Below are 114,497 nucleotides of genomic sequence, written 5' to 3' on the forward strand. Positions count from 1 at the left end.
ACCGCCGCGGCGAACGGCACGATCTTCGCCTCCGCGAGCGCACGGACCGACTCCCGGAGCATGTCGTGCTCCTCGGACGGCCGGTACAGGTCGAAATCAGTCGAACCCGCCACAGTCATTCACTCCCACGCTTGCTAACTACCGTTAAGTAACCCAAAGGGTAGGGCGTGCCCCGGCCGCGGACCAGTACACGACTATGCTCGGGCAGGCATTCCGCCCGACGTCACTGGAGACCCGCATGGCCCTCAAGATCACCGTGATCGGCACCGGCTACCTCGGCGCCACCCACGCCGCGGCCATGGCGGAACTGGGCTTCGAGGTACTCGGCCTGGACGTCGTCCCCGAGAAGATCGAGCTGCTGTCCTCCGGCCGGGTCCCGATGTACGAGCCGGGCCTCGAGGAGCTTCTCGCGAAGCACGTCGCCGGCATCGAGGGGTCGAGCGGGCGGCTGCGGTTCACCACCTCCTGGGAGGAGGTCGGCGCCTTCGGTGACGTGCACTTCGTCTGTGTGAACACCCCGCAGAAGCACGGCGAGTACGCCTGCGACATGAGTTACGTGGACGCCGCCTTCGCCTCCCTCGCCGGGGTCGTACGCGAAGGGGCCCTGGTCGTCGGCAAGTCGACCGTGCCCGTCGGCTCGGCCGAGCGGCTCGCGGGTGTGCTGCCTGAGGGCGTCGAACTCGCCTGGAACCCGGAGTTCCTCCGGGAGGGCTTCGCCGTGCAGGACACCCTGCGCCCGGACCGGATCGTCGTCGGCGTGCAGGGCGAACGGGCGGAGAAGCTGCTGCGCGAGGTGTACGCCGGGCCGGTCGGCGACGGCTCGCCCTTCGTGGTGACCGACTTCCCGACCGCCGAGCTGGTGAAGACGTCCGCCAACTCCTTCCTCGCCACCAAGATCTCCTTCATCAACGCGATGGCCGAGGTCTGCGAGGCCGCGGGCGGCGACGTCGTCAGGCTGGCCGAGGCCCTCGGCCACGACGACCGGATCGGCCCCAAGTTCCTGCGGGCCGGCATCGGCTTCGGCGGCGGCTGCCTCCCCAAGGACATCCGGGCCTTCATGGCCCGCGCCGGGGAGCTGGGCGCCGACCAGGCGCTGACCTTCCTGCGCGAGATCGACTCCATCAACATGCGGCGCCGCGGCCAGATGGTCGAGATGGCGCGCGAGGCCCTGGGCGGCAGCACGTTCCTGGGCCGCCGGGTCGCCGTCCTCGGCGCCACCTTCAAGCCGGACTCGGACGACGTCCGCGACTCGCCCGCGCTGAACGTGGCCGGTCAGATACACCTCCAGGGCGGCCAGGTCACCGTCTACGACCCGAAGGGCATGGAGAACGCGCGCCGTCTCTTCCCGACCCTCGGGTACGCCGACACGGCCGCGGAGGCGGTGCGCGGGGCGGACGTGGTGCTGCACCTGACGGAGTGGCGCGAGTTCCGTGAGCTCGACCCGGCGGAGCTCGCCCGCGAGGTCGCCTCGCCGGTGCTCCTCGACGGCCGCAACGCGCTGGACGCGGAGCGCTGGCGGGCGGCCGGCTGGACGTACCGCGCGATGGGCCGCCCGCGCGCCTGAGCACTCCGGCGTACGCCGGAGTGCACCGTCGTGGACCGGGTACACCGGCGTACGGCGAGGCTCTCCGTACGTACCGTCAGGACACGGCACGTACCGTCAGGACACGACCGGCCTGATGCGGTTCGTCCGGGACAGGAACTCCGTCTGCCGCAGCGCCCTGGTGGCGTTGCCGTGGGCGAGCCCGACCAGGTCCTGGGCCGTCCAGCCCCGCCGCAGGAGCTCCGCGAAGAGCGGTACGTAGCCGACGGCGGGGGCCGTGGTGCGGGAGACGCCCACGCAGTGCGGGGCGGCCGCCGTACGCACCCGGTCCAGGACGTCGGCGACCGCGGCCGGGTCGTCCGTCACCGTGACCATGCAGACGGCGCCGTTCGCGCCGAGGAGGCCCAGGACGTCGTCGGGGAGGCCCTCGGGGGCCGCCCGGGTCAGCAGGGCCGGAGCCCGGGTGACCTCAAGGGTGCGGCGGACCGTGTCGAGGTCGGCTCCGGAGAGGTCCACGGCCAGGCCGATGCGGTTCATCTCCCGTACCGCCTCGCGGGCGAAGTCGTCGAAGCGGGTGAGGTTGACGGCCCGTACGCCCAGGGTCTGGTACGCCCGCAGGGTGGCGGCGGAGCCGCCCAGCGCCGTCCAGCTGACCGGACCGAGGAGGGCCGCGACGCGGCCGCAGTTACGGGCGTGGGCCATCTCGGAGGTGCCGTGCGCGAGGCGCAGTTCCTCCGGGCAGGCGGCGACGAGCCCGCGGACGGCGTCGATGCGCCGCAGGGTCTCGATGACACCCTCGTCGGCCTCGACGTGCAGGGACCAGAACTGGGCTCCGGTCTCCCCGGCACGCACCGGCGGGAGGTCCTCCGGGTCGAGCGACTCGGGCAGCTCGGCGTGTCCCTCGACGACGGGCTGGGCCGCCAGGACCGCGCGGGCGCGTGCCGTCTCGTCGAGCGGCTGGGGCGGCTCGAGGGGGTCGAGCTCGCCGGCGGCAGCGACGGTGGAGAGGTCGGGTGGGCCGTCTAGCAGTTCCGCCATGGGGTTACTCCGAACTCGGCGACGCAGTACCGCCCCGCCGAGCGCGGCGGGGCGGCACCGTCCACCGTGCCACCGGCCCCGGGCGGGAGCGCGGCGGGCTGAGCCGGCCGGGTGACGTGCCGGTTACGGTACGTCGACCGCCCCGCTGGTGTCCTCCGCGTCGATGGTCGCGTTCGACGGGGCCGTACGGCTCTTCAGGTCGCGGGAGACCGCTTCCGCGTCGCGGAGGGCGCGGACCGCGTTCGACCAGGTCAGCTTGGCCAGGTCGGGGTGGGACCAGCCGCGGTGGAGGAGCTCCGCGATCAGGTTCGGGTAGCCGGCGACGTCGTCGAGGCCGGCCGGGGTGAAGGCCGTCCCGTCGTAGTCGCCGCCGATGCCGATGTGGTCGACGCCCGCTGCCTCCCGCATGTGGTCGAGGTGGTCGGCGACCGTGGCCGCGGTGGCGACCGGGCGCGGGTGCTCCGCCTCGAAGGCGCGGTGCAGCTTCATCGCCTCCGGGGTGGTGTCGAGGTGGTCGAAGCCGTGCGCGCGCAGGTTGTCGTCGGCGCGTGCGGTCCACTCGACGGCCGCGGGCAGGATGAACTTGGGCACGAAGGTGGCCATCGCGACGCCGCCGTTGGCGGGCAGCCGCTCCAGGACGTCGTCCGGGATGTTCCTCGGGTGGTCGCAGACCGCGAGGGCCGAGGAGTGCGAGAAGATCACCGGCGCCGCCGTGGCGTCGAGGGCGTCCCGCATGGTGGTGGCGGCGACGTGCGAGAGGTCGACGAGCATGCCCGAGCGGTTCATCTCGCGGACGACCCGTCGGCCGAAGGCGGAGAGCCCGCCGACACCCGGTTCGTCGGTCGCCGAGTCCGCCCAGTCGTTGTTGTCGTTGTGAGTGAGCGTCATGTACCGCACGCCCAGGGTGTGCAGGGCGCGCAGGGTGGCGAGGGAGTTGTTGATCGAGTGGCCGCCCTCGGCACCCTTGAGGGAGGCGATACGGCCCTGCCGCCGGGCCGCCTCCATGTCGTCCGCCGTCAGGGCGGGGGCCAGCTCGTCCGCGTACCGCTCCAGGAGCTGGTCGACGATGTCGATCTGCTCCAGGGTCGCGCTGACCGCGTCGTCCCCGGCGAGCCCGCAGGGCACGTACACCGACCAGAACTGGGCGCCGACGCCACCGGCCCGCAGCCGGGCGAGGTCGGTGTGGAGGGCGCCGGTCAGGTCCGCGGCGATGTCCATGCGGTCCAGGTCGTACCGCGCGTGCTTGCGGAGCGCCCACGGCAGGTCGTTGTGACCGTCGGCGACGGGCGCGGAAGCGAGCAGCTCCCGCGCCTCCGCCAGGCGGTCGGTGGCGCTCAATTCCCGAAGCCGAAGGAGTCGGCGCCCTCGACCTTGGCCCGCAGCCGCTTGCCCTTCTCGGTCGCCTGGTCGTTCAGCTCCTGAAGGAAGTCGTTCATCCGGGTGAGGAGCTCCGGGTCGTGCGCGGCGAGCATCCGGGCCGCGAGCAGGCCCGCGTTACGGGCGCCCGCCACGGAGACCGTGGCGACGGGGACACCGGCCGGCATCTGCACGATGGAGAGCAGCGAGTCCATGCCGTCGAGGTACTTCAGCGGCACCGGCACGCCGATCACGGGCAGCGGGGTGACGGAGGCGAGCATGCCGGGCAGGTGGGCCGCGCCGCCCGCGCCCGCGATGATCGCCTTCAGGCCGCGGCCCGCGGCCTGCTCGCCGTACGCGATCATCTCGCGCGGCATCCGGTGGGCGGAGAGGACGTTCACCTCGTAGGGGATCTCGAACTCTTCGAGGGCCTGCGCGGCGGCCTCCATGACGGACCAGTCGGAGTCGGATCCCATGGCGATGCCGATGACGGGGGAGGTGCTGATGCTGCTCACTCGGTGATCGTTCCTCGCAGGTAGCCGGCGGCGTGACGCGCGCGCTCCAGCACGTCGTCCAGGTCGTCGCCGTAGGTGTTGACGTGCCCCACCTTGCGGCCGGGCTTCACGTCCTTGCCATACATGTGGATCTTGAGCTGCGGGTCCCTGGCCATGCAGTGCAGGTACGCGGTGTACATGTCCGGGTAGTCGCCGCCCAGGACATTGCACATCACGGTCCACCTCGCGCGCGGGCGCGGATCGCCGAGGGGCAGGTCGAGGACCGCCCGTACGTGGTTGGCGAACTGCGAGGTGATCGCCCCGTCCTGCGTCCAGTGGCCGGAGTTGTGCGGGCGCATCGCCAGTTCGTTGACGAGGATGCGGCCGTCCGTGGTCTGGAACAGCTCGACGGCCAGATGGCCTACGACCCCGAGCTCCTTGGCGATCCGCAACGCCAGCTCCTGCGCCTGGCCCGCGAGCTCGTCGTCGAGGTCCGGCGCGGGCGCGATCACGGTGTCGCAGACGCCGTCGACCTGACGGGACTCCACCACCGGGTAGGCGACGGCCTGGCCGTGCGGGGAACGGACGATGTTCGCGGCGAGCTCGCGCGTGAAGTCGACCTTCTCCTCGGCGAGGACCGGGACCCCCGCGAGGAACGGGTCGCGGGCGTCCTCCGGCGTACGGACGAACCAGACGCCCTTGCCGTCGTAGCCGCCGCGCACGGTCTTGAGGATGATCGGGAAGCCCCCGACCTCGGCGGCGAAGGCCACCGCGTCCTCGGGGTCCGCCACGATGCGGTGCCGCGGGCTCGGCGCGCCGATCTCGTCGAGTCTGGCGCGCATCACCCCCTTGTCCTGGGCGTGCACCAGCGCGTCGGGCCCCGGGCGGACGGGAATGCCGTCCGCCTCAAGGGCCCGCAGGTGCTCCGTGGGGACGTGCTCGTGATCGAAGGTGATCACGTCACATCCGCGCGCGAAGTCACGCAGCGTAGCCAGGTCGCGATAGTCGCCGATGACGACCTCGCTCACCACCTGGGCCGCCGAGTCCTGCGGGGTGTCACTGAGGAGCTTGAACTTGATGCCGAGGGGGATGCCCGCCTCGTGGGTCATTCGGGCGAGCTGACCGCCACCGACCATGCCGACTACCGGGAACGTCACCCTCTTAGGGTATCCGCACCATCGGGGAACACTCGTCCGGCTGTGGTTTGGCACAAGAAAACCAAGGCCCGGGGCCGGGTTCCCGGGGGTTTACGAGGTACACGGGCGGGTGACAGGGCGGCTGGTTACAGTGGTTGGGTTGACGTCATCCGGACGTCACCCGGACGGACGGGACAGAGCCATCACCATGAGTGAACCTGGCGCGCTGCGCACGCGACTCGACCTGCTCGTCCGCGAGGTCGCGAAGTTCGGGGTGGTCGGCGGTCTCGGCGTCCTGGTCAACCTCGGCGTCTTCAACCTGGTCCGCGGCACCACCGACATCCCGATGGTGCGGGCCAGCCTGATCGCGACCGTCGTCGCCATCGTCTTCAACTACGTGGGGTTCCGCTACTTCACGTACCGCGACCGGGACAAGTCCGGGCGGACGAAGGAGATGTCGCTGTTCCTGCTGTTCAGCGTGATCGGCATGGTCATCGAGAACGGCGTGCTCTACGCGGCGACGTACGGCTTCGGCTGGGACGGCCCGCTGGCCAGCAACTTCTTCAAGTTCTTCGGCATCGGGATCGCCACGCTGTTCCGCTTCTGGTCGTACCGCACGTGGGTGTTCCGCGCGCTGCCCGCGAAGGAGGCGGTGCAGACCGCCGAATCCTTCCTGGAGCAGGCCCCGCGGCAGGCGACCCGGCGGCAGCCGGACCGCGTCTGACCGCCTCTGACCCGGCTTTTCAGCGCACCGGGCGGTCCCGCGGCTCGTCCGAGACGCTCTTGACCTCGCGGCTCAGGAAGAGCGCGAAGACCGGCGGCTGCTGCTGAAGCAGTTCCAGCCGGCCGCCGTCCGCCTCGGCCAGGTCGCGGGCGACCGCGAGGCCGATGCCCGTGGAGCTGCGGCCGCTGACGGCCCGCTCGAAGATCCGCGCGCCGAGGTCGGCCGGGACGCCCGGGCCCTCGTCGGTGACCTCGATCACCGACTGGTTGCCGATGACCCGGGTCCGCAGGGCGACCGTGCCGCCGCCGTGCATGAGCGAGTTCTCGATCAGGGCCGCGAGGACCTGGGCCACCGCGCCCGGGGTACCGACGGCCCGCATCCCCTGCTTGCCCGAGTGGACGATGGCCCGTCCTGCGCTGCGGTAGGCCGGCCGCCACTCCTCGATCTGCTGTTTGACGACCTCGTCCAGGTCGAAGGCGATGGCGGAGCCGGACCGCGGGTCCCTGGAGTTCGTCAGGAGCCGCTGGACGACGTCGGTGAGCCGCTCGACCTGGGTGAGCGCGATCGTCGCCTCCTCCTTGACCGTGTGCAGGTCGTCGGCGAGCGCCACCTCCTCCAGACGCATGGAGAGCGCCGTCAGGGGCGTACGGAGCTGGTGGGAGGCGTCGGCGGCGAGCCGGCGCTCGGCGGTGAGCATCCGGGCGATGCGCTCGGCGGAGGCGTCGAGGACGTCCGCGACCCGGTCGAGCTCGGCCACCCCGTACCGCTTGTGCCGGGGGCGCGGGTCGCCGGAGCCGAGGCGTTCGGCGGTCTCCGCGAGGTCCGTGAGCGGGGAGGTCAGCTTGTTCGCCTGCCGTACGGCGAGGAGGACGGCGGCGACGACGGCGAGCAGGGCCACGGCGCCGATGATCAGGAGGGTGCGGCCGACCTCGGCGGTGACGGTGGAGCGGGACTCCTCGACGATCACGGTCTCGCCGCGCTCGCCCTCGGCGAGGCCCTGGATGACGTCACCGGTGGGGCGGGTGCCGATCTCGATCGTCGGGCGGCCGGGGATGTGGATCTCGGCGTACCGCTTGGCGCCGCTCTGCTCGGCGAGGATGTCGGGGTTGACCGGCTCGCCGCCGATGAGCCGGCTGTCGACGATGGAGGCGAGCCGCACCGCCTCGGTGTCCACCCGCTCCTGGGCGGTGCTGGTGATGGTGCGGGTCTCGACGATGACGAGGGAGACCCCGAACACCGAGATGACGACGAGTACCACGGCGAGCGTGGAGTTGATCAGTCGGCGGCGCATGGTGTGAGGGTGGCTCAGCTCTTCTCGAAGCGGAAGCCGACACCGCGCACGGTGGCGATGAAGCGGGGGTTCGCCGCGTCGTCACCGAGCTTCTTGCGCAGCCAGGAGATGTGCATGTCGAGGGTCTTGGTGGAGGACCACCAGGTGGTGTCCCAGACCTCGCGCATGAGCTGGTCGCGGGTGACGACCCGGCCGGCGTCCCGGACCAGGACCCGGAGCAGGTCGAACTCCTTCGCCGTGAGCTGGAGCTCCTCCTCGCCCATCCAGGCGCGGTGCGACTCGACGTCGATGCGTACGCCGTGGGTCGAGGGGGCGACGGCGGGCTCGCTGGAGCCGCGCCGGAGCAGGGCCCGGACCCGGGCGAGGAGTTCGGCGAGACGGAAGGGCTTGGTGACGTAGTCGTCGGCGCCCGCGTCGAGCCCGACGACGGTGTCGACCTCGTCGGCCCGTGCGGTGAGCACCAGGATCGGGACCGCGTGCCCGTCGGCGCGCAGCCGTCTCGCGACCTCGAGACCGTCCATGCCGGGCAGGCCCAGGTCGAGTACGACCAGGTCCACTCCGCCCTGGAGTCCGGCGTCGAGGGCGGTCGGACCGTCCTCGCGGACCTCGACCTCGTACCCCTCTCTCCGCAGGGCGCGGGCCAGCGGTTCCGAGATGGATGCGTCGTCCTCGGCGAGCAGTACACGGGTCATGGGGTGATGGTAGTCCGCGGGGGTACCGGCCCGGGGCACGATGCTCCAGGTCCGGGCGACCCTTGGAGATCTTGTGACCATCCTGCACATGACCTTGGAATGGCCTGGTGTGGTTGCATTATTGCCTGTGATCCATCTCTCAAGTCCTTCCATATCCGGCCCTGTCGTGTCGTATGGTGGCGAGACGTCTGTAGCGGTAATCGGGGACCTTTGGCCAGCTTCGCGGGCCTAGGTCCTCTTTCTGCGTGAGGTCGGCCCCGCCGAACCTCGGAGACGGTGAATGACCTGTGGGCCGGGTCCCGGGAAGCGACAGCGCATCTCCCGGGGCGTGGATCCCGGCGGAGTTCTACGACTCCACCGGTGCCGGCCTCCCCCACCGGGCGCACCACGCTCACAAGGCGTGCGTCCCGACAGAGCAAGGATCGACATGGCGTCCAGCCTGACGAAGGACTCGGCCGAACCCCTCGGTTACGAGAAGACCCTCCTCGGCCACCCCCGCGGCCTGGCCACTCTCTTCATGACCGAGATGTGGGAGCGCTTCTCCTACTACGGCATGAGGGCCCTTCTCGTCCTGTACCTGGTCTCCGGCGGCGTGGACGCCGCCACGGGCAGCCAGGGCGGCGGCCTCGCGATGACCGCGGCGACGGCGACGGCGATCTACTCCGTCTACGTCTCGATGGTCTATCTCATGGCCATGCCCGGCGGTTGGTTCGGCGACCGCGTCTGGGGCGCCCGCAAGACGGTCACGATCGCGGCCTCCGTGATCATGCTCGGCCACGTCTCGCTGGCCATGCCGGGCCAGGCGATGTTCTTCGTCGGCCTCGCGCTCGTCGCGGTCGGCTCCGGTCTCCTCAAGGCCAACATCTCGACGATGGTCGGCCACCTCTACAAGAGCGCGGACGACCCGCGCCGTGACGGTGGCTTCACGATCTTCTACATCGGCATCAACCTGGGCGCGTTCCTCGCCCCCCTGGTGATCGGCACCGTCGGCGAGAAGGTCAACTGGCACCTGGGCTTCGCCCTCGCCGCCGTCGGCATGGGCCTGGGCCTCGCCGTCTTCCTGGCCTTCGGCAAGACGCTGAACCCGAAGAGCAGCGAGGTCCCGAACCCGCTGTCCGCCGCGGAGCGCAAGGCCGTCATCACCAAGGCGGCCGTCGTCACCGTCGTGCTCGCCGCGTTCTACGGCGCCGTCGTCGCCCTGGGCATGTACACCCTGAACTGGGCGATGGTCCCGATCACCCTCGCCGGGCTGATCATCCCGGTCGCCGTCCTGGCCCGCATCAAGCGCGACAAGGACCTGACCACCGGTGAGAAGTCCCGGGTCACCGGCTACATCTGGTTCTTCGTCGCCGCGGCCATCTTCTGGATGATCTACGACCAGGGCGGCTCGACGCTGTCCCTGTTCGCCGACGACAAGACCGCGGACACCATCTTCGGCCTGGGCTTCCCCGCCACCTGGTACCAGTCGCTCAACCCGCTGTACGTCATGGCGCTGGCCCCCGTCTTCGCCTGGCTGTGGCTGTGGCTGGCCCGCAAGAACCAGGAGCCGAACACCATCGTGAAGTTCGCGATGGGCCTCGTCCTGGTCGGCGCGTCCTTCTTCGTCTTCATCGTCCCGATGAACATGGCGGGCGGCGGCGACAAGGTCTCCCCGATGTGGCTCGTCTCGATCTACATGATCCAGACCATCGGTGAGCTGTGCCTCTCCCCGGTCGGCCTCTCCGTCACCACGAAGATGGCGCCGCAGAAGTACGCCTCCCAGATGATGGGCGTCTGGTTCCTCGCCGTCACCGCCGGCGACTGCACCACGGGTCTGCTCTCCATCGCGGGCGTGGACCTGAACGGCACCGGGATCATCGGACTGCAGGCGGCGCTCGCCGTCGCGGCCGGATTCGCGATCTACATGTACCGCAAGAAGGTCCAGGGCCTCATGGGTAGCGTCCACTGACGTCACCCGGCCGCCCCGGAGGGCCCGTCGCACCGCACCGGTGCGACGGGCCCTCCGTCGTTCCGTCACCTCCTGAGGCGCGCCCACGGGGTGAACGTGAACACCGCGCCGCCCAGCAGGATCACCGTGCCCGCGACCAGGGCGAGGGCGCGCAGGGCGCCGTCGTCCTCGGCGCCGGTCTCGGCGAGGTTGCCGCCGTCGGAGCCGCCGGACGGGGTGCCGGAGCCGCCGCCCGAGGGGTTCGAACCGCCGCCGTTCGTGCCGCCCGCCTGCTTGCTCGTGTCCAGTTCGAGGGAGGCCTGGACGGCTCCCTTCACCTGGCAGGGGATCTCCATCTGCGAGTCGCCGAGGGTGACCTTGATGGTCAGCGTGCCGGGGCTGAGGGTCGCCTTGCCCGTCGCGCCGGGCTTGTACGTGCCCTTCATGTCCGGCAGGTTCACCGGATCGCCCATCTTCAGGGCGGCGGGGTTGGGCGGTCCCGTCACGTTCACGGTGCCGCTGTCCGCTCCGCCGACCTTGATGCCCATGGAGGCCTTGAGGGCTCCGGCGGGGAGGGGGGCGGGGCTGTCCATGACGCCCTTGGCCGTCTTGACGGTGAGGTCGTAGGAGCCGCCGTTCTTCTTGGCGTCGATCGTCACCTTGGACGTGATGGCGGCGGGGCCGGGGGCCTGGCAGCTGAAGCCGACGGCGACCTCCTTGCCGGGGAACGCCGTCTGCCCGCCGCCGGAACCGCCCGAGCCGGAGCCGCCGGTGGAGTTGGAGGATCCTCCGGTGGTGGTGCCGCCGCTGGTGGTCGTGCCTCCGGTGGTGGTGCCGCCGCTCGTCGTCGTGCCGCTGCTGCTCGTCGTACCGCCGCTCGTCGTCGTGCCGCCTCCCCCGGCCGTCACCTTGATCGTCGCGCCGACCGGCACCGTCTCCTTCGGCGCGCACTTCGTGTCCGTCGACAGCGGCTTGGACACGTTGATCGTGTAGTTGCCGGGAGTGAGGGTGATCTCGCCGGCCTTCTCCAGCCTCAGCTTCCCCTTCATGTCGGGCAGCACCATGGGGCTGTTCTTGGGGATCGGCGGGTTCTTCCGCGGTCCCTCCATCGCGACGGTGCCGCCCGCCGCGCCGCCCACGGTGAGGACGCCGGTCGGCTTGACCGTGTCCTGGCCGAGGTCGAGCACGTCGGGGTTCTTCGAGGCGGCCTGGACCGTCTTCCAGACGATCTCGACCTCGTCGCCGACCTTGGCCTCCGCCGGTGCGGTGATCAGCACCTTCGTGGTGCCCTGCACGGGCGGAAGCCCGGAGATGGACGGCGGGATGCACTCCGTCTTGTACGAGACCTCGGCGGCCTGGGCGGGGCCGGCGGAAATCAGGATCCCCGCGCCGCCGAGCATCAGCGCGACCCCGGCCGCGCTCATCCTCCGTTGCGTACTCACGCATGTCCCTTCGTCGTCGGGCTGCTCTCTGGGGCTGACGGTGCGGAGTCAGGCCTGAACCACGGCAGGACCGCGGTCGGTTGGTCGTCCCCCTGGTCCCGCGGTGCGGGGTCGGGGGTACGTGTACGCCGGCGGAGGCGCGGAGGCCGGAGCCGGGCAGGGCTCGTGGCGGGGCGGCGGCCGGGGCTCGTGGCGGGTCGTGCCCGGTCCACCACAACCATCCCGATCCGGAACAGCGCCGCCGGTACGACCACGGCGAGCAGCAGCCAGAAGAGCGTCACGCCCCAGGGCCTGCCGACCCCCCACGGCTGCTCGACCAGGACCTTCCCCGCGTATCGCACGGAGACCTGGTAGTCGCCGTGCGCGCCCGCCGTGAGCTCGACGGGGAGCCGTACGAGCGCTTTTCGGCCGGGTTCGACGGTCCCGCTCCACTGGCGTTCCTCGTACTGCGGTGCGAAGACGCCGTGGCTGGTGCCGACCTGGAAGACGGGGTCCTTGACGGGCGCGGAGCCCAGGTTGCCGACGGTGAGGACGACCTCGCGGCGCGGCGGCGCCCCGAACCAGGTGAGGAGGCCGCTCGACCCGTCGAGACGTACGGCGGCGAGGACGGCGAGCCGCCCGTCGCCCGAGGTCTCGGGGAGCGGGGCCTTGGGGTGCCCGGCGACGGTGAACTCCCGGTCGACGGCGTCCTGCTGGCCGGTGACCCCGGCGACGTGGACGACGCAGGGGCAGGGCTTGGGCGGCTCGGCGACGGGCAGTTTCGCGCTGAAGGCACCCCGGGCGTCGACGGTGGCGGCCCTGCCGTCGGTGTTGGCGCAGGAGTTGGTGCCGCCGATGACACCCTTGCCGGGGGTGGCCTGGCCGCAGATCAGGAGCATGAGGAGCGCGCCCGGTTTCCAGCCGCTGCCGCTGACGGTGATCTCACCGCCCTTGCCGCCCTCCGCCTGCGAGAGCTCCACGGCGGGTCCGGGGGCCGCCGCCGCGGGGGCGGCGGGGAGGAGGAGCGTGAGGGTGAGGGCGGTCAGGAGGGCCGCGGCGGTACGGGCCCACCTCGTCGTTCCCTTGTCTCTCATGGGGTCGCTCCCGCCGACGCTCGCTGGGTACGGGCTCTGCCACGCCGCCGTACCGCGTACCCGCCTGCGCCCGCCGCCGCCGCGAGGAGCAGGCCGGCCGCCCCGGTGAGCGCCGGGCCCGAGGCGAAGGAGGCGTCGGCGCGGGCGGTGGCCGGGGCGGCGTCCGGGGCGGTGGCCGTGAGGCGGACGGTGACGGAGTCGAGGGCGGGCGGGTCGGGCCAGGGTTCGGTCCTGGTGGCCCGCTCGCCGGGGCGGAGGGTGAGCGGCAGGGCGCGGGCCGGCCGGTCGAGGACGGTGCCGAGGACGCCTTCGGCGTGGACCGCGAGGTGCGGGGCGAGGACGGTGGTGCCCCGGTTGACCAGGGTGTACCGGAGGGATCCGGTCGCGGTGTCGACGCGGACGTCCTCGACGGTGAGGGCCGCGAGCCGGGGGCCGCTGACCCGTAGCCGCAGGTCGACGCGTATCTCCCGGCCCGCCGCCGTGGCCCGTACGGTGCCCCGGTGCTCACCGGGCGGGGTGTCGGCGGTGAGGGTCACGGCGAACGGCACGTCCGCCCTGGTCCTGGCCGGCACGGTCACGGTCGGCGCGGCGAAGGACACCGGGGCGCCGTGCCCGCTGAGCCGTACGGTGAGCGGCCCGGCGCCCGGGTTGGTCAGCGACAGGGTGTCCTGGAGGACGCTGCCGGCGGGACCCTCCAGATAGGCGTACGGCCGTCCGGCGGCGGGGGCGGCCGTCCAGCCGTGGGGGCCGGGAGGCGTCGCGGTCAAGCCGGGGGGCGCCGCAGTCAAGGCCTGGGAGCCGAAGGGCGCCGCCGTCAAGGCCAGGGAGCCGAAGGGAGCCGCCGTCAGGGCCTGAGCTCCGGCAGGGCCCCCCGCGACCACGCCGGCGAGGGCGGTCGCGGCGGCGAGGAGTCCGGAGCGTGCCGCCGTCCGCATCAGCGTGCCGTGCGCCGGGTGAGCCAGAGGACTCCGGCGGCGCCGGTCAGGAGGACGGTGCCGCCGAGGGTGCCGAGGGCCATGGCGGAGTCGAGGGGCCCGGTCCTGGGCAGCTCGGCGGGCGGGGCCTCCTGCTCCTGCGCGGGCGGTGGGGTCGCGTCGCCGCCCGAGACGCCGGTGACGTCGAGTTCGAGCGAGGGCCGGGGGTCGTTCTTCGGGGTGCAGACGGCCGCGTCCATGCCGAGGGCGTGCACGATGAGCGTCCCGGCCGTGAAGGTGACCCTGCCGTTCTTCTCCGGCGTGTACGTGCCGGTCAGGGTGCCGATCCTGATGGGGGTGTCGGGCGGGACGGCGGCCGTGTTCGGCGTTCCCTTGACCTTGACGGTGCCGGAGGCGGCGCCGCCGAGGACGAGTTCGGCGCGCGGGGTCATGACGCCCTTGGGGAGCTCGACCGGGCTGTCGGAGACTCCCTTCTCGAACGACATGGTGATCGTGTAGGCGCTGCCGTTCTTCACGGCCGTGATGTCGACGGGCGAGACGGCGCTCTTGGGGCCGATCTTCGTGTCACAGGCGTAGTTCACGTCGACGACGGCCGCCTGGGCGGCCGGGGCGCCGGCCAGCACGGCCGCGCCCGCCACCGCGACCGCGGCCGTGAGCGCGGCGGTCGTCCTCCTCCGGTTCGGCTCCTTGGACACCCGGGCACCCCTCACCGCGACGTAACTGACGGCCTTTCAGATTTGGCGTCAAGGTACGCCTGGGGCCCTGCGGAGGGAAGGCAGGGGAGGGGACGGACTTGTGAAAGTCCTAGACAGGTGAGGCGAGTTCGGCCCAGACCGTCTTCCCAGGGGCGCCCGGGGTGCGGTCGATGCCCCAGTCGAGGCAGAGCCGCTGCACGATGAACATGCCGTGGCCGCCGGGGCGGCCCGACCGGTGCGGGGTGCGGGGCGCGGGCTGGCCCGCGCCCCGGTCGGTGACTTCGAGGCGCAGGACCTTGGCCAGGCGCAGGACGCGGAGGGACTCGGGGCCCTCCGCGTGCAGGCAGGCGTTGGTGACGAGCTCGGAGACGACGAGGAGGACGTCCTCCGCGGCGGCCCTGCGGTCGGCGGTGCCGGCCGGCAGCCAGCCCCACTCGTGGAGCGCGGTCCGCGTGAAGTCACGGGCGAGTGGCACGGTACCGCTGGCCTCGCCGAGGGCGAGCGTACGGACGTCGGAAGCTTGGTCCATCAGCGCTTCACCTCACCGATCGACGGGACAGAGGGCAGGACGTGCGGGCGGTGCGGGTGGTCGCTCAGCCGGGCAGAGCTGTGGCGAGTGTCTCGTGCACGGTGAAGACGGCGTCCGCGCCCGTGATCTGGAACACCCGGGCCACCGCCGGCCGCATCCCCACCAGGTGGACGCCGCCGCCGGCCGCTTCCGCCCTGAGCCGGGCGCCGAGCAGGACGTTGAGCCCGGTCGAGTCGCAGAACTCCAGGCCCGAGCAGTCCACGACAAGCCGTGAACGGCTCGCGTCGAGCGCGGCGTCCAGGGGAGAGCGCAGCAGTTCGGCGGTGTGGTGATCGAGCTCACCCACGGGCGCGAGGAGTTCGCTGCTCCCGTCCACGGTCCGGACTTCGACCCGCAGCCGCGCGGGCGGTGCGCTGCCGATGTTCTCGCGGTCCATGACCGTTGCCTCTTCTCACTCACGCGGATGCGGACTGACGTCGACTGGCACTGACCGGCGCTGACCGACGCTGACTGACGCGCTTCGAACCCTACAAGCGGGGCACCCCTCCGCGCACACAAGGTCCACCACATACCCGGACAAAGCGGATTGTCGACACTTGCGACCTTGCGCGTCGAGCAGGTAGGGCTAGAGGAGAACAGAGGAGAACACCCGACACGACCGGCTTCGGAGGCGCCGCAAACCGCAGCAGAAGAACCACGAAGGAGACCCATGTCACCCCGGCTCGACGCCCCGCGTACCCCCGACGCGCCGTCGGCAGCAGTCACCCTCGACCGACCCGACACCGCCATGAACCCCTCCCCCACCGCAGTCCAGCTCCCGGCCCAGCTCGGCGAGCAGCCCCTCGACCGCATCGGACCGGTCGACGCGCGCGCCCTGTCGAAGCAGCTCTTCGTCCGGCTCGCCGAGCTCGAAGAGGGCACCCACGACCACTCGTATGTCCGCAATACCCTGGTCGAACTCAATCTGGCCCTCGTCAGGTTCGCCGCCTCCCGTTTCGGCACCCGCAGCGAGCCGATGGAGGACATCGTCCAGGTCGGCACCATCGGCCTCATCAAGGCCATCGACCGCTTCGAGCTCTCCCGCGGTGTCGAGTTCCCCACGTTCGCGATGCCGACGATCATCGGCGAGATCAAGCGCTTCTTCCGTGACACCTCGTGGTCCGTGCACGTGCCCCGCCGGCTCCAGGAGCTGCGGCTCGACCTCGCGCGGGCCGGTGACGCGCTCTCCCAGCGCCTCGACCGCGCCCCGACGGTCGCCGAGCTCGCCGAGGAACTCCGTATCGCCCCGGAGGAGGTCGTCGAGGGCATGGCCGCGAGCAACGCCTACACCGCGGCCTCGCTCGACGCGCAGCCCACCGAGGAGGACGGCGGTGGCGGCGAGGCCGCGCTCGCCGACCGTCTCGGCTACGAGGACAACGGCCTCACCGGGATCGAGTACATCGCCTCCCTGAAGCCGATGATCGCCTCGCTGCCCGCCCGCGAGCGGGAGATCCTCTCCCTCCGCTTCGTCTCCGGCATGACCCAGTCGGAGATCGGCACGGAGCTCGGCATCTCGCAGATGCACGTGTCCCGGCTGCTCTCCCGCACCCTGGCCAAGCTCCGCCGCGGCCTCACTCTGGAGGAATGACCTCCACCGCCTCCTGCGAGCCGTCAAGATGGCTGCGGAAAGGGCCCGTTCACGGTCTTCGGACCCGGGACGGGCCCTTCCGCGCGACCGGAGGGCCTTGTTGACGGGCCGTCCGGATTGGGCCACATTGAGCCCGGGGGTTCAGGGGGGAATCACATGGTTTCTGCGTACGCGGAACTGGAAGAACGCATGCGCGGCAGGCTGGGGGGCCGGGAGTGCCTCTACGTGCCGTCGTGCCGCTTCGGGCTCTATCTCGCGCTGCGCCACTGGTGCCGGCCCGGCGGCCGGGTCCTGATGTCGCCGGTCAACGACGACGTCATCTTCTTCGTCGTCCTCGCCGCCGGGCTCCGCCCCGTACAGGCGCCGCTCGACCCCCGGGACGGGTCGATCGACACGGCCGCGGTGCCCGACTCCGTATGGCAGGAGCTGTCCGCCGTACTGACCACGAACCTGTACGGGAATCCCGACCCGGCACCCGAACTGCGGTCCCGCTGCGACCGCTCGGGCATCCCGCTCATCGAGGACGCGGCCCACGCCATCGGCTCGACGGTGGGCGGGCGGCCCGTCGGCACGTACGGCGAGGCCTCCGTCTTCAGCCTCTCCAAGCACACCGGCGCCAAGGCCGGCGGCTTCCTCACCCTCGCCGACCCGGCGCTGCGCGGGGAACTCGCCGCCGCCCGCGACGCGTTGCTGCACCCGACCCGCGCCACCGCCGAACTCGCCTACCTGACCAGGCCCTACGCCGAGGCCGCCCTGCGCGGGCTGCGCCTCGCCCGCGCCGCGCGCGCGACCGTACGGCTGCTCGGTCTGGAGGAGCGCGAGGAGATCCGGATGCCGCTGCGCGCCGACGAACTGGCGCGGGCCCTCCCGGCCGCGCCCGCCCTCGAACCCTTCCACTCCTGGGTCCGGGTCGACATGCACGACTACCGGCTGCGGCCCGGCACCGGCAGGCTCCGCCGCACCACCCGCATGCTCGCCCGGCTCGACCCCGTCCTCGACGCCCACCGGGACGGCACCGCCCGGCTCCTGACCAGCGAGTACGGCACGCCCGGCGCCCCGCAGGGCACGGCGCAGCCGCTGTTCCGCGTACCACTGCTCGTCGAGGACAGGGACACGGCGATCGACGCCCTCGCCCGGCACCGGATCACCACCGGCTACGTCTACGACCCGCCCCTCGACCGGTACGCGGGCGAGACGTTCACCGACCCCTCCCCCGCCCCGGCACCGGCCGCCTGGTTCGCCCGGCACGCCCTGCCGGTGGACCCGCGCCACGCGGACGAGGTCCTGCCCGTCCTCCGTACCGCCGGAATCCGCCCCGCCCACCTGTCGGCGGCCCCCGAGGGCGCCCGGTGAGCGAGACCGTACGGCTGCGGGACACCGACCGTCCCCCGGCCGAGGAGCCGTCCGTCGAGAAGGCCACCGAGGCCGACGAGGCCGCCAAGGCGGCCTCCGGCGACGACGGCTCCATGTTCCGCAACGCCTACGCCTTGATGCTCTCCACCGGCGTCTCCGCCGCCCTCGGCCTCGGCTTCTGGCTGGTCGCGGCCCGCTACTACTCGGAGGAGGCCGTCGGACAGGGCTCCGCCGCCATCGCCGCCCAGCGGATGCTCGCCTCCCTCACGGCGACGACGCTGACCGGCGCCGTCGTCCGGTACGTGCCCCGGGCCGGCCGCGCCACCGGACCGCTCGTGACGCGCCTGTACCTGGTCAGCACCCTGGTCGTCGGTGTCGCCTGCGGTGTCTTCCTGCTCACCCTGGACTGGTGGGGACCCTCGTACGCCCCCCTCGGCACCCTCTCCGCCGGCATCTTCTTCACCGCGTCCAGCATCGGCTGGGCCCTGCTCACCCTCCAGGACGGCGTCCTCACCGGCCTCAGACAGGCGATCTGGGTGCCCGCGGGCAACGCGGTCTTCACCGTCGGCAAGCTGGTCCTTCTCATCCTCTTCGCCGCCGCCCTTCCCGCGCTCGGCGTCTTCGTCTCCTGGTCGGCGGCGATAGCCCTCTCCGTGCTGCCGCTCGGCTGGCTCGTCTTCCGGCGGCTCATCCCCCGGCAGGCGCGCGCCGACCGGGACCGCGAGCCGCCCAGCATGCGCGAGATCGGCCGCTTCATGGCCGGGGACTCCGTCGGCGCGTTCTTCAGCCTCATCATGATCAACTTGCTGCCGGTGATGGTCGCCGTCCGCTTCGACGCCGCCCACAACGCCTTCTTCTACACGGCGTACACGCTCGGCGGCACGATGGAGTTCATGGCCATCAACATGGCCACCTCGCTCACCGCGCACGCCTCGCACAGCCCCGAGTCCCTCGCCGAAGGGGTGAGGGGCTCGCTGCGCCGCATGACGCTGCTGCTCGTGCCCGTCGTGCTCGTCCTCGTCGTCTTCGCGCCGCTGGTCCTCGCGCCCTTCGGCGGCGACTACGCCGAGCAGGGCACGACCGTGCTCCGGCTGCTCGCCGCCGCCGCGCTGCCCCGGGTCGCCGTCGAGCTGTACATCGGTGTCCTGCGCGTCCAGGGCCGTACGGGCGTGCTCGCCGCCCTCCAGGGCGCGATGTGCGTCCTGGTGCTCGGCAGCGCGGCCCTCCTCCTCGGGCCCTACGGCATCGCGGGGGCCGGGTGGGCGGTGCTCGGGGCGATGACCCTGATGGCCCTGGTGTCCGTACCGGGCCTCCGGGCCGCCCTCAAGGGGCACGTGCCTGCGGAGGAGCCGGGGCGGGCCGCGCGGGTCAGGGAGCGCGCGGAGGACGACTACGGCACGAGCTGGGCGCGGGAGAGCGCGTATCTGCGCGGGGCGCACGAGTCGGTGACACCGGCGTTCGGGATCCCGGTGTACGTACCCCGGCAGCGTACGGACGGGCCGGCCGCCCCTGCCGCACCGCCCGCGCCCCCGAAGGCCCGTACGAGAGTGGACTCGTCGAGCATCTGGCGATGGGTCCTGCTCGCGCTCGCGGCCGCCCTCTTCTGGCTTCCGCTCGCCCGCTCGGGCCCGCTCGACGTGGAGCGGCTCTCCGGGACCGGTCTGCTGACCGCGCTGCCGCCCGTCACCCTCGCCGCCGGGCTGCTGTTCGTCGCCCTCCAGGGCGCCGCCGTCGGGCTCCGGGTGTTCCGGCCCTGGTTCGCCGGAACGGTTCTGCTCGCCACCTTCCTCGCCCTGCACACCGCACCGCCCCTGCTCGGCCTGCGACCGGCCGAGGCGGGCGGCCCGGGCGCCACGCTCCTGGGCGAGGGGGCGGGGCGGGCCGTCGCGCCGATCGCCCTCCAGGCGCTGAGTCTGCTGCTCGCGGCCGTGCTGCTGCGGGTGGTCGGCGTGGGCGCGCGGGTCACGGCCGGGGTGGTGTGGGTGCTCGTCTGGGCGGGCTGGGCGGGGCAGCAGGCCTTCGCCACCGCCCCGCTGCCGCTCTTCCTGGGCCTGGCCGGGGGCACGATGGCGGTGTGCGCCTTCCGGGGGCTGACGTCGGGCAGACGCTGAGCCGGATCCTCAGTCCTCGGGCACGTCCTGGTGGAAGTACGGATCCTGGCCCGCGATCCGGTAGCCCTCAAGGCCCGGCCCCGCGTCGATCGTCAGGTCACAGCCGGGCCCGGGCACGGCCCGGTTCCAGTGCACGTACGCCTTCACCTCCGGCAGCGTCGGCGCGACCTCCGGGATGGCGGTGTACCAGTCCCGCTGCCGCTCGGGCCGCTTCGGGTCGGGGGCGGTGGAGAACTCGGAGAGCATGACGGGCTTCTCGGCGGAGATGTTCTTCCGGAGCCAGTCGTAGCTGGGACGCTGGCTCCTGTCGAAGTCCAGCCAGTTCGGCGACTTGTGGCAGAGGTAGTAGTTGTACTGGTCCATGCCGATCCAGTCGACGTAGTCGTCGCCGGGGTAGAGCTGTTTCATCAGGGCGGCGTTGCCGAGGTAGCCGGAGACGGTCCACACCCACACCACGTTGGTGACGCCCAGCTCCTCGAAGCGGTCACGGACGTGGCGGTAGGCGGCGACGTACTCCCGCGGGGTCCCGGCCCCCTGCTCGATGCGGAAGTCGGCCTCCTGGTCGAAGGAGAAGAAGACCCGCTTGCCGTACTCCTTGAGGCGGAGGGCCTGCGGGTCGATGACGGAGCTGTCGTACGCACCCGAGGCTATGTTCTTCCAGCCGAGCTGTTTCTCGGTCCAGTTGGCGTGGTGCTTCTCGGTCCACACCGTGGACTCCCAGGCCAGCATGAGGAGGCGTTCGCGGCCGAGTTCCCGCTCGTCGGGGGTGAGCAGCTCGCCGTCGGCCTTGCTCCCCGACATGTCGTGGTACGTGTAGACGAGGTCGAGCTTGCGGCCGATCTTCTCCTCGAAGGCGTACACCGGCCGGGTGAGCGAGCTGTCCTCGTCGTGCGGGATGTACGCGCCCCACCAGGCCCCGCACGGTGCGACGAGCGAGGTGTCGGGGGCGCAGCGGTCGTCGTCCTCCGTGAGGGTCGACCAGACGCCTGTGCCCACGGTCAGCGCGCCGACTGCGGCGAGCGCGACGGCGATCCGCGTCCAGGGGCCGCCACCCTCGGAGTGGCGTCCGCTCACCGCCCCCCACCGGGCCTTCGCTTACGGAACCGGGGGAACCCCCGCGAGCCGTCGGCCCTGGCGCCGTCCCGCTCGACGGCGCCGCGCGTGGCCGCCGGCAGCGGCACGCCGGGCAGTGCGGCGGCGACGCTCACGAAGAGGGCGAGGACGACGAGGAAGACCGTCAGGGAGAAGGACTTCGTCAGGAACAGGGTGGTCGCGGCGAGGGTGGCCACGGAGAGGCTGACGGGCGCGGCGAGCGCCAGGGCCTCCAGGCGGGCGCCGGGCCGCAGCCCGAGGGGCTGCGGGAGCAGCAGGGCGAGGCCCGGCGCGAGAACGACGAAGACGAGGACGGGGATCCAGCGCAGTGGGGAGCCGCCGGGGAGCGCGGTCGCGGCGAGGGCGACCCATCCGGAGGCCGCGAGGGCGGCTCTGCGCTGGACGCGCGGGGTCGGACGTGGGTGGGCCATGGCGTGTCTGCTCCTCGTGCGTGTGGTCTGCGGCGGGGTGTGCCGGAAGGATGTTCAGCCGCCGGTCGTGGGGCGGTAGCGGAGGACGAGGCCGTACCGGTTCTCCTCCACGACCCCGAACAGCGGGGATTCCTTGAGCGCCGTGCGGAGGGTGTCGAAGCCGCCCTCCGGGAGGTAGCCCTCGCCGATGACGGCCTCGCCCTGCGTGGGGGTGAGGATCACGTAGGCCGGACGGCCCTCGGGGATGCCGCCGGCGAGGTAACCGGCCGGGTCCTTCAGCATGCGGAGGTTCTCGTCGACCTCCTGCTCGGTGAAGAACCAGCGGTCGTAGCGGTCGTAGCGGTAGTACGAGTCGGCGAAGGCGCCGGTCGCGGCGAGGATCAGTGCTCCTTCCGGCGCCCGGTCGAAGGCGCGGCGGGTGAGCGCGGTCTCGCCCGGGGGCGCGTAGTGCATGCCCTCCTTGCCGTAGTACGAGGGCAGGAAGCCGGCGAGCATGGCGACGAGGGTGACGGGCAGGGTGACAGTGGCCGTGCGGCGGGCGATCACGGCGGCACGGCTCGCGGCCCCGGCCGCGGGGACGAGCGCCGCGGCGGCGAAGAAGGCCGCGCCGGGCAGGCCGAAGAGGTAGACGCGGAAGACCATCTCGCCGCCGTAGTCGTTGACGGCGAACATCGGGAGGGGCGCCGCGGCGGCGAGCACCAGCGGCAGGGCGCTGCGGGCCAGCTTGCGGCGGAGCAGGACGGCGGCGGCGGCGAGCATGCCGAGGGCGAGGACCATCAGGACGTTGGCACTGCCGACGAGCTCCGGGCCGGGGCCCGTGGGGTCGCCGGCGAAGCCGGGGCGGGAGTTGCCGAGGAGGTCGCCGGCCTTCTCGCGCAGGGTGCCGAGGGTGTCCAGGAAGAGCTCCCGGCCCATGGTGAGGTTCCAGACCAGCATGATCAGGCCGGTGGTGGCGAGGAGCCCGAGGTTGCGGTAGCGGCGGGTGAGACAGAGGGCGAAGAGGCTCGCGCACAGCATCACGGGGGTGAGCTGGTGCGAGGCGTTGATGGTGACGACGATCGGGACGAGGAACAGGACGGCGACCGCCCGCTGCCGGGTGGTCGTGGGCGGCGGTACGGACGCGGCGGCCGGGTCGAGGGCGGAGCGGTCGCGGAGCGCGCCGGCCGAACCGGGCAGGACGAAGTGCCGGACGACGACGGCGAGGACGGTGAGGTAGAGCAGGTACGAGAAGCCCTGCGGGGAGAGGTAGTCCTGGCCGACCCAGTTCGCCAGCTGGAAGATCCACACCCCGGTCCACACGAGCCGCCAGTCGTCGCTGAACGTGCGGTAGACGAGGATGAGGAGGGGCACGATGAGCAGACCGAGCGCGACCGGGGCCCAGTTGATGAACGAGGCGGCGGCATCGACGCCGAAGGCGCGGACGAGGGCCGCGTCGAGGGAGAAGAAGCCGGGCCACTGGTCGTAGGCCGACATGCCGCCGGAGAGCTCGCGCCCGTGGTGGACGGTGCCCTCGGTGAGGAGCCTGCTGATGATCGCGTCGTGCTTGGACGCCCAGGCGTAGCGGACGGTGTCATAGAGGATCGCGGGCGGCGCCTTGAGCGCGACGAGCATCGCCGCGCAGTAGGTGGCGGGCCAGAGGGGCGCGGTGCCCGCACGCCGCAGGGTGATGACGAATCCGCAGGTGAGGACGACGAGCGCGGCGTAGAAGCTGAGGGGGAACCGGTCGAGGAGACCGAACTCCTCGATGCTCCGGAAGTCGGTGCGGGGCAGCGCCCACAGCCAGAGCGCGGCGGCGAGGACGAGGGGGGCCAGGTTGAGGGCGGCCGGGGAGCGGAGCGCGGCGGCGGGGCCGGTCCGGCGGCGGGGTGCCGGGGTCTCACTGACGCCGTGATCCCGGTCTTCGCCCTCCACGACCTCCAGGCCCTGCACGGAGGGCTGTGACGGCACGCCGTCGCTCCCGGTCTGCGGTGTTGACGGCACATGGTGCTGCACGACGGCTCTCCCCCCACGGTCCCCTTGGCGAAACAAAGGAACAGACTTCGGTTATGTACGCACATTCAACTCCCTTCCCTGATGAGAGAGTTGCTGATCATGACCGGCCTTGCGACTCAGCCGGCGAACTCGGGCCCCTTCAGCAGGGCGCGGGCTCTGCGGTACGCCCGCCAGCCGACCGTCGGCAGCGAGTCCGGGTACGGCGCGGTCTTCGCGCCGCGGCCCTCCATCCACTGCTCCACGTCGGCGGCGGTGTGCGTGCGGCGCACGATGAGCCGGGCGATGCGGTAGATCTCGTCCCGCCTGGAGCTCAGCGCGTGCCGGACGGCGACGGCCGACGTGTAGCCGGCGGCCTCGGCGGCACGGCGGACGGCCGGGCTGTTGTAGCCGTGCGGGTAGGCGAGGTGGCGTACCTCGTGGCCGAGGGTGTCCTCCAGGACCGCCTTCGACTCCCGCAGTTCGCGCCGGAGGGCCGCCGGGGCCAGGGTGTCGAGCTGCGCGTGGGTGGCGGTGTGGCCGCCGACCTCCATGCCGTACTCCTCCAGGCGCGGGGCCTGCGCGAGGGTCATCATCGGCGCGGGCGGCAGGAGGCAGGGCCGGCCCGGGGTGATGGCCCCGGTGGTGAGGTACGCGGTGGACGGCAGGCCGCGGGCGGCGAGCGCCTCGGCCGTCGGGCCGGCCAGGTCGGCGAAGCCGTCGTCGAAGGTGATGACGACGGGCCGGTCCGGCAGCGGGGCCCCGGAGGCGAGGTGCGCGGCGAGGGTGCCGACGGTGACGGGGGTACGGCCGCTGGCGACGATCGCGTCGAGCTGCGAGGAGAACTTCCTCGGCGTGACCGTGAATTCGGCGATCCAGTCCGGGGGGTCGTCCATCACGGCGTGGTAGAGGAGGACGGGTATCCGGGCGGGGAGGGGGATGCCGGTCATCGGGTCGCCGCCTTCCGTTGAGCGGCCTGCGCGCGGGCCTTGGCGTATCCGATCGGGCCGTACAGCATGCCGCGTCGCTCCAGTCGGGAAAGGCTTCGGGGCCAGGGGTGGTGGTGGGCGCCGTGCTCGCCGGGGACGCCGTCGTCGGGGGTCTCCCCGCGCCGGGCGGTCATCGTGCGGGCGTGGGCGAGGCCGCGCGGCAGCCGGGTGAGCAGCGCGGGCAGCAGACGGGGGCGGCGGACCAGGGTCGCGGTGAGGTACGCGGTGAGGCCGGCGCCGTAGCCGTACGCCTGGTTCCTCAGGTCCTGCCAGGTGTCGCGGTGGTGGTGCCAGACGAGGGCCTCGGCGGTGTACCGGAGGCGGAAGCCGGCGGAGAGGACGGCGACGAAGGCGTACAGGTCGTCGCCGCCCCTGGCCGCGGTCCCGGTGCCGGTCGCCGGGTCGAAACCGCCCGCCTGCCGGAGGGCGGCGGCCCGGAAGGCCATGTTGGCGCCGGAACCGAAACTGCCCGCGGTGAACGGGAAGAGGGGTTCGTCGGCGGGCGGCCGCGCCGGGTCGTACAGCCGGGGCGCGAAGCCCTTCGCGAAGCCGCCGTGCGATTCGAGGAGGATCTGGGCGGGGGTGGCGAGCCGGGCGGGCAGGATCAGCCCGGTGACGCAGCCGAGCCCGGGGTCGTCGGCGAACGGCTCGGTGAGCGCGGTCAGCCAGTGCGGGTCGGCGATCACGTCGTCGTCGGTGAAGGCGAGGACGGTGCCGTCGGCGGCGGCGAGCCCGGCGTTGTGGGCGACGGCGAGGCCGGGGGTGTCCTCGCGGACGTACCGGACGCGGTCGGCGTACTTCCCGGTGACGAGGTCGTACGTGTCCGTGGTCCGGGGCGCGTTGTCGACGACGATCAGCTCGAAGTCCGGGTGGTCCTGGGCGAGGAGCGAGTCGAGGGCACGGGCGAGCTGCTCGGGACGCTCACGGGTGGCGACGACGACGGAGGTACGGGGCGGGGGGAGCCGTTTTCGGCCTGGGGCCGGGGTGGGGGGCTGGGCCAGGGGTGGTATGGCGGCGAGGCGTTCGGCGTCGGGACGCACTGGCCCCCGTACAGCCGCGAGGCGTTCGGCGTCCGTACGGGGAGCCGTCGCCTCCTCCGCGAGCCGCGCGCGGGCGAGGACGGCGAGTACCTCGGCCGGGTCCTCGCCTTCCGCCACGGTGCCGAGGACGGTGGCGGCGGGCCGCCCCGCGACCCGTACGAGGGCGTAGACGCCGCCCGGGCGGAGGGGCGGGCCGCCCGGCACCGGCCGGAGGGAGAGGACGTGCCCGTCCGGCCCGGCGAGATCGAGCTCGGCGACGGAGATCGGGCGGGGCGGTGGGTTGCTCAACGGGGATCCCCCAGGGAGGTACGGCGGCGGGGTGGTGGCGGGGTGATGGCTCGACGACGGCTACGGAGGCGGCGGGCACGGGCGGGCCGCACGTTCCGCAGGCCGCCCGTCCCGCCGGCGGCCCCGGCGGGCCGCGGTTATCGGTTCCCCCGTAGTCGGGCGAGGCCGTTGAGCGTGGTGCGGGCGCGGGCCGCGAGGGCGGGGCGGTTGCGGACGAAGCTGTGGGCGCGGCGGGCGGGCTCGCGGCCCAGCCAGTGCAGGGCGGCCCGCGCGCCCGGGACGAAGACGGCACCCTCGTACACCGTCAGCTCACCCGTCTTCAGGTCGTCCTTGTACTCGGCGTCGCCGCGCCCCAGGTCGAGCAGCCCGATCCCGGCGGCCGCCGCGGCCTCGGCCATCCGCAGGTGCAGGACGAGGCCGGGCGAGTACTTCGCGAACTCGGGGTCGTACGAGGGGAACCAGCAGGACAGGACGGTCGCGGACCGCAGCCCGAAGTGCGCGGCGATCGGCCGCTCCCCCACGTACAGCACGGACAGGACGCCGGAGCAGCCGGGCGTGCGGTGCTCGTGGAGGCGCCGGACGAGGGTGTTGATCCACTCCTGGGCGAAGCGGTCGCCGCGGCCGGTCCTGCGGTACTGGGCGGACTTCCACTCCATGAGGGTGCGCAGGGCCGCCGGGTCGCGCTCGTCGAAGACGAACCGGACCTCGCCGTCGGCCTGGCGGCCGAGCCGGCGCTCCTTGGCGAGGGTGGTCCTGAGGAACTTGGGCGACTGGGCGCGCAGGAGCGCCTCGTAGGCCGCGTATCCCCCGGCGATGTCGATGACGGGCGAGGCGAAGGACTCGGCGGCGGCGCCCGCGAAGACGGGCTGGGCGTCCTCCAGGTTGTCGAACTCCCACATCGCGATGCCGCAGGCGCGGAGCACCGCCCGCGCGTGCGGTCGCAGGCCGGGACGGAGGACGGCGCCCTGGCTGTCGGAGACGCCGAAGCCGATGGCGCGGCCCTGCCCGAGCGGGCCCTTCTCGAAGGGGAAGAAGCCGACGGGCTCGTCCCCCTCGCTCCACACGGCGACGCGTGAACGGGGTCGTACCTCGGCCACCGCGCGCGTGAAGTCCGGTTCCATGAAGGGGTTCGCGGGCGCGCCGGACTTGGCGCGCAGCTCCCGCCACGCCTCGATCTCGCGCTCGCTCAGCTCCCCCGGCCTCACGATCCGCACACGAAAAGCGCCCACCTAGCCGACCCCCCGGTCTTGCCCCCTGAGTGCTACCAGGACAGGACGGTACCGGTCCGGAACCCTCGGAGACAGGGATACTCGGTCTTTCCGTGACCAAGCCGTGAAGGTGGGGACACGTCGGGAGCGGGGTGTGCAAGGGGCCGGGGCATCGGAGGAGTTGGCGACCGCCGGGCGGATCCCGCCGGCCGCCGCGGCTTCCATCGGCCCCCCGGGCTACCAGCCGATCTGGACGTCCCCGAGCACCTCGCCGCCGATCGCGGCGGCCAGCTTCCCGGCTCGGGAGAGGTCTCCCCACTTGCCGACGTGGACGAAGACGGTGTGGTGCGGGGTCCATTCGTCGATCTGGGCCTTGTCACCGTGCAGGACGAGCTGGACGCCGTCGTACTGGGCGGAACTGTGGATGTCGGCCTCCACGTCGTCCGGCCACTGTCCGTGCCAGCTGATGTCGGTGGTCCCCTCGCCGACGGCCCGGACGATCTCCGGCCCGACGGTCGCGACGGGCACGTCGGCGGAGAAGTACAGCGGCAGTTCGGCGCGGATCTCGTCGTCCCGCGCCGTCTCGGCGTCGAGAGCGCAGTAGAGGTACTCCCCGGTCACGGGGTCGCGCTTGCTCTCGATCCAGTCGACGGCCGCCCCGGGCAGCAGCCGCGCGACCGAGCGCGCCTCCTCGGCCGTACGGACCTCGGCACTGACGTACACCTCGGCGTCGACGCGCTCCAGGAGCCCGACGAGCCGCCGCGCCCGCGCGTACGCCTCCTCGGCGTCGGTGGTCCTGAAGACGGCGTGCGCCCGTGAGTTCCCCATGCCGTCCACGCTCGCACGAGCCCCTGCCCCCGGGCCACCGCATATCCTCCCGACCGGCCCGCCGGTCAGGCGCGGCGCTTCACGTCGGTGCAGCGGACCTCCGGGGAGGCGCCGTACGGATCGAAGGAGGTCCGGGTGCCGTCGTAGCGGCCGGTGAGGCACAGTTCGCCGCCCATGAACCGGAGGTCGAGGGTGAACTCGACCTTGCCGTTCACCGCCTGAGGGCCGTGGAGGCGGTGGTCGACGTCGTAGCCGAGGCTGTGGAGGACCTTCTCGACGGAGGCCGGGGCCGGGTCGGCCTTGCCGTCCAGGGCCTTCGCGATGCGCTTGCCGTGCAGGGGTGCCACGCACCTGTCGACGTCGCTCAGTTCGGTCTCCTGGCGGGCCCGCTCGAAGTCCCAGGGCTTCGCGGAGGGCGCCTCCTCGTCCGCGAGCGGGGGTCCGGAGGGGGACTTCTCGCCGTACGCGGGCGGCGGTCCTTCCGGTTCCGTCGTCGGGACCTCGGGAGGAAGGGGCGGCGGGCCGCCCACGCACGGCTCGGCGAGGTCGACGGCGAGCTCCAGCAGTCTGAATTCGGCCGCCTGCTGCTCCGGCGTGAGGCGGGGGTCGTCCGCCGGGTCGCCGACCGGTGCGGTCGGGGTCGGGGTCGGTGTGGCGACCGGCGCCGGGGCCTCGATCCGCGCGGCTCCGGTCCTTGCGCCCGCGCCCGCCGGGGTCCCGCCTCCGGCCGTCTCCGTGCCGCAGGAGGTGAGGGCGAGGGCGCAGAGCGCCGCCGCCACGGCCGCGCCGACTCGGCGGTTCTTCAAGGGCGTTACGAGCGAAGAGGTCATGCCCGCAGTCTGGGCGCGGGCGGTGGGGCGCACATGAGTACGCCTACTCAACCGCCCCGCCCTGCGCCCGGCCGCGTGCTCAGGCGACGCGGGCGCCCTTCCGCCACACCTCCGTCACCAGCGGCACCCCCGGCCGGTACGCCAGGTGGACGTGGGACGGGGCGTCCAGGAGGGCGAGGTCCGCTCGGGTGCCGGGGGTCAGGCGGCCCACGTCCGTGCGGCGGAGGGCTGTCGCGCCGCCCGCCGTGGCGGACCAGAGCGCCTCGTCGGGGGTCATGCCCATGTCCCGTACCGCCAGCGCGATGCAGAACGGGACCGACGACGTGAAGGACGAGCCCGGGTTGCAGTCCGTGGAGAGGGCGACCGTCGCGCCCGCGTCCAGGAGGCGGCGGGCGTTCGGCCACTGGGCGCGGGTGGAGAACTCCGCCCCCGGGAGGAGCGTGGCCACCGTGGACGAGTGCGCCAGGGCGTCCACGTCCGCGTCCGTCAGGTGCGTGCAGTGATCCGCGCTCGCCGCGTCGAGCTCCACCGCCAGCTGGACACCGGGGCCGTACGTCAGCTGGTTGGCGTGCACCCGGGGGTGGAGGCCCTTCGCCTTGCCCGCGGTGAGGATCGCACGGGCCTGGTCGCCGTCGAAGGCGCCCTTCTCGCAGAAGACGTCGATCCAGCGGGCGTACGGGGCACACGCCTCCAGCATCTCGCCCGTCACGAGCTCCACGTACGCCGCCGGGTCGTCCGCGTAGTCCGGGGACACGATGTGCGCGCCGAGGTACGTCACCTCGTCGGTGTGTTCGGCCGCGATACGGAGGGCGCGGGCCTCGTCCTCGACCGTCAGGCCGTAGCCGGACTTCGTCTCGAAGGTGGTCGTGCCCTGGGCGAGGGCTTCCCTGAGGTAGCGGGTGACGTTCGCCGACAGGGCCTCGTCGCTCGCCGCTCGTGTCGCCGCGACCGTCGTGCGGATGCCGCCCGCCGCGTACGCCTGGCCCGACATCCGCGCGTTGAACTCGGCCGTGCGGTCGCCCGCGAAGACGAGGTGCGAGTGGGAGTCCACGAAGCCGGGGATCACGGCCCGGCCGCCCGCGTCGACCCTGTTGTCAGTGGCCGGTGCTTTGCTTGATTCACCGACCCAGACGACTCGGTCGCCGTCGACGACGACGGCCGCGTCCTGGATCAGGCCCAGGGCACTGCCATCACCGAGGGAGGGGTCGTTCGTGACGAGGCTGGCGATGTTGACGATGGCGGTGGCGGTCTTCGCCACGGCGCTGTTCGCGCTGGTGGGGGCGGAGGTCGCCGCCGGGTTGTTCCTCGCCGCGGGGCCGGTGTTCATGGTGGGTGCCTCCTTCAGCCGCGCAGGGCGGCGATCGAGTCCGCGAGGGCTCCGGCCACGTCCGGTACGGAGTGGTGGGCCCCGTCCCGGACGACATGGCGTCCGGCCACGACCGTATGACGCACGTCCGCGGCCGACGCGGCGAATACCGCCGTCTCGGCTGCCAGACGCGGTACCGGTCCCGCTGTCCTGACGCTGTCGAGCGCGATCGTCGTGAAGTCGGCGAGCGCGCCCGTCTCCAGGGTGCCCGCGTCCGGCCGGCCGAGGGCCGCGTGGCCGTCGGCCGTGGCCGCGCGGAGCAGTGCCGCCGCCGTCCAGTGACCGCGGGTGCGGGTGCGCAGGCGTTCGTTCAGCTCCATGGCCCGCGCCTCCTCCAGGAGGTCGATGACCGCGTGGCTGTCGCTGCCCAGGGAGAGCGGCGAGCCCGCTCGCTGGAGGGCCACCGCCGGGCCGATGCCGTCGGCCAGGTCGCGTTCCGTGGTCGGGCACATGCAGGTGCCGGTGGACGACGAGCCGATCAGGGCGATGTCGGCGTCCGTCAGGTGGGTGTTGTGGACGCCCGTGGTGCGGGGGCCGAGGACGCCGTGCTCGGCGAGGAGCTGGGTGGGGGTCAGGCCGTGGGCCGCCAGGCAGGCGTCGTTCTCGGCGGTCTGCTCGGAGAGGTGGACATGGAGGGGGGCCTCCCGGTCCTGGGCCCAGCGGGCCACCGTCGCCAGCTGGTCCGCCGGGACCGCCCGTACGGAGTGGATCGCCGCCCCGATACGTACGCCGTCGCGTTCCCTGAGCGCCGACACCCGTTCGGCCCAGGCGTCCGCCGTGCCGTCGGTGAAGCGGAGCTGGTGCTGTTCCGGTGCGGCGCCGAAGCCGGAGGAGAGATAGGCGGTGTCGAGGAGGGTGATGCGGATGCCGGCGTCGGTGGCGGCGGCGATCAGGGCCTCGCCCATGGCGTTGGGGTCGGCGTACGGGGTGCCGCCGGGCCCGTGGTGGAGGTAGTGGAACTCGCCGACGGAGGTGATGCCCGCGAGTGCCATCTCCGCGTACACGGCGCGGGCCAGGGCGAAGTAGCTGTCGGGGGTGAGGCGCTGGGCGACGGTGTACATGACCTCGCGCCAGGTCCAGAAGGTGCCGGAGCCGACCTGGACGGTGCCGCGCAGGGCGCGGTGGAAGGCGTGCGAGTGGGTGTTGGCGAGGCCGGGGATCGTGAGGCCGCGGAGGGCCACGGCGCCCGGGGGCGGGGTGTCCACCCCGGTGCGTACGGCGGCGATGCGGCCGTCCGACACCTCCATGGTCACGCCCGGCTCGACGTGCGTGTCGAGCCAGGCGTGTTCCAGCCAGTACGTCGTCAGCGGCACGCCAGCTCCTCCAGTACGTCGGCGAGTGCGAGGACCCCGGCCACGCAGTCGTCCTCGGCCGCGAACTCGGCCGGGGAGTGCGAGACGCCGGTGGGGTTCCGTACGAACAGCATGGCGGTCGGGATCGATTCGGACAAAATACCCGCGTCGTGGCCCGCGCCGGTGCCGAGGACGGGGACCTTCCCCGAGGTGCCGAGGATGCGGGACAGCTCGTCGCGCAGGGCGTGCGAGAAGTCCACGACCGGGGTGAAGGACTCCTGGACGACGGCGAGGTCGATGCCGTGGCGTTCGGCGTAGGCACGGGCCTCCGCCTCGATGCCCGTGACGACCTTGTCCAGGGAGCTCTGGTCGGCGGCGCGGGCGTCGAGCCAGCCCCGGACCAGGGACGGGATGGCGTTGACGCCGTTCGGTTCGACGGCGATCTTGCCGAAGGTGGCGACGGCGCCCGCGAGTTCGGCCTCGCGGCGGGCGGCGAGGACCGTCTCCGCGTAGGTGAGCATCGGGTCGCGGCGGTCGACGAGCCGGGTGGTGCCGGCGTGGTTGGCCTCGCCGGCGAAGTCGTACCGCCAGCGGCCGTGCGGCCAGATGGAGGAGGCGATGCCGACGGCGTCCCCCGACAGGTCGAGGGCGCGGCCCTGCTCGACGTGCAGCTCGACGAACGCGCCGACGCGGGAGAGGCGCTCCGGGTCGGGGCCGATGGCGGAGGGGTCGTAGCCGGCCGCCTCCATGGCCTGCGGGAGGCTGGTCCCGGACGCGTCGCGGAGCTCGTACGCCTGCTCCTTCGTCAGCCGGCCGGCGGTGAGGCGGGAGCCGACGCAGGCGAGGCCGAAGCGGGCGCCCTCCTCGTCGCCGAAGTTGGTGATGGCGAGCGGGCGCTTGAACTGGACCTTCCTGGCGCGCAGTTCGTCGAGCGCGGCGAAGGCGGAGACCACGCCGAGGGGGCCGTCGAAGGCTCCGCCGTCGGGTACGGAGTCGAGGTGCGAGCCGGTGACGACGGCGTTCCCCGCGGTCGGGTCGCCGAGCCAGGCCCACTGGTTGCCGTTGCGGTCGGTCTCGACGTCCAGGCGGCGGGCCTCGGCCTGCATCCGGAACCAGAGCCGGCAGTCGGCGTCGGCTTCGGTCCAGGCGTAGCGCCGGTAGCCACCGGAGGCGGCGCTGCGGCCGATGGGCCGCAGCGACCGCCACATGGCGTGGAACGTGTCGCTCACGCGGAGGCCTCGTCCTCGGAGCCCTCGCGCATCGGGACGCGGACGCCCTTCTCGTCGGCGACCCGCTCCGCGATGTCGTAGCCCGCGTCGACGTGGCGGATGACGCCCATGCCCGGGTCGTTGGTGAGGACGCGGCGGATCTTCTCGCCCGCGAGGGCCGTGCCGTCCGCCACCGAGACCTGGCCCGCGTGGATGGAGCGGCCCATGCCGACGCCGCCGCCGTGGTGGAGGGAGACCCAGGAGGCGCCGGAGGCGACGTTGACCATGGCGTTGAGGAGCGGCCAGTCGGCGATCGCGTCGGAGCCGTCGAGCATGGCCTCCGTCTCGCGGTACGGGGAGGCGACCGAGCCGCAGTCGAGGTGGTCGCGGCCGATGGCGAGGGGGGCGGCGAGGGTGCCGTTGCCGACCATGTCGTTGAACATGTCGCCCGCCTTGTCGCGCTCGCCCTGGCCGAGCCAGCAGATGCGCGCCGGGAGGCCCTGGAAGTGGACGCGCTCGCCGGCCATCTTGATCCAGCGGTGGAGGGACTCGTTCTCGGGGAAGAGGTCGAGGATCGCCTTGTCCGTCTTGTGGATGTCCGAGGCCTCGCCGGAGAGGGCCGCCCAGCGGAACGGGCCCTTGCCCTCGCAGAACAGCGGGCGGATGTACGCCGGGACGAAGCCGGGGAAGGCGAACGCCCGGTCGTAGCCGGCGAGCTGTGCCTCGCCGCGGATCGAGTTGCCGTAGTCGAAGACCTCGGCGCCCGCGTCCATGAAGCCGACCATGGCCTCGACGTGCCGGGCCATCGACTCGCGGGCCCGCACCGTGAACCCGGCCGGGTCCTTCGCCGCGTACGTCGCCATGTCGTCGAAGGCGACGCCCACCGGCAGGTACGCGAGCGGGTCGTGGGCGCTCGTCTGGTCGGTGACGATGTCGATCGGGGCGCCCTCGGCGAGCATCTGCGGAAGCAGTTCGGCGGCGTTGCCGAGGAGGCCGATGGAGAGCGGGCGGCGGGCGTCCCTCGCCTCCACGGCCAGCGCGAGCGCGTGCGCCAGGTTGTCGGCCTTGACGTCGAGGTAGCGGTGCTCGATGCGGCGCTCGATGGCGCGCGGGTCGACGTCGACGCAGATCGCGACGCCGTCGTTCATCGTCACGGCGAGGGGCTGGGCGCCGCCCATGCCGCCGAGGCCGGCGGTGAGGGTGATGGTCCCGGCCAGGGTGCCGCCGAACTTCTTCGCGGCGACGGCGGCGAAGGTCTCGTACGTGCCCTGGAGGATGCCCTGGGTGCCGATGTAGATCCAGGACCCGGCGGTCATCTGGCCGTACATGGTGAGGCCGAGCTGCTCCAGGCGCCGGAACTCCTCCCAGTTGGCCCAGTCGCCGACGAGGTTGGAGTTGGCGATGAGGACGCGCGGGGCCCACTCGTGGGTCTGCATGACGCCGACGGGGCGGCCGGACTGGACGAGCATCGTCTCGTCCTGCTTGAGGGTGCGCAGGGTGCGGACCATGGCGTCGAAGGAGCGCCAGTCGCGGGCGGCCTTGCCGGTGCCGCCGTAGACGACGAGCTTGTCGGGGTGCTCGGCGACCTCGGGGTCGAGGTTGTTCTGGAGCATCCGGAGGGCGGCCTCCTGCTGCCATCCCAGGGCGCTCAGTTCCGTACCGCGCGGGGCCCGTACGGGGCGGGGTCCTGACATGGCCGACATGGCGGTGCCTCCTCGAATGTCGTTCGGATATTCACATCCTGGCGGTATGAATAGTTGTAGTCAACAGGTGCGCTGCCCCACATCCCGGCGAGTCGGGGTGGTGGGATGGACCCCATGGCCTCCTACCGTCGTGATCTCGCCGTCCGAGCCTCCGTCGACCAAGGACTCCTCTCCCCCACCGAACCGGTCGTCGCCCTCCTCGACACCGCCGGCATCCGCACCTCCGCCGCCGCCCTGACCAGCGCGTTCGCCGCCGTCACCGACGCCCCCGTGCTGCACGCCTTCGCCGTCAAGGCCGCCCCGCTCGTGCCCGTCCTGCGCCTGCTCCACGAGGCCGGGCTCGGCGTCGAGGTCGCCAGCCCCGGCGAGCTGGCCCTCGCGCGCGCCGCCGGCGTCCCGCCCTCCCACACCGTGCTCGACTCCCCCGCCAAGACGCCCGCCGAGCTCCGCCAGGCCCTCGCGCTCGGCATCGCCGTCAACGCCGACAACCTCCAGGAACTGGCCAGGCTCGACGCCCTCGTCGCCTCCGCGCCCACCGCCTCGCCCCTCGGCCTCCGGGTGAACCCGCAGGTCGGGGCCGGTTCCATCGGCGCCCTCTCGACCTCCACAGCCACCTCCAAGTTCGGTGTGGCACTCCGCGACGAGGGAGCCCGCAAGGCCGTCGTCCAGGCCTACCTGGACCGGCCCTGGCTCACCCGGCTGCACACCCACACCGGCTCCCAGGGCGTCCCGTTCGCCCTGATGGCCGAAGGCGTCGGGGAGGCGTACACCCTCGCCGAGGAGATCAACCGCGCGGCCGGCCGGCAGCAGATCGACACCCTCGACATCGGCGGTGGGCTCCCGGTCAACTTCACCTCCGACGAGGAGACACCGACGTACGCGGAGTACGCCGGGCTGCTCGCCGACACCGTCCCCGGCCTCTTCGACGGCCGCTACCGCCTGGTGACCGAATTCGGCCGCTCACTGCTCGCCAAGCACGGCACGGTCCTCGCCCGCGTGGAGTACACCAAGACCTCGGGGGGCCGCCCGATCGCCGTCACCCACGCGGGCGTACAGCTGGCCACCCGAACGGTCTACGCCCCCGAGTCCTGGCCGCTGCGCGTCCTCGCGTACGACTCCGACGGCCGCCCCCGCACCGGGGAGACCACCGTCCAGGACGTGGCCGGCCCCGCCTGCTTCGCCGGGGACATGCTCGCCACGAGCCGTGAGCTGCCGCTCCTGCACCCGGGGGACGTGGTGGCCGTCCCGGACACCGGCGCGTACTACTTCGCCCACCACTACGCGTACAACAGCCTGCCCCGGCCCGGCATCCACGGCTTCACGGTGGCCGACGACGGGACGGTGACCTTCGCGACGGTACGGACACCCCAGACGCTCACGGAGATCGTCGCCGATTCGGGCGGGGCGCACGCGGACGCGCTGGTCCGGCAGACGGGAGGGGAGAGCAGTGCAGCCTCGGGTAGCGCCGGACGGGCGGCCCGGCTTCCATGAAGCCATGACTGGAACCGGTACGGACACCACATCCGTCGTCGTCGAGCGCCGGGTCGACGCCTCCCCCGGGCGGGTCTGGGAGGCGATCACCGACCTGCGGGACATGCCCCGCGTCCTCTCGGGCGTCGAGAAGGTGGAGGTGCTCACCGAGGGCGGCTTCGGGGTGGGCACCCGGTGGCGCGAGACCCGGCGGATGCTGGGCAAGGAGGCCACGGAGGAGATGACCGTGACCGAGTGCGAGCCGCCCGACCGGTACGTCGCGGTCGCCGACTCGCACGGCATGCACTACGTCTCCGAGCTCACCCTCACGCCCGACGGCACCGGGGGCACCACCCTGCGGATGACGTTCTCCGCGCGGCCCGCCCACGGCCGCGCCCCGGGGTTCGTCACACGGCTGATGGCCCGCTTCGGAACGAAGGCCGTCGCCAAGGCGCTCGCGAAGGACCTGTCCGACATCGCGCACACCGTGGAGTCGCGTCTCTGACCCGCGAGGCAGTCTTCACCGTGTCAGTTCCAGCCAGGCACTGGCATGTTCCGATGGAAAATGCCAGAACGCCTCCCCCGGAGCGCTGCGTTCAGTAACGTCGCCGTCACTGCCGTACGTTCGCACGCCGCATCGGGAGGGGAACCCGCGTGCCCGGAATCGACGAGTGCCTTCTGGAGGCCATGGCCCTGCCGGGCGCTCGCGGAGCCTCCCTGGTCGACTGGACCAGCGGGCTCGCCCTCGGGACGGCGGGTGACTCACCGGTCGGGGACCACGAGACCACGGCCGCCGAGACCGCCGAACTCGCACGGTCCGCCGCCGAGTTCGACACGTTCGTGGCGGCGGGCGAGAGCGTGGGGGACGGGCCGCCCGTCGAGGACCTGATCGTCACCACCCGCGCCGGCTACCACGTCCTCCGTTTCGTCGAGACCTCCTTCGACAGCAGCGTCTTCCTCCACCTCTGGCTCGACCGCGACACCGGCAACCTCGCCCTGGCCCGCCTCCGCCTCCGCGACCTCGCGGAAAGACTGGTCCTCGGATGAGCGCCGCCGCCGAAGGGCTGGTCACCGGATGAGCGCCGCCGCCGTCGCCACCCCCGTCTCCCCGATGCTGGTCCGGCTCGCCGCCGAGAAGGCCACCGGCGCCCTGCTCCGCGACCACGGCACGCTCTACCTCGTCGACGGCCGGGTCGTGCACGCCGAGAGCCCCGCGGCGCCCGGCGTCGACGTCCTCCTGACCACCGGCGGCCGCCTGCCCCGCGAGGGCTGGGACGAGGCCGTCGACCGGGCCGGGGCCCACCGCGCCGTCGGCCGCTTCCTCGTCGACAGCGGCCGGCTCCACGACGGCGAGCTGGAGATCTGCCACCTCGGCGCCGTCTTCGACGCGGCCTTCTTCGCCCTCTCCCCCGCCAGCGGGCCGACCCGCTTCCGGTACGGGGTCGGGCACTGGTTCGGGACGGTGCGGCCGGTGTCCGCCGAGGCCGTGGAGCGCGAGACGGTACGCCGCCGCGAACTCCTCGACGCCGTCTGGCCGTACGCCTCCGTCGACACCGCCCCGGTCGTGCCCCGCCCCGCCGCCCCCGGCCAGACCGTGGGCGCCCGGCAGCGCGCGCTGCTCGCCGCCGCGGACGGCCGGCGGACCCCCGCGGAGCTGGCCCGGCTGCTCGGCCGGCCCGCCTTCCACACCCTCCTCGACGTACGGCGGCTCGCCGCCGCCGGGCTCGTAGAAACACCGCTCGACCCCGGCCCCGACCCCGATTCCGCGCCACCGCCCCCCATCCCGGCGCTACCGGTGGCCGACCCCGACATCGCCCTGCTGCGCCGGCTCCGAGACGCCCTGGAGGCACACCCGTGATGAGGCGTGCCCTGCGCCTGCGCGCCGAAAGGAAACAGCTCATGACGGCAGAAGCCGAGGTCCTCGGCGAGCTCAGACGGCTGCGGGCCCGGCTGCCCCAGCTCACCGGGGCGCTCGCGGCCAGCGCCGACGGGCTCGTCCTGGCCCACGACACCGTGGACGGCGAGGCGGAGAGCGTGGCCGCGCTGACGGCCGCGGCGCTCGGCGTCGGCCAGCGGTTGACCGAATCCACGGGCCAGGGCCGCTTCCGTGAGCTGCTGGTACGCGGCGACAACGGCTACGTGGCCACGTACGCGGCAGGTGGCGCGGCCGTCCTCACGCTGCTCGCCGAGCCCCGGATCAATGTGGGGCGGCTCCATCTGGAGGCCCGGAGGTCCAGCGTCCGGATAGGCGAACTCGTCGACGGCGCGCTGGAACGCAGGGACCTGAACCGCACCGCACACCCATCGAACCCGTAACCGAGAAGACCCGAGAAGACCCGAGAAGGAAGAAGTACGACACCATGGCGAACACCGAGACCTCCCTCAAGGAAGCGGCCTCCATCGACGGCGCGATCGGCGCTGCCCTCGTCGACTACACCAGCGGCATGGCGCTCGGCACGATCGGCGGCGGCAAGGAACTCGACCTGAACGTGGCCGCGGCCGCCAACACGGACGTGGTCCGGGCCAAGGTCCGGGCGATGGAGATGCTGGGGCTGAACGACGAGATCGAGGACATCCTCATCACCCTCGGCCGGCACTACCACCTGATCCGGCTGCTCAAGGGACGCGGCGCCAACGGGCTCTTCCTCTACCTGGCCCTCGACAAGGACCGGGCGAACCTGGCGATGGCCCGCCACCAGCTGAAGAAGATCGAGAACGAACTGGAGGTCTGACCCGGCACGCGCGCGTGGAGGCGTTTCCACCACGCCCGCCACGCGCTCCCCGCCCCTACTCGACGAACAGACCCCGCGCCGCCGCCTTCGCGTCGAACTCCTCGAGGCGCGCCTGCGCGTCCGGGAGTTCGTCGGCCATGGCCTCCAGGAGGACCCGGCCGAGCATCATCGGCGCGCAGGCCGTGTCGAAGGCGAGGCCGGTGCCGACGGCGGCCGGGATCAGCAGGTCGCTGTGGGCGGCGACGGGCGCGAACGCCGACTCGGCGACGGTCACGACGGTGAGCCCGGCCCCCCGCGCGTACTCCAGGGCCTCCACGACCTCCCGCGGGTGCCGGGGCAGCGCGAAGCACAGCAGGGCCGTGGCCCCGGCCCGTACGGCCGCGTCGACGCGGTCGTCGAGCATCGAGCCGCCCTCGTCGAGGAGCCGGACGTCGGGGTGGACCTTGGCGGCGAAGTAGGCGAAGCCACGCGCCTGCGAGGAGGCGGCCCGCAGCCCGAGGACGGGCAGCGGACGGGAACGGGCGAGCAGCCGGCCGGCCCGCTCGACGGGCGCGGGGTCGGCGAGGAGCCCGGCGAGGTGCTTGAGGTTCTCGATCTCGGCGAGCACGGCCTGCTGGTACTCGTTGGGCGTCTCGGCCCCGCCTGCGCCGCCGCCGGACTCGGGGGGCGCGACCTCGCGGAGGTGGCGGCGGAGCGCCGGGTACCCGTCGAAGCCGAGGGCGACGGCGAACCGGGTGACGGAGGGCTGGCTGACCCCGGCGAGCTCCGCCAGCTCGACGCTGGACAGGAACGGCACGTCGGCGGCGCGCCGCACCATGCAGTGCGCGATCCGCCGCTGCGTCGGCGTCAGCCGGTGCCCTTCGAAGAGCCCCTGCAGCCGCCCGGCCGGGCTGTCGCTCATGCCGTCCGTCCCCCTTCCACCTATTCACCCACGGAAATCTCTGCATAAGGATATGCAGCCGGGTGAGGGGAGCGAAAGGAGTAGCGCGGGGACCGCCGCACCCCCGTTGCCGGGGGGCGGGACGACGGCGGTCCCCGCGAGGGACACGGGCCCGGGTCAGGGCCGGTCTCCGCGTCCGCGACGTCTCTGGAGGCCCGGGAGCCGCTCCGGAAGTCCGTGACGCCGACAACCACCAATGTGCCGGACGCGTGTTAAGCGTGTGCTGCCGGTACGTGTCGCGCTCGTACCGATCGCACGAACTGCCTCACGACCTGCCGTGCGGTCAGCCCTACTTCGTACCGCCGTTGGCCAGGAAGGCCAGCAGGTCCTGACGGCTCACGACGCCGGTCGGCTTGCCCTCGACCAGGACGATCGCCGCGTCGGCGGACTCACCGAGGACGGTCATCAGGTCGGCGACCGGCTCGCCGGAGCCGACCTGCGGCAGCGGCGCGCTCATGTGCCGCTCCAGCGGGTCCTCGAGGGAGGCCTTCTTGGTGAAGAGGTGGTCGAGGAGCTCGCGCTCGACGACCGAGCCGACGACCTCGGCGGCCATGACGTCGGGGTGGCCGGCGCCGGGCTTCACGATGGGCATCTGGGAGACGCCGTACTCGCGCAGCACCTCGATGGCCTGGCCGACGGTCTCGTCCGGGTGCATGTGGACGAGGGAGGGCAGGCCGCCCTCCTTGTGGCGCAGGACGTCGGCGACGGTCGCGGTGGAGGTGTCCTCCAGGAAGCCGTAGTCCGCCATCCATTCATCACTGAAGATCTTCGACATGTACCCGCGGCCGGAGTCCGGCAGCAGGACGACCACCACGTCGTCCGGGCCCAGCTCCTTCGCGACCTCCAGGGCCGCCACGACCGCCATGCCGCAGGAGCCGCCGACGAGGAGGCCCTCCTCCTTGGCGAGGCGGCGGGTCATCTGGAACGAGTCCTTGTCGGACACGGCGACGATCCGGTCCGTGACGGTCCGGTCGTACGCGGTGGGCCAGAAGTCCTCGCCGACGCCCTCGACGAGGTACGGGCGGCCGGAGCCGCCCGAGTAGACGGAGCCCTCCGGGTCGGCGCCGATGATCTTCACGGAGCCGCCGCTGGCCTCCTTGAGGTAGTTGCCGGTGCCGGAGATGGTGCCGCCGGTGCCGACGCCCGCCACGAAATGGGTGATCTTCCCGTCCGTCTGCTCCCAGAGCTCGGGACCGGTGGTCTCGTAGTGGGAGCGCGGGTTGTTCGGGTTGGAGTACTGGTCGGGCTTCCAGGCGCCGGGCGTCTCACGGACGAGCCGGTCCGAGACGTTGTAGTACGAGTCCGGGTGCTCCGGGTCGACCGCGGTGGGGCAGACGACGACCTCTGCGCCGTACGCCCGCAGGACGTTGATCTTGTCGAGCGACACCTTGTCGGGGCAGACGAAGATGCACTTGTAGCCCTTCGTCTGGGCCACGATCGCCAGGCCGACGCCGGTGTTGCCGGACGTGGGCTCGACGATGGTGCCGCCGGGCTTGAGCTCCCCGCTCTGCTCCGCGGCCTCGATCATCCGCAGGGCGATGCGGTCCTTGACCGAGCCTCCGGGGTTGAAGTACTCGACCTTGGCCAGGACGGTCGCCTGAATACCCGCTGTGACGTTGTTGAGCTTCACCAGCGGGGTGTTGCCGACGAGGCTGATCATCGAGTCGTGGAATTGCACCGTAATCTCCGGGGTCTCCGTAATGGTGGGGCCAGCGTATGCGTAGTCGGAGCGGGTTACGGGGCAGTTAGACCCTGAACGGCTTGAAGGAGGTGACGGCCTCATGTCGAGGGCGAGGGTGGCGCGGCGGATCGCGGCGGGTGCGGCGTACGGCGGCGGGAGCATCGGGCTGCTCGGGATGGCGGCCGTCGGCGTCCTGCTGGCCGAGATGCAGCTCGCGAAGCGGACGGTGGGCGACGGGGCGGCCCCGCTGCCACCCGGGGCGGACGGTCTGTACGGGCGGGCGTTCGGCACGGACGACCCGCTGCGGCTGGCCCTTCTGGGTGATTCCACGGCGGCGGGCCAGGGGGTGCGCCGCTCGGGTCAGACGCCGGGCGCGCTGCTCGCCTCGGGGCTCGCGGCGGTGGCCGAGCGGCCGGTGGTGCTGCGGAACGTGGCGCTGTCCGGGGCGCGCTCGGACGACCTGGAGCGCCAGGTGTCGCTGCTGCTCACCCAGCCCCTGGGGCCGCCGGACGTGTGCGTGATCATGATCGGGGCGAACGACGTGACGCACCGGATGCCGCCGACGGAGTCGGTCCGGCTCCTGGCGTCGGCGGTGCGGCGGCTGCGGACGGCGGGCGCGGAGGTGGTGGTCGGGACCTGCCCGGATCTGGGGACGATCGAGCCGGTCTACCAGCCGCTGCGGTGGCTGGCCCGGCGGGCCTCCCGGCATCTCGCGGCGGCGCAGACGATCGTGGTGGTGGAGCAGGGCGGGCGGACGGTGTCGCTCGGTGACCTGCTCGGGCCCGAGTTCGCGGCGAACCCGCGCGAGATGTTCGGGGTGGACAGCTTCCATCCCTCGGCGGAGGGGTACGCGACGGCGGCGATGGCCGTCCTGCCGACGATGTGCGCGGTGCTCGGCGTCTGGCCGGAGACCGACCGTCTCGAGCCGGCGCGACGGGAGAACATGCTGCCGGTGGCGAAGGCCGCGGCGGAGGCGGTGCGGGAGGCGGGCACGGAGGTGACGGGGGCGCGGGCTCCGTGGGCACTCCTGAAGCACCGGCGGCGGCGGAGGCTGCCGGTCCCGGCGGAGACGCCGGCCCCGGAGGACGCCCAGTCCTGACGTCGCGGCCTGTGGTCTTCATGGGCGGCCTTCAGGGGCGGCCCCCACGGGCCGGGCCGCCACCCCTGAATGAGCGCTCGCTTAGAATTGAGGTCCGTGTCACATCGCCTGGGCGGTGACCCCTGCGGTACGTACGGGTAACTTCCCTCTCAGTCCGCTCACTCCGCACCCTCATGGAGCCGTGATGCCCGAAGCCGTGATCGTCTCGACCGCCCGTTCGCCCATCGGCCGGGCCTTCAAGGGCTCCCTGAAGGACCTGCGGCCGGACGACCTCACCGCGACCATCGTCCAGGCCGCCCTGGCGAAGGTGCCGGAGCTCGACCCCCGCGACATCGACGACCTGATGCTGGGCTGTGGCCTGCCCGGCGGCGAGCAGGGCAACAACCTGGGCCGGATCGTCGCCGTGCAGATGGGCATGGACCACCTGCCGGGCTGCACGGTCACCCGCTACTGCTCCTCCTCGCTCCAGACCTCCCGCATGGCGCTGCACGCGATCAAGGCGGGCGAGGGCGACGTCTTCATCTCGGCCGGTGTCGAGATGGTGTCCCGCTTCGTGAAGGGCAACTCCGACTCGCTGCCCGACACGCACAACCCGTTCTTCGCCGACGCCGAGGCCCGTACCGCGGAGGTCGCCGCCTCCGAGGGCTCCACCTGGCACGACCCGCGCGAGGACGGCATCGTCCCGGACGCGTACATCGCGATGGGCCAGACCGCCGAGAACCTGGCCCGCCTCAAGGGCATCAGCCGCCAGGAGATGGACGAGTTCGGCGTACGGTCGCAGAACCTCGCCGAGCAGGCCGTCAAGAACGGCTTCTGGGAGCGCGAGATCACCCCGGTGACCCTCCCGGACGGCACCGTCGTCTCCGGGGACGACGGCCCGCGCGCCGGCGTCACCCTGGAGGGCGTGCAGGGCCTCAAGCCGGTGTTCCGCCCCGACGGCCTGGTCACCGCCGCCAACTGCTGCCCGCTGAACGACGGCGCCGCCGCGCTCGTGATCATGTCGGACACCAAGGCCCGCGAGCTCGGCCTGACCCCGCTGGCGCGGATCGTCTCCACCGGCGTCTCCGGCCTCTCCCCCGAGATCATGGGCCTCGGCCCGGTCGAGGCGTCGAAGCAGGCCCTCAAGCGCGCCGGTCTCACCATCGGCGACATCGACCTGGCCGAGATCAACGAGGCCTTCGCCGCGCAGGTCATCCCGTCCTACCAGGACCTGGGTCTGGATCTGGACAAGGTGAACGTCAACGGTGGCGCGATCGCCGTCGGCCACCCCTTCGGCATGACCGGCGCCCGCATCACCGGCACGCTGATCAACAGCCTCCAGTTCCACGACAAGCAGTTCGGCCTCGAGACCATGTGCGTCGGTGGTGGTCAGGGCATGGCGATGGTCATCGAGCGCCTGAGCTGACCCGTCCGGGCCGGTACACCACCGGGCCGGTACGTCCGGGCCGACCGCGCACCTCTCCTGAGGCGGCCGGGGTCAACCGCCCCGCGTCCGAGCCGTGACCGAATCTCCCCCAGGATGTGACCTACATCCCGGGGGAGTTCGTTTTCGCAGGTCAAAGCCGTTTCGGGACTAAACACCTGGCAGAAATACCTGTCCAATTCGTGACGTAATGCACTGACAGCAGGCCCCGCCCCAGGACAAGCTGATGTAGGAAGTCGGGGGATCGACTCGGAATCGGGAGTACGTCAGTGAGCACCATGCCTCTTGCCCTGCTGCTGACCACGGCCGCTGCCACGGCCGTGGGCGCTGCCGCCCTGCATGCCGTCCACGGTCTCCGCAAGCAGGTCACCGCCCTGCGGAGCGAACTGGCGGCCGGCCACGGCGTCACCGTTCCCGCCGCCCGGGCCACGCCCGCGGCCGAGATACGGGCCGCGGTCGCGGACGCGCTGGCCGAGGAACGTGAGCGCGAGCTCGCGGAGGCGCGCGCCTTCTGGGCCGCGCAGGAGGCCCGGGACGCGGCCGACGCCCCGTCGCTGCTCGGCGGCCTCGGCGGTCCGGCCGACGAGGGTTCCTTCTTCGTGCCGCGCCAGGCCGACTTCGTGGGCCTTGAGGCGATGGCCCTCGAAGCCATGGAGGCGGAGGCGGCCTCGCTCGACGGCTCCGACCCGCTGGACGTCTTCGACGCCCTCGACGAGTACCCCGAGGACTCGGCGGAGCTGGCCGCGGCCCGCCGCCGTCACCCCTCGCACCCGGACTTCGTGCCGGTGCAGACGCCGGTCGTCACGGACCACGAGCGGACGGTGGCCCGCCTCGAGGAGCTCGCCGACACGCGCACGGCGCTGACCGACGTGCGTCCCGGCCCGCTCGGCACGCTCGACGTGTACGTCTTCGCGGACGGTACGACGCTCTGCATGACCCCGGGGCACCGCGAGACCGCGGAGCGCCTGGCGGAGGCCCTGCGCTCCGGGCGTACGCCGGTGCTGCTCGGCGGCTCGGGCGTCTCGGGCGCCTTCGCCCTCACCTTCTCGTACGGCGATTCCGACGAGGAGAACGTCTACATCCTGGCGGACCGCGTCATCGCGTCTCTCTGATACCGCGCTCCTCGCACCGCTCGGCCCCAGGGGGCCTCACGGGCTTCGGGGCGCCGCGGCGGCCTCCGACCGCCGATCGCAGGGTGCCTCGAACCGCCGATCGCGGCGCACGCCCCTGGAGAGCCCGCCGATCACGGAGCGCGCGCCGAGCCCCTGGCCCGCGGCCAGGACGGCCCCGACGCCCTACATCCCCGAGCGCTCCGCCGCTTCCCGTACCTGTCTCACGGCCTCGCCCAGTTCCCCCTCGTGGGAGTCGGCCGGGGCCGTTCGCAGGATTTCGGCCAAGTCGTTCCCGGCGACGACGAGCTGGTCGGCGACGGTGAAGACGCCCGCGTCGGGCATGGTCCTCGGCTCCCCTTCCGGGTCCTCCGCGCGCTGGGCCCGTACGGCGAGCTCGCGGGCGAGGGCAAGGCCTTCGGCCGCCGCGCCGCGCTGGAGGCGGCTCTGCGGGGCGGCCCGCAGCCGGTCGGCGAAGCGCTCGACGGCGGCGGTCAGTTCACTCGTATCGCGCACCCCGTGACCCTACGCGCCGCCCCGGGCCCCTTGCCAACGGGCGAACACTTCGGCACGGTGGCGTGAAGAAGTGCGAGGAGTACGAGAAGCACACGGTACGACGCGTCCGGAGGCGCCGATGTCCCAGACTTTCTCCGAAGAGACCCACCGCAACATGCTGGCCCGGATCCCGCGCCGCACCGGTCGTGAGATCGCCGACTGGATGCGCACCGTCGAGGAGGGCCCTTCCCTCCTCCGCTTCGAGGAGCGGGTGCACTGGCTCCGCGGGGCGCACGACCTGGCGTACGGCCACGCGAAGGCGATCCTGCACGAGTACGACCTGCGGCGGGCGGCCCGCAGACTGCTCTGATCCGGCCGCGGGCCGCCCGGGCCGGCTTGCCGCCCGCGCGCGCCCCGCCCTTCGGCTCACTTCACGTGCCGGCCGAGGAAGTCCCTGACGAGTGCGGCGATCTCCTCGCCGTGGGTCTCCAGGGCGAAGTGCCCGGCGTCCAGGAGGTGGATCTCGGCGTCCGGCAGGTCGCGGGCGAAGGCCTCCGCGCCGGCCGGCCCGAAGATCTCGTCGCCGCGCCCCCAGGCCGCGAGCAGCGGCGGCCGGTGGGTGCGGAAGTACTCCTGGAAGGCCGGGTAGCCGTCCAGGTTGAACTGGTAGTCCCAGAACAGCTGGAGCTGGATGTCCTGGTTGCCGGGCCGGTCGAGGCCGGCCTGGTCCAGGGCCCAGGTCTCGGGGGTGATCCGGTCGAGGCGGTCGGCGGGTACGCCGTGGGTGTACTGCCAGCGGGTGGCCTCGGCGGTCAGCAGCTCCCGTACCGCGGCCTCGTTGGCCTCGCGGTCCTTCGCGTGGGCGAAGAGGACGTCCCAGAAGGGCGTGAAGCCCTCCAGGTAGGCGTTGCCGCTCTGGCTGACGATCGCGGTGATCCGCTCGGGGTGCCGGGAGGCGATCCGGAGGCCGATGGGGGCGCCGTAGTCCTGGAGGTAGAGGGCGAACCGGTCGGCGCCGAGCCGGTCGAGCAGCTTCAGGGTGATCTCGGTGAGCCGGTCGAAGCTGTAGGTGAAGTCGTCGACGGCGGGTGCGGCGGAGGCGCCGAAGCCGATGTGGTCGGGGGCGATCAGGTGGTACGAGTCGGCGAGCTCGGCGATCAGGCCCCGGTACATGTGCGAGCTGCTCGGGAAGCCGTGCAGCAGGACGAGGGTGGGGTTCGCCGGGTCGCCGGCCTCCCGGTAGAAGACGTCGATCCCGTCGACGGTGACGGTGTGGGCGCGCTGGGCGAAGGCGGACATGGCTGACTCCCGTTTCCGGTGTGCGGATACCGACCGAGAGAACGATCGTTCTCCCGATGCCCTGTACGCTACGAGAACGATGGTTCTCCACGCAAGGGGTGATCGGACGATGGACGCGGAATCCGCCGAGCTGAAGGTGCTCGACACCGCCGGGCGGCTCTTCGACGAACGCGGGGTGCAGGCGGTCGGCATGGACGCCATCCGCACCGCGTCCGGCGTCTCGCTCAAGCGGCTCTACCAGGTCTTCCCCTCGAAGGAGCTGCTGGTGGAGGCCGTCCTTCGGCGCCGCGACGAGGCCGTACGCGCGGCCCTCGCCGCACACGGCGAGCAGACCGCCGACGGGCCGTACGAGCGGGCGCTCGCGGTCTTCGACTGGCTGGCCGGCTGGTTCGCGGAGCCCGACTTCCGGGGGTGCGCGTTCATCAACACCTTCGGGGAGCTGGGCGGGGTGACCCCCGCGGTGACCGCCCTCGCCCGCGACCACAAGGAGGCCCTGCGGGCCTACTTCGCCGAGCAGACGGACGCCCTCGGCGCCCCGCCCGTCCTCGCCGGCCAGCTGTCCCTGCTCGCCAACGGCGCCATGGCCGTCGCGGGCATCACCGGCTCCGCCGAACCGGCCGCGCAGGCGAAGGCCGCGGCCAGGGTCCTGCTCGACGCCGCACGCGTACGGCCCTGAGCACACGGAAGGGCCCGCCCGGCGCGAAGCCGGACGGGCCCTTCCCCCGAGTCACGGGGTACGTCAGTCGTCGCCCTGAAGGATCGACAGCAGACGCAGCATCTCCAGGTAGATCCACACCAGGGTCATGGTGAGACCGAAGGCGGCCAGCCAGGCCTCCTCGCGCGGCGCGCCGTAGTTCACGCCGTCCTCGACCTGCTTGAAGTCGAGGGCGAGGAAACAGGCGCCGAGGATGACGCCGATGACACCGAAGAGGATGCCGAGGCCGCCGCTGCGGAAGCCGAGGCCGTCACCGCCGCCGAAGACGGAGAACAACAGGTTGACCACCATGAGGAGCATGAAGCCCATCGCGGCGGCCATCACGAAGCCGTAGAAGCGTCGGTTGACGCGGATCCAGCCCAGCTTGTAGGCGATCAGGACACCGGCGAAGACCGCCATGGTGCCCAGGACCGCCTGCATGACCACGCCGTCGGCGATGTACGTCGAGACGGCGGCCGAGATCACTCCGAGGAAGACACCCTCGAAGGCCGCGTAGCCCAGGATCAGCGCGGGCGAGGCCTTGCGCTTGAAGGACTGCACGAGCGCCAGCACGAGCGCGACCAGGGCGGCGCCGATGGCGATGCCGTAGGACTTGCCCAGGTTGGCCGAGTCGACCGGCAGCAGGAACCACGAGAGGACGGCGGTGAGCACGACCGTGCCGAGCGTCATGGCCGTACGGCTCACGACGTCGTCGATCGTCATCACGTTGCCCCGGGCCTGCTGGGGGGCGCCGAGCTGCGTGTCCTGCGGGGCGTACGGGTTGGTCGCGTACGGGTTCGTCGCGCCCTCGGCATACGGGTTACCGGTGGCGTACGGGTTCGCTCCGACGGCGGGGCCCCCGGCCTGCGGCTGCTGGCCGTTGAAGCCCGCGGTGCCGTTGTCGCGGCTGAACCCCCGTCGCGAGAAGACCGGGTTGCTGCTCCTCATCTCACTCCTCCATGGCGTGCCGCATGTGCGCGGCCTCTCGTCAAGAGTAATGCGTAGGCAAAAGAAACTCTCTAGTGCTCGGGGAGGATCTTTTCCCGCAAGTTTCCGATCTTCCTCCCCTTCGGAACGTCCCGCTCCGCAACGCTTCTCCTGTCAGGTACCCACCCCCCTTCAGGAGAACCCGATGACCCTCGCACCGCACGCCACGTGGGAGCTTCGCAACGGCACCGCATGAGTGTTCACCGCCCCCAGGAGCCCCTGACCGTCGGCGGCACCGGACGCGGCGCCCTCGCCGCCCGCTACGCCCTGGCGAGCGCCGAGCTCAACCGCATGGGCGGCCGGCCCCGGCGGCCCCGTCTCCTGCGACTGCTCGACAGCGGCGTCACCGACGGCCTGACGGACGACGACGTCGACGAGTCGACGTCGGGTGAGGCGGAGACGGGCGGCCCGCTGCTCTCCAAGGAGTACGGGAGCTGGCTGCTCGACCGCCTGATGTAAGGGGAGAGGCTGCGCCGGGCCGCAGGTGTCTCACCTGGGGCCCGGTGGTGCCCGGAACCGGACTTGAACCGGTACGGCCCGAAGGCCAGCGAGGTTTAAGCTCGCCGTGTCTGCATTCCACCATCCGGGCGTCGCGAAGCTCCGCGTTGGCACATGAGCCTATCGGGGCGCTTCCCTCGTTCAGCGGAACGGCGGCCCGATGTTGTCTTATTTTATTGACGTCTGAGGGTGCGTCAGTGCAGGTGGGGGCCATTTCGCCAAACTGTGACAGGGGTCGCAGGCGCAAAGCCGCACCCCCTGGAATGACGAAAAGTCGTCGCACTTCTGTCACGTCGGCCGAACGTCGCCACGGGACCGTCCCTCAGGGACGCCGTCATACCTCAGGAGGACGATCCGGGCTCCCGGTCCGACTCCAGGCTGCCCCGGGAACGGGCACGTGGGCGGACGCCCCGGCCCTGAACGCTCGACACGATGGAGGGGTTCCCGCAACAGCCCCGCAGTGACAGGAGTCCCCTCGTGACCACCACCCCCACCGTGTCCCGCGCCACCGCGGTGGCCGCCCGCGCCACGGATCTCTCGAAGGTCTACGGACAGGGCGAGACCCAGGTGGTCGCGCTCGACGGGGTCAACGTGGACTTCCGTCAGGGCGAGTTCACCGCGATCATGGGCCCCTCCGGCTCCGGCAAGTCGACGCTCATGCACTGCGTCGCCGGCCTCGACTCCTTCTCCTCCGGCTCGGTCCGGATCGGCGAGACGGAGCTGTCCACCCTGAAGGACAAGCAGCTCACCCAGCTCCGCCGGGACAAGATCGGCTTCATCTTCCAGGCCTTCAACCTGCTGCCGACGCTGACGGCCCTGGAGAACATCACGCTGCCGATGGACATCGCGGGCCGCAAGCCCGACAAGCAGTGGGTCCAGCAGGTCATCGACATGCTCGGGCTCTCCGCCCGGCTCACCCACCGCCCGACCGAGCTCTCCGGCGGCCAGCAGCAGCGCGTGGCCGTGGCCCGCGCCCTCGCCTCACGGCCCGAGATCATCTTCGGTGACGAGCCCACCGGAAACCTGGACTCCCGCTCCGGCGCCGAGGTCCTCGGCTTCCTGCGCAACTCGGTACGGGAGCTGGGCCAGACCGTCGTCATGGTCACCCACGACCCGGTGGCCGCCTCCTACGCGGACCGCGTCATCTTCCTCGCGGACGGCCGGATCGTCGACGAGATGCTGCACCCCTCGGCGGACGGCGTGCTCGACCGCATGAAGGCCTTCGACGCCAAGGGCCGTACGAGCTGACGCCGTAGCGCAGCCCCCCGCCCCCCGCCCGTCCTCCCCCTTTCCTTCAGGACACACCCATGTTCCGTACCGCCCTGCGCAACGTGCTCGCGCACAAGGCGAGACTGCTGATGACCGTCCTCGCCGTGATGCTCGGCGTGGCCTTCGTCTCCGGCACCCTCGTCTTCACCGACACCCTCTCCCAGGCCTTCCGCGGCCAGTCCGCGAAGAGCTACGACGACGTCGCCGTCGCCGTCAGCATGCACCCGAGCGAGGAGGAGGCCCAGAAGACCCCCGGCCTGTCCCAGGCGGTCGTCGACCGCGTCGGGAAGCTCGACGGCGTCGCCTCCGTCACCCCCCGCGTCGACGGCTTCGCCGGTGTGCCCGACAAGGACGGCAAGCTGATCGGCGTCGGCTGGTCCAACAAGGGCACCAACTTCGCCCCCGGCAAGGACGGCAAGGACCGCGCGTACACCTTCACCACGGGCAGCGGGCCGGTCCAGGACGGCCAGATCGCGCTCGACGAGGACTCCGCGGGCAAGGGCGGCTACAAGGTCGGCGACACCGTCCGCGTCGCCACCAACGGCCCCGTCAAGGAGTACACGCTCTCCGGTGTCTTCACGACCGAGGACGGCGCCGTCAACGCCGGCGGCAGCCTGGTCCTCTTCGACACCTCCGTCGCCCAGAAGCTCTACCTGAAGCCCGGCTTCTTCCAGGACCTGACCGTCACCGCCACCCCCGGCACCGACGCGGACAAGCTCGTCCCCGAGGTCCTGAAGGTCGTCCCGAAGGCCGCCACCGCCCAGACCGGCCAGGCCCTCGCCGACCAGGAGGCCAAGGACATCGAGGCCGGTCTCGGCGCGCTCAACCAGGTGCTGCTCGGCTTCGCGGCCATCGCCCTCTTCGTCGGCGTCTTCCTCATCTCCAACACCTTCACCATGCTGGTCGCCCAGCGCACCAAGGAGCTCGCGCTGATGCGCGCGGTCGGTGCCTCGCGCAAGCAGATCACCCGCTCCGTCCTCGCCGAGGCCGGTCTCGTCGGCCTGGTCGCCTCCGCCGTCGGCTACGCCCTGGGCATCGGCCTGGCCGTCGGTCTCCGCTCGGCCATGAGCGCCTTCGACCTGAAGCTTCCGGGCGGCGACCTCGTCCTCGGGACCACGCCGATCCTGTCCGCCTTCGGCGTCGGCGTCCTCATCACCATGCTCGCCGCCTGGCTGCCCGGCCGCCGCGCCGCGAAGATCCCGCCGGTCGCCGCCATGAACAGTGTGCACGCGACCCCCAACGCCAAGTCCCTCGTCGTACGGAACGCGATCGGCGCGGCCGTCACCGCGCTCGGCGCCGTGCTCATCGTGCTCGGCGCCGGCCAGGGCGGCGACGAAGGCCGGATGCTCATCGGCGGCGGCGCGTTCCTCACCCTCATCGGGGTGATCGTGCTGATCCCGTTCCTGTCCCGGCCCGTGATCGCCGTGATCCGCCCGCTCTTCGTGAACCTCTTCGGGGTCTCCGGCAAGCTCGCCGGCCTGAACGCGGTCCGCAACCCGCGCCGCACCGGCGCCACCGCCTCCGCGCTCGCCATCGGCCTGACCCTCGTCACCGGTCTCTCGGTGCTCGGCTCGACCGTCGGCACGGCCCTCGACAAGATGACGGTCGACCAGATCAAGGCCGACTACATGATCACCATGGCGAGCGGTGACGGCCTCAGCAAGGAGGCGCTGACCGCCCTGGCGAAGGCGCCGGGCGTCACGGCGGTCTCCCCGCAGCAGTCCGGCGCGCTGAAGATCAAGGGCGAGTTCGCCTCGGCCTCCGGTGTCACCCCCGGCGCCATCGAGAAGGTCCTCAAGGTCACCGTCGTGAACGGCTCGCTCGCCACCCTCGGCGAGGGACAGATCGCCGTCGCCGACAAGACCGCCACGAAGCGCGGCCTGAAGGTCGGCGACGCCGTCCCGGTCGAGTACCTCGACGGGGTCAAGGGCAAGCTCACGGTCGGCGCGGTCTACGAGGACAGCGAGTTCCTCTCGCCCGTCCTGATCGACCACAAGGTGATCGACGCGCACGAGCAGCAGGCCCACACGCCGCAGATCTTCGTGGCGACGGACGGCGGTGCCTCCGAGGCCAACGAGAAGGCCCTGTCGAAGGCCCTGGGTGACAACCCGGCGATCACCGTCATGGACAAGAAGGACATCCGTGACCTGTTCGGCGGGCAGATCAACATGCTCCTGAACATCGTCTACGGCCTGCTCGCCATGGCCCTGGTCATCGCCGTCCTCGGTGTCGTCAACACCCTCGCGATGTCCGTCTTCGAGCGCCAGCAGGAGATCGGCATGCTGCGGGCGATCGGCCTCGACCGGCGCCGGGTGAAGCGGATGGTCCGTCTGGAGGCCGTGGTCATCTCGGTGTTCGGCGCGGTCGTCGGCATCGGCCTCGGCTCGTTCCTCGGCTGGGCCATCGGCGAGACCTTCAAGAACAGCCTGCCGGGCTACGCCCTGGTCCTGCCCTGGGACCGGATCGGGATCTTCCTGGTCCTGGCCGCCCTGGTCGGCGTCCTCGCCTCCCTGTGGCCGGCCCGGAGCGCGGCCAGGCTGAACATGCTCGCCGCCATCAAGGCCGAGTAGCGCGGGAAGCGTGACAGGGCCGGTCTCCCCCTCCGGGGAGGCCGGCCCTTCGCCGTACCCCGTGTCAGTCCGCCTTCTCGTTCCACACGCGCGGCCGCAGCGCCGTCCCGCTCCTCCCCGACACCGGGGTCTTCACGGCGAGGAACTGGTTCACGCCGATCCGGTTGCGCTCGAAGGAGACGGCGGATGCCGCCATGTAGAGCCGCCAGATCCTGGCCCGGCCGGGCGAGGTGAGCCGGACCGCCCGGTCCCACTCCCGCTCCAGGTTGGCGACCCAGCGGCGCAGGGTGAGCGCGTAGTGCTCGCGGATCGCCTCCACGTCCCGCACCTCGAAGCCGGCGTCCTCCAGGGTGCTCAGGGTGCGGCCCATCGGGGCGAGTTCGCCGTCGGGGAAGACGTACGCGTCGATGAAGGCGTCGACCTCGTACGCCTCCTCCTCGGGCTCGGGGCGCCGGGAGATCTGGTGGTTGAGGAGCCGTCCGCCGGGTTTGAGGAGCCCGTACAGGGTGTCGGCGTACTCCCGGTAGCGGACGGCGCCGACGTGCTCGGCCATGCCGATCGAGGAGATCGCGTCGTACGGGCCGTCCGTGACGTCCCGGTAGTCCTGGACGCGGATCTCGACCAGGTCGGTCAGGCCCTCGTCGGCGATCCGCTTGCGGGCGTACGCGGCCTGTTCGCGGGAGAGGGTGATGCCGACGACCCGGGCGCCGTACTCGCGGGCGGCGTGGAGGGCCATCGAGCCCCAGCCGCAGCCCACGTCGAGGAGCCGGTCGCCGGGCTCGAGGTTCAGCTTGCGGGCGATGAGGTCCAGCTTGTCCCGCTGGGCGTCCTCCAGGGTGCCGTCCGCCGTCCAGTACGCGCAGGAGTAGACCATGGAAGGACCGAGGAACAGTTCGTAGAAGTCGTTGCCCACGTCGTAGTGGTGACTGATCGCCTGCTTGTCGCGGCGCCGGGTGTGCCGGCCGCCGCTGCGGCCCCGGATCTCCTCGGCGGGCGGCCGCGGCGGCGGCAGCGGGCCCGCGAGCCGCAGCAGGGAACGGGCGGCGGCGCGGAGTCCGGGATCGCGTACGGAGTCGAGCAGGCCCCTGGTGTCCTCGGCGCGCTCCCACAGGAGCCCGGAGAGGCGGTCGAGGAGCTCGTAGAGGTCTCCCTCGACGTCGAGTTCCCCGGCCACCCAGGCGCGGGCCATGCCCAGTTCGCCGGGCTTCCAGATCATCCGGCGCAGGGCGCGGCGGTCGCGGAGGACGAGGACCGGGCCTCCGACCGGTCCGGCCTCACTGCCGTCCCAGGCTCGCAGCCGGACCGGGAGCGGTCCTCCGAGGAGTTCCTCGGCGAGAGTCGTCAGCCGCGACGCGACGTCGGCCATGGTGCACACCTCCGTGATCTCGTGCCCCAGAAATGCTCGTCACCAAGGGAACACCGTCCGTAGGTATTTCCACTCCCGCCGCAGCGCAATCCGTCCGCGAAAACACGCGAAGGGCCGTCCGCACCACGGATGGCGGACGGCCCTTTTACGGCCTTGCGTGTACTGCGGGTGCGCTAGGAGGCCTTGGCCTTCTCCTGCACCGGGGCGGCCGGCGCGGGGGCGGGCTTGGCCGCCTCGTAGAACTCCTCGCGCGGCGTCTCCATCGCACCGAGGGAGACGACCTCACGCTTGAGGAACATCGCGAGGGTCCAGTCGGCGAAGACGCGGATCTTGCGGTTCCAGGTCGGCATCGCCATGCCGTGGTAGCCACGGTGCATGTACCAGGCGAGACGGCCCTTGAGCTTGATCTTCACCTTGCCCACGACGATCATCGCGACGCCCTTGTGGAGGCCGAGGCCGGCCACGGCGCCCTTGTTGGCGTGGCTGTACTCGGCCTGCGGGAAGCCGCGCATGCCGGCCACCACGTTGTCGCCGAGGACCTTGGCCTGGCGCAGGGCGTGCTGGGCGTTCGGCGGGCACCAGGCGTTCGGGTTGCCGGCCTTGCGGCCGACGAGGTCCGGGACCTGGGCGTTGTCGCCGGCGGCCCAGGCGTAGTCGAGGCCGTTGATCTGGAGCTTCTCGTTGCAGTCCACGTGGCCGCGGGGGCCGAGCGGCAGACCGAAGCGGGCGAGCGCCGGGTTGGGCTTCACGCCGGCGGTCCACACGATCGTGTTGGAGTCGACCTCGAGGCCGTTCTTCAGCACGACGTGGCCGTCGACGCAGGAGTCCATGGAGGTCTCGAGGTAGATCTCGATACCGCGGCTCTCGAGGTGCTCCTTGCCGTACTGGCCGAGCTTCGGGCCCACCTCGGGGAGGATCTTGTCGGCCGCGTCGACCAGGACGAAGCGCATGTCCTCGCGCGACACGTTCTGGTAGTACTTCGCGGCGTCACGGGCCAGGTCCTCGACCTCGCCGATGGTCTCCGCGCCGGCGAAGCCGCCGCCCACGAAGACGAAGGTCAGCGCCTTGCGGCGGACCTCCTCGTCGGTGGTCGAGTCGGCCTTGTCGAGCTGCTCGAGGACGTGGTTGCGCAGGCCGATGGCCTCCTCGATGCCCTTCATACCGATGCCCTGCTCGGCGAGGCCGGGGATCGGGAAGGTACGGGAGACGGCGCCCATCGCGATGACGAGGTAGTCGAAAGGCAGCTCGTAGGCCTCGCCGACGAGCGGCGCGATCGTGGCGACCTTGCGGTCCTGGTCGATGGTGGTGACCCGGCCGGTGAGCACCTCGGCTCCGCGCACGACGCGTCGCAGCGGGACGACGACGTGGCGCGGCGAGATGCTGCCGGCGGCGGCTTCGGGGAGGAAGGGCTGGTAGGTCATGTACGACCGCGGGTCGACGACCGTGACGGTCGCCTCCGCGTAGCGCATCTTCTTGAGGATGCGCCGAGCTGCGTACAGGCCTACGTACCCGCCGCCTACTACGAGGATCCTGGGACGCTCCGTGGTGCTCATGAGATCGAGTATCCACCCCTCCAGAGGGGGGTGCTCGTGCGCCCCTTCACAAGCTCTCCGGGTACCTCTGCTACACTCCGCCGCCCACGTGATCCATGTCATGGTGCTGCAAAGGAACCGGGATGCAAGGGCGAACGTTGTTCACCCCTTGTGAACTGGACCGGAGAGCGGCCGTTAACGCTGAACCGGAGTGCCCGTTCACACGATGGAAACATCGAGCGAATCGGCCTCCGCGCCTGCGAAAGGGCCCTGAGGCACCCCTCGGAGGGGCTGAAGGCGGCCTGAAGACCCCCCTCGGACGCCATCAGGGCCCTTTTCCTTGTGAAGAACTTCACGAACTTTCCCGACGGGGTGTCGCCGGGAGGCTCGATAGACGCCCGCTATGCCACGGATAGGGCGATCCCATCGAGGATGTCGTGCTCGCTGACGACCACCTCGTGGGCCCCGACGCGCTCCACGATCTCCCGCAGGACGAGCGCCCCGGCGATGATCACGTCGACCCGGCCCGGGTGGATGACGGGGATCGCGGCCCGCTCGTCGTGCGTGGAGGCGAGCAGCCGGTCGGTGACCTCGGCGACCTGGGCGGCGGAGATCCGGGCGTGGTGGATCTTCTCGGAGTCGTACTCCGGGAGGCCGAGCGCGATCGCGGCGACCGTGGTGACCGAGCCGGCGAGCCCGACGAGGGTCCCGGCCGTGCCGATCGGCACGGTCTCGGCGGCCAGGTCGAGGGCGGCGCGGACGTCGGCGCGGATCGCGTCGGCCTCCTCGGCGGTCGGCGGGTCGTGCCGGACGTGCCGCTCGGTGAGGCGGACGCAGCCGATGTCGACGGAACGGGCCGCCTCGACGTGCTTGTTGCCGGTGACGAACTCGGTGGAGCCGCCGCCGATGTCCACGACGAGGTACGTCTCCGTGCCGTGCAGCTCGCCGGTGGCACCGGTGAAGGAGAACTCGGCCTCCTGGTCGCCGGTGATGACCTCGGGCTCGACACCGAGGATCTCCACGACCCCGTTCACGAACTCGTCGCGGTTCTCGGCGTCGCGGGAGGCGGAGGTGGCGACGAAGCGGATCCGCTCGGCGCCGAACTCCTTGATGACCTCGGCGTACGCGCGGCAGGCCGCGAAGGTGCGCTCCAGGGCCTCGGGGGCGAGCCGGCCCGTCCTGTCGACGCCCTGCCCGAGCCGGACGATGGTCATCCGCCGGTCCAGCTCGATCAGCTCACCCGTCTCCGGGTGGACGTCGGCGACGAGGAGGCGGATGGAGTTCGTACCGCAGTCGATTCCGGCGACCCGGGTCATTCCGCGGTCTCCTTCTCTTCCCCGCAGGGCGTGACGCACGGGCCCTTCGCCCACCACTCGGGCAGCATCGCGAGGGCCTCGTCGCCGAACGGGTTCACGCCCGGGCCCGCGACCAGCGAGTGGCCGACGAGGACGTGCAGGCACTTGACCCGGTCCGGCATGCCGCCGGCGCTCGGGAAGCCCTCCAGGACCTCGATGGCGTCACGGCGGGCGATGTAGTCCTCGTGCGCGGCCCGGTAGGCGGCGGCGAGCTCCGGGTCGGTGGCGAGCCGGGCCTGCATCTCCTTCATGACCCCGTTGGCCTCCAGGGTCCCGATGGCCGAGGCCGCCCGGGGGCAGGTCAGGTAGTACGTGGTCGGGAACGGCGTGCCGTCGGGAAGCCGGGGCGCGGTCTCGACGACGTCCGGGTTGCCGCACGGGCAGCGGTGCGCGATGGCGCGCAGGCCGCGGGGCGGCCGGCCGAGCTGGAGCTCGAAGGCGGCGATGTCCGCCTCGGTGGGCTCGGTGCGTTCGGTCTGCGGAGGGGGCGTTTCCATGTCTGCCTTGCTCGTCAGGTCGTTTCGGGCTTCAAGGACGGTCGGCGTGGTCGACGCCGTCCCAGAGGTTGTCGTACCAGGGGCGGTCCGCCGCGCCCTGGTCGGCGCGGGGCCGCTGCTCCGCGCCGGGATCGTTCACGGTGAATCCGGTCTCGCCGGGCAGCACGTAGTGGAGGTGCTCGCGGGCGAGGCGGCGGACGTAGGCCGGGTCCTGGAGGCGGGCCTTCTCGTCCTTCAGTTCCTCGACCCGCCGGGCCGCCCCGGCGGCCCTGCGCTCCTGCTCGGCGATCTCGCCCTGCTGGGAGACGTAGCTCCGCATGGGGTAGGCGAGTGCCACGACGAGGGAGCAGACGACCAGGGCGAGGAAGGCCGCGCGGCCGGTGAGCCGGGAGCGGCGGGCCTGGCGGCGGGTCTGGGAGCGGTAGACACGGGCGGCGGTCTGCTCGCCGAGCAGCCTGATCCGGGTCGCGGTCGAGAACCGGTCCCGGTCCTTCGCGGCCATGTCGTGTCGCCTCCCCTGTTCACGCGGACGTCCCCGCACACGGTACGGGACCGAGTACGGGGACGTACGGAAGCGGCTTCAGGAAGAAGCTCAGCCCTTGAAGCGCGGGAAGGCGCTGCGGCCGGCGTAGACCGCGGCGTCGTCGAGGATCTCCTCGATGCGCAGCAGCTGGTTGTACTTGGCGACGCGGTCCGAGCGGGCCGGGGCGCCGGTCTTGATCTGGCCGCAGTTCACGGCGACCGCGAGGTCGGCGATGGTGACGTCCTCGGTCTCGCCGGAGCGGTGGGACATCATGCACTTGAAGCCGTTGCGCTGGGCGAGCTCGACGGCGTCGAGGGTCTCGGTCAGCGAGCCGATCTGGTTGACCTTGACCAGGAGGGCGTTCGCGGAGCCCTCCTCGATGCCACGGGCCAGGCGCTCGGGGTTGGTGACGAACAGGTCGTCGCCGACGATCTGCACCTTGTCACCGATGCGCGAGGTGATGGTGTTCCAGCCGTCCCAGTCGTCCTCGTACAGCGGGTCCTCGATGGAGACCAGCGGGTACGCGGAGACGAGCTCCTCGTAGTACTCGGTCATCTCGGCGGCCGAGCGGGACTTGCCCTCGAACTCGTACGAGCCGTCCTTGTAGAACTCGGACGCGGCCACGTCGAGCGCGAGCGCGACGTCGGTGCCCGGGGTGTAGCCGGCCTCCTTGATGGCCTCGATGATGAGGTCGAGGGCGGCGCGGTTCGACTCCAGGTTCGGGGCGAAGCCGCCCTCGTCGCCGAGGCCGGTGGAGAGGCCCTTGCGCTTCAGCACGCCCTTGAGCGTGTGGTAGATCTCCGCACCCCAGCGAAGGGCCTCGGAGAAGGACTCCGCGCCGATCGGGGCGATCATGAACTCCTGGATGTCCACGTTGGAGTCGGCGTGCGACCCACCGTTGAGGATGTTCATCATCGGAACGGGCAGCAGGTGCGCGTTCGGGCCGCCGAGGTAGCGGAAGAGCGGGAGGTCCGAGGCCTCGGAGGCGGCGTGGGCCACGGCGAGCGAGACGCCGAGGATGGCGTTCGCGCCGAGCGAGCCCTTGTTCTCGGTGGCGTCCAGGTCGAACATGGCCTGGTCGATCAGGCGCTGCTCGGTGGCGTCGTAGCCGACGAGCTCCGGGCCGATCTGCTCGATGACGGCGAGGACGGCCTTCTCGACACCCTTGCCCATGTAGCGGTTGGGGTCACCGTCGCGAAGCTCGATGGCCTCGAAAGCACCGGTGGAGGCGCCGGACGGAACAGCAGCACGGCCGGTGCTGCCGTCGTCGAGGCCGACCTCGACCTCGACCGTGGGGTTGCCTCGGGAGTCCAGGATTTCCCGGGCTACGACGACGTCGATGGACGGCACGAGCATCTCCTTCTGGGATGTGACGCTGGATGTGACGCAAGGTCGGTGCAGGGGTCGCTCGGCCTTGCGACAAGAGCCTAACCGGCGCGGGGGCTCCGGCCAGCCGGGCGCCCGCCCCCTGGGACGAAAAAGGACCCAAGGGCATGCGTTTCGGGACGAAGGACATCAGATCTACTGGACGGTAACCGTCAGGTCGTTCCTCAGTCGTCCCTCGACGGGTGTGCCCGGACACAAGGAGCGGCCCGGAACGGACGGAACCCCGGTCGGGCGCGCACGGGGGACGGGCGCGCCGGACCGGGGTGGTCACCGCGGGAGGGTCGTGGGGCCGCGTGAGCCGCCGGACTCACGCGGACCGCCGGGCTCACTTCAGGTGAAGCTGCTGGCCCGGGTAGATGAGGTCGGCGTCGTCGACGATCTCGTCGTTCAGCTCGAAGAGCTGGGCCCAGCCGCCCTTGACGCCGTGCGCCTGGGCGATGGTGCTGAGGGTGTCGCCGGAGACGACCTTGTACTCGCCGTCACCCTTCTCGACCTTCTTGCCGGTCGGGGTGGTGACGGTCTTCTTGGCGGCCTGCGGCGCGGCCTCGCGCTGCGGGGCCTGCTCCTGCGGGGCCTGCTGCGTGGCCTTCTTCGGGGCCTGGCGCTGCTCGCTGCGGGTGGTCGGCTGCTCGGCCTTCCGCTCCTCCTGCTGCGGGGCGGACTCGGCGGAGCCGCCGTCGTAGGAGGCTCCGGAGAGGCCCACGCCACAGCTCGGCCAGGCGCCCTTGCCCTGGCCCGCGAGGACCTTCTCGGCGACGGCGATCTGCTGGGACTTCGACGCCTGGTTGGCGGTCGAGGCGTAGGCGGTGCCGCCGTACGCGGCCCAGGTGGAGGCCGAGAACTGGAGGCCGCCGTAGTAGCCGTTGCCCGTGTTGATGGACCAGTTGCCGCCGGACTCGCACTGGGCGACGCGGTCCCACTCGGAGGCCGTGGCGGCCGAGGCGGTGCCCGCGGTCAGCAGCGGGGCCGCGACGGCGACACCGGTGACGCCGACGAGCGTGGCGACCTGGGTGGCCTTGGAGGGACGGCGGTGTTTGCCCTTGCCGGAAAACAGCATGGAGATTCTCCTCACCGACGCCTGTGAGGTGAGCTGTCGGGTTCGGGCCGGAAAGTTGCCCGGCCGCGTGTCCTAGCACGCGGCTTCACCCCAAGCCGATCATCGGCCGTCTTTCTCAACGGCCGGGACCGGCACTTACCTTGGGTCCCCCACTCCTGCCTTCGGCGCTTACGCGACGACTGTTCCCATCGGCCGACGGCAGGATTCGGCGTTTCGGTCGACGGGGCCCGCGGTGGCGAGCGGTGACGACCGTAGACACAGACCCACCGGAAGTTCAAAGAGGCGTATTGCGGAAATATCGCCCCTACTTGGCTTCCGGAAGGTGGTGTTTGTGCAGGTGAGAGGTGACGGGGGCAAAGGTTACGGACGGGACACGCCAGTTGGGGTGAAGAGACTCATGTCTCACTTGCCCAGAACCGGACATTCCCGCCCGAATCACTTGGCCGTCGAAACCGGACCGTCCGTCAGATCGAGGCTCTGACCAGGGAGGATGAGATCCGGATCGATGCCCACCGTGCGCCGGTTGGCGTCGTAGAGGGCGGTCCAGCCTCCGGGGAGTTCGTTCGCCTGCGCGATGTCGGACAGGCTGTCGCCCGGCCGCACGGTGTACGCGCCCGAAGTGTCCTGACTGTCCGTTGCGCCCGAATCCTTCGCCGCGTCAACCGGCGTCGTGGCGAGAGGGCTTTCGGTCAGCTTGTTCTCGGATGAAGCATGTCTACCCGATTCAGGTGAAGTGTCCACCTTGCCGGTTTCCTCCGGTGCGGCATCGCCCCGGTGCTTGCCGGTGCCGGGCGTGGCCGACGACGCGTCACCTTCCGGAGTGCCGGGCGTTACGGACGAACCAGGCGTACCGGGCGTGACGGAGGCGTCAGGGGTGCCGGGCGTGACCGGGGTGACCGGGACGACCGGGTTGACCGGGACGACCGGCGCGGCCGGGTCGGTCGAGCCGCTCGGGGCGGTCGGGGTGGTCGAGCCGGTCGGTGCGGTGGGGCTCACCGGAGCGGTCGGCGAGACCGGGGCCGTCGGCGAGACGGGCCCGGTGGGCGGGGCCGGCGTGACGGGAGCGGTCGGCGTGACCGTGCCCGTCGCCCCCTTCGTGGTCTCCGGGGTCCCCGTGGAGGCCCCGGGCAGCCCCGCCGTACGGTTCGACTCGACGACCGGGCCCGTGGGGGTCTTCGGGACGGAGGTCGGGCCGGGGTCCACACCGGTGGCCGTGCCGTCGTTCGTCAGACCGGCGATCGGCGCGCAGGTGGCCCACTCGACGGAGCCCTTCGCGAGGGCCTTCTCGGCCACCGCGATCTGCTGGGCCCGGCTGGCCAGGTCGGCGCTGGGCGCGTACGCCAGGCCGCCGTTCCGCTCCCAGCTGTCCTGGGTGAACTGGAGCCCGCCGTACATGCCGTTGCCGAAGTTGGCGCTCCACTGACCGCCGGACTCGCACTCGGCGACGCGGTCCCAGGTGGCGGCGTCGGCCGCGGAGGCGGATCCGGCGGCGAGCAGCGGCAGCGCCATCGCGGATCCGGTCACACCGGCGGCGACGACGATGGCGGGGGCCTGACGGGGGCGACGGTGTCGTCCGTTCCCGGAACGCATAGGAGCGCCTTTCGCGTGACGGCTGAGAGTGCGGTGAACGTAGCGGTATTCGAACGCTCGTCACAAGTCGATGGCCGCACGATCACGCGAAGATCACATTTCTGACACGCCGTCACTGTGGCGGAGCGGTACGGACGGGGAGAACTCCACCGGAAGCGTGCGCAATCCCCGCATGATGAGCCCTCCGCGCCACCGCAGTTCGGCCGGGTCGGCGGCGAGTCGCAGGTCCGGAAGACGCGTCAGGAGGGTCGCGAGCGCCGTCTGTCCCTCCAGCCGGGCGAGCGGCGCGCCGAGGCAGTAGTGGATGCCGTGGCCGTACCCGAGGTGCTGGTTGTCGCGCCGGGTGAGGTCCAGCGTGTCCGGCGCAGTGAACCGCTCCGGGTCCCGGTTCGCCGCGGCGAGCACGACGAGCACCGGGTCGCCGGCCGGGATCGCCTGCCCGCCGATGGTCAGCGCCCTCGTCGCGTACCGCCAGGTCGCCATCTCCACCGGCCCGTCGTACCGCAACAGCTCCTCCACCGCGGTCTCCAGGAGCGCGGTCTCGCCCGCCGCGACCGAGGCCTGGAGCCGCTCCCGCCGCTCCGGGTCCCGCAGGAGCGCGTAGACGCCGTTGCCGATGAGGTTGATGGTCGTCTCGAAGCCGGCGAAGAGCAGCACGAAACACATGGCGGTGGCTTCGGCCTCGGTGAGGTGGTCGCCGTGGTCGCTCGCGCGGATGAGGCCGGAGATCAGGTCGTCGCCGAGGTCCTGGCGCTTGCGGTGGATCAGCTCCGCGAGATAGCCGCGGATCTTCTTCACCGACCGGGCGACCCCGCCGCGGGGCCCGCCGCCGTGCCGGATCATCATCCCGGCCCAGTCCCGGAAGTCGTCCTGGTCCTCGCGGGGCACGCCGAGCAGGTCGCAGATCGCGTAGATGGGCATCGGGAACGCGAACTCGTGGATGAGGTCCGCGCTCCCCTTCTCCGCGAAGGAGTCGATGAGCCGGTCCGTCAGCTCCTGCACGCGCGGGGCGAACTCGGCGACGCGGCGCGGGGTGAACGCCTTCGACACGAGCCGCCGCAGCCGGGTGTGGTCGGGCGGGTCGATGTTGAGCAGATGCGTCATGAGGCCCGCGCTGCGCTCGCCGGGGATCCCCGTCTTCCCCGGCTCCGCGTGGTGCACCGGGTTCTTGGAGAGCCGCTGGTCGGCGAGGGCCTGCCGGGCGTCCGCGTACCGCGTCACGAGCCAGGCGTCGACCCCGCTGGGCAGCGTCGTCCGGTGCACGGGCGCGTGCTCCCGCAGCCAGGCGTACGAGGGGTACGGATCGCTCGCGAACTCCCAGGTGAAGAGCTCGGGGGCGGGCGGCGCGGCAGACGGACGGGCGGGGGCGGGGCCGGGGGTGGTGCTCACCCCCCGACGGTACAGGGCGACCCCGGCGGTGAGGTGTGTGGAGATCATGTGATCAAGAAGGGGGGCCGTGCCCTAGATTCGTGCGGTGGATCCTCAGATGCTCAGAAGCACGTTCGCGGTCGTCGAGAGACGGGCCGAACACGCCGTCACCTTCTTCTACTCGCATCTTTTCTGGAACAACCCCGGCCTGCGCGAGCTGTTCCCCGCGGACATGCGGCCCCAGCGGGACCGGCTCTTCGCCGCGCTCACGCACGTGGTGTCCCACATCGACGAGCCGGGTCTCCCGGAGTACCTGGGCCGGCTCGGCCGCGACCACCGCAAGTTCCTCGCCTCTCCCCCGCTCTACGCCGCCGTCGGGACGAGCCTGCTCGCCGCGTTCGCGCACGCCGCCGGATCCGCCTGGACCCTGGAGGCCGAGAAGGCCTGGGCCGAGGCGTACGGCCGTGTCGCCGGTCTGATGCTGGCGGGCGCCGACGAGGCGGCCGGGGCCGGGGAGCCGGCCTGGTGGGACGCGGACGTCGTCCGGCACCAGCGGTACGGCGAGGACCTGGCCGTCCTCACGCTGCGGCCCCGGCAGCCCCTGCCGTACCTCCCCGGCCAGTACGTCAGCGTCAGCTCGCTGCGCGTCCCGCGTGTCTGGCGCACCTACTCCCTCGCGGACGCGCCCCGGCCGGACGGCACGGTGGAGCTGCATGTGAGCCGGATCCCGGGCGGCGCCATGAGCACGGCGCTCGTCGAGGAGACGGGTCCGGGCGAGACCCTGCGGCTCAGCGCGCCCGGCGGCGGCCTCACCGCGCGGACGGAGCCGGGCGGACTCCGTACCTATATATGCGCGGGTACGGGCTGGGCCCCGGTGCGGGCGCTGCTCGCGGAGGCGGCGGAGGCCGAGCCGGAGCTGACGGGCCGGCTGTTCGTCGTGGCGCGCGCGAAGGAGTACCTGTACGGACGGTGGGACGCCGAGCGGCTGAGGGGGCGGCTCCCCCATCTCAGCGTCACCTACATCACCTCGGCGCCCGGGCATCCCAAGGCCCAGGCGACCGAGCGGCTCCTCCAGTCGCTGCGGGCCTGCGTCCACTGGGCCGCGCACGACGTCTACCTCGCGGGGCCGCCCGGCTTCCTCACGGAGGTCGCCGAGGCGCTCGTGGAGCTCGGCACCGACCCGGCCCGCGTCCACCACGACACCGTGGCGCCCGTGGGCGGCTTCACCGTCCGCCCGAGCAGCGCGGCCGAACGCCTCCTGGGCCCACCCCCACCGCTCTGGCACGACCCGGAGTCCCGCGCGCCGCGGGCCTGGGGCGTGCCCGGCGGATCAGGGCCGGACACGCCCTAGAAGCCGGTGCGGTGCCTCAGGACGTGACGCCCTCCGCCGCGCGGATCGCGTCCCGGTACGCCCTGGCCGCCGCGCGCAGGGCCGCCTCCGGGTCCGCGCCGGACGCCTCCGCCCGGGCGGCGAGGGCGAGGAGTTCGTATCCGACGCCCTCTCCCTTCGGCAGCGGTACGTCGAGACCGGCCGTCCGCACGCGGCTCGCGAGCTTCGTCGCGAGCGCGAGGCCCGGCTGGCCCAGCGGCACGCCGTCGGTGACGGACTCCCGCTGCTTCTCGATCGCCTTGGTCCGCAGCCAGTGCGCCTTGACCTCCTCCGGCGTCTCGGCGGTCGCGTCGCCGAAGACGTGCGGGTGCCGGTGGATCAGCTTCTCGACGATCGTCCCGGCGACGTCGTCCACGGAGAACGGCTCCTCCGGGTCCTCCTCGGCGATCCGGGCATGGAAGACGACCTGGAGCAGGACGTCCCCGAGCTCTTCGCGGAGCTCCTCCCGGTCGCCGTCCTCGATCGCCTCGACGAGTTCGTACGCCTCCTCGATGCCGTACTTGGCGAGTCCCTTGTGCGTCTGCCGCGAGGACCAGGGGCACTCGCGCCGGATGCGGTCCATGATCTGCACGAGGTCGAGGAGCCGGGCGCCGGGCAGGTCGTACGAGCCGGGCAGCAGCTCCAGGTCGGGCATGGTGAAGCGGCCCGAGCCGGCGAGCCGGGCGAGGCCGTCGGTCAGCGCCCGGTCGCCCTCGCCGGAGGGAAGCAGCAGGACCGTGCGGTCCCCGGCGCAGGCCTCGACGAGTTCCTCGGCGGTGGGCCGCAGGAGTTCGACGGCGACCCCGGCCTCCCGCAGGTACGGCAGCTGCGGGTGGTGCTCGTCGGGGCAGAGCACCCGGTCCGCGCCGTGCAGCGCCTGCCAGGCGGGCCAGGACAGGAGTCCGGGCGCCACGCGGTGGCTGGCGGTGAGCAGGACGATGCGGCCGGGGCTCTCAGATGTCACCCCTCGAACCTACCGCTCAGGCGCCGGCCGGGGCGGCGTCGGGGTCCTGGCTGATCTGCCGCAGCCAGGGCGCGGTGGTGGAGGCGAGCCGGACCTGGGCGTCGTCCCAGGCGCCGTAGCGCGGGTTGACGTCGATGGCGAGGGCCTTGGAGGCGGCGGAGAAGACGTCCGTCAGCTTCTTCTGGCCCTCCGGGGTGTCCGTGACGCCGAGCTTCTCCGCGATCTTGTTCATGAGGACGTTGCGGCGGACGACCTCGTCGATCTGGCCGGGGGCCACGCCCTGCTCCTGGAGGAGGACGGTGGCGAGCTGTTCCTCACCGCCGCTCTCGCGGACGAAGGCGCTCCTGGTCTGCTGGAGTTCGGCGCGGGTGACACCGATGCCGTTGTCCGCGGCGACCTTGTCGACGACCCGGTCGAAGATCATGACGTTGAGCTTGCGGCGGGGCAGGTCCCCGGTGGCCTGGACGAGCTGGGCGGCCTGCGGGGAACGTTCCTGCGCGGTGCGTACGTCCTTCACCTGGGCCTGGAGGCTGGAGACGTCGATCCGTTCACCGCCGACGACGGCTGCCGCTCCTGGGTGGGCGTCACTGCCGCAGGCGGTGAGCAACGGGGCCGCGGCGAGGAGCGCGGCGGAGACGGTGAGCGCAGTGCGGCGGTGCAAAGGAGCCTCCCGGGCTGGTCGTGCGTCAGTGGAACGACCTTGCGGTGATCGATGGTAGGGAGTCGCCGGGGCCGGAGCCACTACTTCGGTGCGACTGTTTCCCCCAACGACTCACCCGCACGCCGGGTGTCGGCCCGCACCACGCCCGTCTCGGGCCTCTCCGGGCCCTCGCGTGTCACCTCTCAGGACGCTGACCCGGCCGGTCCGCGCGGATGACCTTCAGGCGACCATCGCGTGAACTGGGTGGCCGTGCCCGCTTTTTCCCTGACATGCGCTGGCATATTCGAACCGTCATGTCGAACACCAAGCGATCCTCGCTCCTCGCCGCCCTCCTCACGGTGGTCGCCGTCTGCGGCGGGGACGCCGTCGCCCGGGTCTTCCCCTTCGGGCCGCGCCACCGGGCCGTCAACGACCTCGCGAACCAGTTCGTGCCGTTCCACGCGCACCTGTGGGACCTGCTGCACGGCCGGGCGGACGGCGGACTGCTCCTCGACTGGCGGGCGGGCTGGGGCACGAGCTTCCTCCCCGACTACGGCACCTATCTGTCGAGCCCGTTCGCCCCGCTGGTCGCGCTGTTCCCGCGCGGGGACATCGAGTACGCGGTGTACGCGGTCACCGTCCTGAAGACGGCGGTCGCGGCGGCGGCCATGACGTTCCTGCTGCGCCGCCTCGGCCCCGGCTCCTGGTGGTGGGCGGCGGTCCTGGGGGCCTCGTACGCGCTGTGCGGCTGGTCGCTCGCGGAGGGCACGTACAACCCGATGTGGCTCGACGGCCTGATCGCCTTCCCTCTCCTCTGCCTGGTGGGCGAGTGGGTGCGGGAGGGCCGGCGGCCGCTCCTCGGTCCGCTGGTGGTCGCGGTGTGCTGGACGGCGAACTTCTACACGGCGTACATGGCGACCCTGGGCGCGGCGCTCGTCCTTCTCGTACGCCTGGCGACGACGGGCTCGTTCCGGTGGCGGACCGTGGGGCGTGCGGTCCTGACGACGGGCCTGGGGGTCGGTCTCGCGGCCCCCGTCCTCGTCCCCGTCCTCCTCGGCTCGCGCCACGCCCACCCGGGCCTGGTCCGGGAGTTCGACCCGGCGCCCGCGACGGACGTCCTGGCCCGGCTGCTCCCCGTGACGTACAGCTTCTCGACCCCGGCGGCCTTCGTCTGCACGGCGGTGCTCCTGCTCGTGGGGACGCTGCTGTTCCGCCGGGACCTGCCGGGCCGGGAGCGGTGGCTGTGGGCGGGGCTGGGCGGGGCGGTCGTGGCCTCGATGCAGTGGGGCCCGACGCATCTGCTGTGGCACGCGTTCGCGACGCCGAACGGCAGCCCGTACCGGCAGACCTTCGTCCTCTGCGGTGTCCTGGTCCTCGCCGCCTGGACGGGCCTCACCCACGGCCGCCCCGACCGCCGTTCCCTGTTCGGCGGGGCGGCGGTCGTCCTCGCCCTGACGGCGGGGGCGCTGCCCAGCCCCTTCGTCACCGGCTGGGCGCTGCTGTTCGCCGGCGTGGGTCTGGCGGCGGTGGCGGGGGCGCTGCTGCTGCCGGTGCGGGGGCGGAGGCGGGGGCTGTACGGGGTGCTCGCCGCGTTCCTGGTGATCGGCACGCTGCTCGGGCAGTCGGCGGCGACGACGGCGTACGCGGACCGGGAGCGTCTTGCCCGGCTCGACGACTACCCGCCGTGGGGGCCGGAGCACGCGCGCCGGGCGGCGGCCCTCGCGGCGGCCGACGGCTGGCCCGCGTACCGCACGGACGCGGGGCTGCCCCGGGTCGCGGGGAACGATCCGCTGCTGCTCGGCGGGCAGGGTGCCGCGTACTACAGCAGTCACACCCCGGCGGTCCTGACGGAGACGCTGACCGCGCTCGGCGGCGGCTGGACCTCGCGGGGCCGGAACCTGCTGAGCCTGGACAACCCGGTGACGGACGCGCTGTTCGGGGTGGGGGCGCGGTGGCGGGACGGCGTGGTCGTCCGTACGGAGTCGTACCTGCCGCTGGTGACGGTACGGCCGCCGGGCCCGGCCCCGGTCTACGGCCCGTCGCCCTTCCGCAACCAGGAACTCCTGCTCGGCGCGCGGGTGTACGGGGCTCCGCACGCGGGCGCGTGCCCGGTCGGCACCGAGGTCTTCCTCTGGGCCCCCGACGCGACGGGTCCGGCCCGCCTGGGCGACCGCGAGACCCACCTGCTCGGCGGGCAGCCGAAACGGCGGGCGGCCATGACGTCCCTGGGCGTCCAGCGCGTACCCGGCCTGAAGCCGGACCTTCCGGGGCCCGGCGGCGAACTCGGCTGCCTGGACCACGAACGGCTCCGGGCGGCGGTCACGGCCCTGCGCGCGCGTGCGGCGACCTCGGTCCGGGTCACCTCGGACGGGATACGGGCCGGCCTGCCGCCCGGCACCACGGGCACGGCGGTCGTGGCGGCCCCCCGGATCGCGGGCTGGACCTGCGAGGGCGCCCGATCCGTCTCGTACGGCGGGCTGCTCGCGGTCCCGGTCCCGGTCTCGGTCTCCGGTACGGCGTCGGTCGACTGCGCCTTCCGGCCGCCGGGCCTGCGGGCGGGCCTCGCGGCGGGGGCGATGGCGGCGGTGCTGCTCCTGGGGGTGGTGCTGGCCGGGAGGAGAGGTGCCGGGGCGGGCGGCTCAGTTCCTGAAGCGTCGGACGAGGAGCAGGCCGGCCACCGTGCTCAGCACGGCGAGGGCGGCCGCGGCGTACGTACGCGCGCGCGTGCCGCTCTCCGCTAGGCCGGGGGCGGGAGCGGGGGCCGTCGGGGGCGCGGCCGTCGGGGGCGGGGGCGTCGACGGGGCCGGGTCCGCGGGCTGCCGTGTCGGGCTCGGTGTCGGGTTCGGCCCGCTCCCGCAGGTCAGCTCGGCCGCGAACGGGGCGTGGTGGATCTCGCCGGCGTTCTCCGGCGCCCGTGAGGTGCGCTGGGCGCCGTTCCGGCCGACGGTCGCACGGGTGTCGAGTTCGTCGAGGGGACCCGCCGTCAGGGAGCGGACGAGGACGTCGCCCTCGATGGCGTCGGGGGCGCGGTCGGTGAGGTGGGCGCGGGGGGCGTAGATCGTTCCCACGACCGTGCCGCCGCCCGCGATCGTGAGGTCCGTGGCGTCGGCGAAGTTCCACAGGAGGTACGGCGCGTCGAGGCGGGTGGCGCCGGTGAGGCCGGGGACGTCCCAGGTGAGGGCCGACCCGGTCGCGGTCGTGTCGACGTCGATGACGAGCGGGCCGGACGCGGTCGGGCGGTTGAGGAGGGTGAGTTCGGAGAGCTGGTTGAGCTGCTCTCCGGTGAGGCGGAGGACGTTCGTGCGGCCGGCGTCGAGGGTGATGCGGCCGGGGGCGGCGAGCTCGACGGTGTTCACGCAGGTGGCGAGCGCGTCGGCGCGGTCGCGGTAGGCGCCGAAGAGGGTGGTGGGGTCCAACGGGCCGGGGCCGGGGGCGGGGTCTACGGAGGCTGCGGGCTGACGGGTGGTGAGTTCGACGCGGGGCGCGGAGTCGTACCCGGCGCCGGTCGCGGTGACCCGGGTGTCCGCGGTGGTCTTGTCGGCGCCCTTCGTGACGACGTCGCTGCCGGTGAGGTCGCCGATCTTCACGTAACCGTCGGAGTGGACCTTCAACACGCCGACCGAGCTGCTGTCGGCGTACGCGATCCGGCCGCCGACCAGGAGGGCGGTGGGGCGGGCGTCGCCGGGGGCGGTGAAGGTCCCGGCGGTCCGGCGCGCGAGGGTGGACCCGGGGCCGAAGGACAGGTCGCCGCCGACGGCGACGGGGCCCTCGGACGCCGTACTGCCGAGCAGGGCGTCCTGCTCGGTGACGACACCGAAGCCGTGGTTCCCGGCGACGGGGTTGCCCACGTCGACCGTGGCGGCGGCGTACGCGTGGGGGGCGGCCGCCCCTGCGGGGAGGGCGGCGAGCGCGCAGGCGGCACATGCGGCGGCGCAGGCGGTGAGCCGGAGGGGCCTGCTCGACTTCGTCATGCGAGGAACATGCGTCCGGCCGGCCGCCGCCGCCGGGGGGACACGCCTGTACGCCGGTCAGATGCCGTAACGAATCCACGCGCCCGGGAGCGCCCCCCGCTCAGACCGCCGTGATCCGGTTCAGCCGGGCGGCCGCCAGCTCGGCGTTCGCGCGGGCGGCGACCAGGGTCAGGACGCGGCCCGTGGCGGCGAGGTCCTCGGCCGGGATGCCGGAGTACAGCCGGGCGGCGATCTCGGCGGACTCGGCGCTGGTGGTCTCGTACAGCTCCTTTCCGGCGTCCGTGAGCCGCAGCCGGGACGTCTCCGCCGGGTCCGCTTCCAGCAGCTCCGAGGCCGTCAGCTCGTCGATCACGCGGAGGGCGACCGACTCGTCGGTCTTCAGCGAGTTGGTGACGTCGCCGGCGAGGGCGTCCTTGCCGACGGACCCGTCGGCGAGGACGACGGCCCGGAGCGTCACGCTCTGCTCGAACGTGACGCCGTGACGGGTCAGCGCGCCCTCCAGGAGGGCGCGGGCGGCGTAGTGCGCCAGGGCGATGACCCGGCCGTTGGTGGTGGGCGGGGTGGCGGTGGTGGCGGTGGTGGCGGTCATGACTGCTCCTCGTCGTTCTCGGTGGTCGGATCAAGAGGTGCGTCGAGCAAGGTCGCGAGGTCGCGGGTGAACTGCCGGGCGCGCGGGCCGTCCTGTCCCCCGAGCGGTTCGAGCAGCTGGTCGAGAAGGCCCTGGACCACCCGGATCGCGCGGCGGGTGACGTCGCGCCCTTCCTCGGTGAGCGACAGCTGCATGGCGCGCGGGTCGTCCGGGTCCCGGGTGCGGGCGACGAGCCCGGCGGCCTCCAGGGCGCGGGCGAGTTTGGAGACGTACAGCGCTTCGAGCCCCGTGTGGTCGGCGAGCCGGCGCTGGCTGGGCCGCAGCCCGGAGCGGGACATGCCGTACAACGACGCCATCAGCGCGTACTGGGCGTGGGTCAGGCCCAGCGGCCCCACCGCCCGGTCGACGGCCACCCGCCACTTCATCGACAGGCGCCAGACCAGGAACCCTGCCGTACCTCTCTCAGCTTCTGCGCTCACACGAAATACCGTACATGGCTACTGTAGCCATGGCCACTATCTGCCCCGAAACTTTCCCGGCCCCGGTCGCAACCTCGGGTGGTGACGCACGTCTGGTGGGTTGAAGGCGCCCTTCAGAGCATGTTCCGTCGTTTCCGTCCCACGTCTCGGGAGAACCCCATGTCCAGCCACGCCAAGCGGAACTTCCGCCCCCGCCCCCGGATCCTGGGCGCCGTCACCGGCGTCGCCCTGCTCCTCGGCGGCGGCTTCGCCGCGCAGGCCGTCGCCGACTCCGGCGCCAAGGCCACACCCGCCTCCGTGCCCGCGCCCGCCGCGCCGGAGGTCGCCGAGGCGGGCACGCCCACCGCGGCCCCCGCGCCCGCGGCGCCCGCGCCCGCCGTGAAGCCCACCACCGCACCGGCGCCCGCGGCGCCCGCCCCGGCCGTCAAGCCGACCGCCGCCTCGGCTCCGACCGCTGCCCCCGCTCCGGCCTCCGCGCCCAGCGCCGCTTCCACCCCGGCCGTCAAGCCGACCGCCGCACCGGCTCCGGCCTCCGCCCCCGCGCCCGCGCCCGCGCCCGCGCCCGCCGAGGGTGCGCCCCGGGTGATCGCGCCCGGTACCGGCGTCGGGAAGTAGTACCAGCATCACGGAGCGGGCGGCCGGGTCGGGAGATCGCGGCCGGGCCGGCCGCCCCTCCGCGACGGAGTGAGGACCTCGCAGTTGTCGTACGCCGTACCCGCCACCGCACCACCGCCCTGGTGGTCCCGGCTGCTCGCCCGCCTGTCCTCCCGGACCGGGAACGCGCCGGCCCGGGAGCGTCAGCCGCGTACCCTCGGCCCGTCCCTCGCCCACGAGCCACCGCCCACGCTCACCGAGCTGTACCGGGCGCGGCGGCTCGACATGGTGCGGCTCGCGCTCTTCCTCGTCGACGACCTCCCCACCGCCGAGGACGTCGTCCAGGACGCGTTCACCGCCGTGTGCCGGACGTACGGCACCTCCCTCCACGGGCTCCAGGACCCGGGCGCGTACCTGCACACCGCCGTGGTCAACGCGGCCCGCTCCGTGCTGCGCAGGCGCCGGACCGCGCGCGCGTACACCCCGCCCCACCCGGGCGCCGGGGCGCCCGTCGACGAGGGGCTGCTGCTCGCCGAGGAGCACCGGCACGTCCTCGACGCGCTCGCGCTGCTGACCCGGCGTCAGCGCGAGGTGCTCGTGCTGCGCTACTGGTCGGAGCTGACCGAGGCGCAGATCGCCCAGACCCTCGGGCTGTCGCGCGGCACGGTGAAGTCGACCGCGAGCCGCGCCCTCGACGCCCTGGAGAAGAAGCTGGAGGCGGGCCGATGAGACCGCTGACACCGCACGACGAGGACCACCGCTCCCCCACCGAGGACCGGCTGCGTGCCGCGTTCGCCGCCCGGGCCGCCCTCGTCACGTACCGCGACCTGCGGCACGACGAGGCCCCGCGCGGGCGCCGTTGGGGGACGCGCCGGGTGCGCGGGGTCGTCTTCGCGGGGCTCGGCGCCGCCGCCGCGGTGGCGGCCGCGTACCTGCTCGTCCTGACGCCCGCCGGGCCGGTCACCCCCGCCCCGGTGCCGCCCGCCCGCCCCCCGGGCGTCGGCGTGCCGACGACATCACCCCCGCCACGCCCGGCCGCCCCGTCCACCGCGTCCACACCGTCCGTCGCCGACTCCGGCGACCCCTCCCCCGGGCCGCTGGGACGGCCGTGACGGACCCGCCCCCGACGGCACACGAAGGCACGCGAAAGGGCCGGACCCCACGGGGGGTTCCGGCCCTTTCGGCGTGACGCGGCGCGCGCGACTACTTCGCGGGGACCTCTTCGAGGCAGAGCACGAACTTGTCCGAGTTCAGCTGCTGCGCGAGCGCGGAGAGCTCCCCGCCGCACTGGTTCACGTCGAAGGTGTCGTCGATCACCTTGACGACCTTGAACAGGTCGGGCTTCCCGGAGGAGCAGTCCGTGGTGTCGACCTTGGGGTCGTTGTCCGGGCCCGTCACGGTGACGCACTCGCCGGCCTGCGCGTGCACCGGGGCCTCGCCCGTGAGGTGCGGGAGACCGAGCTTCACGGCGATGGCGATGGCGATCGCGAGGACGACTCCACCGACCTTCTTGAGGAGCTTGCCGCCCTTCTTCGCGGGAGCGGCGGGCTGCTGCTCGGGGGCGGCGGGCTGCTCGGGGGCGGGGGGCGCGGGCGGCGTCGTCATGAGAGGTTCCTTGTGAGCGCGGACATGATCAGACGCGAACGTTACATGCGCCAAAACAGGCAAAAAGGATCACGTAGCTCCGCACCCCGATCAGTTGCCGAGTCGTGATCCTGCCGTCCCGTCAGGAGCGCGGCCCCAGCTGCCGTTGGTGCTCCAGCGCCCGTCTCAACTCCACCGGTAGCGGGTGATACGGGCCGTACGCGCGCTCCGCGTCGTACAGCAGCCGCTGGAGCTGGTCCTGCCCGGCCGCGTGCTCGCCCGTCGCCACGAGGAGCAGTCCGATCCGCTGCCGGATGTCGAAGGCACGGGCGAGATCCCGCTCGTAGTACGGCAGGACCGCACGGAACTCGGAGAGCGCGGAAGCCGTCTCCCCCAGTTGCTCCAGACACAGCGCCGCGTCGTACCGGAACTGCACGGCCTGCGGGTCCGCCGGGCCCGCCTCCGCCTCGCGGTCGGCCGCGAGGCGGCGCAACTCGGGCAGGGCGCTCCGGTACCGGCCGTCGTCCATCAGCGTCGACGCGTACTGCTTGCGCAGGATGCGGACGACCGGCGAACGCTCGCCGTGCTCGGCCGCGGCGGCGGGCAGGATCCCGCCGAGGACGTCCACGGCCTGGGTCAGCGAGCCCTCCCCGAGCAGCCGCTTGACCTCGTCGACGGCGGCGGCGACATAGGTCCTGGCGGCGGGTGGAGGCGTCGCGTGTGCCTCCGCCCCATCAGGCCCCGGCGCCGCGGCCTGCGCAGGTGCCGCCGGGCGGTCGGGCCAGGGCGCGTGCGGGCGGAGGAACGGCCGGGTCGGGTCCATCGGTCCGGCCGGGGCCCCGCGCGCGGGGAGCAGCGGCAGCAGGTGCTCGTACACCTCGTGCGCCCCGGACGGCCGCTCGCGCGGATCCTTGGCGAGCAGCCTGAGGACGAGCGCTTCGAGCGCCTCGGGGACCTCGGGCCGCAGCTGCCGGAGCGGTACGGGAGGCTCGTACAGGTGCCGGTGGAGGACACCGAGCGCGGTGGACCCGGCGAACGGCACGTCACCGCTGAGAAGTTCGTGGAGGAGGACCCCGAGGGCGTACAGGTCGGTGCACGGGCCGACGGCGCCGCCCATGGCCTGCTCGGGCGCCATGTACGACGGGCTGCCGATGGGGGAACCGGTGTGGGTGAGCCGGGTGGTGTCCGCGTCCAGGACCGAGGCGACGCCCAGGTCGAGGACGACGACCGAGCCGTCCGGGCGGACGATGACGTTCCGCGGTTTGAGGTCGCGGTGCACGATGGGCACGGCGTGGACGGCGGCGAGCACCGCGCACAGCTGCGCGGCGACGGAGACCGCCCAGGGCCACGGGTACGGGTCGTGCTCGGCGAGATGGTCCGCGAGGTCCGCGCCCTCCACGTACTGCATGACGAGATACAGGTCGTCGCCCTCGCTGCCCGCGTCGTGCACGGTGACCAGGCCCGGGTGGTCGACGTGCGCGGTCACCCGGCACTCCCGCACGAAGCGGCGCCGCAGCTCGTCGGCGGCGGTCGCGGGGCCCGTCATGGTGGCCGGCCGGAGCAGCTTCACCGCGACCCGGCGGTCCAGCCTCCCGTCGTACGCCGTCCACACCTGGCCCATGCCGCCCTGGCCGATGACGGTGGCGAGCTCGTAACGCCCGCCGATGACACGCCCGTTCACGCCCGGCCTTCGCCCTGTTCGCCGGTACGGAGGAGGTCGCTCAGCTCGTCGAGCTCGGCGCGGACCTGGTCGATCCGGGGGCCGGGGGCGGGGGTGCGGGTGGGCGGCTGGGGCGCAGGCACGTATCCGACCGGCTGATGCGTGTACGGCGGCTGCGCGGACGGCTGCATGGGCGGTTGCGCGGGCGGCGGCGGGACCATGATCACGACCGGGGCCGGCTGGTGGTGGCGGATGTCGACCACCAGGAAGTAGCAGGTCACGATCGCCATCTGGACGAGCAGCGCCACCATCCCGGCGGTGTTCATCCACGTGTCGGCGAACCGCTCCTCCAGCGGCACCACACAGGCGATGTTCAGGACCAGGTGGACCCAGAACAGCGCCCAGTCACGCCCCGACCGCCGCATGATCGCGACCCGGAGCATGGCCACCCACGCGAGGAGCCCCAGGGACAGGACGACCAGGACCGTGATGAGCACGCGGACGGTGATCGTGGCCGCCGACGGGCCGGAGGCCCGCGCCGACACCGGTGCGGTGGTGGGTGTGGGCACCTGACCGTACATACGACGCTCCCCCAGGCGGATGATCAGGCTAAGAGAGTACGACGGTCTTCACCCCGGCTCCACGCTTCCGTCGGCGAGACCGTCGTACAGGCCCTGCACCAGCTGCTCGCCGAGGCGGGCGGCGAGCCGCAGGGCCTCCTCGAACTCCGCGAGGGACTTGAAGTGGGCGCCGTGGCGGCGCTGGTCGGCGAGCGGCAGCCGGGGCAGCTGGAGACGGCGTACGTCGAGCCTGGTCGCGGTCGAGGCGAAGCTGCTGGCCTGCCGGTTGTTGGCGGTGCCGCGCAGGAAACCGGCGAGGAACCAGGGGTCGAGCGCGGCCGGATCGGGCCGCAGCAGCTGGAGGTTGCGGCCGAGGGCGGCGCCCGCGGTGGCCGCGTCCACGACCCGGGCCACTGAGCCGCCGCCCAGGACGGGGACGACGACATCGCCCTCGGCCACGAGAACGGGCTCCTCGGCGGGGCCGCCGCCGGGGAGGGCGCCGGAGGGGGAGCCGCCGGACAGGACGTCGTGCTCGGTGAGGACGGGGACGGGGGTGGGGGCGGTGCCGTCGTGGCCGCCGTCGGGTGCGGTGCCCGCGCCTCCGGTACGGAGCTGGAGGGCGCCGGTGCGGGCCAGTTCGCCGACGGTCGTGAGCGGGCGGGGCCCGGAGCGCGCGGGGACGGGGGTGGGGGCGAGGCCCCGGGTCCTGCGCAGTGTCTCGTCCAGGCGGTCGCGGACGGCCGCGAGTTCGGGGGCGGTGCCGCCGGCGGCGGGGGCGGTGAGGTAGCGGGCGGGCGCGAGGTCGACCTCGTCGTCGAGGAGTTCGATGACGGGGACCGCGCGGGCCACGGACTCCTCGCCGCCCCGTCCGGTCCAGGCGTCGAGGACCGTGCTCCGCAGGGTGGCCCAGGGCAGTCTGTCGCGGCCGGCGTCCGGGACGAGCCCGGCGGTGTCCACGAACAGGGTCTCCGCCGGCGGCCGCTGGTCCCCGCCCGGCCGGACCAGGACCCAGAGGTGGAGCGGGATGCCGTACGGGGGTGCGGCGCCGGCCGGGAGGGCGACCACGGCCCGGAGCGCGCCGCGGCGCAGGAGATCGGCGCGGATGCGGCGGCCCGAGCGGCGGGAGGCGACGGCCGGCGGCATGAGGAGGACGGCGGTCCCGCCGGGCCGGAGCCGGGCGAGGGCGTGCTGCACCCAGGCCAGCTCGGACTCCGTACGGGCGGGGAAGCCGTACTCCCAGCGCGGGTCGTAGGCGAGTTCGTCGTGGCCCCAGGTCCGTTCGTTGAACGGCGGGTGGCACAGGACGGCGTCGGCGGCCAGGTCCGGGAAGGCGTCGGCGCGGAGGGTGTCGGCGGTGGCGGCGCGGATGTCGGCGTCGCCGTGGAGGGCGAGCCGCAGGGCGGTGAGGGCGGCCAGGTCGGGGTCGGTGTCCTGGGCGAACAGGGCGGTGGGGTGCGGGACGGCGCACAGGAGACCGCCGGTGCCGGAGGCAGGGTCGACGACGGTGGCGAGGGGGCGGCCGTCGGGCGCCGCGGCGGCGGCGAGTTCCGCCATGAGTTCGGCGAGCGGGGGCGGGGTGAGCGTGTACTGCCGGGGGTTGGCGTCCAGGTGGCGGCCGAGCAGGAACTCGAAGCCCTGGCGCGCGCCCCCCAGCTCGTCGGCGAGCTCGACGGCGGCGCGGAGCAGGGGGACGGCGGGGACCGTCTCGGACGGGGTGGGGGTGCGGACGGCCCTCGGCAGGCCGAAGCGGACGGTGAGGACCTCTTCGAGGGCGGTGGGGAGGACCTCCGCGAGCCGGGCGTCGGGGAGCGCGCCGAGTGCGGTCCAGGCGCGGGGGCGCTCGCGGCGGAGCAGCAGGACGCAGCCGGTGTGGACGAGGGCGGCGACGGTGCCGGCGGGGTGGCCGGCGAGCTGCTGCCAGACCCGCTCGCGGAGTGGGACCTCCGCGAGCTTCCCCTGGTCGCGGAGCCACTGTTCGACCTCGTCGAGGGCGAAGGAGGGGCTGGTCTCCGTTCCTCCGACGGGCTTGGGGAAGTCGGCGTGGCGTCGGCGCCAGTTGCTGACGGCGGCTCTGCCGACGCCCGCGAGCCGGGCGATACCGGCGGCGGTGACCTCTGTCGTGCTCTCTGCGGGCACCTGTCCGACTCCCCTCGTACGCGTGTGAACACACCGAGCATACTGCCCGGCCCCGCTCACGGCGTGAGCGAACTGAAATTCCGTGAACGATGTTGACTCGGTTCACAGTCTCTGCTGTGATTACGTCATCGGAACACGGGATCCTCACAAGGAGTCCTCACAGCGCCCGGAAGGTGCCACAGCCATGTCTCAGCAGCAGAAGCGCAACTGGTTCGCCCGCCACAAGGTCCTCACCGCCGCCGGCGCGGTCGTCGCCGTCATCGTCATCGGCGCGGCGGTGGGTGGGGGCGGCGACAGCGAGTCGCCCACGGCCGGCGCGAAGCAGGAGCAGCCCGCGAAGCAGGGCGGCGACAAGAAGGCCCCGGACTCCAAGGCCCCCGACGCCCCGAAGGCCCCCGAGAAGAAGGTCGTCACGATCGACGGCGACGGGGACTTCGAGGTGGGCGCGGACGTGAAGCCCGGCCTCTACCGCTCCACGGGCAACGAGGACGCGGGCTGCTACTGGGAGCGCGCCAAGAGCGCCTCGGGGGACACGGACGCGATCCTCGCCAACGACAACGTGACGGGCACCGGCTACGTCGAGATCAAGGCCTCGGACAAACTCTTCAAGTCCTCGGGCTGCGGCACGTGGGAGGCCGTCGACCCGAAGGCGACCGGCACCCCCAAGACCGCGCTCAAGGGCGACGGCGGCATGTTCAAGGTGGGCGTCGACATCGCCCCCGGTACGTACAAGTCCACGGGCAACAAGGACGCCGAGTGCTACTGGGAGCGCTCGAAGGACGCGAGCCACGGCACGGACTCGATCCTCGCCAACGACAACGTCACGGGCACGGCCATCGTGAAGGTCACCGCGAAGGACGGCTACTTCAAGTCCTCGGGCTGCGGCGACTGGGCGAAGACGTCCTGACGCCTCCCGGGCACGGGCCCCCGGCGCCGGACAAAGAAGCGGGGCCGCCACCCCGTGAGGAGTGACGGCCCCGAAAGCGTCAGCTCAAGGCCGACCTCAAAGCCGAGACGTACCGGCTTCCGATGTCTCTCGAACTTTCCATGAATTCACGGAAATTCGAGTCCTCACGTCCGGTGAGCCCGACCTGACCCGCTCGAAGTTCTTGCTCGAGTTCGGCGAAGTACTTCGGTCGGCCCAGATCGATTCCGCTCTTGTCGAGCTGCCAGTCGACGTGTCCGGCGAATCGGTCCACCCATTCGGCCAGCGGAACCGGCGCGTCATCGGGCAGATCACCGGTCGCCATACGGCAGTACAGCTCGACGAGTTCCGCAGCCTTGAAGGGGTAGTAGGCGTTCCCCATCGGCTCGTCCTCGAACAGGTCGAGGAGTTCCTCGAGGGAGTCCGTGAGTTCCTCGACGTCGTCGAGGCTCACGGCCACAGCCGGGTCGGCCATACCGGCAAGCCCTTCGGTGATCTCCGGGAGGCCGGGATGATCGAGCACGACGTCATCCCACTCCTCGGAGAGCCCCGCCTCGATGATCGGTGCGAACTTGGCGACAACGCACCGCACCAGCTGCACCCTGGCTGCTTGACTATGCGGCAGAGTCATGAGACCTCATTTTTTCCCGAACGTGAACGAACGCTGGCCCCAACGGAAGTTGAATCTCGCTTTTCCGTTGAGCATGTAGTTTATTCGCCCCTTCCATGAGGACGGTCCGGTCAAACTACCACCCGCGTTCCGGATGGCGAGCTCGCAGTAGGGGCAGACGTTTCGGCTCGCGCCGCCGTCGGCCAAGGACCACCCGGGCTGATTGTTGATGTGCTGCATGGCGTTGGTTTCCGCATGCAGGCTCGGGTCGTTCACCGCGGCGACCTCGCCCGGCTTCAGCGCGGACTCCTGCGCCTTGGTGAGGCCGTCGCCGCTCGCGGCCACGACGTCCCGAGGACCGTCGGGAGTGTCGGCCCGTACGACGGCGACCGTCTGGTTCTTGTACGGCCGGCCGCCACGCTTCGTCCCGTCGTGGATGACCTTGCGGATCTCCTCCGCCCGGCTCGGGAAGTTGCAGTTGTGGACCAGCAGCGGCGTCTTGCCGACGACCACCTGATAGGTGTGGAGGCCGTTCACCGTCAGGTCGTACGTGACGGTGTCGTCGCTGTACGTGCGGATGTTCAGGACCTTCGCGGGGGAGCCGTCACCGGTCTGGAGCCGGTCCCCGGCCTTGAAGTCCTGCGCCCGCGTCCACGTCTTCGTCGTGGCGTTGTAGATCTGGTGCAGGGCGGTGGTCTCCAGGGTCCTGGCACCGTCCTTGGTCGCGACGGTCACCTTCACGTAGTCACGGTCGTGCGTGGTGACGTGCACCTTCTCGACCCGGTGGACCTCCTTCGTGTCCTTGCCGGGCTCGGCCGTCAGCACGTAGTCGCCGGCCTTGAGCTGGCTGATCGGCTTCGACAGACCGCTCGCCATGACCACCGCGGTGGCACCGGTGAAGCTGTGGCACCCCTTCGACAGCTTTCCGGCGGCGGCGCCGAACAGACCACCCACCGCGGCACCCGCCGCGGTGGCCTTGGCCGCGCCTCCGACGCTGCAGCCTTCCTCGCTGCCGACGCAGGACACGCCGTAGCTGACGGCGCCTTCGGCGGCACCGCCCGCGACACCCTGTGCGGCGCCCTGGGCGATCTTGCCGCCGACACCGCTCAGCAGGCGCCCCGCGGCACCGGCGGCCAGACCGCCCACCGCACCGCCGATCGCGCCCGTGGCCGCGCCGAGAACGACCGACCCCAGGAACCCGCCGACGGACTTCGGTCCGTCGCTCATCATGTAGCCGACACCGTTGGCCGCCGCGCCCGCGAGGGCCGCGCATCCGATGGCGCCGACACCGGCGGTGAGGGCGGTACAGCCCGCGAACACCACGAGTCCGGTGGCTACGGAAGCGATCGTCGACGCGTGCTGCTTGACGAAGTTGGCTGTCGCCTTCGCCGCCTTCTTGACGGCTCTGCCGACCTTCTTGGCCGCCTTCACCACCTTCTTGGCGACGTGTTTGACCGCCTTGGCCACCTTCCGCACGGTCTTCTTGACGTGCTTGACGACCTTGTGGACGTACCGCTTGACGCGCTTATAGGTCCGTTTGACGTATCTCTTGACCTTTTTGACGCTGTCGGCGACGTACCTGACGGCCTTCCTCACCGCCCTCTTCGCCCGCTTGACCACCCTCTTGGCGGCCTTCTTGACCGCCTTCGCGGCCCGCTTGACGACCTTGGCGGCCTTCTTGACCGTCGCCTTGGTCTTCTTCCAGGCCGACTTGGCGGTCTTCTTGACCTTCTTGGCGACCTTCTTGACGGCCTTCTTCGCCCACTCGAACCAGTGGCCCGTCGGGTCGACGCCCGTCATCGGGTTGCCGTCCGCGTACGCGTACCGGTTCGCCGCGATCGAGTTCGGGACGGGGTCGAGGCCGACCGTGTCACGACTGTTGAACTGGCCGGTCTCCGGGGAGTACCAGCGCGCGGCCATGTTGACCTTGGCCGTCTCCGGGTCGGTCCAGCCCGACTGGTAGCCGAGCGCGCCCAGCATGCCGGTGCTCTGGACGACCTTGCCGAACGGCGAGTACGTCGTCGAGCCCGTCAGCGACTCACCCGTGGCGGAGAACTGGGCCACCACGTCGTCGTGGAGGTCCGTCAGTGCCAGCACGGCCGAAGCGGCCGTCTTGACGCCGATCAGCGAGCCGTCCGCGTCCCGGCTGTAGGACGTCACACCGTCCGAGGCGACGTCGTTGCCGGCGCCGCTGTACTGGAAGGTGTGGATCGCGGAACCGGTCTCGTCCTTCGCCTCACGCACCCGGTCGAAGCCGTCGTACGTGTAGGTGCGGTCGCCCTCCTGCATCACGCGGTTGAAGGCGTCGGCCTTCACCGAGGTCGCCTTGCCGCTCTCGTCCACGACCGAACTCATCGTGCCGCGGGCGGTGTACGCGTACGTGTTGTTGCCGTCCGACGTCAGCCGGTTGCGGGCGTCGTACGTGTAGGTGTCGCCACCCACGCGCGTGCGGTTGCCCGACCCGTCGTAGCCGTAGACCTCCGTCGTGGTCCCGTTGTTCCAGGACGCCAGGCGGTCGGCCCAGTCGTACGTGTAGGTGTTCGTGGAGGAACCCGCGAGACCCGTGGTCTTCTTCGACGTCTGGTTGTCGTTCGCGTCCCACCCGTAGGTGAGGGTCGAGAGCTCCTTTCCGGTCGGGGAGACCAGCTTGTCGCTGGTGAGCCGCTGCAGGGAGTCGTAGCCGAAGGAGCGCTTCGACTTGCCGGCGCCGTAGTCGATCGCCGTGACGGCGTTGTTGACGTCGTACGTGTACGTGGCCGTCGTGCCGCTGACACCGTCGTTGACGGTCTTCAGCCGGCCCGCGGTGTCGTAGCCGTACGTCGACGTGCCCGACGCGTCGGTCCGCGAGGTCATCGCCCCGTCGCCGTTCCAGGCGAAGGAGGAGGCACCCGAGGGACCGTTGGCGGAGAGCAGCAGACCGCGGTCGTCGTACGAGAAGGTGTTCTTCTCGTCACCGGCGCCCGCGACGGCGGTGAGACGGTCGTCCGCGTCGTAGTCGTAGGTGTGGTCGACCGTGGTGGCCTCCGCACCCGCGCCCGACTGGCGGACCAGCCGGCTCTTCACGTCGTACTCGTGCGAGACGACGACACCACCCGGGGATCGCATCTCCTTGACGCGCCCGCCGAGGTCGTACGTCGCGGTGAACGTGCGGTCCGCGAGGTTGGGGTGCGTCGGGGTCGACGGCTCGATCTGCGACTCCGGCAGCCCCCACGCGTTGTACGTCGTCAGGAACGGGTTGCCCCGGCCGTCGGTGAAACGGGTGCGGTTGCCCGCGGCGTCGTACCCGAAGGTCGACGTGATCGACTCGGTGGCCGAGACCGGCTCGACCACCTTGGTGACCAGACCCGTCGTGTCGTACGTGAAGGTCGCGGTGTGTCCCCTGGCGTCCGTGAGCGACACCGGGTTGCCCCCGCGGTCGTACGTGGAGGTGCTGGTGCGCAGCACCGCGCCGTTCGCGTCCAGGTCCTGGGAGGAGATCAGCAGGCCGAACCCGTCGTACGTGTTCTTCGTGCTGGTCCCGTCCGGGTCCGTGGCCTTGAGGACCTGGCCGTCCATGTCATAGGTGAACGTGGACTTGTTGCCCGCGCCGTCGGTCACCTCGGTGACCTCGCCCTCGGCGTTGTACTTGTACGACTCCGAGACGCCGGTCGGCGACACGGTCCGGGACAGCTCGCCGCCCGGAGCGTTGAACTCGTTGATCGCCGTGTACGCGCGCTGCGTCGGCTGACGCTCGATGCTCGTGCTGGTGAGCGGGTTCCCCAGGTAGTCCCAGGTGGTCTCCTCGCGGGCGCCGTTCGGCCGGGTGGCCGAGAGCTGGTCGCCGTTGGTGGAGTAGGTGTACTTGGTCGTACCGCCGCCGGGTTCCGTGACCGAGGCCAGGTCGCCGAGCTGCGTGTACGTGTACGTCGTGCGGCCGCCCATGGGGTCGACCTCGGCCGTGACCTGACCGAGCCTGTTGTACTCGTTCCAGGAGGTGGCCTGGATGGCGGTCGCGCCACCCGGAGCGGTGTAGGACGGGGACGTGACCGAGGACTCCTGGCCCTCGGCGTCGTAGGCCGTCGCCGTCACGTTGCCGAGCGGGTCCGAGGACTCGGTCGGCTCACCGAAGGTGTTGTACCCGGTCATGGAGACGGGACGGACGGAGACCGGGGTCCCGCCGTTCTGCTCCGCGTTGACGGCCGGCGCGGTGAGGGAGGTCTGCTGACCCGCCTCGTCGTACCCGTAGTCGGTGACGGCGCCGTTGGCGTCCGTGACCGAGGTGGGCAGACCGCGCTGGTCCAGCTTCCACGAGGTGGTGCGGACGGAGCTGCCCGCGGCCGGCAGGGTGCCGCCCTTGACGGCGGTGACCTGCGCCGCGGTCAGTGCCTCGGAGTAGACCTGGACGTCGTCGATGCCGCCCTTGAACTCGTAGTCGTAGTTCGCGGCGCCCATCTTGTGGCGGCCGATCTGGAACGGACCGGTCGCCTCCCAGTTGCCGCTGACGGCGACTTCCTGGGCGAGCGTGCCGTTGACGTACAGGCGCAGCTTGGAGGCCTGGGCGTCGTACATGCCGACCAGGTGGGTCCAGGCTCCGGCGACCGCCGCGGACGGGGCGGAGACCGCCCGGTCGTAGGCGAGGGGCAGCGCGTCCGCGCGCGGACGGGCGAACGCCCAGCCGGTGTTGGCCGCGTAGTACAGCACGAAGCCGTACACGCTGCCGGCGTCCTGGGAGAGGACCGTGCGACCCGTGGTCAGGTCGGACAGCTTCGCCCAGGCGGAGACCGTGAAGCTGCCGGCCGTGTTCACGGCCGGGCCCGAGGCCTGTGCCCAGGAGTTGATGTCGCCGTCGAAGGCGGCGCTGCCGCTCCGGTCGGTGTTCCAGTGCATGCCGGTGCCGTGGGTGCCGGTGTTGTTGCCGCCGGAGGAGTCGGCCAGACCGAAGCCGGTCGTCTCGTCCAGCTTGTAGCGCGACACCGGGGCGGTGGTGCCGTCGTGGACGGTGTTGCCCGTGACGTTGCCCAGGTGGTCGTAGCGGTTGTCCGTGGTGGAGGTGTCGCCCGTCGCCGGGTCGTACTCCGTCTCGGTCACCACGTTGTCGTCCGGGTCGTAGCCGACCTTGCTGGTCCTGGCGATCCCGTTCGGGTCGAGGACGGACATGGTGGTGCGGTCGGCGGCGTCCACCGTGAAGGTGGTGCGCGTCTGGCCGTCGTCGGTGATCTGCTCGATCAGGTTGCCGGCGGCGTCGTAGCTGTTCGCCTGCTCCGTGAACGACTTGCCGGTGTGCGGGTCCTTGCGGACCACGCTGGCCGCCAGGCCGTCGTCGGTGTAGGCGTACGCGGTGACCCAGCCCATGGCGTCGGTGATGGACGCGAGGCGGCCCGCGGGGTCGTACGCCCGCGACTCCTGGACGAGGGTCGTCGCCGGCGACGGGTTGTACGGGTCGCCGGTGTAGTTGAGCAGGCTGGTGGTGAGCGGGCGCTGCTCGGCGTCGAAGGTGTAGACGTTGACGTTCCCCGCGGGGTCCGTCTCCTTCACCTTGTTGCCGTAGGCGTCGTACTCGAACGACGTGGTGTCGCCGCCCGGGTCCGTCCTGGTCGCTATCTGGTTGTGGGCGTCGTACGTCATCGACGTCGTGCGCGCCGTGTCGCCGCCGCTGAGGTCGGCGACGGTCTGGGACAGGATGTTGCCGTCGGCATCGTAGGCCGTCGTCGTCCTGGCCTGGTGCACGGCGCCGGTGACCCGGTTGGTGACCTTCGGGTCGGTGTCGGTGACGACCTGGTCGTTCTTGTCGTACGTCTGCGAGGACGTCAGGCCCGAGGGGTTGGCGTCGGACGTCTCGGTCTTGGTGAGCAGCCGGCCGATGTTGTCGTACGTGTGCTTCACCTTGGCGCCGTTGGCGTCGGTGATCTCCGCGAGGTCACCGTTGGCGTAGTACGTGTACGACGTCTTCTTGCCGCCGGGGGTGGTCACCTGCGCCACCAGACCGGCGGGCGTGGTGCCGGTGTCCGCGGCGGGGGTGGTGGCGGTGGTGTACGTCGTCGACGCGGTCCGCCCGTTGGGGTGGCCCGGCACCGGCGGCGTCGTCACCGAGAGCAGGTTGCCCCCGGTGTCGTACGCGTACGACGTCAGATAGGTGTTGTCCGTGGGTCCCGAGGAACGGCCGTCGCGCTCGGTGAGCATCAGGTCGTTGCGCAGGTCCATCGTCGGCAGCACGGTGGTCGCGTCCGGGAAGTACGTGTAGTACTCCGTCGAGCACTTGTTGGACTTGGTGTCCTGGCAGGTGGTCTGGGAGACCGCGTTGCCGCGTACGTCGTGGCCGGTGATGGAGCGGTTGCCGTTGGCGTCGGTCACGGTGTGCAGGAAGCCACCCGTGTCGTAGCCGTAGGTGGTCCGCTTGCCCTCGGTGTCGATGGCGGTGAGCAGGCGGTTGCCCATCTCCGCGTCGTACACGTAGGTCAGCGTCTTGTTGCTCGGGTCGGTCAGCTTGACCGTCCGGACCGGGGCGACACCGGAGGACGCCTTGTAGGCGGACCAGTGGGTGGCGACGTCGGCGTCGGTCAGGCCCTTGGAGTGGACCGCGACCTCGGCGATGGAGCCGGTGAAGTAGCTGACGGCGCCCGGCGAGCTGTACCAGTTGCTGCCGAAGCCCGCGCCGACGAAGGTGCGGGACGTCGTCTGGTCGTTGGGGGCGCCGGTGCAGGTGCCCTGCTTCACGCCGTCGAGGTAGAGCGTCTGTGTGGTGCCGGCGGCCGACAGGACGGCGTGGTGCCAGTTGTCGTCCGTGACCGTGCCCGTGGAACCGAGCGTGGCCCCGCCGTTGCAGGTGGAGCTCCACCAGTGGCCGTGCAGCTTGTTGTCCGCGCCGACGTAGAGCAGGTTGCTCCAGCTGCCGGTGGGGGTCGTGGTGCTGTTCGGCGCGACGCTCTGGTCGCTCATGATCACGCCGGGCTCGGCCGTCTTGAACCAGAGCTCGACCGAGCGGTCGGGCTTGGCGTGCAGCGGGCCGTACGGGATCTCCACGAAGGAGCCGGTCCCGTCGAAGGTCGCCGCGGTCGCGTCGTCCGCGCCGAAGGGGCCCTGCGCGCCCTGGGTGACGTTGTTGTACGTGCCGAAGCCGGTGTTGACCTGGTTGGCGGCCTGAGCCGCGGCCTGGGTGTCGTCCAGGCGCCAGTAGCCGGCCGGGGCGGTGCCCATGACGGACGAGCGGTACACCTGCGAGGAGCCGGTGATCGTGGCCGGGTTGAGCTTCCACGTACCGCCGTTGCCGTCGGTGGCCTGGAGGACCACGTCGTCGGCGGTGCCGTAGACGACCGAGGCCTGGGTCTTGCCGCCCGGGGTGGTGATCGTCTTAAGGAGCCCCGCGGACCGCTTCGCGGCCTGGTACTGCGCGGAGATCACGTCCTGGACGAGCGGCTCGGAGTAGATGGCCACCTCGGCCATCTGTCCGGTGAAGTGCCCGAGCTTGTCGTTCGGGTTCATCGACGGCCAGCCGTCGATGTTCACACCGGCGCCGAGGGTGATGTAGGGCTGCACCCAGTCGTTGATGGTGCCCGCGAGGGAGCCCTGCGAGACACCGTCGAGGTACAGGGTCTGGCTGTTGGCCACACCCGTCAGGACCGCGTTGTGCCACTGGCCGTCGGTGACGGTCGCGGTGGACGTGATCGTCGACATGCAGCCGGGCGACATGGCCAGGCAGCCGCGCAGCTTGCCGTCCATGCCGACGTAGACGGCCGGGGTGTTCTTCGTGGTGTTGGCGACCGGGTTGGGGTCGCTGAGCGGCTTGTCACCGTAGTAGAAGAGGACACCGCCCGCCGTGGTCGTCTTGAACCACAGCGACACCGACGTGTAGGACGGCGTGGCGCCGGGAGCGCTCGGCATCTCCACGTAGGAGGTGGTGCCGTTGAACGTGGCCGTCTTCTGCGTGGATCCGGCGAGCACGGAGGCGCTGCCCAGGGTCACGTTCTTGTAGATGCCGTTGTACTTGCCCTGGTTGGCGTCGATCGCGTCGGCCGCGACCGTGCCGGACGTCTCACCGAGACGCCAGTACGCGAACGGGTCGGCGTCCAGGACCGTGGTGCGGTAGTGGTTGCCGGTGGCGTACGTGTACGTCGTGCACTTGGTCCAGTCGGCCGGCGGGCACACCTTGGTGAGCTGGTCACCGGTGTAGCCGTACTGCCAGGTCTGGACCGTGGTGGCGTCGCCCACGGTCGACGGGTCGGTGAAGACCTTCTCCACGTGCGGCACGGTCGCGCCCGCCGGGGTGAACCAGGTGAGGCCGAGCGACCGCTTCGACGTCTCGTTGGTGATCTTCGTCAGACGCTTGTTCGCGTCGTACGTGAACGCCTCGGTGCGGCCGGCGAAGTCCTTGATCGTCTTGATCGCGTACGTGCCGGTCTTCGCGGTGGCCTGCGTGAGGCCGTACTCCGTGAAGTCCTTGTCCGTCAGCGCGTAGCCGACGAGCGGGGAGGCCGCGGGTGCCAGCCGGGCGTAGCGGCCCAGCGGAGGCACGAACGTGCCGTCGGTGTTGCGGCCGAAGGCGACCTGCTCACCGCCGGGGTAGGTGATCACCACGCTGGTGACCGTGCCGGCGCCGTCCTTGACCTCGGTGGCCTTCATGTCGGCGATCGTCGACCAGCCCGCGCCGAAGGCGCCGTCGATCCGGGGGTCGAGGCTGTTGTAGGAGCGGTCGATCTCCAGGGACGGGCCGATGACCGGGATGTCGGCGTCGGTGTCCTCGGTGGTGTAGTTGCCGTCCGACGGGTCGAACTCGTGGCCGTCGGTGTTCATCGACAGGCCCGAGGTGACCGGCGGCTGCGGGACGGCGGTGGTGAAGCGGCTGGAGTGGGTGATCTCCGTCGTGCCGTCACTGACGCCGACGTACCAGGCGTAGTTCTTCGACCACTTGAGCTTGCCCGCCGGGATCTTCCAGTTGCTCTTGGCCAGAGCGCCGGAGGTGACGACGAGCGCGGAGGTGTCGGCGTCGTAGACCTCGAAGGTGTACGACAGCGGGCTCGGCCCCTTGTCGGCGTCGCTCGCGTAGACGAGCAGCTCCGGCTGGAGGGTGTTGGCCTGGAAGTTCTCCGGCGGGTACGAGGCGTTGACCTGCGGGGCGGTGTTCGCCGTGTAGGTCAGGTCGAGGGCCGGGCGGAAGCCGGCCGTCGCCGAGTTGTCGGAGTGGAACTTCTTCCAGTGCAGCATGTCGTTGGTCGGCGCGGTCAGCGCCAGACCGTAGTTGGCCGCGCCGCCGGCGACCTGGTTGAACCAGGTCGTGTTCAGGCTCACCGGCATCTTCACGCCGACGCTCGCCGAGTTCCCGGTGTTGGAGCAGGAGGCTCCGGGGGCGGGCGTCGCCGAGCCCATGGCCGCGCCGAAGCTCGGGCCGGGGTAGCTGGTCACGCCCGACGGGGTCCAGGACTGGGTGACGGGGTGCACCGAGAACGACTGGGCGGCGCAGGTCGAGGACCAGAGCGCGTAGACGTTCAGGGTGGCGGCGGTGACCCGCTTGCCCGCCAGGGTCGTACCGAGCGACGAGAACTGGAGGAACGAGTTCGTCTTGTTGGTGCCCGAGTCGTACGAGCCGACCTTGATCTGCGTCTCGGTGGAGTGGTCACCACCGATGGTGTTCTGCGTGTACGTGGAGTTCGACGCGGTCACGGTCGGGTCGACGGTCACCGGGTAGACCCGGGCCGGGTCGTCCAGCCAGGCGCGGTCCGCGGTCATCCGCAGCGCCTGCTTGCCGTCCACCGTGACGAGCTCGTAGGTCACGGCCCGCGACTGGGCGGGGTCGCCCGAGCGCGGGTCGATCCTGGAGTCCTCCATGAACGCGTGCGGGATGGTCGCGGTGACCTTGCCGTTCGCGTCGGTGAACTCCACGTCGCCGTCGGCGGCTATGCGGGGGGTGAGCCCCTGCACCGCGAGCGGGAAGGTCCAGGAGTTGGCGGCCCGCGGCGAGCGCAGGACGATGTTCTCCTTGAAGCCCTCCGCGAGCGGCACGAGCTGCACGTCGGTCTCGGGCAGCACGCCCGGGTACGTCACCGTGCCGTTCGCGGCGACGGTGGGCTCGGACCGCTCGGCGCCCTTGAGCGCGTACGCGAGCGAGCGTCCGGCGCCGAAGTCGACCGAGGCGAGCTGCTGGTCGGCGGCGTCCGGCGCGAACTCCACGTCGAGGGAGTTCGCACGCTGCTGGAGCCGGCCGTCGGTGTCCTCGGTCAGCCGGGTGTCGATCGGCTTCCACGAGCCGTCGGCGCCCTTGAAGTTCGTACGGCCGGGGAAGTGGCGCACGGTGGTGGAGCCGTCGGCGTTGACGTAGAAGTCGGACGTCGCCGTCGACTTCTTCGCGTCCCGCTCGCTGGTGCGGGTGTCGAAGCTCTTGGCGTCGCCGCGGGCGGCGCCGGTCTTCGACGTGCCGGGACGGTCGGTCTCCCGCTCGAACGCGTCGAGCTCGCCCTTGCCCTTGCCGGGCTTGCGCCCCGCCTCGCCTTCGAGGCTCGTGGCGTCGGAGGAGGCGTGGTGGCTCTTGCCACGGGCCGTGCCGCCCTGCTGGTCAGGGGTGTCGAGAGGGTTCTCCTGGACCCACTTCCACAGCCCCGAGAGGGACAGCTGCGGCATGCGCACCGGTTCGAGCGTGACGCCTGCGGCGAGCGCCGATTCGGTGCTGATCATGAGGAACAGTGAGATGAGTACGGAAAGAGCCGTAGCCCTCAGCCTGCGTCTCCCGGTGCGACCCGGTGGGAACAGGCGAGGGCTACGGACCCGGCGTATGCGCATGGGCCAGCCTTTACTAACGCGATGCTTACAAAGCTTCGCGAGCCTGCCCGATGACGGAGCACCAGTTCCCACCAGGGTAGGGTTTTTTACCTCCCCTTTAAGGAGTGGAGGGAACTCTTCCGTCAGCCGCCGGAGGCCAGTCGCTTCAGGGTCGCCGTGATGTCGTCCTTCAAGGACGCTCCGGGCGCCACCCGGACCAGGTTGTCGTGCGCGGCGCCGCCCTCCTGGGCGACCGTCACGAACCGGATCTTCGGGTTCTTCTCCACCGCCGCTTCGGCCGCCGTCACCTGCGGGGCGCCCGAGGCGACGACGATCTCGCAGTTCCGCTGCACCAGGCCGTTGAGGAACGGGACGGCGTTCGCCACCGACTGCTCCCCCATCACCGGCACGTACGTCACCCGGATGCGCTTGTCCAGGGACGCCGCCTGCATCCCCTCCCAGACCGGGGCCGCCGGAGCGCCCGACACGATGCCCCGCTCGTCGGTGAGGAGGCAGGCGTCGTAGTCCTCGTAGGCGCGGGCCCGGGGGTCGGGCGGGGTGCCCCGGTCCTCCGCACCGGCGAACAGCCAGGCGCCGAGCAGGCCGAGGACCAGGACCAGGACGGCCCCCAGGGCCCAGCCGACCCGGCCGCGCAGCGCCCCCGCGGCGGTGGCGAGCAGCCCGGAGACGCGGACCGCGGACCCCGCCGCGTCCTTCTTGGCCGCCTGACGCTCCGTCGTACGCCAGGCGCGGCGGGTCTTCATCGGCCGGCCTCCTTCACGGAGAGGCAGTGCGCCGCCGCGCCGACGGTGGCGGTCGCGAGCAGCGCGAGGTCGAGGAGGTACGGGAAGCCGTGCGTCTCCTCGGGAGTCAGCGCGATCTGGAAGCACCAGCCGACCGAGACCGCCGTGAACAGCAGCGCCGCCAGCCAGTCTCCGCGGGTCCCCCGGCGCAGGGCGAGCGTGAGCGACGGGACGAACCCGAGGACGCCGAGGCTCAGCGGCGGAACGAGCGCGAGCCCGGTCCGGGCCCAGCGGCCCGGCAGCTCGTCACGGAGCGGACGCTCCTCGCGGTACGGAGACTCCTCGCGGTGCGGGGGCTCCTCACTGTGCGGGGGCTCCGCGCCCTTCTCCCGGCTGACGGCCTCGTTCACGATCGTGGGACCTCTCGCGGATGCGCGCGCCGGGGCGCACTGGTGTACGGCAGGGGACGCCGTACGGTACATCCCCCACCGTGAAGATCACCCTCCGGGCCCCGCGTACCGCGAGCGGCTCAGGCGGTGACGCGGTGCCGGACCCACACGTTGGGCTCGACATAGACCGCGTAGCCGCGCGAGGCCTCGCAGTGGACGGGAACCAGCGCGCCCTCGACCTCGACGGGGCCGTCGGTGTCGAAGGGGAGACCGGTCCACTTGCGCCACTGCTCGACGGACCCGGAGACCGTCATCGAGGCCGGGGCCACCGCCTCGATCACGCCGCCCGCGCGCACATGGACCCGGAGCCACGCGTCGTGCGGCAGGCCGTCGGCCTCGCGGGTACGGAAGGCGTACTCGTGGATGGAGGCGCCGGCCTCCAGGTGCTTGCCGTTGGGGCGGACGGGGGCGACGAGTTCGGAGAAGCCGCGCGCGACGACGTTGGCCCGCATGGCGGCCAGCATCCGGTGCGAGACGCCCTGGCCCAGGGCGCTGGTGTCGACCGTGATCTCGATGGCGCTGACGGTGTCGGCCTCCCGGCCGTGCTTCAGGTCGGAGAACGCCCAGAGCAGCACCTCGTCCCAGCCCCGGGCGGGCAGCTCGCGGCGCCCGTCCACGTCGAGCCGGAAGGGGACGCTGAAGCCGCGGGCGACGACCTTGCCGTCGGCGTCGGTGGCGATGAGGACGTACTCGGGCAGCTCGCGCACGATCCGGCCGATGTTCGCCCAGCCGACCGGGTCGTACATCATGAACTCGGGCCAGAGGTCGAGCATGTCCCACATCGGCCCTTCCAGCTCGGGGCGCTCGGCGAGGGTCGATATGTTGAGGTCCATGGCGGCAGGGTAAAGATCGTTTCCCCGCGGTCCAACCGATTTTTCGCAGGAAGGTTTCTCCGACGGAAGCTTCCGTCGCGGGAAGCGACCTCGGCTAAGGAAGCTTCTGCTGCGGGCAGGTGCGGAGGACCCGCTTCATCGCGTCCCGCTCCGCCGCCGTCACCCACACCCCGTACTTCTTCTTCACGGCGATCTGCCGGGCCACGTACGGGCAGCGGTACGACGTGTTCGGCGGCAGCCACGTCGCCGCGTCGCCGTCGGACTTGCGGCGGTTGGTGACCGCGTCGACGGCGAGCAGGTTGAGCGGATCGTTGGCGAAGCGCCGCCGGGTCCCGGTGTCCCACTTCTGCGCGCCCTTCTGCCAGGCGTCGGAGAGGGCGACGACATGGTCGATGTCGACCTTGCTGCGGCCCCGGACGTAGGCGACGGCGGTGCCGGTGTACGGGTCGTCGGCGAGGGTGCCGGAGGCGACCTTGCAGCGGCCGTCCGTGAAGCGGACGCCGGCCAGGTCGCGCTTGAGTATGTCGTCACGGGTGCCGCAGCCGTTGCCGTCGACGTCCGCCCAGGCGCGGCCGAACTTCTCCCGCTCGTAACCGGTCTTCGGGGCGCGCCCCTTGACCGTGAGGGTGTCCACGACGGCGAGTGCCGTGCCCCGCGCGGCGGGCTTCCCGGCGCCGCCGCCGTCGCCTCCCGGGGTGTCGGCCCCCGGTGAGCAGGCGGTGGTGACGAGCGCGGCGACGGCGAGTGCCGTGGCGGTCAGGGTCCTTCGGTACGTCAACACCCTGGAATCCTAGGCGGGACGGGTTTCAGGGCCTCATACCCGGGACGGATTTCAGGGCCTCACACCTTGCCGATGCCGAGGGTGTTCTCCGTGGGCAGCAGCCCGGAGCCGATCGCGGCGAGCCAGGGGGTGCCGAGCAGGTCGGCGAGGCGGGCGGTGTCGTCGGGGCCGAGGGCGGTCCAGGGGGCGGCGGCCAGTTCGTCCGTGTGCCGTTCGACCTCCGCGCGCAGGCCCCGGCCGGCGTCCGTGGCCGACCTGTCGGGGTGTACGAGCCCCCGGGCGGCGAGCCGTTCCCGCGCGGCCGACCACTCGGCCGGGCTCCAGCCGCGGCTCTCGAAGACGGGCTCGGGGGCGGCTCCGATCGCCGCGAAGGAGACGAGCGACTCGACCGGGTCGAGGCCGGCGGCGGCCAGGGCGGCGAGGTGTCCGTCGCCGCGGTGTTCGCGCAGGACCGTCGCGGCCTGCCAGAGGACCAGGTGCGGGGCCTCGGACCAGGGCAGGTCGGCGTTGGCGGCGGCGAGCGGACGCCCGTGCGTCCCGGCCGCCTCGGCGGCGCGGCGGGCGAGCGCGGCGGCCTCGGCGAGTTCGGGGCCCTTGACCGCGTCCTCGCCCAGGACGGTCCGGTAGGTGCGGTCGACGGCCCGGAGCCGGGCGGCGAGGACCTCGGCCGGGCGCGCGGTGTCCCAGGCGGCGGGGACGTACCGGGCGACCATGGCGGGGCTGAAGCTGTGGAAGGCGGAGGTCACGTGGTCCGGGCCCGCGGCGCCGAGGGGCGCGGCGCGCCAGGCGAAGTAGGAGGGCCAGCGTTCGCCGGTGTCGTAGCCGAGGGCGGCGGCCTCGTCGAAGGCCTCGGGGGCGTAGTAGAGCAGGGCGTGCAGGGGTTCGAGCAGGTGCCACATCTGACGTACGCGTCCGGATTCCACGACGTGCTCCCTCCACCTCATCTTGTCACTGACTAGATACTGCGCCCGCTCCCTCGAACTTGTCAATGACTAGATGAGGGATACGCTGCTGCCATGACGAGCCGGAGCACCTACCACCACGGCGACCTGCGGCAGGCCGTCCTCGCCGCCGCCCTCGACGTCATCGCCGCCGACGGCCCCGGGGCGCTGAGCCTGCGCGACCTCGCGCGCCGCGCGGGCGTCTCCCACGCCGCGCCCGCCCACCACTTCAAGGACCGCACCGGACTCCTCACGGCCCTCGCCGCCCAGGGGTACGACCTCCTCGCCGGGGCCCTCGCCGCCGCGCCCGACCTGCGCGAACGCGGGGTGCGGTACGTGTGCTTCGCGCTGGATCACCCCGCCCACTTCCAGGTCATGTTCCAGCCGGACCTCCTGCGCGCCGACGACCCGGACCTCCTCGCCGCCAAGGAACGCGCCTCCGCCGGCCTCCGCGCGGGCATCGCGGAACTGCGGGACGTCCCCGACCCCCGCACGGCGGGCATCGCCGCCTGGTCCCTCGCCCACGGCTTCGCGACCCTGCTCCTCACCCACAACGTGCGGGACGCGCTGGGCGACCGGGACCCCGAGGAGTACTTCCGCGCCCTCACCGGCCTGCTCTTCACCCAGCAACTCCCGTCGGAGCGCGGGGAATAGGCGGCGCAAGCCGGTAATTGACGCAAGCATGCACACGTCGAATTCCCTTCGCCGCGCCACCCTCGCCCTCGTCACCACCGCCGCACTCGCCCTGGCGCCGGCCGCCCTCGCCGACACCGCCCGTACCGACTCCGCCCTCTCCGCCACCGGCCGCACCGACTCCGCCCTCTCCGCCACCGGCCACCACGGCCCGGCCTGGCGGGCCGCCTGGGCCGCGTCCCCGCAGTCGCCGACCGCGCCCCTCGGCCCCAACTGGTCGCAGCAGGGCTTCGACAACCACACGGTCCGCCAGGTCGTCCGCGTCACCACCGGCGGCAGCCGGGCCCGGATCGAGCTGACGAATCGTTACGGCTCCACTCCGCTGCGGATCACGGGCGCCACCGTCGCCCGCACCGCCGAAGGCAGCGCGATACGTCCGGGCTCCGTGCGCCACCTGCGCTTCGACGGCCGGCCGTCCGTCACGATCCCGGTCGGCGGCACCCTCCTCAGCGACGCCGCGAACCTCCCCGTCGAGGCCTTCGGGTCGCTGACCGTCACCCTCTACCTGGCGGGCGGGACGGGCCCCGCCACCTTCCACCACTTCGCCTCGGCCACCAGCTACCGCGCCACCGGCGACCACCGCGCCGACCCGGCCGGCGCCGCCTTCACCGAGACCAGCGCCTCCTGGTACTACCTCTCGGGCGTCGAGGTCACCGGCGGCCACGGCACCGCGCGCCGGAACGGCGTCGTCACCTTCGGCGACTCCATCACCGACGGCGTGGGCTCCACCCAGGACGCCGACCACCGCTACCCCGACGAGCTCGCCGAACGCCTCGCCGCCGCCGGCCGCCCCCGCGCCGTCCTCAACCACGGCATCGCGGGCAACCAGGTCGTCAACGACACCACCTGGGCGGGCGAGAAGGCCCTGACCCGCTTCCGGCAGGACGTCCTCACCGAACCCGGCGTGCGGACCGTCGTCCTCTTCGAAGGCATCAACGACATCGGCGGCAGCACGGTGGACTTCCCCGCCGCCCCCACCCCCGACGTCTCCGTCGACCGCCTGATCGCGGGCCACCGCACCCTGATCCGCGAGGCCCACGCCAAGGGCCTCAAGGTCATCGGCGCGACCCTGACCCCGGTCAAGGGCTCCTTCTACGACACCCCGGCCAACGAGGCCAAGCGGGACGCCTTCAACGACTGGGTCCGCACCTCGGGCGCGTACGACGCGATCGTCGACCTCGACCGCGCGGTGGCGGACCCGAGCGACCCGGACCGCATCCTCCCCGCGTACGACTCGGGCGACGGCCTCCACCCGAACGACGCCGGTTACACGGCGATGGCCCAGGCCATGGACCTCGACGAGCTGTGAGCCCGCCGGGGGCGCGCGGAAAAGGTACGCGCGCCCCCGACCCGTACGGCTCCTCCTGACTACGACTCGAGGATCGTCGTCAAGAACTCCCCCGTCCACGCGAGGAGTTCGCGGCCCACCACCGGCTTGCCGCCGATCTTGCCCGACGTCGGGCGCGGCACCAGGATCTGGTGGACGGCCGGCTTGATCACCGTGCGCGGGTAGAGGCGCTTCAGGCGCAGCTCCTGCGATTCGCGCAACTCCACCGGCGCGAAGCGGATGTTGGGCCCCTGGAGGACGATCTCGCCCACCCCGCACGCGCGGGCCAGCATGCGCAGGCCCGCCACCAGGAGGAGGTTCTCGACGGGCTCGGGGAGCTTGCCGTAACGGTCGGTGAGTTCCTCCCGTACGGCCCTGATGTCCTCCTCCGAGTTCGCGGAGGCGATCGAACGGTACGCCTGGAGCCGCAGCCGCTCCCCCGGCGCGTAGTCGTGCGGCATGTGGGCGTCGACCGGCAGCTCGATCTTGACCTCCAACGGCGCCTCCTCCTCCGCGCCGCCCTCCATCTGCGCCCGGTAGTCCGCGACCGCCTCGCCGACCATCCGTACGTACAGGTCGAAGCCGACGCCCGCGATGTGACCGGACTGCTCGCCGCCGAGCAGGTTGCCCGCGCCACGGATCTCCAGGTCCTTCATCGCCACGTACATGCCCGCGCCCATCTCGGTGTGCTGCGCGATCGTCGCGAGCCGCTCGTGGGCGGTCTCCGTCAGCGGCTTCTCCGGCGGGTAGAGGAAGTACGCGTAGCCGCGGTCCCGCCCTCGTCCCACGCGGCCGCGCAGCTGGTGGAGCTGCGACAGGCCGAAGTTGTCGCCGCGCTCCACGATCAGGGTGTTGGCGTTGGAGATGTCGATGCCGGACTCCACGATCGTCGTGGAGACGAGGACGTCGAACTTCTTCTCCCAGAAGTCGACCACGACCTGTTCCAGGGCGCTCTCGCCCATCTGGCCGTGCGCGGTCGCGATCCGCGCCTCGGGCACGATCTCCCGGAGACGGGCGGCCGCGCGGTCGATGGAGTCGACCCGGTTGTGGATGTAGAAGACCTGGCCCTCGCGCAGGAGTTCACGCCGGATCGCGGCGCCGATCTGCTTCTCCTCGTACGGGCCGACGAAGGTGAGGACCGGGTGCCGCTCCTCCGGCGGGGTGGTGATCGTCGACATCTCGCGGATGCCGGTGACCGCCATCTCGAGCGTACGGGGGATGGGCGTGGCCGACATGGTGAGGACGTCGACGTTGGCGCGGAGCTTCTTCAGCTGCTCCTTGTGCTCGACGCCGAAGCGCTGCTCCTCGTCGACGACGACCAGGCCCAGGTCCTTGAACTTCGTCTCGGAGGAGAAGAGGCGGTGGGTGCCGATGACGATGTCCACCGAACCGTCCCGCAGCCCCTCCAGGGTCGCCTTCGACTCGGTCTCCGTCTGGAAGCGGGACAGCGCCCGCACCTTCACCGGGAACTGCGAGTAGCGCTCGCTGAACGTGCCGAAGTGCTGCTGCACGAGCAGCGTCGTCGGGACGAGGACCGCGACCTGCTTGCCGTCCTGCACCGCCTTGAAGGCCGCGCGTACCGCGATCTCCGTCTTGCCGTAGCCCACGTCGCCGCAGATCAGCCGGTCCATGGGGACCGTCTTCTCCATGTCCTCCTTCACCTCGGCGATGGTGGACAGCTGGTCGGGGGTCTCGGCGTACGGGAAGGCGTCCTCCAGCTCGCGCTGCCAGGGCGTGTCCGGGCCGAAGGCGTGGCCGGGGGCCGCCATGCGCGCGCTGTACAGCTTGATCAGGTCGGCCGCGATCTCCTTGACGGCCTTCTTCGCGCGCGCCTTCGTCTTCGTCCAGTCGGCGCCGCCGAGCCGGTGCAGGGTCGGCGCCTCGCCGCCCACGTACTTGGTGACCTGCTCCAGCTGGTCCGTCGGGATGTACAGCCGGTCGCCGGGCTGGCCGCGCTTCGCCGGGGCGTACTCGACGAGGAGGTACTCGCGGGTCGCGCCCTGCACGGTCCGCTGGACCATCTCCACGTACCGGCCGACGCCGTGCTGCTCGTGCACGATGTAGTCGCCGACCTCCAGGGTCAGCGGGTCGATCGTCTTCCGGCGCTTGGCCGGCATCCGCTGGCCGTCCTTGCCGGCCGCCTTCTGCCCGGACAGGTCGGTCTCGGTGAGGACGGCGAGCTTGAGCGCGGCGTCGACGAAGCCGAAGTCGATGGAGCCGCAGGCGACGTGGACGACGGCCGGGGAGATCTCCGTCAGGTCCCCGGCGAGCCGGGCCGCGATGCCCTCGCCCCCGAGGACCTCGACCGTGCGCGCCGCCGGGCCGTGGGCCTCCGTGACGTACACCGTGCGCCAGCCGTCGGCCAGCCAGCCCTTGGTGTCGGCGAGCGCGCGGGCGGTGTCGCCGCGGTACGACTCCGGGGCACGCATGCCGAGCATGAGGGTGTCCCCGGCGGCGTCACCGGCGTCCGCCGCGAACGGCGACACCGACCACCACGCCATGCCCAGCTCGCGCGCCCGGTCCCGTACGTCCGCGATCCCCCGCAGGGAGGCCGCGCCGACGTCGATCGGGGCCTCGCCGCCGCCGGCGGTCGCCGCCCACGAGGCCTGGAGGAACTCCTGGCTCGTGGCGACCAGGTCCGATGCCCGGGTCCGCACCCGCTCCGGGTCGCAGACGACGGCCATGGATCCCTCGGGCAGGACGTCGAGCAGCAGCTCCATGTCGTCGACGAGGACGGGGGCGAGGGACTCCATGCCCTCGACGGCGATCCCCTCGGCGATCTTGTTGAGCAGCTCGCCCAGCTCGGGGTGCTCCTCGGCGAGCGCCCGCGCCCGCTCCCGTACGTCCGCCGTCAGGAGCAGCTCACGGCAGGGCGGCGCCCAGAGGCCGTGCTCCGCGACTTCCAGGGACCGCTGGTCGGCGACCTTGAAGTAGCGGATCTCCTCGATGTCGTCGCCCCAGAACTCGATCCGGAGGGGGTGCTCCTCGGTCGGCGGGAAGACGTCCAGGATGCCGCCGCGCACGGCGAACTCGCCGCGCTTCTCGACCAACTCGACGCGGGAGTACGCGGCGGCGGCGAGCCCCTCGACGATCTCGTTCAAGTCCGCCGTCTGCCCACTCCGCAGGCTCACGGGCTCCAGGTCCCCGAGGCCCTTGACCTGCGGCTGGAGTACGGAACGGATGGGCGCGACGACGACGCTCACGGGTCCCGCGGCCGGGTCGTCGTCCCGGGGATGGGCCAGCCGGCGCAGCACGGCGAGACGGCGGCCGACGGTGTCGGAGCGGGGCGAGAGACGCTCGTGCGGCAGGGTCTCCCAGGAGGGGTACTCGGCGACCGTGTCGGGGTCGAGCAGCGACCGCAGCGCGGCGGCGAGGTCCTCGGCCTCCCGCCCGGTCGCGGTCACCGCGAGCACCGGGCGCCCCGAGTCCCGGGCGAGCGCGGCGACGGCGAAGGGCCGCGCGGCGGCCGGCCCGACCAGGTCCACGTGCGGACGGTTCCCGTCGGCGGCGGCCTTCACCGCCTCGGCGAGGGCCGCATCCTTGACGACGACATCAAGCAGGCCGTGCAGGCTCATGGACTTCCATCCCGGGTTCGGACGACGGGGGCGGGGCGGGCAACGCGAACAGCCCGACACGTCGAGCGGGCCGGGTTGCTCCCGGACGCGTACGGCCCGGTGATCCCCAGCCTACGACGCCCCACGGACACCCGCCCCCGAACCACACCCGGACCGCCGTCCGGTCGGGGCACCGGCCAGAGCAGCGCGCGGCCCCGGAGGACCTGGCAGGTCCTCCGGGGCCGTCCCCCGCTGCCGTCCCGCGACCGCTACTCGCTGGCGATCGCGTTCAGGACGTTCATCCGGCCCGCCCGGAACGCCGGGACCAGCGCCGCGAACAGTCCCACGAACGCCGAGCCCACGAAGACCGTGAGGATCGTCGGCCACGGGATCTCCAGGACGCCGAGGCCCTCCAGGGCCAGGAGTTTCTGGGCCGCCGTACCCCAGCCCATGCCCAGGCCGAGGCCGAGCAGGGCGCCGAAGAGCGCGATCACCACCGACTCCAGGCGGATCATGCGGCGCAGCTGCCGGCGCGAGAGGCCGATGGCCCGCATGAGGCCGATCTCGCGGGTCCGCTCGACGACCGAGAGGGCCAGCGTGTTCACGACACCAAGGACGGCGACGACGATCGCCAGGGCGAGGAGCCCGTACACGATGTTGAGCAGCTGTCCGACCTGGTTCTTCAGGTCCTCCTTGTAGTCGGCCTGGTTGCTCACCTTGTACTGCGGGTACGGCGCGAGCGCGTCCTTGAGCGACTGGTAGGCCGCGGTCTCCTGCCCGTCCTTCGCGCTGGCGAGGAGGAGCAGGCTGTGCGGCAGGCGGTCGGCGGGCACGTACTCGGCGAGGGTGGTGACGTTGGTGTACATCACCCCGTTGTCGACGTTGCCGGTGTCGGCGGTGATCGCCGCGACCTTGAGCTTCGCCGGCTTCCCGCCCTTGAAGGCGACGGTCAGGGTGTCGCCGACCTTCACGCCGTGCTCGGTGGCGTAGTCGCTGCCCACCGACATCGCACCCGGTCCGTAGGCGTCGGCGAGGGTGCCCGCGGTGGTCTCCCGGCGCAGGTCCTCCATGTACGTCGGGTCGGTGGCGGCCAGGTCGGCCTTCGTGGTCTTCCCGCGCGGGTCGGTGACGGTGGCGTCGACCCACTTGTACTCGCTGACGTGGTCGAGGCCCGGGGCCTTCTCCAGGGCGGCCTGCGCCTGCGGCACGATCGGCTGCCCGGTGCCGGACTGCACGATGAAGTCGGCGCCGACGGACCGGTCGAGTTCGTCGGTGGCGGAGGCGACCATCGAGGAGCCGACGACCGAGAGGCAGGCGACGAGCGCGAGGCCGATCATCAGGGCGGCGGCGGTCGCGCCGGTGCGGCGCGGGTTGCGGAGCGCGTTCCGCTCGGCCATCCGGCCGACCGGGCCGAAGACCCGCAGGACGACGACGCCGAGGGCGCGGACGACTCCGCCCGCGAGGAGCGGGCCGATGACGACGAAGCCGAGGAGGGTGAGGACGACGCCGAGGCCGAGCCACATCGATCCGGGACCGGCCTCCTCGGCGCGGGCCGCGGCGACCAGGGCGGCCGCTCCGGTGGCGGTGAGGGCGAGCCCGATCCCGCCCCGTACCCTGCCTGCCTTGCCGTCGGCGGGGGTGCCCGCGTCGCGGAGGGCGGCCATCGGGGAGACCTTTCCGGCGCGGCGGGCCGGGATGTAGGCGGCGAGGACGGTGACGACGATGCCGAGGGCGAGGCCGACGGCGGGCGTCGTCCACTTCACGGTGAGGTCGCCGGTGGAGAGTTCCATGCCCATGGAGGACATGAGTTCCATGAGGCCGACGGCGAGCCCGACGCCCGCCGCGACTCCGGCGATCGAGCCGACGAGGCCGAGGAGCAGCGCTTCGACGAGGACGGACCGGTTGATCTGCTTGCGGCTGGAGCCGATGGCCCGCATGAGGCCGATCTCGCGGGTGCGCTGGGCGACCAGCATGGAGAAGGTGTTGACGATGAGGAAGATGCCGACGAGGAAGGCGATCCCGGCGAAGCCGAGCATCGCGTACTTCATGACGTCGAGGAAGCCGGCGACGTCCTCGCGTCCTTCGTCGGCGGCCTCGGCGGCGGTCTGCAGCTTGTAGCCGTCGCCGATGGCGGCGGCGATGTTCCGCTTGAGGACGTCGTCGCTGACACCGGCCTTGGCGTCGGCGGCGATCTGCGTGAACAGGCCTTCCTTGCCGAGCAGTTCGCGCTGCGCGGTGGGGGTGTCGAAGTAGACGACGGTGGCGCCCGGGTTGGTGACCTTGAAGTCGACGATGCCGGAGATCTTCGCGGTGAAGTCACCGATGACGGAGATGGTCCGCAGTTCGTCGCCGAGCTTCAGGCCGTGCTTCTCGGCGGTGGCACCGTCGACGACCACGTCGGTGGGGCCGCGCGGCTCGTGGCCGGAGGCGATCTCCACCGAACGCAGCTCGTTGGGGCTCCAGTTGACGGCGATGGTCGGGGCGCCGCTGGTGGGCCCGACGTTCTTGTTCTTCGCGTCGACGACGGTGACGCCGGTCGTGGCGACGGCGCCCTGGGCGGCCTGGACGCCGTCGGCCTTGCGTACCTGCTCGAGGAGCGAGGCGGGGAAGGCCTCGGGGCGGCCGGACTGCGGGGTCTCGTCGCTGACCGAGCCGCCCTTGGGGCTGACGGTGACGTCGGACGCGGTCGACGCGAAGAGCTTGTCGAACGTCGTGTTCATCGTGTCCGTGAAGACGAGGGTCCCGGAGACGAAGGCGACGGAGAGGAGGACGGCGACGGCGGAGAGCGCCATGCGGCCCTTGTGCGCGAGGAAGTTGCGCAGCGAGGTCTTGAGGACGGTCACGACGTCCGCCCGCGCGCGTCGAAGTCCTTCATGCGGTCGAGGACGGCGTCGGCGGTGGGCCGGAGCATCTCGTCCACGATCCGGCCGTCGGCGAGGTAGAGCACACGGTCGGCGTAGGAGGCGGCGACGGGGTCGTGGGTGACCATGACGATGGTCTGGCCCAGCTCGTCGACGGAGGTGCGGAGGAAGCCGAGGACCTCGGCGCCGGCCCGCGAGTCGAGGTTTCCGGTCGGCTCGTCCCCGAAGATGATCTCGGGCCGGGCGGCGAGCGCGCGGGCCACGGCGACGCGCTGCTGCTGCCCGCCGGAGAGCTCGTTCGGCCGGTGCTTCAGGCGGTCGGAGAGCCCGACGGTGTCGACGACCCGGCGCAGCCACTCGGCGTCCGGCTTGCGGCCGGCGATGTCCATGGGGAGCGTGATGTTCTCCAGGGCGCTCAGGGTCGGCAGCAGGTTGAACGCCTGGAAGATGAAACCGATCCGGTCCCGGCGCAGCTGGGTGAGCTTCTTGTCCTTGAGCCCGGTGATCTCGGTGTCGTCGAGGTAGATCTCGCCGCTGGTGACGGTGTCGAGCCCGGCGAGGCAGTGCATCAGGGTCGACTTGCCGGAACCCGAGGGCCCCATGATCGCGGTGAACTGTCCCCGGGCGATGTCGACGTCGACGGAGTCGAGCGCGACGACCCGGGTCTCCCCCGAGCCGTACGCCTTGACGACCTGACGCGCCCGCGCAGCGACGGCCGTACGCCCTCCAGTACCCCCGTGCCTGGGGATGGTCACAGCCGTGGTCACGGTTCTCTCCTAGGAGCAGTGGGTGGGATTTGTAAGTTCAAGTTAAGAACCCGACGGGCCCCTTCTCGTCCTCCGTCGGGACGAACGACCCCTGGGCCGTATGGGGGAGATGCCCCTAGGGGTTCCTCCACCCCGGGTACGGGTGAGACCCTGACCGCGCCCATTTAGGTGTACGAAGAAAGGAACTGCGCGGTGACGGATCCGTCGACCACGCGAGCGGGAGCCGATCCGGCCCCGGCGCCCTCCACCGACCGTCGCCGGCCCGTCGTCCTCGCGCTCATGCTCGCCATGGGCCTCGCCGCCCTCGACGGCACGATCGTGTCCACCGCCGTCCCGCAGATCGTCGGCGACCTCGGCGGACTCTCCGTCTTCTCCTGGCTGTTCGCCGGCTACCTGCTCGCCGTGACGGTCACCCTGCCGGTGTACGGGAAGCTCAGCGACACCTTCGGCCGCAAGCCGGTACTCGTCGCCGGGACGGTCCTCTTCCTCGTCGGCTCCCTGCTCTGCGCCGCCGCCTGGGACATGGCGTCCCTGATCGCCTTCCGCGTCGTCCAGGGCCTCGGCGGCGGCGCCCTCCAGGGCACCGTCCAGACCATCGCCGCCGACCTCTACCCCCTGAAGGAGCGCCCCAGGATCCAGGCGCGACTGTCCTCCGTCTGGGCCGCCTCCTCGATCGCGGGCCCGGCCGCCGGCGGCCTCCTCGCGGGGTACGCCGACTGGCGCTGGATCTTCCTGATCAACCTCCCGGTCGGCCTGCTCGCCCTCTGGCTGATCAGCCGGCACCTGGTGGAACCCACCCGCACCCGGGCGGACGCACCGGAGACGAGGGAAGCCGCACCCCGCGCGCGCGTGCGCGTCGACTGGGCCGGGGCCCTCGCCATCTTCGCCACCGGCGCGCTGCTCATCACCGCCCTCGTCCAGGGCGGCGTCGCCTGGCCCTGGCTCTCCGCCCCGTCCCTCGGCCTCCTCGGCGGGGCCGCCGCCCTCGCCGCCCTGACCGTCGTCATCGAGCGGCGCGCGGCCGAACCGATCATCCCCGGCTGGGTCTGGCGCCGCCGTACGATCGCGGCCGTCAACCTCTCCCTCGGCGCCCTCGGCCTGCTCATGGTCGCCCCGACCGTCTTCCTGCCCACGTACGCCCAGTCCGTCCTGGGCCTCGGGCCGATCGCCGCCGGGTTCGTCCTCTCCTCGTGGACCCTCAGCTGGCCCATCGCGGCCGCGCTCTCCAACCGGGTCTACAGCCGCATCGGCTTCCGGCTCACCGCCGTCCTCGGCATCTCGCTCGCACTGGTCCTGCTGCTCGCGTTCCCGTTCCTGCCGTTCCCCGGCGAGGCCTGGCAGCCCGCCCTCCTGATGCTGCTGCTCGGCGGGGCGCTCGGCCTCTTCCAACTGCCCCTGATCGTCGGTGTGCAGTCGACCGTCCCGTACGAGGAACGCGGCACGACCACCGCCTCCGTCCTCTTCTGCCGCCAGGTCGGCCAGAGCGTCGGCGCGGCCCTGTTCGGCGCCGTCGCCAACGGCGTCCTCGCCGCCCGCCTCGGCGGCACCGGCGACCTGGACGCCCTGGCCCGCTCCCTGGACACCCCGGGCTCCCTCACCGCCGAGGCGGCCGACCACCTGCGCCGCGCGGTCGACGCGGCGGTCGACTACGTGTACCTGGGCGCGGCGGCGGCCGCCGCCCTCGCCCTCCTGGCCCTCCTCACCCTGGCGCCGCGCCACTTCCCGGTCCTGGAGGAGGAAGGGGAGGGGGAGGAGAGGAAGGGGGAGCGACGCGGTGCGGAATGACGGGGTACGGGATCCTCAACCCCAGGAGTCCCGTGGACGGAAGCCTCAGCCGCGCTCGCGGAGGTACGCCTCCAGCTCCGCCGCCCCCGCGAGCATCGCCCTCCCCCTCCCGGACAGCCGGCCGTGCCAGTCGCCGAGGGCGGCCTCCAGCGGTTCGAGCCCGCCGGCCGCCCGTACCTGCGCGATCAACGGAGCGATCCGCTCCAGCAGATAGCCGCCCCGCCTGAGCTGGTGGGCGAGGCGGGCATCCCGTACGTCGGCCTCGTCGTAGACGCGGTACCCGGTCCGAGGGTCACGGCGGGGGCGCACGAGACCGGCGCGTTCCCACTTCCGCAGGGTCGCGGGCCGGATGCCGAGCTGCTCCGCGAGCGGCCCGATGAAGGTGCCACCGGGATCGGGATCAGTCACCACGGCAGGCCCCAGGTCGCGGAGGGCACTCTCGACGGCCCGGAGGGTCCGCCGGTCGTCGAGCAGCTGGGCGTGACTCTCGTCGATGAGCCGGAACGCCTCGTCGACCGCGCCCTCGTTCACGGCCCGCATGATCGACGCCGCCGTCTGATGCCCGTGGCCGGGCACGAGGGCCAGAAACGCGCGCAGCGCGCCCGCGTGCAGCGGGGTGTAGACGCGGTAGCCGGAGGGGGTGCGGTCGGCGGCGGGGAGGATGCCTACTTCCTCGTAGTTCCTGACCGCCTGGGTGGACAGACCGTGCACGCGCGCGAGATCAACGGGCCGAAGCCGCCCCTCGGTTTGAAGGTTACGCCCCACGATTCCCCCGCCCCCGCGAAAAAGTCTCCACCGAAGGTTCAACGATACCGTTGAAGGCATGGCGACTGACATCAAGGACACCACCCACCCCGTCGACTCCGCCGCCGTCATGCGTCTGCTCCCGGCCCGGCCCCGACTCCTCGCCCTGGGCGAGCCCACCCACGGCGAGGAAGCCCTCCTCGATCTGCGGAACGACCTCTTCCGGCAGCTCGTCGAGGAGGAGGGCTACCGCACGATCGCCATCGAGAGTGACTGCGTGCGGGGCCTGATCGTGGACGACCACATAACCTCGGGCACGGGCACGCTCGACGAGGTGATGGAGCGGGGCTTCAGCCACGACTGGGGCGCCTCCGCCGCCAACCGCGAACTCGTGCGCTGGATGGGCCACTTCAACGAGGGCCGCCCCGCCTCCGACCGGCTCCGCTTCGCCGGCTTCGACGGCCCGCTGGAGATCGCCGCCGCCGAAAGCCCCCGCCAGGCCCTCACCGCCCTCCACGACCACCTCGCGGCCCGGGTCGACGAGGCCCTGCTCCCCTGTACCCGGGAGACCCTCGACGAGCTGCTCGGCGCCGACGACCGCTGGACCGAACCGGCCGCGATGATGGACCCGGCCAGGTCGGTGGGCCGGTCGGCCGACGCGGCCGAACTACGACTTCTCACCGACGAACTGACGGCCCTGCTCGACGCCCAGACACCGCACCTGCTCGCGACGACCTCACGGGACGAGCGGGACCGCGCCCACCTGTACGCCCGCACCGCCCTCGGCCTCCTGCGCTACCACCACGCGATGGCCGACCCGTCACCCTCCCGCATGACACGCCTCTGCACCCAGCGGGACCTGCTGATGGCCGACAACCTCCTCGCCCTCGCGGCCCGGGGCCCGGCGCTCGTCCACGCCCACAACTCGCACCTCCAACGGGGGAAGAGCACGATGCGGATGTGGGAGGGACCGGTGGAGTGGTGGGGCGCCGGGGCGCTGGTGAGCGCCGAACTGGGCGAGGGGTACGGGTTCCTGGCCACCGCCCTCGGCACGATCAGGCACCAGGGCGTGGACGCGCCACCCCCGGACACCCTGGAGGGCCTCCTGTACGCGCTCCCGCCCGAGAGCTGCGTAGTCGACGCCCGCCGCCTGGCGACCACCCTCGGCACGACGCCTCCCGAACCCCGCGCGTCCCCCTGGTTCGGCTACGCCCCACTGGACCCGGCGCGCCTGGCGGACAGCGACGGCCTGGTGTTCGTGAAGGACGTCCGACGGAACTAGGAGCCGTCCGGACGGCCAGGCCGGGGCGAGGCCGAAATCAGGTACCGGCATTCTCCGACCCGGCCTACGCTGCTGCTTCGCGTTCGGCCGGGAGGCCGACGAGGAGGGCGGGGCGAATGAACGAGCCGGAGGTTCCGCAGCAGGAGCCGCGCTGGGCGATAGCGGCGAACGTGGTGGCCTGGCGCCGGTGCGGAGAGGGCGGCCGGGAACTGCGTTCGGGCACGAAGTTCTTCAAGGGCGGGGCGAAGGTGTACGTGGGCGGCGTGTACTTGGGTTCGGGAGGCGAGCGGGTCACGGCGGTCGGACGTGAGCGGCACACCGGCCGGTGGATCGTCATCGACACGGCGACGCGCCACCTCCACACCTTCCGGCCGAAGCTCGTCCACACCCCGCGCGCCCTGGAGCGACTGCGTGAGACGAGCTACGGGGGCGACCCGGACTACGCGGCCGAGCTGTCCGCGACGCTGGAGCAGTACGCGCGCCAGTACCGCGCCGCGACGGCCCCGAACAGTCCGCACCCGGACCGGTGCCTGTGCCACGCCTGCCTGACCGGCGAGTGACGTGTCCGGACGTGAGAGCCCTGCCGTCCGGCTCGGACGGCAGGGCTCTCACGCGTACAGCGGCGGGCTGTACTACTCCGCGGAGGCGAGCTGGACGAATCCGGCCCACGCGTCAGGGGACACTCGGAGGGCCGGCCGGGCCACGTCCTTGGAGTCACGCACGTGCACGGCACCGGCACTGGTCGCGACCTCGATGCACTCGCCGCCCTCGGTGTTGCTGTAGCTGCTCTTGAACCAGGCGAGGGACTCGGTGTTGTTCATACTTCTCCCAGCAACTTCTCGATGAACGCCAGCGACTCTCTCGGGCTGAGAGCCTGAGACCGGATGATCCCATAGCGCGCTGACGCGAGAACGGCCTGCTCTGGATCGGTCTCCAAGGAGCTGATGTTCGTGACCTCGACGTAGAGGAACTGTTTGCCGTCCTTCCGCGTGACGACTGTGAAGGGGCCGTTCACGCCCGCGTTGTCCTCGCAGTCGGTCGGTACGACCTGGAGCTCGACGTTCCGTCGCTGGCCGATCAGAAGCAAATGCTCCAGCTGCCCGCGAAGAACCTCCTTGCCGCCGTATCGGTGCCGGAGCACCGCCTCGTCCATGACGAAACTAAGCAGAGGCGCGGGGCGCCGCTCGAAGATGTCCTGCCGAGCCAGACGGGCCATCACCCGCTGCTCGATGATCTCCTGGTCCAACGGAGGGCGCCTCATGGCCAGAAGAGCGCGCATGTACCCCTCCGTCTGAAGCAGACCGGTCACCATCAGCTTGCCGTACGACAACAGCTCTATGGCCTGCTTCTCAAGCTCCGCCATTCCCTGGAAGAACGCCGGATACTGCGCCTTCTCCAGTTGCTCCTTCCAGACCGTCAACAGCCCACCTGCGTCCAGCACCTCGTCGGACCGGTCGATCGCACGCGGCGGTGGAATCCTCCGGCCCTGCTCGAACGACGCAATGGTCGACGCCGAGTAACCCAGACGTTTACCGAACTCCTCCCGCTCCATCCCCGCCCGTGTCCGCAGCGTCTTCAGACTTTTTCCGAACGCCGCCACCACGCCCTGCCCAGCCCTGTCCGCCGCCCGACCACCGGCTGCGGCATCAGACTCGGGCTCCGGCGCCTGCTCCTCCGCCATTGCACCCCGCCTCTCGTACCTGCACCGACGGACCACGTACAAGGCCATCGCGTCGGTGCGTCACCACTGGTCACGCTACGCCGCCAAGAGGACCTTGGGAGGCATGATGAGCGACAACTTGAGCCCCACCGACCTCAGCCAACTCGCCCGCAACTCGCCTCACTTGGGAGACCGGTTCTTCGCCCTGCGGTTCACGTCGACCGCCCGGGGCGCCCGGCTCGCTCGGCGGCTGGTCGCCGTCCGGCTGGACGAGTGGGGCGTCCCGTACGGGACCGGGCCGCACGAGACCGTCGTGCTCGTCGCCGCCGAGCTGACCGCGAACGCCGTACGGCACGGGCACGTGCCCGGACGGGACTTCCACCTGCTGCTCCGGGTGACGGCGGCACCCCGCCCCCTCGCGCGGATCGAGGTGAGCGACACCCGCGCCGAGCGCGTACCGCCCCGGCCCGCACAGCTCACCGGCCCCCGTTCGGAACTGTCGGACGGGGGCCGGGGGTTGCTGCTGGTCGAGGCGCTGGCCGACCGCTGGGGCTGGTGCCCGAGGCTCGGGGCGCCGGGGAAGACGGTGTGGGCGGAGTGCGCCCTCATGTGACCGGCCTAGAACGCGGTGTTGTACGACAGCCCGCCCGTGACGTCGGTCTTCACGCCGCCCTTGAGGGGGGAGTTCCAGCTGCCCGTACCGGCGTAGAAGGTGGCGGTGCCGCCGGCCGTGGCGATCAGGTCGGCCCGGCCGTCGCCGTTGGCGTCTCCGACGCCGACGAGGTCGGTGAAGCCGCCCCAGCCGCCGCCGACCCGGATGCGGGCGGCGAAGGTGCCGTCGCCCTTGCCCAGGTACAGCCAGAGGGCACCGGCCTTGTCCCGGGCGACGAGGTCACCGGCCGGGCCGCCCGCGAGGTTGCCGGTGGCGGTGAGCTGGTTGTACACACCCCAGCCGACGCCGATCTTCTTGCGGGTGGCGAAGGGGGTGGTGGCCGAGCCCGTGCCCTTGTACAGGTACAGGTCGCCCGCCTTGTCGGTGGCGACCAGGTCCGCCCGGCCGTCGCCGGTGAGGTCGCTGCCGGCCGCCAGGTGGTTGTACGCCTGCCAGCCGACGCCGATCCTCGTCCGGACCGAGAGCGGCTTGTCGCGGTCACCGGTGCCCTGGTAGAGCCAGAGGACGCCGGCGCGGTCCCGGGCGACGACATCGGGCGCGGCCGAGCCGGCGATGTTCCCCGCGGTTTCGAGCCGGTCGTAGGCCTGCCAGCCGACGCCCACCCGGGATGTGCCGGTCTCCGTCAGGGAGCCGCCCGGGGCGGAGGGCCGGCTGCCGACGCGCCACAGCACACCGCTGGGCTCGCGGACGAGGAGGTCGGCCGAGCCGTCGTCGTCGAAGTCGTGAGGCGCGGGGGGCCGGGTCACGGTGAACCGGCCGGTGGTGACCAGATCGGGGCCGATTCCCTCGTCGGGGCTGGCGGTGAGCTGCCACTCGTACTCGCCGCTGCGGGCGGGGAGTCCCTGGTCGGGCGACTCCAGGTCCTTGCCGTCCCAGCGCCAGGTCAACCGGCGCGGTGTCCCGGCGACTGCGCCGAACGGGATGTCCCAAGAGTCGTAGACCGTGGCCCGGCTGCGCACATGGGTCAGGGTCAGCCACACGCGGCTGTCCACCCGGGAGAGGTCCCAGCTGAAGTCGACCCCACGCGCGACCTGGTCGGCGGGGAGCGTCTTCGGGGTGGTGGATCCCGTGAGGGTGACGACGGTCGACTGCCCCGTGGACGCGACCAGTTCGACGATCGGCCGACCGCCGTCGGCGCGCGGCGAGATCCGGTAGAGGCCCTCGCCCTGCTCGGGAGTGCCACCGCGCACCAGGAGGGAGCCGCCGGGCCCGGCGACGGTGGAGGAGAACGCGGTCAGGAGGACGGCCTTCTCTCCGGTCTCCATCGACTGGACGGTGAACGGCCGCCTCGTCCGGTTGTATCCGCCGTCGACGTAGGTAGACGCCTCGATGTGGGCCTTCTGGCCTGATGCCGCCCAGCCGCCGACCAGGTACAGCGGATCGTCCCGGTCCTCCGACGGGAACCACCGCTCGCCGGACGTGCCGCGCCGGTGGGCGACGATCCCCTTGCCTGAGAGCCGCGACTCGCGCCAGGCCACGTGCGTGGCGGAGACCGCGCCGTACCCGGCGTACTCGTTCTCGGATTGCAGGTAGGTGGGCCTGCTGGTGGAGGCGAGATCGACGAGGACCTTGGCGGGCATCGACGTGTCGCCGATCCAGCAGTCGTAGAGCGCGGAACCGGTGTCGGTCCAGCCGTCCTGACCCGAGTAGCACTCGATGCCGGGTCCCCCTGCCAGCCACCGGACCTTCGGTGTGCCGTCTTCGACCGTGGCGGCGTACTCCTTCCAGTGGTCCCCCTCCTCCCGCGAGAGCAGGAGGGTGCTGCCGACGAGGCCGGTGAGCTGGTAACCGCCGAGGGCGTCGAGGTCGACCGTGACCGGGGCCTCAGCGGCTGTGTCGGGCGTCGACAGGTCGTGGACCTCCAGCCGGCGGCTGCTGTAATCGGCGGGCTGGTCGCCGGTGACGACAAGGTCCGTGCCGCCGCCGACGGCGTAGGCGCCGGGCAGCACGATCGACGAGCCGTCCAGGTACCAGGTCCAGCGGTACTCCGGCGTGGTGCCGCGCGTCTTCGACAGGAAGCCGCTCGGCCCCGCCCCGACGACGTCCGCGTTGAGCGGGAAGCTCACGACGGTCTGCTGCTGGTCCTCCTGCGTGGCGGCCGGAGCGGCTGCCGTGGCCGGGAGCGTGGTCAGCGTGCCGCCCGTGGCGGCGAGGACGATGGTGACGGCGGCGGCCGCGAGTCGGCGGCCGCGCATGCGTGCGTGGTTCAAGTAGATGTTCCCTCCCCTGGGAGACGGGAGGCTATCGGACGCACGGCAACCGGTTTCCACCGGCTTTCCGTTACACCTCCGGCCGCTTTCCGCCCGGGTCCGGGTCCGACCCCTGCTCCTGCTCCGCGTCCGGCTCCGGGTCCGAGCCCTGCCCCGATCCCGGCCCTTGTCCCTGCTCCGGCGGCCCCGCCACCCTCCCCGTCAGCGCTGCCAGCGAGTGGCGGATGTGTTCCATGTGCGCGTGGATCTCGTCCCGCGCCTCCTCGTGTTCCCGCAGCACCCGTTCCGTCTCGCGTTCGGTCCGTTCCGCCTTCAGGCGCGCACTCGCGAGGAGTTCGCCCGCGCGCGCCTCCGCGTCCTCCTGGCCGTGGCGGGCCTCTTCCTCCGTCTTCGACAGGGACCTTCGGGCCTCCGCGAGCCGGGCCTCCGCGTGCGTGAGCAGTTCCTCGTGGTGGGCGTCCAGTTCGGCCGCCTTGCCGTCCGCCTCGCGCTCGGCCTCGTCCCGTACCGCCTTCTGGTCCGCGCGCTGCTTCGCCAGGAGTTCCGCCGTGCGCCGCTCCGTGTCCTCGAAGACCTCCCGCGCCGCGCCCCGCAGTTCCTCCGCCTCGCGGGTCGCGTCCGACGTCAGTTCCTCGGCCCGCGCCCGCGCCGCCTCCAGGGTCGCGCGGGCCGCCGCCTCGGCCGCCTCCCGGACGCCCTCCGCGTACGTCCGCGCCGCCTCCGCCGCCTCCCGGGCCGCCGTATCCGCCGCCTCCGCGAGGGACTGCGCCTCCGCCTCGGCCTCCCGTACGAGCGTCTCGTCCTCCTGCTCGGCGAGCTCGAGGATCTTCCGCGCCCGGTCGGTGAGGGACTCGTACCGCTGCGGCGCGAGCGCCTCGACGGCCGCGCGCAGCCGAGCCGCCTCGGCCTCCATCTCCTTCGCGAGGACCGTGAGCCGCGCGGCCCGCTCCCACGCGCCGTCGCGGTCCTCGGAGAGCGCGGCCAGGTAACGGTCGACCTGCTCGGGGCGGTATCCGCGCCCCCGTCCGACGGCGAAACTCATCCCTGACGCCCCTTCCCTGCGACCCGAACCCGAACGTCCAGGATGCTCCATCAGAACGGACAAAAGGCGCCCAACGTGCACACACGTCAAGCGCCCTTCGTCACATTCCGTTCAGTACCCCCTACAGGAGGCCGTCCCACATCTGTTCCAGAAGCACCGACCACCAGTTCTCCGGCGACGAGAGCGCCGCCGGGTCCAGCATCGCCAGCTGCGCCTGGAAATCGACCGTCCAGCGGCCCGCCTGCTCCGGGTTGAGCCCGAACCTCAGCCGCCACATCCGGCCGAGCAGCGCCATCGAACGGGTGAACTCCGGCAGCCCCGTGTTCACGAACTGCGGCGGCACCACCTGCCCGCCGGGACCGGCCTCCACCGGCACCGCCACGATGTGCGCGGTCCCGTACTGGACGCACAGCGCCCGCCCGAAGTCCGAACCGAGCACCAGGTACGAGCTCGCGTCCGGCGCGGCCTGGACCTGCCGCTGCGCCGCCAGCTCGGCAAGCGTCGGCACCACCGGCACGGCCGGCTGCGCCCAGAAGAACGGACCGAAGTCCGCCGGAAGCCCCGCCCACACCAGCGTGCGCGCCACCAGCTCCGGCACGCCCTGACGGGACACCGCGTGCTGGTCGAAGCGGAGGACGCCCGGACCGAACGCCCCGGCCAGCTCCTGCGCGATCGCCTCCGGCGGGACCGGCGGCGCCGGCTGCACCTGCGGCAGCGGAGCCCGTACCGGCGCCGGACGCGCCGGGCCGTCCGCGACCTGGTGCAACTCGCCCTGGTGGGTCAGGAGTTGCCGCATGCCCTGCTGCCGGCCCGTGTGATCACGACCGTACGGGGCGATGCTGGTGATCCGCGCCTGCGGCCACGTCTCCCGGATCATCCGGGCGCAGTAACCGCCCGGCAGCTCACAGGACTCCAGCTCCGTGTGGAGTTCGAGCACCTGCTGCGGCGGCACGTTCATCGCGCGCAGCTCGTGCAGGATCTGCCACTCCGGGTGCGGGGTGCCCGGCGCCGAACGCCGGATGATCTGCGCCTCGGAACCGTCCGGGGCGCGATAACGCAGCACCGCCTGGTAGCCGGGGCCGACCGTCGGCTGACCCACCGGCTGCTGCGGATAGCCGTACGCGGGGGGTGCGGGCGCCGGGGGTACGGGCGCGGGCGGCGGCGTGTGCCCACCGTGCAGCGGCGGCGGCGGAGCCGGCGGGCCCGGAGGCTGCGGCGCCGAAGGACCACCGGGACCCGGGTGCGCCAGCATCGTCGCGGCGTGCGCGACCCCGCCCGCAGGGGTACCGGGCGCGCCGGGCATGCCCGGCGGCGGCGGGGGCGGCGGAGGCGCGCCCGGACCGCTCTGGCCCGGGTGCGCCAGCATCGTCGCGGCATGGTGCACGGGCTGCGGCGGCGCCGGAGCGGGCGGCGGACCGGGAGGCGCGGGAGGACCGGGCGGGCCGGGCGGCTGGATGCCTTCGGGCCCGAGCTGCGACACCAGCTGCGTGGGGATGTACGCGCCGGCACCCGACGAGGCTCCCGGCACCCCGGGGGCTCCCGGCGGCGGAGGCGGCGTCGCCGGGCCGCGCCCGGCCTTCGGCGGCAGCGCGGCCTTGCTGGTCGCGGCGTCCGCGATGTCCCCGGCACCCGGCGCCGAAGGCGCGGGCGCGGGCGCGGGCGGCGGCGGCACTCCCGGACCACCCTGACCACCCTGACCGGCCTGCGGCGGCAAAGGCGACGGGCTCGGCGCGGGCGGCGTGGACGGGGCCACCTGAACACCGGGCGGCGGCGGTGCGGCCGGGTCGAGCCGGGGCGCCACGGCGGTCGGCGGCAGCGCGCTGCCGCCGTGCATCAGGGCGGTCGGCGCGTCGGCGCCCACCTGCGGCGGCGGGGCGTCCTCGTCGTCCGCCCCCGACAACGCCGGCGCGAACACGGTCGCGGGCAACGGCACCGCCCCGTCCACACCACCGGAACTCGCGTTGGCGTCGACCCACGGGCTGCCCGCGGGCGCGGCCGGGGGCAGCGGCGCGGCCGACGGAGCCGCCGGCGTCTCCGCCGGGACCCCGTCCATCGCCGTCGGCTCGTACGCGTCGGCCCCGTCCCCCGAGGACGAAGAAGAAGAGGAGGAGGAAGCGGAAGGCGCCCCCGCCGAAGGGAACCCCCCCGAAGACGAAGTCGACGACGCCACCGAAGCCGAAGGACCCGCCGCGCCCAC

95 protein-coding genes, 1 tRNA gene, 1 pseudogene and 1 riboswitch (1 of these 98 running past the window's edge) are annotated in these 114,497 nt (G+C 72.2%); of the genes and pseudogenes, 32 read left to right on the top strand and 65 right to left on the bottom strand.

Going from position 1 to position 114,497, the window contains the following annotated elements; translation table 11 throughout:
• Window positions 1-119 (bottom strand): annotated as a pseudogene (locus tag ACIRB7_RS23335) (acyl-CoA dehydrogenase); the annotation flags it as partial.
• A gap of 119 nt (window positions 120-238) precedes the next feature.
• Here ACIRB7_RS23335 and ACIRB7_RS23340 point away from each other — a divergent pair.
• Window positions 239-1,564, top strand: a complete 1,326-nt coding sequence (locus tag ACIRB7_RS23340; protein ID WP_403601864.1) for a UDP-glucose dehydrogenase family protein — start codon at window positions 239-241, stop codon at window positions 1,562-1,564.
• Between the two features lie 96 nt (window positions 1,565-1,660).
• On the opposite strand, the gene ACIRB7_RS23345 is transcribed toward ACIRB7_RS23340, so the two are convergent.
• From ACIRB7_RS23345 to ACIRB7_RS23360, 4 genes are all read right to left on the bottom strand, one after another.
• A complete protein-coding gene (locus ACIRB7_RS23345; protein ID WP_403601866.1) occupies window positions 1,661-2,581 on the bottom strand; it encodes a membrane dipeptidase in 921 nt (306 codons plus the stop codon).
• Window positions 2,582-2,704: 123 nt separating this feature from the next.
• On the bottom strand, window positions 2,705-3,919 hold the full coding sequence (locus ACIRB7_RS23350) for a dipeptidase (RefSeq protein WP_403601869.1): 1,215 nt from the start codon (window positions 3,917-3,919) through the stop codon (window positions 2,705-2,707).
• Entirely contained in the window at window positions 3,916-4,413 is a 498-nt protein-coding gene (gene purE, locus ACIRB7_RS23355) for a 5-(carboxyamino)imidazole ribonucleotide mutase (protein ID WP_403602717.1), read from the bottom strand. The genes ACIRB7_RS23350 and purE overlap by 4 nt, the downstream gene beginning before the upstream one ends.
• A 35-nt stretch (window positions 4,414-4,448) precedes the next feature.
• Window positions 4,449-5,642 (bottom strand): 5-(carboxyamino)imidazole ribonucleotide synthase, encoded by a 1,194-nt coding sequence (locus ACIRB7_RS23360; protein WP_403601872.1) that lies wholly within the window; start codon window positions 5,640-5,642, stop codon window positions 4,449-4,451.
• A 133-nt stretch (window positions 5,643-5,775) separates the two neighbouring features.
• On the opposite strand from ACIRB7_RS23360, the gene ACIRB7_RS23365 reads away from it, so the two are divergent.
• Window positions 5,776-6,291: a GtrA family protein gene (locus ACIRB7_RS23365; protein WP_403601874.1), complete on the top strand. Its 516-nt coding sequence runs from the start codon at window positions 5,776-5,778 to the stop codon at window positions 6,289-6,291.
• A gap of 19 nt (window positions 6,292-6,310) precedes the next feature.
• Here ACIRB7_RS23365 and ACIRB7_RS23370 read toward each other — a convergent pair whose 3' ends face one another.
• Complete coding sequence (locus ACIRB7_RS23370; protein WP_403601877.1) at window positions 6,311-7,582, bottom strand: ATP-binding protein; 1,272 nt, start codon at window positions 7,580-7,582, stop codon at window positions 6,311-6,313.
• A gap of 14 nt (window positions 7,583-7,596) precedes the next feature.
• Entirely contained in the window at window positions 7,597-8,274 is a 678-nt protein-coding gene (locus ACIRB7_RS23375; protein WP_403601880.1) for a response regulator transcription factor, read from the bottom strand.
• A gap of 427 nt (window positions 8,275-8,701) precedes the next feature.
• On the opposite strand from ACIRB7_RS23375, the gene ACIRB7_RS23380 reads away from it, so the two are divergent.
• On the top strand, window positions 8,702-10,222 hold the full coding sequence (locus ACIRB7_RS23380) for a peptide MFS transporter (RefSeq protein ID WP_403601883.1): 1,521 nt from the start codon (window positions 8,702-8,704) through the stop codon (window positions 10,220-10,222).
• Window positions 10,223-10,287: 65 nt separating this feature from the next.
• Here ACIRB7_RS23380 and ACIRB7_RS23385 read toward each other — a convergent pair whose 3' ends face one another.
• From ACIRB7_RS23385 to ACIRB7_RS23410, 6 genes are all read right to left on the bottom strand, one after another.
• The gene (locus tag ACIRB7_RS23385; RefSeq protein ID WP_403602719.1) at window positions 10,288-11,625 is read right to left on the bottom strand and encodes a hypothetical protein; all 1,338 of its coding nucleotides are present in this window, start codon (window positions 11,623-11,625) and stop codon (window positions 10,288-10,290) included.
• Between the two features lie 14 nt (window positions 11,626-11,639).
• The gene (locus tag ACIRB7_RS23390; protein ID WP_403601885.1) at window positions 11,640-12,716 is read right to left on the bottom strand and encodes a hypothetical protein; all 1,077 of its coding nucleotides are present in this window, start codon (window positions 12,714-12,716) and stop codon (window positions 11,640-11,642) included.
• A complete protein-coding gene (locus tag ACIRB7_RS23395) occupies window positions 12,713-13,651 on the bottom strand; it encodes a hypothetical protein (protein WP_403601888.1) in 939 nt (312 codons plus the stop codon). The genes ACIRB7_RS23390 and ACIRB7_RS23395 overlap by 4 nt, the downstream gene beginning before the upstream one ends.
• Window positions 13,651-14,346, bottom strand: coding sequence for a peptidase (locus tag ACIRB7_RS23400; RefSeq protein WP_403601891.1), 696 nt, complete (start codon window positions 14,344-14,346; stop codon window positions 13,651-13,653). Before ACIRB7_RS23400 ends, ACIRB7_RS23395 begins: the two co-directional genes overlap by 1 nt.
• Before the next feature lie 109 nt (window positions 14,347-14,455).
• Window positions 14,456-14,875, bottom strand: a complete 420-nt coding sequence (locus ACIRB7_RS23405) for an ATP-binding protein (protein ID WP_351220028.1) — start codon at window positions 14,873-14,875, stop codon at window positions 14,456-14,458.
• 64 nt (window positions 14,876-14,939) lie between these two features.
• Entirely contained in the window at window positions 14,940-15,311 is a 372-nt protein-coding gene (locus tag ACIRB7_RS23410) for an STAS domain-containing protein (RefSeq protein WP_403601894.1), read from the bottom strand.
• Window positions 15,312-15,584: 273 nt separating this feature from the next.
• On the opposite strand from ACIRB7_RS23410, the gene ACIRB7_RS23415 reads away from it, so the two are divergent.
• From ACIRB7_RS23415 to ACIRB7_RS23425, 3 genes are all read left to right on the top strand, one after another.
• Window positions 15,585-16,502: an RNA polymerase sigma factor SigF gene (locus ACIRB7_RS23415; protein ID WP_403601897.1), complete on the top strand. Its 918-nt coding sequence runs from the start codon at window positions 15,585-15,587 to the stop codon at window positions 16,500-16,502.
• 156 nt (window positions 16,503-16,658) lie between these two features.
• Window positions 16,659-17,855, top strand: a complete 1,197-nt coding sequence (locus tag ACIRB7_RS23420; RefSeq protein ID WP_403601900.1) for a DegT/DnrJ/EryC1/StrS family aminotransferase — start codon at window positions 16,659-16,661, stop codon at window positions 17,853-17,855.
• Window positions 17,852-19,966: a lipopolysaccharide biosynthesis protein gene (locus tag ACIRB7_RS23425; RefSeq protein WP_403601903.1), complete on the top strand. Its 2,115-nt coding sequence runs from the start codon at window positions 17,852-17,854 to the stop codon at window positions 19,964-19,966. The genes ACIRB7_RS23420 and ACIRB7_RS23425 overlap by 4 nt, the downstream gene beginning before the upstream one ends.
• A 9-nt stretch (window positions 19,967-19,975) precedes the next feature.
• On the opposite strand, the gene ACIRB7_RS23430 is transcribed toward ACIRB7_RS23425, so the two are convergent.
• From ACIRB7_RS23430 to hutU, 12 genes are all read right to left on the bottom strand, one after another.
• Window positions 19,976-21,040, bottom strand: coding sequence for a glycosyl hydrolase (locus ACIRB7_RS23430; RefSeq protein WP_403601905.1), 1,065 nt, complete (start codon window positions 21,038-21,040; stop codon window positions 19,976-19,978).
• Window positions 21,037-21,489, bottom strand: a complete 453-nt coding sequence (locus ACIRB7_RS23435; RefSeq protein ID WP_403601908.1) for a hypothetical protein — start codon at window positions 21,487-21,489, stop codon at window positions 21,037-21,039. Before ACIRB7_RS23435 ends, ACIRB7_RS23430 begins: the two co-directional genes overlap by 4 nt.
• 54 nt (window positions 21,490-21,543) lie before the next feature.
• Window positions 21,544-23,436 carry a hypothetical protein gene (locus ACIRB7_RS23440; RefSeq protein ID WP_403601911.1) on the bottom strand — a complete coding sequence of 631 codons (1,893 nt, stop codon included), beginning with the start codon at window positions 23,434-23,436 and terminating at the stop codon, window positions 21,544-21,546.
• 161 nt (window positions 23,437-23,597) lie between these two features.
• Window positions 23,598-24,407 (bottom strand): polysaccharide deacetylase family protein, encoded by an 810-nt coding sequence (locus tag ACIRB7_RS23445; protein ID WP_403601914.1) that lies wholly within the window; start codon window positions 24,405-24,407, stop codon window positions 23,598-23,600.
• Window positions 24,404-25,774 (bottom strand): glycosyltransferase, encoded by a 1,371-nt coding sequence (locus ACIRB7_RS23450; protein ID WP_403601917.1) that lies wholly within the window; start codon window positions 25,772-25,774, stop codon window positions 24,404-24,406. Before ACIRB7_RS23450 ends, ACIRB7_RS23445 begins: the two co-directional genes overlap by 4 nt.
• A 137-nt stretch (window positions 25,775-25,911) precedes the next feature.
• On the bottom strand, window positions 25,912-26,988 hold the full coding sequence (locus ACIRB7_RS23455) for a GNAT family N-acetyltransferase (protein WP_403601919.1): 1,077 nt from the start codon (window positions 26,986-26,988) through the stop codon (window positions 25,912-25,914).
• 231 nt (window positions 26,989-27,219) lie between these two features.
• Window positions 27,220-27,810, bottom strand: coding sequence for a hypothetical protein (locus tag ACIRB7_RS23460; protein ID WP_403601922.1), 591 nt, complete (start codon window positions 27,808-27,810; stop codon window positions 27,220-27,222).
• Between the two features lie 65 nt (window positions 27,811-27,875).
• A complete protein-coding gene (locus ACIRB7_RS23465; protein WP_403601924.1) occupies window positions 27,876-28,640 on the bottom strand; it encodes a hypothetical protein in 765 nt (254 codons plus the stop codon).
• Between the two features lie 79 nt (window positions 28,641-28,719).
• Window positions 28,720-29,967 carry an imidazolonepropionase gene (gene hutI, locus ACIRB7_RS23470; protein ID WP_403601927.1) on the bottom strand — a complete coding sequence of 416 codons (1,248 nt, stop codon included), beginning with the start codon at window positions 29,965-29,967 and terminating at the stop codon, window positions 28,720-28,722.
• Between the two features lie 14 nt (window positions 29,968-29,981).
• The gene (locus ACIRB7_RS23475) at window positions 29,982-31,319 is read right to left on the bottom strand and encodes a formimidoylglutamate deiminase (protein WP_403601930.1); all 1,338 of its coding nucleotides are present in this window, start codon (window positions 31,317-31,319) and stop codon (window positions 29,982-29,984) included.
• The gene (locus ACIRB7_RS23480) at window positions 31,310-32,527 is read right to left on the bottom strand and encodes an allantoate amidohydrolase (protein WP_403601932.1); all 1,218 of its coding nucleotides are present in this window, start codon (window positions 32,525-32,527) and stop codon (window positions 31,310-31,312) included. The genes ACIRB7_RS23475 and ACIRB7_RS23480 overlap by 10 nt, the downstream gene beginning before the upstream one ends.
• On the bottom strand, window positions 32,524-34,200 hold the full coding sequence (gene hutU / locus ACIRB7_RS23485) for a urocanate hydratase (protein WP_403602721.1): 1,677 nt from the start codon (window positions 34,198-34,200) through the stop codon (window positions 32,524-32,526). The genes ACIRB7_RS23480 and hutU overlap by 4 nt, the downstream gene beginning before the upstream one ends.
• Before the next feature lie 114 nt (window positions 34,201-34,314).
• Between hutU and ACIRB7_RS23490 the strand changes: the two genes are divergently transcribed.
• The 6 genes from ACIRB7_RS23490 to ACIRB7_RS23515 all read left to right on the top strand — a co-directional run bounded on the left by ACIRB7_RS23490 (window position 34,315) and on the right by ACIRB7_RS23515 (window position 38,411).
• Window positions 34,315-35,700 (top strand): diaminopimelate decarboxylase, encoded by a 1,386-nt coding sequence (locus tag ACIRB7_RS23490; RefSeq protein ID WP_403601935.1) that lies wholly within the window; start codon window positions 34,315-34,317, stop codon window positions 35,698-35,700.
• A 4-nt stretch (window positions 35,701-35,704) separates the two neighbouring features.
• Window positions 35,705-36,184 carry an SRPBCC family protein gene (locus ACIRB7_RS23495; protein WP_403601937.1) on the top strand — a complete coding sequence of 160 codons (480 nt, stop codon included), beginning with the start codon at window positions 35,705-35,707 and terminating at the stop codon, window positions 36,182-36,184.
• 149 nt (window positions 36,185-36,333) lie between these two features.
• A complete protein-coding gene (locus ACIRB7_RS23500) occupies window positions 36,334-36,726 on the top strand; it encodes a hypothetical protein (RefSeq protein WP_403601940.1) in 393 nt (130 codons plus the stop codon).
• Between the two features lie 28 nt (window positions 36,727-36,754).
• Window positions 36,755-37,537, top strand: coding sequence for a transcriptional regulator (locus tag ACIRB7_RS23505; protein WP_403601943.1), 783 nt, complete (start codon window positions 36,755-36,757; stop codon window positions 37,535-37,537).
• Between the two features lie 41 nt (window positions 37,538-37,578).
• A complete protein-coding gene (locus ACIRB7_RS23510; RefSeq protein WP_403601946.1) occupies window positions 37,579-37,995 on the top strand; it encodes a roadblock/LC7 domain-containing protein in 417 nt (138 codons plus the stop codon).
• A 44-nt stretch (window positions 37,996-38,039) separates the two neighbouring features.
• Window positions 38,040-38,411, top strand: a complete 372-nt coding sequence (locus tag ACIRB7_RS23515; protein WP_403601948.1) for a hypothetical protein — start codon at window positions 38,040-38,042, stop codon at window positions 38,409-38,411.
• A gap of 55 nt (window positions 38,412-38,466) precedes the next feature.
• Here ACIRB7_RS23515 and ACIRB7_RS23520 read toward each other — a convergent pair whose 3' ends face one another.
• A complete protein-coding gene (locus tag ACIRB7_RS23520) occupies window positions 38,467-39,312 on the bottom strand; it encodes a MurR/RpiR family transcriptional regulator (RefSeq protein ID WP_403601951.1) in 846 nt (281 codons plus the stop codon).
• Between the two features lie 328 nt (window positions 39,313-39,640).
• The gene (locus ACIRB7_RS23525; RefSeq protein ID WP_403601953.1) at window positions 39,641-41,029 is read right to left on the bottom strand and encodes a cystathionine beta-synthase; all 1,389 of its coding nucleotides are present in this window, start codon (window positions 41,027-41,029) and stop codon (window positions 39,641-39,643) included.
• A 118-nt stretch (window positions 41,030-41,147) separates the two neighbouring features.
• Between ACIRB7_RS23525 and ACIRB7_RS23530 the strand changes: the two genes are divergently transcribed.
• The 3 genes from ACIRB7_RS23530 (at window position 41,148) to ACIRB7_RS23540 (ending at window position 44,666) form a co-directional block, all read left to right on the top strand.
• Complete coding sequence (locus ACIRB7_RS23530) at window positions 41,148-42,131, top strand: SGNH/GDSL hydrolase family protein (protein ID WP_403602723.1); 984 nt, start codon at window positions 41,148-41,150, stop codon at window positions 42,129-42,131.
• 184 nt (window positions 42,132-42,315) lie between these two features.
• A complete protein-coding gene (locus tag ACIRB7_RS23535) occupies window positions 42,316-43,536 on the top strand; it encodes an acetyl-CoA C-acetyltransferase (protein ID WP_403601956.1) in 1,221 nt (406 codons plus the stop codon).
• A 287-nt stretch (window positions 43,537-43,823) separates the two neighbouring features.
• The gene (locus tag ACIRB7_RS23540; protein ID WP_403601959.1) at window positions 43,824-44,666 is read left to right on the top strand and encodes a hypothetical protein; all 843 of its coding nucleotides are present in this window, start codon (window positions 43,824-43,826) and stop codon (window positions 44,664-44,666) included.
• Window positions 44,667-44,849: 183 nt separating this feature from the next.
• Here ACIRB7_RS23540 and ACIRB7_RS23545 read toward each other — a convergent pair whose 3' ends face one another.
• Window positions 44,850-45,179 (bottom strand): hypothetical protein, encoded by a 330-nt coding sequence (locus tag ACIRB7_RS23545; protein WP_403601962.1) that lies wholly within the window; start codon window positions 45,177-45,179, stop codon window positions 44,850-44,852.
• Between the two features lie 118 nt (window positions 45,180-45,297).
• Between ACIRB7_RS23545 and ACIRB7_RS23550 the strand changes: the two genes are divergently transcribed.
• Complete coding sequence (locus tag ACIRB7_RS23550; protein WP_403601964.1) at window positions 45,298-45,528, top strand: DUF4287 domain-containing protein; 231 nt, start codon at window positions 45,298-45,300, stop codon at window positions 45,526-45,528.
• A gap of 56 nt (window positions 45,529-45,584) precedes the next feature.
• On the opposite strand, the gene ACIRB7_RS23555 is transcribed toward ACIRB7_RS23550, so the two are convergent.
• A complete protein-coding gene (locus ACIRB7_RS23555) occupies window positions 45,585-46,457 on the bottom strand; it encodes an alpha/beta fold hydrolase (protein ID WP_403601967.1) in 873 nt (290 codons plus the stop codon).
• Window positions 46,458-46,566: 109 nt separating this feature from the next.
• On the opposite strand from ACIRB7_RS23555, the gene ACIRB7_RS23560 reads away from it, so the two are divergent.
• Window positions 46,567-47,133, top strand: a complete 567-nt coding sequence (locus tag ACIRB7_RS23560) for a TetR/AcrR family transcriptional regulator (RefSeq protein WP_403601970.1) — start codon at window positions 46,567-46,569, stop codon at window positions 47,131-47,133.
• A gap of 63 nt (window positions 47,134-47,196) precedes the next feature.
• Here the strand turns inward: ACIRB7_RS23560 and ACIRB7_RS23565 are convergent, their stop codons facing one another.
• The gene (locus ACIRB7_RS23565; RefSeq protein WP_403601973.1) at window positions 47,197-48,099 is read right to left on the bottom strand and encodes a Bax inhibitor-1/YccA family protein; all 903 of its coding nucleotides are present in this window, start codon (window positions 48,097-48,099) and stop codon (window positions 47,197-47,199) included.
• Window positions 48,100-48,330: 231 nt separating this feature from the next.
• Between ACIRB7_RS23565 and ACIRB7_RS23570 the strand changes: the two genes are divergently transcribed.
• On the top strand, window positions 48,331-48,597 hold the full coding sequence (locus ACIRB7_RS23570; protein ID WP_403601976.1) for a hypothetical protein: 267 nt from the start codon (window positions 48,331-48,333) through the stop codon (window positions 48,595-48,597).
• Window positions 48,598-48,642: 45 nt separating this feature from the next.
• Here the strand turns inward: ACIRB7_RS23570 and ACIRB7_RS23575 are convergent.
• Window positions 48,643-48,727 (bottom strand) — tRNA-Leu (locus ACIRB7_RS23575).
• Between the two features lie 386 nt (window positions 48,728-49,113).
• Between ACIRB7_RS23575 and ACIRB7_RS23580 the strand changes: the two genes are divergently transcribed.
• Together ACIRB7_RS23580 and ACIRB7_RS23585 are read left to right on the top strand one after the other, a co-directional pair.
• Entirely contained in the window at window positions 49,114-49,884 is a 771-nt protein-coding gene (locus tag ACIRB7_RS23580; protein ID WP_403601979.1) for an ABC transporter ATP-binding protein, read from the top strand.
• Window positions 49,885-49,943: 59 nt separating this feature from the next.
• Window positions 49,944-52,475 carry an ABC transporter permease gene (locus ACIRB7_RS23585; protein ID WP_403601982.1) on the top strand — a complete coding sequence of 844 codons (2,532 nt, stop codon included), beginning with the start codon at window positions 49,944-49,946 and terminating at the stop codon, window positions 52,473-52,475.
• A 64-nt stretch (window positions 52,476-52,539) separates the two neighbouring features.
• Here ACIRB7_RS23585 and ACIRB7_RS23590 read toward each other — a convergent pair whose 3' ends face one another.
• The 9 genes from ACIRB7_RS23590 to ACIRB7_RS23630 all read right to left on the bottom strand — a co-directional run bounded on the left by ACIRB7_RS23590 (window position 52,540) and on the right by ACIRB7_RS23630 (window position 63,170).
• The gene (locus ACIRB7_RS23590) at window positions 52,540-53,841 is read right to left on the bottom strand and encodes a class I SAM-dependent methyltransferase (protein WP_403601985.1); all 1,302 of its coding nucleotides are present in this window, start codon (window positions 53,839-53,841) and stop codon (window positions 52,540-52,542) included.
• 173 nt (window positions 53,842-54,014) lie between these two features.
• Window positions 54,015-55,394 (bottom strand): NAD(P)/FAD-dependent oxidoreductase, encoded by a 1,380-nt coding sequence (locus ACIRB7_RS23595; protein ID WP_403601987.1) that lies wholly within the window; start codon window positions 55,392-55,394, stop codon window positions 54,015-54,017.
• Between the two features lie 380 nt (window positions 55,395-55,774).
• Complete coding sequence (locus tag ACIRB7_RS23600) at window positions 55,775-56,689, bottom strand: exopolyphosphatase (RefSeq protein ID WP_403601990.1); 915 nt, start codon at window positions 56,687-56,689, stop codon at window positions 55,775-55,777.
• Complete coding sequence (locus ACIRB7_RS23605; RefSeq protein ID WP_403601993.1) at window positions 56,686-57,225, bottom strand: DUF501 domain-containing protein; 540 nt, start codon at window positions 57,223-57,225, stop codon at window positions 56,686-56,688. Before ACIRB7_RS23605 ends, ACIRB7_RS23600 begins: the two co-directional genes overlap by 4 nt.
• A gap of 31 nt (window positions 57,226-57,256) precedes the next feature.
• Window positions 57,257-57,727, bottom strand: coding sequence for a septum formation initiator family protein (locus ACIRB7_RS23610; RefSeq protein WP_403601996.1), 471 nt, complete (start codon window positions 57,725-57,727; stop codon window positions 57,257-57,259).
• 90 nt (window positions 57,728-57,817) lie between these two features.
• On the bottom strand, window positions 57,818-59,098 hold the full coding sequence (gene eno / locus ACIRB7_RS23615; protein ID WP_403601998.1) for a phosphopyruvate hydratase: 1,281 nt from the start codon (window positions 59,096-59,098) through the stop codon (window positions 57,818-57,820).
• 361 nt (window positions 59,099-59,459) lie between these two features.
• Window positions 59,460-60,191 carry a transglycosylase family protein gene (locus ACIRB7_RS23620; protein WP_403602001.1) on the bottom strand — a complete coding sequence of 244 codons (732 nt, stop codon included), beginning with the start codon at window positions 60,189-60,191 and terminating at the stop codon, window positions 59,460-59,462.
• Between the two features lie 3 nt (window positions 60,192-60,194).
• A riboswitch (cyclic di-AMP (ydaO/yuaA leader) is annotated at window positions 60,195-60,368 on the bottom strand.
• Between the two features lie 258 nt (window positions 60,369-60,626).
• Entirely contained in the window at window positions 60,627-61,781 is a 1,155-nt protein-coding gene (locus ACIRB7_RS23625) for a transglycosylase family protein (protein WP_403602004.1), read from the bottom strand.
• A 93-nt stretch (window positions 61,782-61,874) separates the two neighbouring features.
• A complete protein-coding gene (locus tag ACIRB7_RS23630; protein WP_403602007.1) occupies window positions 61,875-63,170 on the bottom strand; it encodes a cytochrome P450 in 1,296 nt (431 codons plus the stop codon).
• Window positions 63,171-63,267: 97 nt separating this feature from the next.
• On the opposite strand from ACIRB7_RS23630, the gene ACIRB7_RS23635 reads away from it, so the two are divergent.
• On the top strand, window positions 63,268-64,500 hold the full coding sequence (locus ACIRB7_RS23635; protein WP_403602010.1) for a globin domain-containing protein: 1,233 nt from the start codon (window positions 63,268-63,270) through the stop codon (window positions 64,498-64,500).
• Window positions 64,501-64,516: 16 nt separating this feature from the next.
• Here the strand turns inward: ACIRB7_RS23635 and ACIRB7_RS23640 are convergent, their stop codons facing one another.
• Window positions 64,517-65,482: a nucleoside triphosphate pyrophosphohydrolase gene (locus ACIRB7_RS23640; protein ID WP_403602013.1), complete on the bottom strand. Its 966-nt coding sequence runs from the start codon at window positions 65,480-65,482 to the stop codon at window positions 64,517-64,519.
• A gap of 16 nt (window positions 65,483-65,498) precedes the next feature.
• Window positions 65,499-66,143, bottom strand: a complete 645-nt coding sequence (locus ACIRB7_RS23645) for a SurA N-terminal domain-containing protein (RefSeq protein ID WP_403602016.1) — start codon at window positions 66,141-66,143, stop codon at window positions 65,499-65,501.
• 293 nt (window positions 66,144-66,436) lie between these two features.
• On the opposite strand from ACIRB7_RS23645, the gene ACIRB7_RS23650 reads away from it, so the two are divergent.
• The gene (locus ACIRB7_RS23650; RefSeq protein WP_403602019.1) at window positions 66,437-68,863 is read left to right on the top strand and encodes a YfhO family protein; all 2,427 of its coding nucleotides are present in this window, start codon (window positions 66,437-66,439) and stop codon (window positions 68,861-68,863) included.
• Here the strand turns inward: ACIRB7_RS23650 and ACIRB7_RS23655 are convergent.
• The 3 genes from ACIRB7_RS23655 to ACIRB7_RS23665 form a co-directional block, all read right to left on the bottom strand.
• The gene (locus ACIRB7_RS23655; protein WP_403602022.1) at window positions 68,762-70,093 is read right to left on the bottom strand and encodes a collagen-binding domain-containing protein; all 1,332 of its coding nucleotides are present in this window, start codon (window positions 70,091-70,093) and stop codon (window positions 68,762-68,764) included. The two genes, ACIRB7_RS23650 and ACIRB7_RS23655, sit on opposite strands and share 102 nt — an antisense overlap.
• Window positions 70,094-70,193: 100 nt before the next feature.
• Window positions 70,194-70,682: a MarR family transcriptional regulator gene (locus ACIRB7_RS23660; protein ID WP_403602024.1), complete on the bottom strand. Its 489-nt coding sequence runs from the start codon at window positions 70,680-70,682 to the stop codon at window positions 70,194-70,196.
• Entirely contained in the window at window positions 70,679-71,161 is a 483-nt protein-coding gene (locus ACIRB7_RS23665) for a MarR family winged helix-turn-helix transcriptional regulator (protein WP_403602027.1), read from the bottom strand. Before ACIRB7_RS23665 ends, ACIRB7_RS23660 begins: the two co-directional genes overlap by 4 nt.
• A 159-nt stretch (window positions 71,162-71,320) precedes the next feature.
• On the opposite strand from ACIRB7_RS23665, the gene ACIRB7_RS23670 reads away from it, so the two are divergent.
• From ACIRB7_RS23670 to ACIRB7_RS23680, 3 genes are all read left to right on the top strand, one after another.
• Window positions 71,321-71,776, top strand: coding sequence for a hypothetical protein (locus ACIRB7_RS23670; RefSeq protein WP_403602030.1), 456 nt, complete (start codon window positions 71,321-71,323; stop codon window positions 71,774-71,776).
• Window positions 71,777-71,860: 84 nt separating this feature from the next.
• Window positions 71,861-72,484 carry an RNA polymerase sigma factor gene (locus ACIRB7_RS23675; RefSeq protein WP_403602033.1) on the top strand — a complete coding sequence of 208 codons (624 nt, stop codon included), beginning with the start codon at window positions 71,861-71,863 and terminating at the stop codon, window positions 72,482-72,484.
• On the top strand, window positions 72,481-72,867 hold the full coding sequence (locus tag ACIRB7_RS23680) for a hypothetical protein (RefSeq protein WP_403602036.1): 387 nt from the start codon (window positions 72,481-72,483) through the stop codon (window positions 72,865-72,867). Before ACIRB7_RS23675 ends, ACIRB7_RS23680 begins: the two co-directional genes overlap by 4 nt.
• Before the next feature lie 91 nt (window positions 72,868-72,958).
• On the opposite strand, the gene ACIRB7_RS23685 is transcribed toward ACIRB7_RS23680, so the two are convergent.
• The 4 genes from ACIRB7_RS23685 to ACIRB7_RS23700 all read right to left on the bottom strand — a co-directional run bounded on the left by ACIRB7_RS23685 (window position 72,959) and on the right by ACIRB7_RS23700 (window position 77,695).
• A complete protein-coding gene (locus ACIRB7_RS23685) occupies window positions 72,959-73,360 on the bottom strand; it encodes a hypothetical protein (protein WP_403602039.1) in 402 nt (133 codons plus the stop codon).
• A 121-nt stretch (window positions 73,361-73,481) separates the two neighbouring features.
• Window positions 73,482-75,020, bottom strand: coding sequence for a protein kinase (locus ACIRB7_RS23690; protein ID WP_403602042.1), 1,539 nt, complete (start codon window positions 75,018-75,020; stop codon window positions 73,482-73,484).
• Window positions 75,017-75,580 (bottom strand): hypothetical protein, encoded by a 564-nt coding sequence (locus ACIRB7_RS23695; protein ID WP_403602046.1) that lies wholly within the window; start codon window positions 75,578-75,580, stop codon window positions 75,017-75,019. The genes ACIRB7_RS23690 and ACIRB7_RS23695 overlap by 4 nt, the downstream gene beginning before the upstream one ends.
• Before the next feature lie 48 nt (window positions 75,581-75,628).
• Window positions 75,629-77,695: an N-6 DNA methylase gene (locus ACIRB7_RS23700; RefSeq protein WP_403602048.1), complete on the bottom strand. Its 2,067-nt coding sequence runs from the start codon at window positions 77,693-77,695 to the stop codon at window positions 75,629-75,631.
• 184 nt (window positions 77,696-77,879) lie between these two features.
• Here ACIRB7_RS23700 and ACIRB7_RS23705 point away from each other — a divergent pair, with 184 nt between their 5' ends.
• Window positions 77,880-78,602 (top strand): hypothetical protein, encoded by a 723-nt coding sequence (locus ACIRB7_RS23705; RefSeq protein ID WP_403602050.1) that lies wholly within the window; start codon window positions 77,880-77,882, stop codon window positions 78,600-78,602.
• Between the two features lie 79 nt (window positions 78,603-78,681).
• Here ACIRB7_RS23705 and ACIRB7_RS23710 read toward each other — a convergent pair whose 3' ends face one another.
• From ACIRB7_RS23710 to ACIRB7_RS23740, 7 genes are all read right to left on the bottom strand, one after another.
• Window positions 78,682-79,251 (bottom strand): hypothetical protein, encoded by a 570-nt coding sequence (locus ACIRB7_RS23710; RefSeq protein ID WP_403602053.1) that lies wholly within the window; start codon window positions 79,249-79,251, stop codon window positions 78,682-78,684.
• A gap of 6 nt (window positions 79,252-79,257) precedes the next feature.
• Window positions 79,258-89,871: a LamG-like jellyroll fold domain-containing protein gene (locus ACIRB7_RS23715; RefSeq protein ID WP_403602056.1), complete on the bottom strand. Its 10,614-nt coding sequence runs from the start codon at window positions 89,869-89,871 to the stop codon at window positions 79,258-79,260.
• Window positions 89,872-90,098: 227 nt separating this feature from the next.
• The gene (locus tag ACIRB7_RS23720; protein ID WP_403602059.1) at window positions 90,099-90,719 is read right to left on the bottom strand and encodes a BMP family ABC transporter substrate-binding protein; all 621 of its coding nucleotides are present in this window, start codon (window positions 90,717-90,719) and stop codon (window positions 90,099-90,101) included.
• Window positions 90,716-91,108: a hypothetical protein gene (locus ACIRB7_RS23725; protein ID WP_403602061.1), complete on the bottom strand. Its 393-nt coding sequence runs from the start codon at window positions 91,106-91,108 to the stop codon at window positions 90,716-90,718. The genes ACIRB7_RS23720 and ACIRB7_RS23725 overlap by 4 nt, the downstream gene beginning before the upstream one ends.
• Before the next feature lie 119 nt (window positions 91,109-91,227).
• Entirely contained in the window at window positions 91,228-91,980 is a 753-nt protein-coding gene (locus tag ACIRB7_RS23730) for an N-acetyltransferase (RefSeq protein WP_403602063.1), read from the bottom strand.
• Window positions 91,981-92,074: 94 nt separating this feature from the next.
• Complete coding sequence (locus tag ACIRB7_RS23735) at window positions 92,075-92,761, bottom strand: HNH endonuclease family protein (RefSeq protein ID WP_403602066.1); 687 nt, start codon at window positions 92,759-92,761, stop codon at window positions 92,075-92,077.
• Between the two features lie 59 nt (window positions 92,762-92,820).
• The gene (locus tag ACIRB7_RS23740) at window positions 92,821-93,660 is read right to left on the bottom strand and encodes a hypothetical protein (protein WP_403602725.1); all 840 of its coding nucleotides are present in this window, start codon (window positions 93,658-93,660) and stop codon (window positions 92,821-92,823) included.
• 117 nt (window positions 93,661-93,777) lie between these two features.
• On the opposite strand from ACIRB7_RS23740, the gene ACIRB7_RS23745 reads away from it, so the two are divergent.
• Entirely contained in the window at window positions 93,778-94,356 is a 579-nt protein-coding gene (locus ACIRB7_RS23745) for a TetR/AcrR family transcriptional regulator (protein ID WP_403602068.1), read from the top strand.
• Between the two features lie 28 nt (window positions 94,357-94,384).
• Window positions 94,385-95,704, top strand: coding sequence for an SGNH/GDSL hydrolase family protein (locus ACIRB7_RS23750; RefSeq protein ID WP_403602071.1), 1,320 nt, complete (start codon window positions 94,385-94,387; stop codon window positions 95,702-95,704).
• Window positions 95,705-95,763: 59 nt separating this feature from the next.
• Here ACIRB7_RS23750 and mfd read toward each other — a convergent pair whose 3' ends face one another.
• The 3 genes from mfd to ACIRB7_RS23765 all read right to left on the bottom strand — a co-directional run bounded on the left by mfd (window position 95,764) and on the right by ACIRB7_RS23765 (window position 102,904).
• Window positions 95,764-99,297, bottom strand: a complete 3,534-nt coding sequence (mfd, locus tag ACIRB7_RS23755; protein ID WP_403602074.1) for a transcription-repair coupling factor — start codon at window positions 99,295-99,297, stop codon at window positions 95,764-95,766.
• Window positions 99,298-99,545: 248 nt separating this feature from the next.
• Window positions 99,546-102,119, bottom strand: coding sequence for an ABC transporter permease (locus ACIRB7_RS23760; protein ID WP_403602076.1), 2,574 nt, complete (start codon window positions 102,117-102,119; stop codon window positions 99,546-99,548).
• Window positions 102,116-102,904: an ABC transporter ATP-binding protein gene (locus tag ACIRB7_RS23765; protein WP_403602079.1), complete on the bottom strand. Its 789-nt coding sequence runs from the start codon at window positions 102,902-102,904 to the stop codon at window positions 102,116-102,118. Before ACIRB7_RS23765 ends, ACIRB7_RS23760 begins: the two co-directional genes overlap by 4 nt.
• 192 nt (window positions 102,905-103,096) lie before the next feature.
• On the opposite strand from ACIRB7_RS23765, the gene ACIRB7_RS23770 reads away from it, so the two are divergent.
• Entirely contained in the window at window positions 103,097-104,689 is a 1,593-nt protein-coding gene (locus ACIRB7_RS23770; protein WP_403602082.1) for an MFS transporter, read from the top strand.
• Window positions 104,690-104,734: 45 nt separating this feature from the next.
• Here ACIRB7_RS23770 and ACIRB7_RS23775 read toward each other — a convergent pair whose 3' ends face one another.
• A complete protein-coding gene (locus ACIRB7_RS23775) occupies window positions 104,735-105,454 on the bottom strand; it encodes a TioE family transcriptional regulator (RefSeq protein ID WP_403602085.1) in 720 nt (239 codons plus the stop codon).
• 58 nt (window positions 105,455-105,512) lie between these two features.
• On the opposite strand from ACIRB7_RS23775, the gene ACIRB7_RS23780 reads away from it, so the two are divergent.
• The gene (locus ACIRB7_RS23780) at window positions 105,513-106,715 is read left to right on the top strand and encodes an erythromycin esterase family protein (RefSeq protein ID WP_403602087.1); all 1,203 of its coding nucleotides are present in this window, start codon (window positions 105,513-105,515) and stop codon (window positions 106,713-106,715) included.
• A 116-nt stretch (window positions 106,716-106,831) separates the two neighbouring features.
• Window positions 106,832-107,275 carry a hypothetical protein gene (locus ACIRB7_RS23785; protein WP_403602090.1) on the top strand — a complete coding sequence of 148 codons (444 nt, stop codon included), beginning with the start codon at window positions 106,832-106,834 and terminating at the stop codon, window positions 107,273-107,275.
• Between the two features lie 72 nt (window positions 107,276-107,347).
• Here the strand turns inward: ACIRB7_RS23785 and ACIRB7_RS23790 are convergent, their stop codons facing one another.
• Entirely contained in the window at window positions 107,348-107,536 is a 189-nt protein-coding gene (locus ACIRB7_RS23790; RefSeq protein ID WP_403602093.1) for a DUF397 domain-containing protein, read from the bottom strand.
• Window positions 107,533-108,396 (bottom strand): helix-turn-helix domain-containing protein, encoded by an 864-nt coding sequence (locus tag ACIRB7_RS23795; RefSeq protein WP_403602096.1) that lies wholly within the window; start codon window positions 108,394-108,396, stop codon window positions 107,533-107,535. Before ACIRB7_RS23795 ends, ACIRB7_RS23790 begins: the two co-directional genes overlap by 4 nt.
• Window positions 108,397-108,499: 103 nt before the next feature.
• Between ACIRB7_RS23795 and ACIRB7_RS23800 the strand changes: the two genes are divergently transcribed.
• Entirely contained in the window at window positions 108,500-108,988 is a 489-nt protein-coding gene (locus ACIRB7_RS23800) for an ATP-binding protein (protein ID WP_403602099.1), read from the top strand.
• Window positions 108,989-108,993: 5 nt separating this feature from the next.
• On the opposite strand, the gene ACIRB7_RS23805 is transcribed toward ACIRB7_RS23800, so the two are convergent.
• The 3 genes from ACIRB7_RS23805 to ACIRB7_RS23815 all read right to left on the bottom strand — a co-directional run.
• Window positions 108,994-111,258: an FG-GAP repeat domain-containing protein gene (locus ACIRB7_RS23805; protein ID WP_403602102.1), complete on the bottom strand. Its 2,265-nt coding sequence runs from the start codon at window positions 111,256-111,258 to the stop codon at window positions 108,994-108,996.
• 70 nt (window positions 111,259-111,328) lie between these two features.
• Entirely contained in the window at window positions 111,329-112,300 is a 972-nt protein-coding gene (locus tag ACIRB7_RS23810) for a cellulose-binding protein (RefSeq protein ID WP_403602105.1), read from the bottom strand.
• Window positions 112,301-112,421: 121 nt separating this feature from the next.
• Window positions 112,422-114,497: the 3' portion of an SUKH-4 family immunity protein gene (locus tag ACIRB7_RS23815; protein WP_403602108.1), read on the bottom strand. It continues 444 nt past the right edge of the window; 2,076 of the gene's 2,520 nt are visible here — the last part of the coding sequence; its start codon lies beyond the right edge, outside the window — the gene reads right to left on this strand; it ends in the stop codon at window positions 112,422-112,424.

It is taken from the genome of Streptomyces sp. NPDC093795, from assembly GCF_044764665.1.
Lineage (GTDB): Bacteria > Actinomycetota > Actinomycetes > Streptomycetales > Streptomycetaceae > Streptomyces.

Bases quoted from the DNA above. Each gene is read 5' to 3' on its own strand.
- ACIRB7_RS23340 (WP_403601864.1), top strand. From the start codon at position 239: ATGGCCCTCAAGATCACCGTGATCGGCACCGGCTACCTCGGCGCCACC.
- ACIRB7_RS23345 (WP_403601866.1), bottom strand. From the start codon at position 2,581: ATGGCGGAACTGCTAGACGGCCCACCCGACCTCTCCACCGTCGCTGCC.
- purE (WP_403602717.1), bottom strand. From the start codon at position 4,413: ATGGGATCCGACTCCGACTGGTCCGTCATGGAGGCCGCCGCGCAGGCC.
- ACIRB7_RS23365 (WP_403601874.1), top strand. From the start codon at position 5,776: ATGAGTGAACCTGGCGCGCTGCGCACGCGACTCGACCTGCTCGTCCGC.
- ACIRB7_RS23370 (WP_403601877.1), bottom strand. From the start codon at position 7,582: ATGCGCCGCCGACTGATCAACTCCACGCTCGCCGTGGTACTCGTCGTC.
- ACIRB7_RS23375 (WP_403601880.1), bottom strand. From the start codon at position 8,274: ATGACCCGTGTACTGCTCGCCGAGGACGACGCATCCATCTCGGAACCG.
- ACIRB7_RS23380 (WP_403601883.1), top strand. From the start codon at position 8,702: ATGGCGTCCAGCCTGACGAAGGACTCGGCCGAACCCCTCGGTTACGAG.
- ACIRB7_RS23385 (WP_403602719.1), bottom strand. From the start codon at position 11,625: ATGAGCGCGGCCGGGGTCGCGCTGATGCTCGGCGGCGCGGGGATCCTG.
- ACIRB7_RS23390 (WP_403601885.1), bottom strand. From the start codon at position 12,716: ATGAGAGACAAGGGAACGACGAGGTGGGCCCGTACCGCCGCGGCCCTC.
- ACIRB7_RS23395 (WP_403601888.1), bottom strand. From the start codon at position 13,651: ATGCGGACGGCGGCACGCTCCGGACTCCTCGCCGCCGCGACCGCCCTC.
- ACIRB7_RS23405 (WP_351220028.1), bottom strand. From the start codon at position 14,875: ATGGACCAAGCTTCCGACGTCCGTACGCTCGCCCTCGGCGAGGCCAGC.
- ACIRB7_RS23410 (WP_403601894.1), bottom strand. From the start codon at position 15,311: ATGGACCGCGAGAACATCGGCAGCGCACCGCCCGCGCGGCTGCGGGTC.
- ACIRB7_RS23415 (WP_403601897.1), top strand. From the start codon at position 15,585: ATGTCACCCCGGCTCGACGCCCCGCGTACCCCCGACGCGCCGTCGGCA.
- ACIRB7_RS23420 (WP_403601900.1), top strand. From the start codon at position 16,659: ATGGTTTCTGCGTACGCGGAACTGGAAGAACGCATGCGCGGCAGGCTG.
- ACIRB7_RS23435 (WP_403601908.1), bottom strand. From the start codon at position 21,489: ATGGCCCACCCACGTCCGACCCCGCGCGTCCAGCGCAGAGCCGCCCTC.
- ACIRB7_RS23445 (WP_403601914.1), bottom strand. From the start codon at position 24,407: ATGACCGGCATCCCCCTCCCCGCCCGGATACCCGTCCTCCTCTACCAC.
- ACIRB7_RS23460 (WP_403601922.1), bottom strand. From the start codon at position 27,810: ATGGGGAACTCACGGGCGCACGCCGTCTTCAGGACCACCGACGCCGAG.
- ACIRB7_RS23465 (WP_403601924.1), bottom strand. From the start codon at position 28,640: ATGACCTCTTCGCTCGTAACGCCCTTGAAGAACCGCCGAGTCGGCGCG.
- hutI (WP_403601927.1), bottom strand. From the start codon at position 29,967: ATGAACACCGGCCCCGCGGCGAGGAACAACCCGGCGGCGACCTCCGCC.
- hutU (WP_403602721.1), bottom strand. From the start codon at position 34,200: ATGTCAGGACCCCGCCCCGTACGGGCCCCGCGCGGTACGGAACTGAGC.
- ACIRB7_RS23490 (WP_403601935.1), top strand. From the start codon at position 34,315: ATGGACCCCATGGCCTCCTACCGTCGTGATCTCGCCGTCCGAGCCTCC.
- ACIRB7_RS23495 (WP_403601937.1), top strand. From the start codon at position 35,705: ATGACTGGAACCGGTACGGACACCACATCCGTCGTCGTCGAGCGCCGG.
- ACIRB7_RS23505 (WP_403601943.1), top strand. From the start codon at position 36,755: ATGAGCGCCGCCGCCGTCGCCACCCCCGTCTCCCCGATGCTGGTCCGG.
- ACIRB7_RS23510 (WP_403601946.1), top strand. From the start codon at position 37,579: ATGACGGCAGAAGCCGAGGTCCTCGGCGAGCTCAGACGGCTGCGGGCC.
- ACIRB7_RS23515 (WP_403601948.1), top strand. From the start codon at position 38,040: ATGGCGAACACCGAGACCTCCCTCAAGGAAGCGGCCTCCATCGACGGC.
- ACIRB7_RS23520 (WP_403601951.1), bottom strand. From the start codon at position 39,312: ATGAGCGACAGCCCGGCCGGGCGGCTGCAGGGGCTCTTCGAAGGGCAC.
- ACIRB7_RS23535 (WP_403601956.1), top strand. From the start codon at position 42,316: ATGCCCGAAGCCGTGATCGTCTCGACCGCCCGTTCGCCCATCGGCCGG.
- ACIRB7_RS23550 (WP_403601964.1), top strand. From the start codon at position 45,298: ATGTCCCAGACTTTCTCCGAAGAGACCCACCGCAACATGCTGGCCCGG.
- ACIRB7_RS23555 (WP_403601967.1), bottom strand. From the start codon at position 46,457: ATGTCCGCCTTCGCCCAGCGCGCCCACACCGTCACCGTCGACGGGATC.
- ACIRB7_RS23560 (WP_403601970.1), top strand. From the start codon at position 46,567: ATGGACGCGGAATCCGCCGAGCTGAAGGTGCTCGACACCGCCGGGCGG.
- ACIRB7_RS23565 (WP_403601973.1), bottom strand. From the start codon at position 48,099: ATGAGGAGCAGCAACCCGGTCTTCTCGCGACGGGGGTTCAGCCGCGAC.
- ACIRB7_RS23570 (WP_403601976.1), top strand. From the start codon at position 48,331: ATGAGTGTTCACCGCCCCCAGGAGCCCCTGACCGTCGGCGGCACCGGA.
- ACIRB7_RS23585 (WP_403601982.1), top strand. From the start codon at position 49,944: ATGTTCCGTACCGCCCTGCGCAACGTGCTCGCGCACAAGGCGAGACTG.
- ACIRB7_RS23590 (WP_403601985.1), bottom strand. From the start codon at position 53,841: ATGGCCGACGTCGCGTCGCGGCTGACGACTCTCGCCGAGGAACTCCTC.
- ACIRB7_RS23595 (WP_403601987.1), bottom strand. From the start codon at position 55,394: ATGAGCACCACGGAGCGTCCCAGGATCCTCGTAGTAGGCGGCGGGTAC.
- ACIRB7_RS23600 (WP_403601990.1), bottom strand. From the start codon at position 56,689: ATGACCCGGGTCGCCGGAATCGACTGCGGTACGAACTCCATCCGCCTC.
- ACIRB7_RS23605 (WP_403601993.1), bottom strand. From the start codon at position 57,225: ATGGAAACGCCCCCTCCGCAGACCGAACGCACCGAGCCCACCGAGGCG.
- ACIRB7_RS23610 (WP_403601996.1), bottom strand. From the start codon at position 57,727: ATGGCCGCGAAGGACCGGGACCGGTTCTCGACCGCGACCCGGATCAGG.
- ACIRB7_RS23620 (WP_403602001.1), bottom strand. From the start codon at position 60,191: ATGCTGTTTTCCGGCAAGGGCAAACACCGCCGTCCCTCCAAGGCCACC.
- ACIRB7_RS23625 (WP_403602004.1), bottom strand. From the start codon at position 61,781: ATGCGTTCCGGGAACGGACGACACCGTCGCCCCCGTCAGGCCCCCGCC.
- ACIRB7_RS23635 (WP_403602010.1), top strand. From the start codon at position 63,268: ATGCTCAGAAGCACGTTCGCGGTCGTCGAGAGACGGGCCGAACACGCC.
- ACIRB7_RS23650 (WP_403602019.1), top strand. From the start codon at position 66,437: ATGTCGAACACCAAGCGATCCTCGCTCCTCGCCGCCCTCCTCACGGTG.
- ACIRB7_RS23655 (WP_403602022.1), bottom strand. From the start codon at position 70,093: ATGACGAAGTCGAGCAGGCCCCTCCGGCTCACCGCCTGCGCCGCCGCA.
- ACIRB7_RS23660 (WP_403602024.1), bottom strand. From the start codon at position 70,682: ATGACCGCCACCACCGCCACCACCGCCACCCCGCCCACCACCAACGGC.
- ACIRB7_RS23670 (WP_403602030.1), top strand. From the start codon at position 71,321: ATGTCCAGCCACGCCAAGCGGAACTTCCGCCCCCGCCCCCGGATCCTG.
- ACIRB7_RS23680 (WP_403602036.1), top strand. From the start codon at position 72,481: ATGAGACCGCTGACACCGCACGACGAGGACCACCGCTCCCCCACCGAG.
- ACIRB7_RS23685 (WP_403602039.1), bottom strand. From the start codon at position 73,360: ATGACGACGCCGCCCGCGCCCCCCGCCCCCGAGCAGCCCGCCGCCCCC.
- ACIRB7_RS23695 (WP_403602046.1), bottom strand. From the start codon at position 75,580: ATGTACGGTCAGGTGCCCACACCCACCACCGCACCGGTGTCGGCGCGG.
- ACIRB7_RS23705 (WP_403602050.1), top strand. From the start codon at position 77,880: ATGTCTCAGCAGCAGAAGCGCAACTGGTTCGCCCGCCACAAGGTCCTC.
- ACIRB7_RS23710 (WP_403602053.1), bottom strand. From the start codon at position 79,251: ATGACTCTGCCGCATAGTCAAGCAGCCAGGGTGCAGCTGGTGCGGTGC.
- ACIRB7_RS23715 (WP_403602056.1), bottom strand. From the start codon at position 89,871: ATGATCAGCACCGAATCGGCGCTCGCCGCAGGCGTCACGCTCGAACCG.
- ACIRB7_RS23720 (WP_403602059.1), bottom strand. From the start codon at position 90,719: ATGAAGACCCGCCGCGCCTGGCGTACGACGGAGCGTCAGGCGGCCAAG.
- ACIRB7_RS23730 (WP_403602063.1), bottom strand. From the start codon at position 91,980: ATGGACCTCAACATATCGACCCTCGCCGAGCGCCCCGAGCTGGAAGGG.
- ACIRB7_RS23740 (WP_403602725.1), bottom strand. From the start codon at position 93,660: ATGTGGCACCTGCTCGAACCCCTGCACGCCCTGCTCTACTACGCCCCC.
- ACIRB7_RS23745 (WP_403602068.1), top strand. From the start codon at position 93,778: ATGACGAGCCGGAGCACCTACCACCACGGCGACCTGCGGCAGGCCGTC.
- ACIRB7_RS23750 (WP_403602071.1), top strand. From the start codon at position 94,385: ATGCACACGTCGAATTCCCTTCGCCGCGCCACCCTCGCCCTCGTCACC.
- mfd (WP_403602074.1), bottom strand. From the start codon at position 99,297: ATGAGCCTGCACGGCCTGCTTGATGTCGTCGTCAAGGATGCGGCCCTC.
- ACIRB7_RS23780 (WP_403602087.1), top strand. From the start codon at position 105,513: ATGGCGACTGACATCAAGGACACCACCCACCCCGTCGACTCCGCCGCC.
- ACIRB7_RS23785 (WP_403602090.1), top strand. From the start codon at position 106,832: ATGAACGAGCCGGAGGTTCCGCAGCAGGAGCCGCGCTGGGCGATAGCG.
- ACIRB7_RS23790 (WP_403602093.1), bottom strand. From the start codon at position 107,536: ATGAACAACACCGAGTCCCTCGCCTGGTTCAAGAGCAGCTACAGCAAC.
- ACIRB7_RS23795 (WP_403602096.1), bottom strand. From the start codon at position 108,396: ATGGCGGAGGAGCAGGCGCCGGAGCCCGAGTCTGATGCCGCAGCCGGT.
- ACIRB7_RS23800 (WP_403602099.1), top strand. From the start codon at position 108,500: ATGATGAGCGACAACTTGAGCCCCACCGACCTCAGCCAACTCGCCCGC.
- ACIRB7_RS23810 (WP_403602105.1), bottom strand. From the start codon at position 112,300: ATGAGTTTCGCCGTCGGACGGGGGCGCGGATACCGCCCCGAGCAGGTC.